Annotated in this window: 83 protein-coding genes, 4 tRNA genes and 6 rRNA genes (1 of these 93 running past the window's edge); 36 read left to right on the top strand and 57 right to left on the bottom strand. The window is 39.4% G+C overall.

The window, feature by feature from the left end; all coding sequences use genetic code 11:
* Positions 1–88: 88 nt before the first annotated feature.
* Positions 89–601, top strand: a complete 513-nt coding sequence (locus ACN9MR_RS16985) for a CAP domain-containing protein (RefSeq protein ID WP_426325357.1) — start codon at positions 89–91, stop codon at positions 599–601.
* A 524-nt stretch (positions 602–1,125) separates the two neighbouring features.
* Here the strand turns inward: ACN9MR_RS16985 and ACN9MR_RS16980 are convergent.
* The 11 genes from ACN9MR_RS16980 to ACN9MR_RS16930 all read right to left on the bottom strand — a co-directional run bounded on the left by ACN9MR_RS16980 (position 1,126) and on the right by ACN9MR_RS16930 (position 15,044).
* Entirely contained in the window at positions 1,126–1,998 is an 873-nt protein-coding gene (locus ACN9MR_RS16980) for an ATP-grasp domain-containing protein (protein ID WP_426325356.1), read from the bottom strand.
* A 166-nt stretch (positions 1,999–2,164) separates the two neighbouring features.
* Positions 2,165–3,232 (bottom strand): PA0069 family radical SAM protein, encoded by a 1,068-nt coding sequence (locus ACN9MR_RS16975; protein WP_426325355.1) that lies wholly within the window; start codon positions 3,230–3,232, stop codon positions 2,165–2,167.
* A 99-nt stretch (positions 3,233–3,331) separates the two neighbouring features.
* Entirely contained in the window at positions 3,332–4,570 is a 1,239-nt protein-coding gene (locus tag ACN9MR_RS16970; protein ID WP_426325354.1) for a carboxypeptidase-like regulatory domain-containing protein, read from the bottom strand.
* 821 nt (positions 4,571–5,391) lie between these two features.
* A complete protein-coding gene (locus ACN9MR_RS16965) occupies positions 5,392–6,633 on the bottom strand; it encodes a carboxypeptidase-like regulatory domain-containing protein (protein ID WP_426325352.1) in 1,242 nt (413 codons plus the stop codon).
* 234 nt (positions 6,634–6,867) lie between these two features.
* Entirely contained in the window at positions 6,868–8,520 is a 1,653-nt protein-coding gene (gene recN, locus ACN9MR_RS16960) for a DNA repair protein RecN (RefSeq protein ID WP_426325350.1), read from the bottom strand.
* A gap of 99 nt (positions 8,521–8,619) precedes the next feature.
* Entirely contained in the window at positions 8,620–10,719 is a 2,100-nt protein-coding gene (locus ACN9MR_RS16955) for a M56 family metallopeptidase (RefSeq protein WP_426325348.1), read from the bottom strand.
* A gap of 94 nt (positions 10,720–10,813) precedes the next feature.
* Complete coding sequence (locus ACN9MR_RS16950) at positions 10,814–11,185, bottom strand: BlaI/MecI/CopY family transcriptional regulator (protein WP_057934613.1); 372 nt, start codon at positions 11,183–11,185, stop codon at positions 10,814–10,816.
* Between the two features lie 416 nt (positions 11,186–11,601).
* Positions 11,602–12,495: a DUF4835 family protein gene (locus ACN9MR_RS16945; protein WP_426325345.1), complete on the bottom strand. Its 894-nt coding sequence runs from the start codon at positions 12,493–12,495 to the stop codon at positions 11,602–11,604.
* Positions 12,492–13,688 carry a bifunctional phosphopantothenoylcysteine decarboxylase/phosphopantothenate--cysteine ligase CoaBC gene (coaBC, locus tag ACN9MR_RS16940; protein WP_426325343.1) on the bottom strand — a complete coding sequence of 399 codons (1,197 nt, stop codon included), beginning with the start codon at positions 13,686–13,688 and terminating at the stop codon, positions 12,492–12,494. The genes ACN9MR_RS16945 and coaBC overlap by 4 nt, the downstream gene beginning before the upstream one ends.
* A gap of 78 nt (positions 13,689–13,766) precedes the next feature.
* Positions 13,767–14,093: a DNA-directed RNA polymerase subunit omega gene (locus ACN9MR_RS16935; RefSeq protein ID WP_025145617.1), complete on the bottom strand. Its 327-nt coding sequence runs from the start codon at positions 14,091–14,093 to the stop codon at positions 13,767–13,769.
* A gap of 3 nt (positions 14,094–14,096) precedes the next feature.
* The gene (locus ACN9MR_RS16930) at positions 14,097–15,044 is read right to left on the bottom strand and encodes an outer membrane protein assembly factor BamD (RefSeq protein ID WP_426325341.1); all 948 of its coding nucleotides are present in this window, start codon (positions 15,042–15,044) and stop codon (positions 14,097–14,099) included.
* A 1,113-nt stretch (positions 15,045–16,157) separates the two neighbouring features.
* On the opposite strand from ACN9MR_RS16930, the gene ACN9MR_RS16925 reads away from it, so the two are divergent.
* From ACN9MR_RS16925 to ACN9MR_RS16870, 12 genes are all read left to right on the top strand, one after another.
* Positions 16,158–17,679, top strand: a 16S ribosomal RNA gene (locus ACN9MR_RS16925).
* Between the two features lie 252 nt (positions 17,680–17,931).
* Positions 17,932–18,006, top strand: a tRNA-Ile gene (locus ACN9MR_RS16920).
* 18 nt (positions 18,007–18,024) lie between these two features.
* A tRNA-Ala gene (locus ACN9MR_RS16915) sits at positions 18,025–18,098 on the top strand.
* Positions 18,099–18,510: 412 nt separating this feature from the next.
* Positions 18,511–21,387: ribosomal RNA gene (locus ACN9MR_RS16910) — 23S ribosomal RNA — on the top strand.
* 82 nt (positions 21,388–21,469) lie between these two features.
* Positions 21,470–21,581, top strand: a 5S ribosomal RNA gene (rrf, locus tag ACN9MR_RS16905).
* The 16S, 23S and 5S rRNA genes sit together here with 2 tRNA genes alongside, the layout of an rRNA operon.
* A gap of 548 nt (positions 21,582–22,129) precedes the next feature.
* The gene (locus tag ACN9MR_RS16900; protein ID WP_426325339.1) at positions 22,130–22,996 is read left to right on the top strand and encodes a DUF808 domain-containing protein; all 867 of its coding nucleotides are present in this window, start codon (positions 22,130–22,132) and stop codon (positions 22,994–22,996) included.
* 999 nt (positions 22,997–23,995) lie between these two features.
* Positions 23,996–25,517: ribosomal RNA gene (locus ACN9MR_RS16895) — 16S ribosomal RNA — on the top strand.
* Positions 25,518–25,769: 252 nt separating this feature from the next.
* Positions 25,770–25,844, top strand: a tRNA-Ile gene (locus tag ACN9MR_RS16890).
* 18 nt (positions 25,845–25,862) lie between these two features.
* Positions 25,863–25,936 (top strand) — tRNA-Ala (locus ACN9MR_RS16885).
* A gap of 412 nt (positions 25,937–26,348) precedes the next feature.
* Positions 26,349–29,225: ribosomal RNA gene (locus ACN9MR_RS16880) — 23S ribosomal RNA — on the top strand.
* Between the two features lie 130 nt (positions 29,226–29,355).
* A 5S ribosomal RNA gene (rrf, locus tag ACN9MR_RS16875) occupies positions 29,356–29,467 on the top strand.
* 583 nt (positions 29,468–30,050) lie between these two features.
* A complete protein-coding gene (locus ACN9MR_RS16870) occupies positions 30,051–31,031 on the top strand; it encodes an acyl-ACP desaturase (protein ID WP_426325337.1) in 981 nt (326 codons plus the stop codon).
* 59 nt (positions 31,032–31,090) lie between these two features.
* Here the strand turns inward: ACN9MR_RS16870 and ACN9MR_RS16865 are convergent, their stop codons facing one another.
* From ACN9MR_RS16865 to ACN9MR_RS16810, 12 genes are all read right to left on the bottom strand, one after another.
* Positions 31,091–34,486 carry a methylmalonyl-CoA mutase family protein gene (locus ACN9MR_RS16865; protein ID WP_426325335.1) on the bottom strand — a complete coding sequence of 1,132 codons (3,396 nt, stop codon included), beginning with the start codon at positions 34,484–34,486 and terminating at the stop codon, positions 31,091–31,093.
* A 128-nt stretch (positions 34,487–34,614) separates the two neighbouring features.
* Positions 34,615–34,983: a VOC family protein gene (locus ACN9MR_RS16860; RefSeq protein WP_426325333.1), complete on the bottom strand. Its 369-nt coding sequence runs from the start codon at positions 34,981–34,983 to the stop codon at positions 34,615–34,617.
* Between the two features lie 228 nt (positions 34,984–35,211).
* Positions 35,212–36,870, bottom strand: a complete 1,659-nt coding sequence (gene pafA, locus ACN9MR_RS16855; RefSeq protein ID WP_426325331.1) for an alkaline phosphatase PafA — start codon at positions 36,868–36,870, stop codon at positions 35,212–35,214.
* A 67-nt stretch (positions 36,871–36,937) separates the two neighbouring features.
* Positions 36,938–38,227 (bottom strand): bifunctional folylpolyglutamate synthase/dihydrofolate synthase, encoded by a 1,290-nt coding sequence (locus tag ACN9MR_RS16850; RefSeq protein ID WP_426325329.1) that lies wholly within the window; start codon positions 38,225–38,227, stop codon positions 36,938–36,940.
* A 299-nt stretch (positions 38,228–38,526) separates the two neighbouring features.
* The gene (locus ACN9MR_RS16845) at positions 38,527–39,366 is read right to left on the bottom strand and encodes an energy transducer TonB (RefSeq protein ID WP_426325327.1); all 840 of its coding nucleotides are present in this window, start codon (positions 39,364–39,366) and stop codon (positions 38,527–38,529) included.
* Complete coding sequence (locus ACN9MR_RS16840; protein WP_131032034.1) at positions 39,366–39,767, bottom strand: ExbD/TolR family protein; 402 nt, start codon at positions 39,765–39,767, stop codon at positions 39,366–39,368. The genes ACN9MR_RS16845 and ACN9MR_RS16840 overlap by 1 nt, the downstream gene beginning before the upstream one ends.
* Entirely contained in the window at positions 39,767–40,471 is a 705-nt protein-coding gene (locus tag ACN9MR_RS16835) for a MotA/TolQ/ExbB proton channel family protein (protein ID WP_029279915.1), read from the bottom strand. Before ACN9MR_RS16835 ends, ACN9MR_RS16840 begins: the two co-directional genes overlap by 1 nt.
* Positions 40,471–42,318 (bottom strand): SPOR domain-containing protein, encoded by a 1,848-nt coding sequence (locus tag ACN9MR_RS16830; protein WP_426325324.1) that lies wholly within the window; start codon positions 42,316–42,318, stop codon positions 40,471–40,473. The genes ACN9MR_RS16835 and ACN9MR_RS16830 overlap by 1 nt, the downstream gene beginning before the upstream one ends.
* A 368-nt stretch (positions 42,319–42,686) precedes the next feature.
* Positions 42,687–44,309: a LamG-like jellyroll fold domain-containing protein gene (locus ACN9MR_RS16825; RefSeq protein ID WP_426325322.1), complete on the bottom strand. Its 1,623-nt coding sequence runs from the start codon at positions 44,307–44,309 to the stop codon at positions 42,687–42,689.
* A gap of 84 nt (positions 44,310–44,393) precedes the next feature.
* A complete protein-coding gene (locus ACN9MR_RS16820) occupies positions 44,394–46,031 on the bottom strand; it encodes a SusD/RagB family nutrient-binding outer membrane lipoprotein (protein ID WP_426325320.1) in 1,638 nt (545 codons plus the stop codon).
* A gap of 17 nt (positions 46,032–46,048) precedes the next feature.
* Complete coding sequence (locus ACN9MR_RS16815; RefSeq protein WP_426325318.1) at positions 46,049–49,162, bottom strand: SusC/RagA family TonB-linked outer membrane protein; 3,114 nt, start codon at positions 49,160–49,162, stop codon at positions 46,049–46,051.
* A 267-nt stretch (positions 49,163–49,429) separates the two neighbouring features.
* The gene (locus ACN9MR_RS16810; RefSeq protein WP_426325316.1) at positions 49,430–50,326 is read right to left on the bottom strand and encodes an ROK family protein; all 897 of its coding nucleotides are present in this window, start codon (positions 50,324–50,326) and stop codon (positions 49,430–49,432) included.
* 150 nt (positions 50,327–50,476) lie between these two features.
* On the opposite strand from ACN9MR_RS16810, the gene ACN9MR_RS16805 reads away from it, so the two are divergent.
* Genes ACN9MR_RS16805 through ACN9MR_RS16790 form a run of 4 tightly spaced genes read left to right on the top strand, consistent with a single transcriptional unit; the run spans position 50,477 to position 56,915 of the window.
* A complete protein-coding gene (locus ACN9MR_RS16805) occupies positions 50,477–51,118 on the top strand; it encodes an RNA polymerase sigma-70 factor (RefSeq protein ID WP_426325314.1) in 642 nt (213 codons plus the stop codon).
* A 46-nt stretch (positions 51,119–51,164) separates the two neighbouring features.
* Entirely contained in the window at positions 51,165–52,178 is a 1,014-nt protein-coding gene (locus ACN9MR_RS16800) for a FecR domain-containing protein (protein WP_426325312.1), read from the top strand.
* Between the two features lie 32 nt (positions 52,179–52,210).
* Positions 52,211–55,312, top strand: a complete 3,102-nt coding sequence (locus tag ACN9MR_RS16795; protein ID WP_426325310.1) for a SusC/RagA family TonB-linked outer membrane protein — start codon at positions 52,211–52,213, stop codon at positions 55,310–55,312.
* Between the two features lie 7 nt (positions 55,313–55,319).
* Complete coding sequence (locus ACN9MR_RS16790) at positions 55,320–56,915, top strand: SusD/RagB family nutrient-binding outer membrane lipoprotein (protein ID WP_426325308.1); 1,596 nt, start codon at positions 55,320–55,322, stop codon at positions 56,913–56,915.
* A 342-nt stretch (positions 56,916–57,257) separates the two neighbouring features.
* Here ACN9MR_RS16790 and ACN9MR_RS16785 read toward each other — a convergent pair whose 3' ends face one another.
* A complete protein-coding gene (locus ACN9MR_RS16785) occupies positions 57,258–58,160 on the bottom strand; it encodes a class I SAM-dependent methyltransferase (protein ID WP_426325307.1) in 903 nt (300 codons plus the stop codon).
* 161 nt (positions 58,161–58,321) lie between these two features.
* On the opposite strand from ACN9MR_RS16785, the gene ACN9MR_RS16780 reads away from it, so the two are divergent.
* Positions 58,322–58,897 carry an RNA polymerase sigma factor gene (locus tag ACN9MR_RS16780; RefSeq protein ID WP_426325305.1) on the top strand — a complete coding sequence of 192 codons (576 nt, stop codon included), beginning with the start codon at positions 58,322–58,324 and terminating at the stop codon, positions 58,895–58,897.
* Positions 58,894–60,396: a hypothetical protein gene (locus ACN9MR_RS16775; RefSeq protein ID WP_426325303.1), complete on the top strand. Its 1,503-nt coding sequence runs from the start codon at positions 58,894–58,896 to the stop codon at positions 60,394–60,396. Before ACN9MR_RS16780 ends, ACN9MR_RS16775 begins: the two co-directional genes overlap by 4 nt.
* 103 nt (positions 60,397–60,499) lie before the next feature.
* Here ACN9MR_RS16775 and ACN9MR_RS16770 read toward each other — a convergent pair whose 3' ends face one another.
* From ACN9MR_RS16770 to pyrR, 6 genes are all read right to left on the bottom strand, one after another.
* Positions 60,500–61,057, bottom strand: coding sequence for a hypothetical protein (locus ACN9MR_RS16770; protein WP_426325301.1), 558 nt, complete (start codon positions 61,055–61,057; stop codon positions 60,500–60,502).
* Between the two features lie 26 nt (positions 61,058–61,083).
* Positions 61,084–61,791 (bottom strand): DUF2071 domain-containing protein, encoded by a 708-nt coding sequence (locus ACN9MR_RS16765; RefSeq protein WP_426325299.1) that lies wholly within the window; start codon positions 61,789–61,791, stop codon positions 61,084–61,086.
* Positions 61,792–62,017: 226 nt separating this feature from the next.
* Positions 62,018–63,715: a hypothetical protein gene (locus tag ACN9MR_RS16760; protein WP_426325297.1), complete on the bottom strand. Its 1,698-nt coding sequence runs from the start codon at positions 63,713–63,715 to the stop codon at positions 62,018–62,020.
* 4 nt (positions 63,716–63,719) lie between these two features.
* Complete coding sequence (locus tag ACN9MR_RS16755; RefSeq protein WP_426325295.1) at positions 63,720–66,743, bottom strand: tetratricopeptide repeat protein; 3,024 nt, start codon at positions 66,741–66,743, stop codon at positions 63,720–63,722.
* Positions 66,744–67,281: 538 nt separating this feature from the next.
* Complete coding sequence (locus ACN9MR_RS16750; RefSeq protein WP_057933671.1) at positions 67,282–68,211, bottom strand: aspartate carbamoyltransferase catalytic subunit; 930 nt, start codon at positions 68,209–68,211, stop codon at positions 67,282–67,284.
* 2 nt (positions 68,212–68,213) lie between these two features.
* A complete protein-coding gene (pyrR, locus tag ACN9MR_RS16745) occupies positions 68,214–68,762 on the bottom strand; it encodes a bifunctional pyr operon transcriptional regulator/uracil phosphoribosyltransferase PyrR (protein WP_190326340.1) in 549 nt (182 codons plus the stop codon).
* A gap of 298 nt (positions 68,763–69,060) precedes the next feature.
* Here pyrR and ACN9MR_RS16740 point away from each other — a divergent pair, with 298 nt between their 5' ends.
* Positions 69,061–69,462, top strand: coding sequence for a thiol-disulfide oxidoreductase DCC family protein (locus ACN9MR_RS16740; protein ID WP_426325292.1), 402 nt, complete (start codon positions 69,061–69,063; stop codon positions 69,460–69,462).
* On the opposite strand, the gene ACN9MR_RS16735 is transcribed toward ACN9MR_RS16740, so the two are convergent.
* The 3 genes from ACN9MR_RS16735 to ACN9MR_RS16725 all read right to left on the bottom strand — a co-directional run bounded on the left by ACN9MR_RS16735 (position 69,459) and on the right by ACN9MR_RS16725 (position 72,036).
* Positions 69,459–69,665, bottom strand: coding sequence for a hypothetical protein (locus tag ACN9MR_RS16735; RefSeq protein WP_426325290.1), 207 nt, complete (start codon positions 69,663–69,665; stop codon positions 69,459–69,461). The two genes, ACN9MR_RS16740 and ACN9MR_RS16735, sit on opposite strands and share 4 nt — an antisense overlap.
* A 318-nt stretch (positions 69,666–69,983) precedes the next feature.
* Entirely contained in the window at positions 69,984–70,358 is a 375-nt protein-coding gene (locus tag ACN9MR_RS16730) for a DUF779 domain-containing protein (protein ID WP_426325288.1), read from the bottom strand.
* Between the two features lie 172 nt (positions 70,359–70,530).
* Complete coding sequence (locus ACN9MR_RS16725) at positions 70,531–72,036, bottom strand: aldehyde dehydrogenase family protein (RefSeq protein ID WP_426325286.1); 1,506 nt, start codon at positions 72,034–72,036, stop codon at positions 70,531–70,533.
* Positions 72,037–72,370: 334 nt separating this feature from the next.
* Here ACN9MR_RS16725 and ACN9MR_RS16720 point away from each other — a divergent pair, with 334 nt between their 5' ends.
* On the top strand, positions 72,371–73,297 hold the full coding sequence (locus ACN9MR_RS16720; RefSeq protein WP_426325284.1) for an AraC family transcriptional regulator: 927 nt from the start codon (positions 72,371–72,373) through the stop codon (positions 73,295–73,297).
* Here the strand turns inward: ACN9MR_RS16720 and ACN9MR_RS16715 are convergent.
* From ACN9MR_RS16715 to cmk, 6 genes are all read right to left on the bottom strand, one after another.
* Positions 73,286–74,953: a beta-N-acetylhexosaminidase gene (locus tag ACN9MR_RS16715; RefSeq protein ID WP_426325282.1), complete on the bottom strand. Its 1,668-nt coding sequence runs from the start codon at positions 74,951–74,953 to the stop codon at positions 73,286–73,288. The two genes, ACN9MR_RS16720 and ACN9MR_RS16715, sit on opposite strands and share 12 nt — an antisense overlap.
* Before the next feature lie 282 nt (positions 74,954–75,235).
* A complete protein-coding gene (gene rpsA, locus ACN9MR_RS16710; protein ID WP_057933658.1) occupies positions 75,236–77,170 on the bottom strand; it encodes a 30S ribosomal protein S1 in 1,935 nt (644 codons plus the stop codon).
* A gap of 483 nt (positions 77,171–77,653) precedes the next feature.
* Entirely contained in the window at positions 77,654–78,634 is a 981-nt protein-coding gene (locus ACN9MR_RS16705) for an SH3 domain-containing protein (RefSeq protein ID WP_426325279.1), read from the bottom strand.
* Positions 78,635–78,824: 190 nt separating this feature from the next.
* Positions 78,825–80,327 (bottom strand): TPM domain-containing protein, encoded by a 1,503-nt coding sequence (locus ACN9MR_RS16700; protein WP_426325277.1) that lies wholly within the window; start codon positions 80,325–80,327, stop codon positions 78,825–78,827.
* Between the two features lie 60 nt (positions 80,328–80,387).
* Entirely contained in the window at positions 80,388–81,218 is an 831-nt protein-coding gene (locus ACN9MR_RS16695) for a 3-keto-disaccharide hydrolase (RefSeq protein ID WP_426325275.1), read from the bottom strand.
* Positions 81,219–81,539: 321 nt separating this feature from the next.
* Positions 81,540–82,220: a (d)CMP kinase gene (cmk, locus tag ACN9MR_RS16690; RefSeq protein ID WP_426325273.1), complete on the bottom strand. Its 681-nt coding sequence runs from the start codon at positions 82,218–82,220 to the stop codon at positions 81,540–81,542.
* 130 nt (positions 82,221–82,350) lie between these two features.
* Here cmk and ACN9MR_RS16685 point away from each other — a divergent pair, with 130 nt between their 5' ends.
* Both ACN9MR_RS16685 and arfB read left to right on the top strand, forming a co-directional pair.
* Positions 82,351–82,875 (top strand): ferritin, encoded by a 525-nt coding sequence (locus tag ACN9MR_RS16685; protein WP_426325271.1) that lies wholly within the window; start codon positions 82,351–82,353, stop codon positions 82,873–82,875.
* A gap of 38 nt (positions 82,876–82,913) precedes the next feature.
* The gene (gene arfB / locus ACN9MR_RS16680) at positions 82,914–83,324 is read left to right on the top strand and encodes an alternative ribosome rescue aminoacyl-tRNA hydrolase ArfB (RefSeq protein WP_426325269.1); all 411 of its coding nucleotides are present in this window, start codon (positions 82,914–82,916) and stop codon (positions 83,322–83,324) included.
* A 66-nt stretch (positions 83,325–83,390) separates the two neighbouring features.
* Here arfB and ACN9MR_RS16675 read toward each other — a convergent pair whose 3' ends face one another.
* Both ACN9MR_RS16675 and lon read right to left on the bottom strand, forming a co-directional pair.
* Positions 83,391–84,341, bottom strand: a complete 951-nt coding sequence (locus tag ACN9MR_RS16675) for a lipid A deacylase LpxR family protein (protein WP_426325267.1) — start codon at positions 84,339–84,341, stop codon at positions 83,391–83,393.
* Between the two features lie 82 nt (positions 84,342–84,423).
* Positions 84,424–86,895 (bottom strand): endopeptidase La, encoded by a 2,472-nt coding sequence (gene lon / locus ACN9MR_RS16670; RefSeq protein ID WP_426325265.1) that lies wholly within the window; start codon positions 86,893–86,895, stop codon positions 84,424–84,426.
* A gap of 317 nt (positions 86,896–87,212) precedes the next feature.
* Here lon and ACN9MR_RS16665 point away from each other — a divergent pair, with 317 nt between their 5' ends.
* The gene (locus ACN9MR_RS16665; protein ID WP_057933649.1) at positions 87,213–87,833 is read left to right on the top strand and encodes a tetratricopeptide repeat protein; all 621 of its coding nucleotides are present in this window, start codon (positions 87,213–87,215) and stop codon (positions 87,831–87,833) included.
* Positions 87,834–87,886: 53 nt separating this feature from the next.
* Here ACN9MR_RS16665 and ACN9MR_RS16660 read toward each other — a convergent pair whose 3' ends face one another.
* Both ACN9MR_RS16660 and gpmI read right to left on the bottom strand, forming a co-directional pair.
* Entirely contained in the window at positions 87,887–88,417 is a 531-nt protein-coding gene (locus ACN9MR_RS16660; protein WP_426325262.1) for a hypothetical protein, read from the bottom strand.
* Positions 88,417–89,940, bottom strand: a complete 1,524-nt coding sequence (gpmI, locus tag ACN9MR_RS16655; protein WP_426325260.1) for a 2,3-bisphosphoglycerate-independent phosphoglycerate mutase — start codon at positions 89,938–89,940, stop codon at positions 88,417–88,419. Before gpmI ends, ACN9MR_RS16660 begins: the two co-directional genes overlap by 1 nt.
* 173 nt (positions 89,941–90,113) lie before the next feature.
* Here gpmI and ACN9MR_RS16650 point away from each other — a divergent pair, with 173 nt between their 5' ends.
* The 4 genes from ACN9MR_RS16650 (at position 90,114) to ACN9MR_RS16635 (ending at position 93,115) form a co-directional block, all read left to right on the top strand.
* Positions 90,114–90,512 (top strand): DUF4783 domain-containing protein, encoded by a 399-nt coding sequence (locus ACN9MR_RS16650; protein WP_426325258.1) that lies wholly within the window; start codon positions 90,114–90,116, stop codon positions 90,510–90,512.
* A 159-nt stretch (positions 90,513–90,671) separates the two neighbouring features.
* Positions 90,672–91,514, top strand: a complete 843-nt coding sequence (gene nadC, locus ACN9MR_RS16645) for a carboxylating nicotinate-nucleotide diphosphorylase (RefSeq protein ID WP_426325256.1) — start codon at positions 90,672–90,674, stop codon at positions 91,512–91,514.
* Between the two features lie 49 nt (positions 91,515–91,563).
* Positions 91,564–92,211: a glycerol-3-phosphate 1-O-acyltransferase PlsY gene (gene plsY, locus ACN9MR_RS16640; RefSeq protein WP_029279402.1), complete on the top strand. Its 648-nt coding sequence runs from the start codon at positions 91,564–91,566 to the stop codon at positions 92,209–92,211.
* Between the two features lie 97 nt (positions 92,212–92,308).
* On the top strand, positions 92,309–93,115 hold the full coding sequence (locus ACN9MR_RS16635) for a M48 family metallopeptidase (protein ID WP_426325253.1): 807 nt from the start codon (positions 92,309–92,311) through the stop codon (positions 93,113–93,115).
* Between the two features lie 405 nt (positions 93,116–93,520).
* Here ACN9MR_RS16635 and ACN9MR_RS16630 read toward each other — a convergent pair whose 3' ends face one another.
* The 6 genes from ACN9MR_RS16630 to ACN9MR_RS16605 form a co-directional block, all read right to left on the bottom strand.
* A complete protein-coding gene (locus ACN9MR_RS16630) occupies positions 93,521–94,777 on the bottom strand; it encodes an anthranilate synthase component I family protein (RefSeq protein ID WP_426325251.1) in 1,257 nt (418 codons plus the stop codon).
* A gap of 115 nt (positions 94,778–94,892) precedes the next feature.
* Positions 94,893–95,198 (bottom strand): type II toxin-antitoxin system RelE/ParE family toxin, encoded by a 306-nt coding sequence (locus ACN9MR_RS16625; protein ID WP_426325249.1) that lies wholly within the window; start codon positions 95,196–95,198, stop codon positions 94,893–94,895.
* Positions 95,192–95,419 carry a hypothetical protein gene (locus ACN9MR_RS16620; protein WP_426325247.1) on the bottom strand — a complete coding sequence of 76 codons (228 nt, stop codon included), beginning with the start codon at positions 95,417–95,419 and terminating at the stop codon, positions 95,192–95,194. Before ACN9MR_RS16620 ends, ACN9MR_RS16625 begins: the two co-directional genes overlap by 7 nt.
* Before the next feature lie 131 nt (positions 95,420–95,550).
* Positions 95,551–96,831, bottom strand: coding sequence for an adenylosuccinate synthase (locus ACN9MR_RS16615; protein WP_190326317.1), 1,281 nt, complete (start codon positions 96,829–96,831; stop codon positions 95,551–95,553).
* 38 nt (positions 96,832–96,869) lie between these two features.
* Entirely contained in the window at positions 96,870–97,367 is a 498-nt protein-coding gene (locus ACN9MR_RS16610) for a Fur family transcriptional regulator (RefSeq protein ID WP_057933641.1), read from the bottom strand.
* A 181-nt stretch (positions 97,368–97,548) separates the two neighbouring features.
* A complete protein-coding gene (locus ACN9MR_RS16605; RefSeq protein WP_055906427.1) occupies positions 97,549–99,756 on the bottom strand; it encodes a RelA/SpoT family protein in 2,208 nt (735 codons plus the stop codon).
* A 109-nt stretch (positions 99,757–99,865) separates the two neighbouring features.
* Here ACN9MR_RS16605 and ACN9MR_RS16600 point away from each other — a divergent pair, with 109 nt between their 5' ends.
* From ACN9MR_RS16600 to ACN9MR_RS16585, 4 genes are all read left to right on the top strand, one after another.
* Positions 99,866–100,480 (top strand): DUF4294 domain-containing protein, encoded by a 615-nt coding sequence (locus ACN9MR_RS16600; RefSeq protein WP_057933640.1) that lies wholly within the window; start codon positions 99,866–99,868, stop codon positions 100,478–100,480.
* 6 nt (positions 100,481–100,486) lie between these two features.
* Complete coding sequence (locus ACN9MR_RS16595) at positions 100,487–100,999, top strand: glutathione peroxidase (protein WP_426325243.1); 513 nt, start codon at positions 100,487–100,489, stop codon at positions 100,997–100,999.
* Between the two features lie 3 nt (positions 101,000–101,002).
* Positions 101,003–101,719 (top strand): bacillithiol biosynthesis deacetylase BshB1, encoded by a 717-nt coding sequence (gene bshB1 / locus ACN9MR_RS16590; protein WP_426325241.1) that lies wholly within the window; start codon positions 101,003–101,005, stop codon positions 101,717–101,719.
* Between the two features lie 174 nt (positions 101,720–101,893).
* The gene (locus ACN9MR_RS16585; RefSeq protein ID WP_426325239.1) at positions 101,894–103,255 is read left to right on the top strand and encodes an acyl-CoA dehydrogenase family protein; all 1,362 of its coding nucleotides are present in this window, start codon (positions 101,894–101,896) and stop codon (positions 103,253–103,255) included.
* A gap of 748 nt (positions 103,256–104,003) precedes the next feature.
* On the opposite strand, the gene ACN9MR_RS16580 is transcribed toward ACN9MR_RS16585, so the two are convergent.
* The 4 genes from ACN9MR_RS16580 to ACN9MR_RS16565 form a co-directional block, all read right to left on the bottom strand.
* Positions 104,004–104,864, bottom strand: coding sequence for a hypothetical protein (locus ACN9MR_RS16580; RefSeq protein WP_426325237.1), 861 nt, complete (start codon positions 104,862–104,864; stop codon positions 104,004–104,006).
* A 23-nt stretch (positions 104,865–104,887) separates the two neighbouring features.
* The gene (locus ACN9MR_RS16575) at positions 104,888–105,289 is read right to left on the bottom strand and encodes a hypothetical protein (protein ID WP_426325235.1); all 402 of its coding nucleotides are present in this window, start codon (positions 105,287–105,289) and stop codon (positions 104,888–104,890) included.
* A gap of 2 nt (positions 105,290–105,291) precedes the next feature.
* Positions 105,292–106,623 (bottom strand): L-lysine 6-transaminase, encoded by a 1,332-nt coding sequence (gene lat / locus ACN9MR_RS16570; RefSeq protein ID WP_426325233.1) that lies wholly within the window; start codon positions 106,621–106,623, stop codon positions 105,292–105,294.
* A 321-nt stretch (positions 106,624–106,944) separates the two neighbouring features.
* Positions 106,945–107,697, bottom strand: a complete 753-nt coding sequence (locus tag ACN9MR_RS16565; RefSeq protein ID WP_426325231.1) for an SDR family NAD(P)-dependent oxidoreductase — start codon at positions 107,695–107,697, stop codon at positions 106,945–106,947.
* Between the two features lie 98 nt (positions 107,698–107,795).
* Here ACN9MR_RS16565 and ACN9MR_RS16560 point away from each other — a divergent pair, with 98 nt between their 5' ends.
* The 3 genes from ACN9MR_RS16560 (at position 107,796) to ACN9MR_RS16550 (ending at position 110,112) form a co-directional block, all read left to right on the top strand.
* Positions 107,796–108,161 carry a winged helix-turn-helix transcriptional regulator gene (locus ACN9MR_RS16560; protein WP_426325229.1) on the top strand — a complete coding sequence of 122 codons (366 nt, stop codon included), beginning with the start codon at positions 107,796–107,798 and terminating at the stop codon, positions 108,159–108,161.
* Between the two features lie 89 nt (positions 108,162–108,250).
* On the top strand, positions 108,251–108,556 hold the full coding sequence (locus tag ACN9MR_RS16555; RefSeq protein WP_426325227.1) for a GNAT family N-acetyltransferase: 306 nt from the start codon (positions 108,251–108,253) through the stop codon (positions 108,554–108,556).
* Between the two features lie 140 nt (positions 108,557–108,696).
* Positions 108,697–110,112, top strand: coding sequence for an alpha-L-fucosidase (locus ACN9MR_RS16550; protein ID WP_426325224.1), 1,416 nt, complete (start codon positions 108,697–108,699; stop codon positions 110,110–110,112).
* A gap of 198 nt (positions 110,113–110,310) precedes the next feature.
* Here the strand turns inward: ACN9MR_RS16550 and ACN9MR_RS16545 are convergent, their stop codons facing one another.
* From ACN9MR_RS16545 to ACN9MR_RS16530, 4 genes are all read right to left on the bottom strand, one after another.
* Entirely contained in the window at positions 110,311–111,459 is a 1,149-nt protein-coding gene (locus ACN9MR_RS16545) for an FAD-dependent oxidoreductase (protein WP_426325222.1), read from the bottom strand.
* A gap of 6 nt (positions 111,460–111,465) precedes the next feature.
* Positions 111,466–112,062, bottom strand: coding sequence for a TetR/AcrR family transcriptional regulator (locus ACN9MR_RS16540; protein ID WP_426325220.1), 597 nt, complete (start codon positions 112,060–112,062; stop codon positions 111,466–111,468).
* 243 nt (positions 112,063–112,305) lie between these two features.
* On the bottom strand, positions 112,306–113,175 hold the full coding sequence (locus ACN9MR_RS16535) for a 1-aminocyclopropane-1-carboxylate deaminase/D-cysteine desulfhydrase (RefSeq protein ID WP_426325218.1): 870 nt from the start codon (positions 113,173–113,175) through the stop codon (positions 112,306–112,308).
* Between the two features lie 267 nt (positions 113,176–113,442).
* Positions 113,443–114,474 carry a DUF6588 family protein gene (locus ACN9MR_RS16530; protein ID WP_426325215.1) on the bottom strand — a complete coding sequence of 344 codons (1,032 nt, stop codon included), beginning with the start codon at positions 114,472–114,474 and terminating at the stop codon, positions 113,443–113,445.
* Positions 114,475–114,576: 102 nt separating this feature from the next.
* Here ACN9MR_RS16530 and ACN9MR_RS16525 point away from each other — a divergent pair, with 102 nt between their 5' ends.
* Positions 114,577–115,343, top strand: the 5' portion of a protein-coding gene (locus tag ACN9MR_RS16525; RefSeq protein WP_131032353.1) for an RluA family pseudouridine synthase. 262 nt of this gene lie beyond the right edge of the window; the window shows 767 of its 1,029 coding nt (coding positions 1–767); it begins with the start codon at positions 114,577–114,579; its stop codon lies off the right edge, out of view.

The following is a 115,343-nucleotide window of genomic DNA, read 5'->3' as shown; positions in this document are numbered from 1 at the left end:
TTAGCTGTTCCAGGCGTGTGAAAAGATCGGTATGAATTATTTTTTTTAAAGAAAATCATTGTACCTTTCCTTAAACTATTCCCTATTAATGAAACTAATTACCTTCCCGCTAGCGTGTTTAGCGTTATGTTGTGTTTTGTCATGTAAAAAAGGCACTGATGATTCTCCAGGAACAAACAATCCTCCGGTACTTTCTACAACAACTAATATCAATAACGATGCTTTGTTAAAATTGGTGAACGATACCCGTTTAGCTGGTTGCAATTGTGGAACAACTGTTATGCCTCCTGTTGGAACGCTAAGCTGGAGCATTAATTTAGGCGCTGCCGCTATTGGTCACAGTAAGTACATGGCCGCTATAAAAACCTTAACACATACATCAGCCAATGGCGATAACGTTGGAGCTCGGGTTAAAGCTACAGGGTACAATTGGACATCAGTTGGTGAAAATACTGCTGTTGGCCAAACCACCGAAGTGCAGGTTTTTAACGACTGGATAAAAAGTGAAGATCACTGTAAAAATATCATGAATGCCGCTTTCAAAGAAATGGGAGCAGCTAAAACCGATAATTATTGGGTGCAGGTTTTTGCAGCTAAATAAAATAAGATCCTAGCGATCGTTATTCCAAGTTTGATTAGGAATAGCTTAGTCTAATATTCATGGTAATGCACACAATAGATCTGTTTCATTTGTTGGAAAAACAGTTATAGTAATCATATTTAAGTTCCGCCCTGCTTTCTGCTTGTAGTCCCGATTAGAAGGAAATCGGGAGCTACCGCGTCAATCAGGTTTAAGAGGGACGGTTTTTGCTCCTATTAAAGATTAAATAGAAATATTGAGAAAATAAATTTATTCCAGCGCCCCTACTCTATAATCTTATTACTGATCTTGCCACCTAAACCTGATCAAAGCGAGATGTTCCCGATTTAAGCACTTATTTTTGTTGTTTTATGGTGTGCTTGCTTGTTTCACAGGTTTCATCGGAGCAGGGCTGAATAATCCCAAGAACTACTGAAGCTGATTTCCTAAAAAAAAATAAACATCAAGTGTAATCTTAAGGTTTAGTGGAGGGAAAAAGTTACAAATCAGGTTGAGACTGATGATGCTCCCAAAATACTCTTCTTTTAAATCAACTCCTTCAATGCGCTATAATACCGCTCATAATTTTCGGGTTCTGTGTTCAAAAACAGAAAAGGCTCTATCAATTCCAGTTCCATCAACAAAAAATCTCCATTAACGAAAGTACCATCAACTCGTGCATAAAGGCAATCTTTAGCAAACAACGCTACATATTGCTTTGCTATAGCAATCAGTTCTTCATTCGGTTTTTGTGGATGCACAGATCCACCATGCGCTGGTTGTACCCTAAAATCGCCAGGTTTAGCCTGTTTAATTAATGAATGGCTATAGGTTCCATTAAAGAAAACGAAAGACCATTCACCATTTTCCAGGATCTCTGGCAGAAATGGCTGAATGATAAAATGTTCATCCTGAATAAGGAGGTTTATTTTTTGATTAACCTTGGTTACATTATCTACAGTTACCTTAAATGTATTTTTTGCACCACCACTTACACAAGGTTTTACAATTAATTTATTGGTGTTAAATTTCTCAAAGAAATGCTCAAGATTTACACTTTCTTTATTTTGAATGAAAAAACTAGGTGTAATCTTTAATCCGGCAGCTTCAATTTCCTGCAGATACTGTTTGTTTGCGTTCCACCTCACTACCTCAATGGGGTTAAGTAATTTTACTTTTTTTGCTTCCAACTGATCAAGCCAAATATAAAACTCTTCAATCAGGTCAAAATAATCCCATGGGGATTTTAAAATGGCAAGCGAATAATCTTCCCATTTAATGTGCTTATCGTTCCAGATTACTTTTTCAATATTTAATCCTTTTTCCTGTAAGAAATTTAAGAGTTTATCATCCTCGCTTTCAACTGTGGCGCTATCATATGCTCCCTTATCCAGGTAGGTTATTAATGCAATGTTCATGGCGATAAAACTAAGTTTTATCAAGCTGGATTACAAATTTACTAAGGCTGATTACAAAGCCACACCTCAAAGATCCCGATTGCAAATCGGAACTAACAATGTTGAGATGGCCGTGATGATAAAACCACGGCCCAGAGCGTTGAGAGGCTTTCTCCTCAAAAAAATTTTAAAACAGACTCGCCTGGTTACTCGGAATTTTGAATAAAGTGTGGTCTAAAATAATATCCTTTGCATTTAAACCATTTAAGCGGCAGTGGAGCCTGAAATTATCCCTGATCATTTGCGAAATATTGCCGTCTCCACGCATCCTATCGCCAAATCTGCTATCGTTAACATGCCCACCATGGCAACTCTGAATCATGTGCCAAACTTTATCAAAACGGTCAGGAAAGTTTTTGCGCAGCCAATCTTCAAATATCTGCCCAATAGCTCCATTTAGCCTTACAACGGTATAACCGGCCTTTAACGCACCAGCATTGGCTACGGCTTTTAATATTTTCGGAATTTCATGGTCGCTTAAACCAGGAACAAGAGGGGCAACCATAACACCCATAGGAATTCCATCTTTACTCAATTCTTCTACTACCCTTAGCCGCTGTTTGGCCGTTGTAGTTCGGGGTTCCATTACCTGCCGTAAATCTTCGTTTAAGCTATTGATGGACACATAAACCATGCAGAGATTTAACTTCGCCATTTCTTGCAGAATATCCCGATCGCGAAGAATAAGCGAATTTTTGGTAATCATACCAATTGGCTGCTTATAGGCCAATGCAATTTCAAGCAATTGCCTGGTGAGTTTAAATTTTCTTTCGGCAGGTTGGTAGCAATCGGTATTACCAGAAAGGGAAATGGTGGTGGCATCCCAGCCTTTTTTCTCCAGGAACTTTTTAAATAGTGTTGGCGCTTCTTTTTTAACAATGATCTTCCGTTCAAACTCTATTCCTGCGCTATAACCCCAATATTGATGTGAGTTGCGGGCATAACAATAAGTACAGCCATGTTCGCAGCCCTGGTAGGGATTTAAAGAATAAGCCATGCCTACATCGGGACTGTCAACTTTGTTTACAATGGTTTTCGAATTTTCAAAGATAAAGGAGGTTTTACGATCGCTTTCCTCCCAATCATCTATCCCTTCATCATGTTCCTTTACGTAAAGATCCTTTAAAAATTTGTTGTGTGGATTAACCTGAGCGCCCCGCCCTTTAAAATATTGTTTTTCTTCTTCGCCAATCATAAACTAAAATTACTAAAAATATTAGTAATTTAAGTTTCTAAAAAGGATGACTTTTCAACATTTTTAGTTTTAGGTCAATCCTTCGTCTCACATCCTTCTTTACTTATTCTTCGGTAGCGGTACATAATCCATCGGCACCATATCGGCCACTTTTTCGTAAGCCCAGAAACCTTCGTACAGGAGCGATCGGGAGTCGTAAATGCCACCATTTTCGTAAAAACGCACACCTTCGCCGGTTAAGTTGGCAACAGAAATTTCATTTTCAGGTACATCCAAAGGTCTGAATATCCAAAATCCTGTATTAGAATAAGCCAGTGATTCTTTTTCTTTGGTGTACTGGATCAGCAATGCATCTGTATAACTAAGGTATTTTAAGTTCTGGTTAAAATAATGTACCAATGTATCGGTAAGCACTTCCGCTCTCGAAAATTTATCAATGGTTCGGGGCATTTCTTTCTGTTTGGTCCAAAAGGCGAGTAGGGCAGTATCTATTTTACCTTTATTCTGCCTGATGCCCGTTTTCTCGGGTACGGCTTTAATTTTCTCTAAATTGGCATTAATTAAATATTCGGGATAGCGGTTAGGGTTAGGCACCTTGACCATCTTGTTGATGATAAATCCTTCTTCTTTTGTTTTGTTGGCATAAAGCGAACGGAAGAAATGTTGCGAAGAACCATAATATGCGACCTCTCTGGCGGCGATATACTTTTTCTTTTTAGCTGCCGATGCTTTTAATTCCTCAAAAAACGGGTGACCGGAATAGTAAATGATGTGTGTTCTCGAATTATACTCGAAACGGTCGAGCATATATTTTAGCCGATAGCCTAAAGCTTTATTCTCTACAATCAGAAACTCGGTTGTAGAAACTGTTAAGGTACTTTTGGTAATGTCGAAATCTACATTTAAAACCTGCGGATTTAATATCTTACATTGTAAGGCATTTGGGGTTTTACCAATAAAAAAATCTTTAAACTGGTTAATGTATTTCTGACGGTTAGGATCAGCCCTGATTACAACTTCTTCCAGTTGCGCAACATTTTCTTTCAAAACCAGCTCTACCTGCACTGATTTATCGGAAATGATTACACTTTTAGAATAGGGGAGGTAACCAACCAGCTGAACGAGAAGATCATAACTGCCAGGTTTTAGGTTTGATAATTTAAATCGTCCGTCGTTATCAGCCACCGTAGCAATTTTATATCCACTTAAATAGATACTTGCGCCAGGTAATCCATCTTTTTGATCCCTAACCAAACCACTAATCGAGAAGGTGTTTTGAGCAATGGCATTAGTACCCAACATGATTAGCGTAAGGGCTACTAAAAGGCTTTTAATCATAGGAACGAATGTAACCAAAAGGCGTAATATTTATTAAAAACGCAAAAGATTTTTAACAAATTTAACATTTACAAATAATCGTTATTTCTGGCTGCGGGTGACCTGATAAAATTTGTCATCCTGAATGAGCGAAGGATCTTTAAAACGGAATTTATTCAAAATAGGCCAAGTCAATAGTAGGAAATGTTTTTGGGTTTGGAAACGAAAGGTCTGTTTTTCATGGCTAGGGCAGTCCCGCCATCGCTTGTAGTCCTCGTTACGCTACGCTTCACTGTGGGCTACCCGCTCTGTCGGGTTTATTTAACAAAGGTAGGTGCTGCGTGGTTCCATCGCTGAGATGAAAGATTGTTTTTCCGAAAAAGTCGGGACAGGCTTTCATTTCTCCTTGCAATGACGACCTTTCTTTTAGATTTTTCTATGGTCGCGATCGAAGGATCTTTAAAACGGGAATTTATTCAAAATAAGCCAGGTGAATAGTTGGAAATGTTTTCGGGTCTGGAAACGAAAGGTCTGTTTTTTATGGCTAGAGCAGTCCCGCCATCGCTTGTAGTCCTCGTTACGCTGCGCTTCACTGCGGGCTACCCGCTCTGTCGGGTTTATTTAACAAAGGTAGGTGCTTCGTGGTTCCAAAACCCTCAATAGTATTATTGGCCCTGCCAGCTAAACCCGACCAAAGTGAAAAACCCACAGCCCGAAGCATGAGGGCGAGGATTTGTAACGGAGGGCGGGACTTTCGAAACCAAAAAAGTACTGTATTTGCTTTTCAAAAAAAGAAAAAATGACGTCTGGTAGTTGTCCCTCTTGCTGTATTAATGATATTTCTACTTTTTTTCCACTCCATTAACCGGTGGTAAATAATCCATAGGTACACTATCGGCAATTTTTTCCCAGCCCCAGTAACCTGAATAAATCATCGAACGAGGATTGTAAATAGATCCGTTTTCGTAAAAATATACCGGAACAACTTGTAAGGTGATGGTAGAAATCTGATAATCTGGCATATCTAATGGCCTTGCAATGGACAGGCCGATCCGGTTGGCATAAGAAGGATCTTCCCTTTCTTTGGTATAAACAACATAAAGTTGATCAGTAAAATTGAAACTTTTAATACTTTGGTTCTTCACATGCACCAATGTATCCTGCGTTACCGGAGCTCGGCTTAAAATAGAAATCCCATTTGGCAGGTTTTTCTTTTTTATCCAATAGCTCAAAGAATCTCCAGCAGTAAAAGTTAATGTGCGGGTTAAGCCACCCTGTACTTTTGTTAAGCGTTTAATATTGGCGTTAATCATACTATCTGAAGGTTTATCCGGATTTGATATTGTAACCAGTTTATTAATAATAAATCCTTCCTCGGTGGCGCGGTGATGATAAATGGATCTAAAAAAGTGTTGTGGGGAACCTAAATAAGCAGTAATCCGCTTTTGCTCCCAAATTTTCTTCCGGCGTGCCGATCCTTTTAAATCTTCGTAATACGGAAAACCTTCATAATAAATGATTCTGGTTTTGCTGTCGTATTCAAAATTGTTCAGCAGGTATTTAATGCGGTATCCAAGCGCCTTGTTTTCAATAATCAGAAATTGGGTGGTTTTTACCGTAAGTTTATGTTCCTCTTTATCGTAATCGATAATCAGTACATTAGGGTTGATGAGTTTACATTGTTCTGCATTGGGAGTGGTACCAATAAAATACCCCTTGAACATGGCGATATAATGTTCCCTGTTCGGATCGGGTTTTATGGTTACTTCGGCCAATTGGGTTACACTTTCTTCGAGGATAAGATCCAGTTTTACGGCTTTATCAGCAATTACTACATTTTTGTTTAAAGCTTTATAGCCGATTAATTGTACTAAAATATCATAGTTACCAGGTTTTAGCGGTAGTGTGTATGTGCCATCATTGTTGGAAACTGTTGCAATTTTATAACCGCTTACATATACGCCAGCCCCGGGTAAAGCCTCACCATGTTTATCTTTTACTATGCCCGAAAGGATATAACTTTGTTGAGCAGAACAAAATTTACCGATGATTAATAATGAAAGTAGAAGTATAAAAGATTTCATTGATTAAATATAAACTAATTATTTAGTTTTGTTTAATGCCTGATGTAAATTTATTGGTGCTTTTCCTTTTAGCTTTCAGATAGGAACATCTGACAGCACAACAACATTTCCCTACCATTGACAAATCCATAAGAAAAGTCGTCATCTCGACTGAAACGCAGTGGAATGGAGAGATCTGCCTGGATAGATCTCTCGATTACGTTGCACTCCGCTCGAGATGACGTAATGTAAGAATTATGCGAGCAATTCCCGTGCATTCTCCATGGCAGATGAACCTGGGTTTTTCCCACTTAACATTTCGGCAATTACACCAATACGTTCTTCTTGTTTAAGTTTACGGATTCCGGTTGTGGTTTTTCCTTGGTCTTCATTCTTATGAACAAAGTAATGCGATATACCTTTGGCTGCAATTTGCGGTAAGTGCGTAATCGAAATTACCTGCATGTTCTGTCCTAAATCGGCAATTACTTCTCCAACTTTTAACGCGGTTTCACCAGAAATTCCGGTATCAATCTCGTCGAAAATAATGGTCGGTAATGAAGTGTGTTTAGCCAATAATGCTTTTATCGCCAGCATCAGTCGAGATAACTCACCACCGGATGCTACTTTATTTACCGGCGCAGGGGCCTGACCAGCATTGGCCGTAAATAGGAGATTTATTTCATCTAAACCATCTTTATTCAATTCGTTCAATGCTTTTTGGTCTAAAACCAATTTGGCATTTAGCATTCCCACTTTTTTTAAGGTAATGCTGGTTTGTTCTTCTACAACTTTAATTGCTTTCTTACGGTTGGCACTTAACTGATCGGCTTGCTTGCGTAAATCTTTGTTAAGTTGATCTATTTCTTTCTGTAGTTGCTCAATATGCTCATCAGAAGATAACAGTTGGTTCAGATTCTCTTCCAATTGTTTTTGAAGTGCCAGTAATTCGGTATTATTAGCAACCCGATGTTTTTGCTGGAGTGAATAGAAAAGGTCAAGCCTTTGATTTACCAGCTCTAAACGATCAGCGCTGTGTACAGTATTTTCTTCAATGCCAGAAACCTCATCGGTAATATCTTTTATTTCGATAATAGATGAGCGTAAACGTTCGTACAGCACATTAATTGCAGGGTCGAATTTTTCTATACTCTGTAGTTGTAACGAAGCTTCTTTTAAAATCTGGAGTGCAGAAGGTTCACTTTCGTTAATTAAACCCGAAGTGGTGAGTAAGGCTCTTTTTATGGTTTCGGCATGCGTTAAACGTTCTAACTCTTGCTCTAAATCTTCCTGTTCACCTTCTTGTAATTTTGCCTGCTCGAGTTCGTTAAATAGAAACTGCTCATAATCTTGCTTATTTCTCGCTTCATCTGCCTCACTAACCAATTTTTTCAACAGGTTGGTATCCTGTCTTAGTTTTTTAAACCCGCTGCGGTAGTTAAACAATAGCGATTGGTGGTTAGCTAAGGAATCGACAATTAACAGTTGAAAATCGGCATCGTTAATCTCTTGGGTGGCATGCTGAGAGTGGATGTCGATCAGCTTTTCGCCAATTTGTTTAAGAATTGATAAATTAACCGGTGTATCGTTAATAAACGATCTGGTTTTGCCATCTATAGATATCTCCCTGCGCAGCATACTTTCGTTCGAGAAATCTAAATCATTTTCTTCAAAAAGTTCTTTCAGGTTTTCATCTGCCAATGCAAAACTTCCTTCAATAACACATTTTTTATCTTGGTTAAAAAAGTATTTGCTTTCTGCTCGCTGGCCTAAAATTAACGACAATGCTCCTAAAATGATAGATTTACCAGCGCCAGTTTCACCTGTTATAATATTTAAGCCCTTATCAAATTCGATATCGAGGCTATCAATTAATGCGTAATTACGTATAGAAAGTTTTTGTAGCATGCTAAGCAAAAATATTAAAATTTATTCAACAGGTGAATACAAAACAAAAACAGCGAAGAATAATCTTCGCTGTTCATGATCTGTTTGGTTTATGTGCTGTTATTTTATCGAAATATTAATTGCATTATTGTCTGCAATTTTTAAGTTGGTTGCATGAACATAACTTTTTAGTGCTATTTGATCGGCATTGGTAAAATCAGATTTTTTATACGTTACAACAGCATTTAGTGTGTTCAAGGCTTTAACAGCACTGGTAAAATCCTGATTATTGTATAACATCACTGCCGGAGTTACCTGTGAGCTTTTATTACCGCCTTCTACTTTTTTCTCTTTCTCTTTCTTCTCCATTTTCTCTTTCAGCTCTTTTACCTCACTATCGAATTTTTGTTTCAGTTTTTTGTATTCTTCGGTCTGTCTTACTTTATTATTGGTGTCGTTGTAATAAAATAGCGTCCCATCTGGGCCTGTAAGTATATTTCTGTTTCCTTTAAATAGCGAATCTGAATTTAATCTACTTAATCCAGATAATCTTGCGATTTCTCCTGATTTCAGTGCCTGTATCCTGATATTATCTATTTGTGCTCTGAATTCTGGAGTATTTATTTTAGCCGCCATATCTTCACCCATTTTTTTCCATTTGGCTTGTGCTTCTGGTGAACCGAATTCTTTATTCATATCTTCACCCATTTTTTTCCATTTGGCCTGGGCTTCAGGCGAATTCATTTTCTTTTGCATATCCTCTCCAAATTTTTTCCATTTGGCTTGTGCTTCCGGCGAATTGTACTGTTTGGCAATATCTTCTCCGAATTTTTTCCATTTAGCCTGTGCCTCTGGTGAGTTATATTGTTTAGCCATGTCTTCGCCAAATTTTTTCCACTTGGCTTGTGCTTCCGGTGAATTGTACTCTTTGTAAATTTTGTTGCGTATTAGTGAGTCATTAAATCTGAATTTAAAAGAACTGTCGGCATGAATGCGGTATATATTCTTAGCCGCAAAAAGCTCATCCCTGTAAAAATCTTTTCTCAGGCTATCAGGCATTTCCTTTACCGAGTTATATTCGGTTTTTTTACCATCCGCATCAATAGTTACAATTTTGATTTTACGTTTTTTAGTGGTATCAGCGCAAACAATGGTTTTTACATCATGGTGGTCGATTACACTCAAAACCTCAATTTTAGGCGATTTTTTATTTTCTTTTTTCTTTTCTGTCGGATTGATCCAGGCAATAGAAAACAAGCAGGCTACTCCTAAAGTTAAGGCTGCCATTTGTTGTTTGGCGTTTAAATAATTTGTTTTCATGTTGGTTATTCTTTTTATGCGCTGATACAAATTCTGGGTCTTGCCTGTTGCCGCTAGTGCATAAGCAGGACTGTTTTTGTCTTTTAATAGTTCGAGTTTAAGTAGGGCATGGGCATAGTTCAGTGGTTTTCCGGTAATTTTTAATACCAGATCATCGCAGGCATGCTCGCGCTCAATATGTATAAATCTACCTGCCATCCACACAAATGGATTATAGAATAATAAGGTTTCTATGGCTGTTTTAATCAGGTTTAATAAGAAATCGTTTCTCCTGATATGTGATAACTCATGGATTAATATCGCTTCTACCTGATCGTTGTCTAACTGGTTTACCAGGGCCAATGGAAATAATACCACTGGTTTTAAATAACCGATAACCAAAGGCACGTTAACAATAGAAGATAAATGGAACTGGATAACTTTATTAATTTTAAGGTGGGCAGTTACCTGCTCGAAAATGGCCTTCCAACTATCTGGAATGGCACTTAAACTTTCTTTCTTTAGTTTTGAAAGCTGACCATAGCCTTTAACGATAACAAATAACTGAAGTAAAATACCAATAATGTAAAATACCACTACAACAGGAAAATACTGCTCTGCCTTACTGCTAAAACTTGGCGGTAGGTTGTTAAAGTATTGGTAAACCTGTATATTTTGGGCATTGATTGCAGGAGCCTGATTATTTACATTCAATGTTAACTGATGAATGAAATTATAGCCAAAGCCAATAAACATTAAAATGATGGCGCCAAAAGCAAGGTTGTGCTTATGTTTTGCTGCGAGTTTCGGAATGCTGAGCATTACGATAAATAGGATGCCATAAATAATGGCGCTTTGCCAAAGTGAGTTTAAAATACTCCAGCCAAATGCTTTGATGAACTGTTGTAATAAAGTTTCCATAACGGTGGTTTTAATTTTTATACGGGGACAATCCGAAAATTTTACTGTTTATTAGGGATCTAAACCCTACACCTTTCAACCTTCAATGCTAACCTTACTTTAGGCTATCTAAATATTTTTTTATTTCGTCAATCTCATCTGCACTTGCGGTGTGGTTACCCAAAGCCTGCATGACCAATCTCGCTGCCGATCCGTTAAATACGTTATCGATCATTTTGTTTACCAATTGTTTTTCAGTTTTATCCTGACTAACAAGCGCTTTATAGATATGCGTTTTTTGATTGGTATCTCTTTCTACCATTCCCTTCTCGTGAAGAATCTGCATCAGTTTTAAAGTTGTGGTATACCCTGAGTCTTTTTTATTCAATGCCTCATGAACTTCTCTTACCGTTGCATTCCCCTTTTGCCAAAGCACCTGGAGGATTTCCATTTCTCCTTCTGTTGGTTTGATGTTATGATTAGTCATATGTTACAAGTTGTACGAATTATTTCGTATTCAAATGTACGAAGATATTCGTAAGATCAAAATATTTTAACAAATTTTTAACTTTTGGCTTAACTGATTAACCGGTTAACTGCTGCGATATAAGACGCATGAGACAGCCAAATGTTGCATGCCTATCTGGCTTTTGAAAGGAAAATCCCAGCTATGAAAAACTGAATTAGGTTATTAAACCTGATTGATGTGGATACCGGCCCGTGGATAAGGCCTGCAGGCGTATGAACGAAAGCAGGACTGGCTTTAATTGAAATGTTGAGATTGCTTTTCTAAAAACAACTATCACAAATAGAGAACTCCTTAAGTGTTAACTGTTAAAACTGGTTAGCTGCAAGTTATTTTACGATTAATCGATTAAAACAATTAACCAGTTAACCAAAAAACTAATTCTTCTTCAGCCCCTCGTACTTGCCAATATTCGCCGGATCGATTTCTGCCAACATATTGTAAGCTTTCATGCGTTCCTGGCCGTTAAGTTTAGAAAGTACGTTGGTTACTTCTTCGGCTTTAGATGCGAAATAAACATTCGGGAAAATGGAACCCAGTTTCTGCTTATCCATTTGTTGAAGAGCAGGTAGGGCAGCAACAATCTGTGTTAAACCCTTATCATTATCGGTTAGCTGATCCAGGCCACTTAAATGGTAGCTATAGATGAAATTGCGCAGCTCACTAAAAATAGGATTCAAAACGTTTTCATTAAACCAAAAACGGTTGCGTAAACCATCAGCTGCTCTCCAGCCGGTATTGCCCGAAGCTTGCGCCAGGTTAATGATGTTCTGTGCTTTTTTATAAAAAGGAGTTCCGCCCATTTTGCTAAAACTATCTTTATCCATTCCGATGATGGTATAAGCGTAGTAGGTGAGGAGAGCACTGATATTGGAAATATAATTCTGATCAGAAAAGTCGATTGTAGCACCATCATTGAAATTAAAATCGAAATTCTTATCACTCATATTTAACAAAGTGCTATTGTAAGAGCTGTTAAAAACCGGGCGGCTGCTTTGGATCTGCGCTTCTGCAGTGTATCCGGAACCACCATCCCACGAATTGATGGTGATGACAAAACTACATTCAATCCTTTCCTGGGGCTTATAACTTTCGTTGCTGAACTTGTTATTGTTTAAAAAATCGCGGATTGTTTTTTGCAGGGCATCTAAAGTTGGCTTACTGATGTTCGAAACCTGGGGAGCCAGCAAAGTTACCCTTGCATTTAACTCCTGAGCATGCAGTTTCCCAAAACCGACCAATAACAATATCCAAACAATCTTTTTTATCATTTTGCAATTTTTAAAATGGCAGCACAAATATCTTTAGCAACATCCGCTTTCGATTTCATTTCAAATACAGTCCGTTCTAAAGCTTTGTTAAAAATAGTAATTTTATTGGTATCTGATTTAAAACCTGCGCCCTTATCATTTAAAGAATTTAAAACAACGAGGTCAAGATTTTTCTTTTCGAGTTTGCCTTTAGCATAATTCTCTTCATCATTGGTTTCTAAAGCAAAACCAACCAAAATCTGGTGCGCTTTTTTTGCTGTACCTAAAGAAGCCAGTATATCCGTTGTTTTTTCCAGTTCCAAAACTAGGTCATTGTCCTGTTTTTTAATTTTTTGAGCGGCAACCAATTTTGGGCGGTAATCTGCCACAGCGGCACACATTACGGTAATATCAGTGCCAGGGAATACCGATGAACAGGCATCGAACATATCCTGGGCACTTACTACATCAATCCTTTTTAAGATCTGAGTAGATTTTTGTGCAGTTGGTCCGGCAATTAGTGTAACATCAGCTCCAAGGCTGGCCAGTTCATCAGCAAGGGCGAAACCCATTTTTCCTGATGAATGATTGCCAATAAAACGAACCGGATCAATCGCCTCATAGGTAGGACCGGCAGTAACCATTACCGTTTTGCCAAATAAAGGCATCGATCTTTTAATGGCACTATCCAGAAAGGAAACAATTTCTTCGGGTTCGGCCATTCGGCCTTCACCCCAAAGTCCACTGGCAAGTTCGCCATTGGCAGGTGCAATAACCGTATTGCCATAGCTAACAATACGTTCGATATTGCCTTGAGTAGTTTCATGTTTCCACATGTCCAGATCCATTGCCGGGGCAACATAAACCGGACATTTGGCTGAAAGATAAACAGCTGTTAATAAATTATCGCAGATGCCTGTTGCCAGCTTGGCCAGTGTATTGGCACTTATTGGGGCGATGATAATTAAATCGGCCCATAAGCCCAGCTCAACATGGTTGCTCCATACGCCAGTTTCTTCTTCGAAGTATTGCGTATAAACAGGGTTTTTAGAAAGCGTAGCAAGGGTAAGTGGTGTAATGAAATTAGCACCATCAGGGGTAAGAATAACCTTTACGTTTGCACCAGCTTTTACAAGCAGCCGAACTAAAAAAGCCGACTTATATGCAGCAATGCTTCCGCAAACGCCAAGGATTATATTTTTATTTTTTAGCATAATGCGCAGAGTACATAAGGCACGGAGCATAGAGCGTAGTGCTAAACGCTTTGCCCTAAACGCTATGCGCTACGCCAGTTACTTTTGTTCTTTAGCAGGATTTCTGTGATAAATTTTCTCGTTTAAAAATTCATCAATAGCAACCAAAACAGGCTTCGGCATGCGCTCGTAATGTTTACTGATTTCAATCTGCTCGCGATTTTCGAAAATTTCTTCTAAATTATCGTTGCTTGAAGCAAATTCTGCCAATTTACCGTGTAACTCTTCTTTAACGTTGTTCGAAATCTGATTTGCTCTTTTAGCAATTACCACTAAAGATTCGTATAAGTTATCTGTAGTTTTATCTAAATCGTGTACGTTTCTGGTTACTGTAGTATTTGGTACAGCAGGTTTGTTAGTATTCATGTATTACTTGTTTTTAATATTCGTGTTATCAGCATTAGTTGGTTTTGTAGAAACGGTATCTTTTAATTTACCAGTTCTAATCAACATCTGCTTGTATTTTTCCTGATCAGCGGCATATAATGCCAGTTCTTGTTTTGTAGCCACAATACCAGCCTCTACATCATCCTTAAGTACCTTTGCGTCTTTAGTGTATTTACTGTCAGGATGGTTTTCAGTAAACTCAGTATATAAAGCAAGTGCCTCATTATAACGGTCTTCCTGGCGGATGATATAACTATTTTTTGCGTATAAATATTGTGCTTTAATCATCAAGAAATCCATTTCCTCAGCATATTTAATATCTGGGTAATCTCTTTGCGCATTTTTTAAGGCAATAACCGCTGCTCTGTAATTATCTACATTGCTTGGTCCGGTAGTTAAGTACATTTTGGCGTTTTCGAAAGCTTTATCTTCTAGTTTACCCCTTAGCGTGGCAATATATTTACTTGCAGCTGCGGCACGATCGCTGGTAGGGTATAAGTTGATGAATAATTGTAACGCATCAATAGCTTTATAAGTATTTTCCTGATCTAAAGAGAAACTTGGAGATTCTAAATAGAAACAATACGCACCCATGTATCTCGCTTCTTCAGCATTTTTACTTGCTGGGTAGGTTTCTGCAAAACTTTTAAACTGGTATCTTGCAGTTGTGTAATCACTTAATCTATATAGTGTATAAGCATAATAATAGTTCAGATCCTCAGCTTCTGCACGGCCACGATATTTTTGAGAAAGATCCTCAAAAAGTACCAATGCTTTACTGTAATCGCGTTTATTATACAAACGAAGCGCCTCTTGGTATTTTTTTGCAACGTCATTGCTCGCTCTCAATTTCTCGAAACGACTTTTACAACCCGCTATACCCAGAGCGGCAACAAATACTAAAATAATTAAGTGTTTAACTTTAAACATTCTGCAAAGATAATTAATAATACGATAACATCAATAAAAACAATTGGCCGCTAAGCTATGCAAAGCAATTCAGTACAATATAACAGTTAACAATTTTTAACATATATATAAGGTTGGCCTATACTATATAGTATACATTCTTTTTTTTTCAGCAAAGCAGGTTCAGTACTATGATATATGTTTGTTCCCGCTATCCGCTTCAAAGCCTTGGCTCGTTCCTCACCTTCGGGTTTTCCGCTGCTATCGGGTTTATTTTGCAGGGTCTTCCGAAGTTTTAGAGGGGCTGTGTGCAAGCGAAACTTCGGAAGTTTAGTGCGTTTATCCAGCAGATCCGTCATCCTGAACTTGTTTCAGGATCTTTTTATTAAACCGGATTTTGAACGTTATTAAAACCTGCAATATTTACAGGACAACATTGAACAGCTATTCTTCCAAAAAGTTTTATGCTATGCAACATTTTTTCTGTCTGAAAACCATTGAGTTACCTCAGGTCCTGTGGTTACCGGTATAATTCCTTTGCAATAGTGTTAATTTTTTCTACTTTTGCATCCCGCTTCGGAGGAAGGGTTTTGTTGAAAGGACGGCACAGGGATAAGGAGAGCGGTATTTATTTTAAAATAAATATTGCGGATGAAGAAAAGATTGCTACCTTTGCAGCCCGGTTCGGAAGGACGGAAAGCTGGTCAACATCAGCGTATTGAAATAAGGGGACAGGAAGAAAAAGAAGACAAATAAAATAAAATTTATTTTATTTGGAAGTTAGAAAAAGATCCTTACCTTTGCACTCCCAACCGAAAGGAAAGGGAAAAACCGGAACGGCGGATGCCGGAAAGGTAACAGAAAAAAGATTGAGATAAACAGAAACACAGGAGGGACGAACAAGACTTTCCGTAACTGAAGTTTAACGATATATAACGATCGGCCGTGAGGTTTACCAGATCGATAAGTTCTTAAAAGAGATGTCAATGTAGCGTAGCGAGGTAATGGAGTACCGATCAAAGTACATGATTACATAGCTTTATTTTAAAGGTGGTGTCTAACAGACAACATAACAAAAAAAGAAGACTATTTTTAACAATAGTTAAAACTGGTCAGCATCTTACAACACATTTTACAATGGAGAGTTTGATCCTGGCTCAGGATGAACGCTAGCGGCAGGCCTAATACATGCAAGTCGAACGATATCATCCAGCTTGCTGGATGAGAAAGTGGCGCACGGGTGCGTAACGCGTATGCAACCTACCTTCATCTGGGGGATAGCCCGGAGAAATCCGGATTAATACCGCATAAAATCACAGCACTGCATAGTGCAATGATCAAACATTTATGGGACGGAGATGGGCATGCGTGTCATTAGCTAGTTGGCGGGGTAACGGCCCACCAAGGCGACGATGACTAGGGGATCTGAGAGGATGGCCCCCCACACTGGTACTGAGACACGGACCAGACTCCTACGGGAGGCAGCAGTAAGGAATATTGGTCAATGGAGGCAACTCTGAACCAGCCATGCCGCGTGCAGGAAGACTGCCCTATGGGTTGTAAACTGCTTTTATCCGGGAATAAACCTATCTACGTGTAGATAGCTGAATGTACCGGAAGAATAAGGATCGGCTAACTCCGTGCCAGCAGCCGCGGTAATACGGAGGATCCAAGCGTTATCCGGATTTATTGGGTTTAAAGGGTGCGTAGGCGGCCTGTTAAGTCAGGGGTGAAAGACGGTAGCTCAACTATCGCAGTGCCCTTGATACTGATGGGCTTGAATGGACTAGAGGTAGGCGGAATGAGACAAGTAGCGGTGAAATGCATAGATATGTCTCAGAACACCGATTGCGAAGGCAGCTTACTATGGTCTTATTGACGCTGAGGCACGAAAGCGTGGGGATCAAACAGGATTAGATACCCTGGTAGTCCACGCCCTAAACGATGAACACTCGCTGTTGGCGATACACAGTCAGCGGCTAAGCGAAAGCGTTAAGTGTTCCACCTGGGGAGTACGCTCGCAAGAGTGAAACTCAAAGGAATTGACGGGGGCCCGCACAAGCGGAGGAGCATGTGGTTTAATTCGATGATACGCGAGGAACCTTACCCGGGCTTGAAAGTTAGTGAATCATTTAGAGATAAATGAGTGAGCAATCACACGAAACTAGGTGCTGCATGGCTGTCGTCAGCTCGTGCCGTGAGGTGTTGGGTTAAGTCCCGCAACGAGCGCAACCCCTATGTTTAGTTGCCAGCATGTAATGATGGGGACTCTAAACAGACTGCCTGTGCAAACAGAGAGGAAGGAGGGGACGACGTCAAGTCATCATGGCCCTTACGTCCGGGGCTACACACGTGCTACAATGGATGGTACAGAGGGCAGCTAGCCGGCAACGGTATGCGAATCTCACAAAGCCATTCACAGTTCGGATTGGGGTCTGCAACTCGACCCCATGAAGTTGGATTCGCTAGTAATCGCGTATCAGCAATGACGCGGTGAATACGTTCCCGGGCCTTGTACACACCGCCCGTCAAGCCATGGAAGTTGGGGGTACCTAAAGTATGTAACCGCAAGGAGCGTCCTAGGGTAAAACCGATAACTGGGGCTAAGTCGTAACAAGGTAGCCGTACCGGAAGGTGCGGCTGGAATACCTCCTTTCTGGAGTAGACTCACCTACTCGCCACGCAACATGATATTTCGAATAAGGTAAAAGGTGAAAGACCAAAGCTGAAATGCAGACAGTCCTGATGCCGGTTACTTTAAAAGACACAAGAGAAAAAAGAAACACCCAGAAGAAACGGTGTGCAATAGCCTAATGGCAACAGCATAACGGAGATCAGCTGAGGTTAGCAAAGGAAAGCGGTAGCGGTAAGATACTATATACTGCATACAGATGCTGCCGAAAAGCAAAGTCCCGTAGCTCAGCCTGGTTAGAGCACTACACTGATAATGTAGGGGTCTCCAGTTCAAATCTGGACGGGACTACACATTGAAGATCCTTTTGGGGGATTAGCTCAGCTGGCTAGAGCGCCTGCCTTGCACGCAGGAGGTCAACGGTTCGACTCCGTTATTCTCCACTTTTGAGCATAAAGCTTAAAGACCAAAGCTGAAAGCTTTCAAAAAACACGGCATTACAGAGATTACCGGGATCGGTGATATACATTGACATAAAGATTAAGAAGAAACGCCACGGGGCACAGATGTAACTAAGAAAACATCTGAAACGGTTCGAGACCGCAGTTTTTTACTAACTAGGATAAGCTAAAGGCTTAGGCCGGGGACAATGAAACCCCCAGCCTTTATACCCTCTACCTTAACCTTGGTAAAGTTCTTTGACATATTGGAAGAAGTTAAAAAAGAAGAGCAAACAACAATAGGCGACTGTTGTGTTTGTGCTCGCTTGAAGGAAGAGCAATCGACCAACAGGTATGAGACATCATGACAAGAGCAAAAAAAGCATACCATACGGCGCAAAAGGCGTATGAGTAGAAGAAAGTAATAAAGAGTACACGGGGGATGCCTTGGCTCTCAGAGGCGATGAAGGACGTGATAAGCTGCGATAAGCTTCGGGTATTTGCAAATAGGAACTGATCCGAAGATTTCCGAATGGGGCAACCCGGCTAGTTGAAGACTAGTCACATATAATGAGCAAACCTGCCGAACTGAAACATCTAAGTAAGCAGAGGAAGAGAAAATAACAATGATTTCCTAAGTAGTGGCGAGCGAAAGGGAAAGAGCCCAAACCTACCTTGTTACGGCAAAGTGGGGGTTGTAGGACTGCAACATGGCATCAGCAAACAGAAGTGGAATGGGATGGGAAGCCCAGCGATACACGGTGATAGCCCGGTACACGTATAGAATGCTGGCCTAGCAGTATCCTGAGTACCGCGAGGTCGGAGACGCCTTGTGGGAATCTGCCGGCACCATCCGGTAAGGCTAAATACTCCTGAGAGACCGATAGTGAACCAGTACCGTGAGGGAAAGGTGAAAAGAACCCCGAACAGGGGAGTGAAATAGAACCTGAAACCGTGTACTTACAAGCGGTCGGAGCATCCAAGTGGTGTGACGGCGTGCCTTTTGCATAATGAGCCTACGAGTTACTCCTCTCTGGCAAGGTTAAGTGCTTCAGGCACGGATCCGAAGCGAAAGCGAGTCTGAACAGGGCGTATAGTCAGAGGGGGTAGACGCGAAACCTTGTGATCTACCCATGGACAGGTTGAAGGTGCGGTAACACGTACTGGAGGACCGAACCGATAAACGTTGAAAAGTTTCCGGATGATCTGTGGGTAGGGGTGAAAGGCTAATCAAACTGGGAAATAGCTCGTACTCCCCGAAATGTTTTTAGGAACAGCGTGGACATTAAGTTTCATAGAGGTAGAGCTACTGATTGGGTGCGGGGGAGTCAAATCCTACCAAATCCAGACAAACTCCGAATGCTATGAAATATGGTCTGCAGTGAGGCGCGGGGTGCTAAGGTCACGCGCCGAGAGGGAAAGAACCCAGACCATCAGCTAAGGTCCCCAAGTTACAGTTAAGTTGAACTAACGAGGTCCGATTGCACAGACAGCTAGGATGTTGGCTTGGAAGCAGCCATTCATTTAAAGAGTGCGTAACAGCTCACTAGTCGAGCGATCGGGCATGGATAATAAACGGGCATTAAACTGTACACCGAAGCTATGGGATTGAAATATATCGGTAGGGGAGCATTCTAGCGGCAGCGAAGGTATCTGGTAATGGGTGCTGGAGCTTCTAGAAAAGCAAATGTAGGCATAAGTAACGATAAGGCGGGAGAGAAACCCGCCCACCGAAAGGATAAGGTTTCCTGATCAACGCTAATCGGATCAGGGTCAGTCGGGACCTAAGGAGAACCCGAAGGGGAAATTCGATGGACAACTGGTTAATATTCCAGTACTTTTTATAACTGCGATGTGGGGACGGAGTAGTGACACTGCCGCGATCTGACGGAATAGATCGTTAAAGACAGTAGGTATTAGAACGGTAGGCAAATCCGCCGATCTAGCTGAAAGTCGATAGTACCGCAAGCCTTCGGGTAAGCGGATAGCGCAGGTAATCAGACTTCCAAGAAAAACCGCTAAGCTTCAGGTTATAAAAACCCGTACCGCAAACCGACACAGGTATCCGGGAAGAGGATTCTAAGGTGCTCGAGTGAATCATGGCTAAGGAACTCGGCAAAATGGCCCTGTAACTTCGGGAGAAGGGGCGCTGGCAGCAATGTCAGCCGCAGTGAAAAGGCCCAGGCGACTGTTTAACAAAAACACATGGCTTTGCAAAATCGAAAGATGAGGTATAAGGCCTGACACCTGCCCGGTGCTGGAAGGTTAAGAGGGGATGTCATCCGCAAGGAGAAGCATTGAATCGAAGCCCCAGTAAACGGCGGCCGTAACTATAACGGTCCTAAGGTAGCGAAATTCCTTGTCGGGTAAGTTCCGACCTGCACGAATGGTGTAACGATCTGGGCGCTGTCTCAGCCATGAGCTCGGTGAAATTGTGGTCCCGGTGAAGACGCCGGGTACCCGCAACGGGACGGAAAGACCCCATGCACCTTCACTACAATTTAACATTGACATTGGATACAGGATGTGTAGGATAGGTGGGAGGCTTTGAAGCGGCGTCGCTAGGCGTCGTGGAGCCAACGTTGAAATACCACCCTTTCTGTATTCGGTGTCTAATCCCCTCATGGGGGAGACATTGTTTGATGGGTAGTTTGACTGGGGTGGTCGCCTCCAAAAAGGTAACGGAGGCTTTCAAAGGTAAGCTCAGTACGCTTGGTAACCGTACGCGGAGTGCAATAGCATAAGCTTGCTTGACTGTGAGACAGACAAGTCGATCAGGGTCGAAAGACGGATATAGTGATCCGGTGGTTCTGCATGGAAGGGCCATCGCTCAAAGGATAAAAGGTACGCTGGGGATAACAGGCTGATCTCCCCCAAGAGCTCATATCGACGGGGAGGTTTGGCACCTCGATGTCGGCTCGTCACATCCTGGGGCTGGAGAAGGTCCCAAGGGTTCGGCTGTTCGCCGATTAAAGTGGCACGCGAGCTGGGTTCAGAACGTCGCGAGACAGTTCGGTCCCTATCTGTTGTGGGCGTAGGAATTTTGAGTGGGGCTGACCTTAGTACGAGAGGACCGGGTTGGACCAGCCTCTAGTGAATCTGTTGTTCCGCCAGGGGCATTGCAGAGTAGCTACGCTGGGAATAGATAAGCGCTGAAAGCATCTAAGTGCGAAACTAGCCACGAGATGAGAATTCCATATAGGACCGTAGCAGACTACTACGTTGATAGGCTACAGATGTAAAGCTGGCGACAGCACAGTCGAGTAGTACTAATCATCCGAAGCTTTCAAAGCAAACAGACTGTTGTTTGTTCTTCATAATAACTTCTTTCAATAATATGTCATTTAAGCTCGAGATAGCTTATCTAAAGAAATTCAGGTGCCTATATCGGTGGTGTCCACCTCTTCCCATTCCGAACAGAGAAGTTAAGCCCACCAGAGCCGATGGTACTGCGGTAACACGTGGGAGAGTAGGTCGGTGCCAGATCTTAAAAAGAAACCCTTTAACAGCAATGTTGAAGGGTTTTCTTCGTTTATAGCCTTTCTGTTTCTATGCCTTTCATTTTTCCACCATTAAGAAGTGAAGAAAAGTTAAGGGCCCGTTCCCGTAGATTGCGCTGATCCCCGCTGAGTTTACAATACTGGCCCATGTTCAATAGCCCTGATGGCAGCGTAAATCCTTTTTGGGTAAAGGTATATTGTTGATCAACTCGGATATCCAAAAAGATTGCAGCGGACAGCAGGACCGAACCCAGCCTATATGTCACTGCCATTGCGTTCCGAAAAAAAGCATTATTCGATAGCTATCTTATAAAAAAGTTAAGCCTTCGGTAGATACTTAGATTTGTTACGTTCTTTAATGGTATCGTTGAGGACAATATAAATAATTCATCCTTACGAAGCACCTTAGGAATTTTACAATGATAGATATTATAAAATAGATGTGCTATTTCTTGAGTATTATAGCTTAAGATTTAAATATGATTGTTCGAATCTGGAAAGGATTTAATATTTTGCGGCATAATTGATTTAGATATGGCTTCAGGTTTTTTTGCGATTTTGGATGATATAGGTGCTTTAATGGACGATGTAGCAGTAACAGCTAAGGTAGCGGCCAAGAAGACTGCGGGTATCCTGGGAGATGATTTAGCGGTGAATGCAGAAAAATCTACTGGTTTCCTTTCCTCGAGAGAATTGCCGGTACTATGGGCAATTACCAAGGGATCATTTGTGAACAAACTTATTATTGTTCCCATTGCACTGTTGCTCAATTTCTTTTTCCCGATCGCGATCAAAGTGATCTTGGTGCTGGGCGGGTTATATTTGGCATATGAGGGAGTAGAAAAGGTTGTTGAATATTTCTTGCATCGATCCAAACCTTCACATGTGGAAGCAAAAGAAGTTATACAGGAGGATGAGCTAGCAGAAAAAGCGAAGATCAAATCTGCTATTATTACCGATTTTATTTTATCAATAGAAATCGTAATTATTGCTTTGGGAAGTGTACTCGAAGAAAAACTATTGATACAAATTATGACCGTGTCAGCTGTAGCTATACTGGCTACGGTCGGTGTTTATGGTATCGTAGCCATTATTGTAAGGATGGATGATGCTGGATATCGTTTAATGAAGGCTTCAGGTGAAAAAGGAATACTTTCATCCATCGGAAAACTACTGGTTCATTCCTTGCCGGTTATAATAAAAATATTAAGTGTTGTAGGAACGGTAGCGCTGATCTTGGTTTCAGGTGGGATTTTTGCACACAATGTTGGCTTTCTACATCATGTTCTTTATACTTTACCTTCAATTCTTAGAGAATTTGTTTTTGGATTAGCCGTCGGATTAGCCTCTGTGTTTGTTGTAATTGCGGGTAAAAAGCTGTTAGCTATTGTCAAAAAGTAAAGAATTGCCAGTATTTTATTCGCGGGTATTAATTTTGTTTGTCGTTTTTTTAGCAAAGCAGTTTTGGTGCTACGATATAGGTCTGTTCCCGCTATCCGCTTTATCCCGATGAAAAATCGGGATGCCCGCTGCTATCGGGTTTAGGTGGCAGGGTCTTCCGAAGTTTTAAGGGCTGTGTGCAAGCGAAACTTTGGAAGTTTAATGCGTTTATCCAGCAGATCCGTCATCCTGAACTTGTTTCAGGATCTTTTTATTAAACCGGATTTTGAACGTTATTAAAACCTGCAATATTTACAGGACAATGTTAAACAGCTATTCTTCCAAAAAGTTTTGTCCTTAACAACATTTTTTCCTGTTGAAAACCATGGAGTTATCTCAAGCCTTCGGTTAATCTGTTAAAAATCTTTGCAATAGTGTTAATTTTTTCTACTTTTGCATCCCGCTTCGGAGGAAGGGTTTTGTTGAAAGGACGGCACAGGGATAAGGAGAGCGGTATTTATTTTAAAATAAATATTGCGGATGAAGAAAAGATTGCTACCTTTGCAGCCCGGTTCGGAAGGACGGAAAGCTGATCAACATCAGCATATTGAAAAGCAAACAAGGAAGAAAAGAAGATGAAAAAATAAAATTTATTTTATTTGTGATTTCAGAAAAGATCCTTACCTTTGCACTCCCAACCGAAAGGAAAGGGAAAAACCGGAACGGCGGATGCCGGAAAGGTAACAGAAAAAAGATTGAGATAAACAGAAACACAGGAGGGACGAACAAGACTTTCCGTAACTGAAGTTTAACGATATATAACGATCGGCCGTGAGGTTTACCAGATCGATAAGTTCTTAAAAGAGATGTCAATGTAGCGTAGCGAGGTAATGGAGTACCGATCAAAGTACATGATTACATAGCTTTATTTTAAAGGTGGTGTCTAACAGACAACATAACAAAAAAAGAAGACTATTTTTAACAATAGTTAAAACTGGTCAGCATCTTACAACACATTTTACAATGGAGAGTTTGATCCTGGCTCAGGATGAACGCTAGCGGCAGGCCTAATACATGCAAGTCGAACGATATCATCCAGCTTGCTGGATGAGAAAGTGGCGCACGGGTGCGTAACGCGTATGCAACCTACCTTCATCTGGGGGATAGCCCGGAGAAATCCGGATTAATACCGCATAAAATCACAGCACTGCATAGTGCAATGATCAAACATTTATGGGACGGAGATGGGCATGCGTGTCATTAGCTAGTTGGCGGGGTAACGGCCCACCAAGGCGACGATGACTAGGGGATCTGAGAGGATGGCCCCCCACACTGGTACTGAGACACGGACCAGACTCCTACGGGAGGCAGCAGTAAGGAATATTGGTCAATGGAGGCAACTCTGAACCAGCCATGCCGCGTGCAGGAAGACTGCCCTATGGGTTGTAAACTGCTTTTATCCGGGAATAAACCTATCTACGTGTAGATAGCTGAATGTACCGGAAGAATAAGGATCGGCTAACTCCGTGCCAGCAGCCGCGGTAATACGGAGGATCCAAGCGTTATCCGGATTTATTGGGTTTAAAGGGTGCGTAGGCGGCCTGTTAAGTCAGGGGTGAAAGACGGTAGCTCAACTATCGCAGTGCCCTTGATACTGATGGGCTTGAATGGACTAGAGGTAGGCGGAATGAGACAAGTAGCGGTGAAATGCATAGATATGTCTCAGAACACCGATTGCGAAGGCAGCTTACTATGGTCTTATTGACGCTGAGGCACGAAAGCGTGGGGATCAAACAGGATTAGATACCCTGGTAGTCCACGCCCTAAACGATGAACACTCGCTGTTGGCGATACACAGTCAGCGGCTAAGCGAAAGCGTTAAGTGTTCCACCTGGGGAGTACGCTCGCAAGAGTGAAACTCAAAGGAATTGACGGGGGCCCGCACAAGCGGAGGAGCATGTGGTTTAATTCGATGATACGCGAGGAACCTTACCCGGGCTTGAAAGTTAGTGAATCATTTAGAGATAAATGAGTGAGCAATCACACGAAACTAGGTGCTGCATGGCTGTCGTCAGCTCGTGCCGTGAGGTGTTGGGTTAAGTCCCGCAACGAGCGCAACCCCTATGTTTAGTTGCCAGCATGTAATGATGGGGACTCTAAACAGACTGCCTGTGCAAACAGAGAGGAAGGAGGGGACGACGTCAAGTCATCATGGCCCTTACGTCCGGGGCTACACACGTGCTACAATGGATGGTACAGAGGGCAGCTAGCCGGCAACGGTATGCGAATCTCACAAAGCCATTCACAGTTCGGATTGGGGTCTGCAACTCGACCCCATGAAGTTGGATTCGCTAGTAATCGCGTATCAGCAATGACGCGGTGAATACGTTCCCGGGCCTTGTACACACCGCCCGTCAAGCCATGGAAGTTGGGGGTACCTAAAGTATGTAACCGCAAGGAGCGTCCTAGGGTAAAACCGATAACTGGGGCTAAGTCGTAACAAGGTAGCCGTACCGGAAGGTGCGGCTGGAATACCTCCTTTCTGGAGTAGACTCACCTACTCGCCACGCAACATGATATTTCGAATAAGGTAAAAGGTGAAAGACCAAAGCTGAAATGCAGACAGTCCTGATGCCGGTTACTTTAAAAGACACAAGAGAAAAAAGAAACACCCAGAAGAAACGGTGTGCAATAGCCTAATGGCAACAGCATAACGGAGATCAGCTGAGGTTAGCAAAGGAAAGCGGTAGCGGTAAGATACTATATACTGCATACAGATGCTGCCGAAAAGCAAAGTCCCGTAGCTCAGCCTGGTTAGAGCACTACACTGATAATGTAGGGGTCTCCAGTTCAAATCTGGACGGGACTACACATTGAAGATCCTTTTGGGGGATTAGCTCAGCTGGCTAGAGCGCCTGCCTTGCACGCAGGAGGTCAACGGTTCGACTCCGTTATTCTCCACTTTTGAGCATAAAGCTTAAAGACCAAAGCTGAAAGCTTTCAAAAAACACGGCATTACAGAGATTACCGGGATCGGTGATATACATTGACATAAAGATTAAGAAGAAACGCCACGGGGCACAGATGTAACTAAGAAAACATCTGAAACGGTTCGAGACCGCAGTTTTTTACTAACTAGGATAAGCTAAAGGCTTAGGCCGGGGACAATGAAACCCCCAGCCTTTATACCCTCTACCTTAACCTTGGTAAAGTTCTTTGACATATTGGAAGAAGTTAAAAAAGAAGAGCAAACAACAATAGGCGACTGTTGTGTTTGTGCTCGCTTGAAGGAAGAGCAATCGACCAACAGGTATGAGACATCATGACAAGAGCAAAAAAAGCATACCATACGGCGCAAAAGGCGTATGAGTAGAAGAAAGTAATAAAGAGTACACGGGGGATGCCTTGGCTCTCAGAGGCGATGAAGGACGTGATAAGCTGCGATAAGCTTCGGGTATTTGCAAATAGGAACTGATCCGAAGATTTCCGAATGGGGCAACCCGGCTAGTTGAAGACTAGTCACATATAATGAGCAAACCTGCCGAACTGAAACATCTAAGTAAGCAGAGGAAGAGAAAATAACAATGATTTCCTAAGTAGTGGCGAGCGAAAGGGAAAGAGCCCAAACCTACCTTGTTACGGCAAAGTGGGGGTTGTAGGACTGCAACATGGCATCAGCAAACAGAAGTGGAATGGGATGGGAAGCCCAGCGATACACGGTGATAGCCCGGTACACGTATAGAATGCTGGCCTAGCAGTATCCTGAGTACCGCGAGGTCGGAGACGCCTTGTGGGAATCTGCCGGCACCATCCGGTAAGGCTAAATACTCCTGAGAGACCGATAGTGAACCAGTACCGTGAGGGAAAGGTGAAAAGAACCCCGAACAGGGGAGTGAAATAGAACCTGAAACCGTGTACTTACAAGCGGTCGGAGCATCCAAGTGGTGTGACGGCGTGCCTTTTGCATAATGAGCCTACGAGTTACTCCTCTCTGGCAAGGTTAAGTGCTTCAGGCACGGATCCGAAGCGAAAGCGAGTCTGAACAGGGCGTATAGTCAGAGGGGGTAGACGCGAAACCTTGTGATCTACCCATGGACAGGTTGAAGGTGCGGTAACACGTACTGGAGGACCGAACCGATAAACGTTGAAAAGTTTCCGGATGATCTGTGGGTAGGGGTGAAAGGCTAATCAAACTGGGAAATAGCTCGTACTCCCCGAAATGTTTTTAGGAACAGCGTGGACATTAAGTTTCATAGAGGTAGAGCTACTGATTGGGTGCGGGGGAGTCAAATCCTACCAAATCCAGACAAACTCCGAATGCTATGAAATATGGTCTGCAGTGAGGCGCGGGGTGCTAAGGTCACGCGCCGAGAGGGAAAGAACCCAGACCATCAGCTAAGGTCCCCAAGTTACAGTTAAGTTGAACTAACGAGGTCCGATTGCACAGACAGCTAGGATGTTGGCTTGGAAGCAGCCATTCATTTAAAGAGTGCGTAACAGCTCACTAGTCGAGCGATCGGGCATGGATAATAAACGGGCATTAAACTGTACACCGAAGCTATGGGATTGAAATATATCGGTAGGGGAGCATTCTAGCGGCAGCGAAGGTATCTGGTAATGGGTGCTGGAGCTTCTAGAAAAGCAAATGTAGGCATAAGTAACGATAAGGCGGGAGAGAAACCCGCCCACCGAAAGGATAAGGTTTCCTGATCAACGCTAATCGGATCAGGGTCAGTCGGGACCTAAGGAGAACCCGAAGGGGAAATTCGATGGACAACTGGTTAATATTCCAGTACTTTTTATAACTGCGATGTGGGGACGGAGTAGTGACACTGCCGCGATCTGACGGAATAGATCGTTAAAGACAGTAGGTATTAGAACGGTAGGCAAATCCGCCGATCTAGCTGAAAGTCGATAGTACCGCAAGCCTTCGGGTAAGCGGATAGCGCAGGTAATCAGACTTCCAAGAAAAACCGCTAAGCTTCAGGTTATAAAAACCCGTACCGCAAACCGACACAGGTATCCGGGAAGAGGATTCTAAGGTGCTCGAGTGAATCATGGCTAAGGAACTCGGCAAAATGGCCCTGTAACTTCGGGAGAAGGGGCGCTGGCAGCAATGTCAGCCGCAGTGAAAAGGCCCAGGCGACTGTTTAACAAAAACACATGGCTTTGCAAAATCGAAAGATGAGGTATAAGGCCTGACACCTGCCCGGTGCTGGAAGGTTAAGAGGGGATGTCATCCGCAAGGAGAAGCATTGAATCGAAGCCCCAGTAAACGGCGGCCGTAACTATAACGGTCCTAAGGTAGCGAAATTCCTTGTCGGGTAAGTTCCGACCTGCACGAATGGTGTAACGATCTGGGCGCTGTCTCAGCCATGAGCTCGGTGAAATTGTGGTCCCGGTGAAGACGCCGGGTACCCGCAACGGGACGGAAAGACCCCATGCACCTTCACTACAATTTAACATTGACATTGGATACAGGATGTGTAGGATAGGTGGGAGGCTTTGAAGCGGCGTCGCTAGGCGTCGTGGAGCCAACGTTGAAATACCACCCTTTCTGTATTCGGTGTCTAATCCCCTCATGGGGGAGACATTGTTTGATGGGTAGTTTGACTGGGGTGGTCGCCTCCAAAAAGGTAACGGAGGCTTTCAAAGGTAAGCTCAGTACGCTTGGTAACCGTACGCGGAGTGCAATAGCATAAGCTTGCTTGACTGTGAGACAGACAAGTCGATCAGGGTCGAAAGACGGATATAGTGATCCGGTGGTTCTGCATGGAAGGGCCATCGCTCAAAGGATAAAAGGTACGCTGGGGATAACAGGCTGATCTCCCCCAAGAGCTCATATCGACGGGGAGGTTTGGCACCTCGATGTCGGCTCGTCACATCCTGGGGCTGGAGAAGGTCCCAAGGGTTCGGCTGTTCGCCGATTAAAGTGGCACGCGAGCTGGGTTCAGAACGTCGCGAGACAGTTCGGTCCCTATCTGTTGTGGGCGTAGGAATTTTGAGTGGGGCTGACCTTAGTACGAGAGGACCGGGTTGGACCAGCCTCTAGTGAATCTGTTGTTCCGCCAGGGGCATTGCAGAGTAGCTACGCTGGGAATAGATAAGCGCTGAAAGCATCTAAGTGCGAAACTAGCCACGAGATGAGAATTCCATATAGGACCGTAGCAGACTACTACGTTGATAGGCTACAGATGTAAAGGTGGTGACACCACAGTCGAGTAGTACTAATCATCCGAAGCTTTCAAAGCAAACAGACTGTTGTTTGTTCTTCATAATAACTTCTTTCAATACTGTTTAAGGTTTAAGGCGAAAGGCAGATAGGCATAAGGGTGAACCTTATACCCTACAACCCTCCACCTTCTACCTCAATAAAATATTCAGGTGCCTATATCGGTGGTGTCCACCTCTTCCCATTCCGAACAGAGAAGTTAAGCCCACCAGAGCCGATGGTACTGCGGTAACACGTGGGAGAGTAGGTCGGTGCCAGATCTTAAAAGAAACCCTTTAACAGCAATGTTGAAGGGTTTTCTTGGTTTACGGCCATTCTGTTCTGTACAGCTCATTTTTTCCAACATTAATGTATGGAGATTAAGGAATTGTTTAAGCTTGTCTATTCTTAATGTCCTTAATTCCTTAGTGATAAATAGGGCATACAATGATTTTTTAACCATTAAGGAGTTAAGAAAAGTTAAGGGCCTGTTCCCGCAGATTACGCTGATCCCCGCTTGAGTTTACAATACTGGCCCATGTTCAATAGCCCTGATGGCAGCGTAAATCCTTTTTGGGTAAAGGTATATTGTTGATCAACTCGGATATCCAAAAAGATTGCAGCGGACAGCAGGACCGAACCCAGCCTATATGTCACTGCCATTGCGCTCCTAATAATAAACCCATGAGTAAGCGATATATATTATTCCATAAACGCTTTGTGTATAATAAATAAAACCATTTGTGCCAATGTTGATAATTTCAGCTACATTTAAAACTGATTTCGTGCTAAATATGTTAATATGATAAGGTTTGCCACAATATTTGGTTATCTTTGTTTTTAACAAAAATATAAGTATAAGTAATGAGTTTTTTTGCAGATAAAAGAAGGGAAGTAATGTTGCATATTGAAAAATATATGCTGGAGTCGATGGGAACTTATTTGAAACCAATCGATACCAACTGGCAACCTTCTGATTTTTTACCAGATTCTACTAGTGAAACATTTTATCAAGATGTGAGAATTTTGAGGGATAACGCAAAAGATCTTTCTTACGATTTAGTAGCCGTTTTAATTGGCGATACCATTACTGAAGAAGCTTTACCAACATACGAATCGTGGTTGGCCATGGTTGATGGACATAGCAGGGACGAGGAAGGTGGCTGGATGAAATGGGTTCGTCATTGGACTGCAGAAGAAAACCGTCATGGTGACTTGTTAAATAAATATTTATACTTATCAGGTCGTGTTGATATGCGCCAAATGGAAATCTCAACACAATATCTTATCGCTGATGGTTTCGATATTGGTACCGGGCATGATCCATATCGTAACTTTATCTATACATCTTTTCAAGAATTGGCTACCAATGTATCGCACAGAAGGGTAGCTTCTTTGGCTAAAAAAGACGGTGATACCTTATTGTCTAGAATGTGTGGTGTAATTGCATCAGACGAGGCCAGACATGCAAAAGCATATAAAGATTTCATGAACCGTATTTTTGAAGTGGATCCTAACGAAGCAATGTTGGCTTTTGAAGATATGATGCGCAAGAAAATTGTAATGCCCGCGCATTTCTTACGTGAGGTAGGTTTAAAAATTGGCCAAACTTTTGGTCACTTTACAGATGCCGCACAACGTTTAGGTGTTTATACTGCGGTTGATTATGTTGAAATTATGCAGCAGTTAATTGAAGACTGGAAGATTGAAGGTATGCGCGATTTAAATGAAGCTGGTGAAAAAGCCCGCGATTATATTATGGCTTTACCTTCGCGTTTATTACGTGTTGCCGAAAGAATGAAAAACCCAACTATTGATTATAAATTTAGCTGGATTGCTGGTTAAATATTTGAATCTTAATTAAAATTATATGAGCCCTTATCAATTTGATAAGGGCTTTTTTATTACATGTTTCTTCTGTATTGGCCGCCAACTTCGTAAAGTGCCTTGCTGATCTGGCCTAATGAACATATCTTACAAACCTCCATGAGCTGTTCGAAGATGTTGTTGCCGGCAATAGCCGATTTTTGAAGTTGTTTTAAGAAATCTGGTGCACGGTCTGCATTACGGTCCTGAAATTTTTGCAATGCCGAAATCTGATATTGTTTTTCTTCTTCTGTAGCGCGGATCACTTCTCCGGGAACAATGGTAGGAGAACCATTTTTATTTAAAAATGTGTTTACGCCAACAATCGGATATTCGCCTGTATGTTTAAGCGTTTCGTAATACAGACTTTCTTCCTGGATTTTTCCACGCTGGTACATCGTTTCCATCGCACCTAAAACACCACCACGATCGTTGATGCGTTTGAATTCTGCAAGAACAGCATCTTCTACCAGATCAGTTAATTCTTCGATGATGAAAGCTCCTTGTAAAGGATTTTCATTCTTAGCAAGTCCTAATTCTCTGTTGATAATCAATTGGATAGCCATGGCTCTGCGAACCGACTCTTCTGTAGGCGTCGTAATGGCTTCATCGTAAGCATTGGTATGTAGCGAATTACAGTTGTCGTAAATGGCATAAAGGGCCTGTAAAGTAGTGCGGATATCATTAAAGTCGATTTCCTGGGCATGTAACGAACGGCCGGAAGTTTGTATGTGGTATTTAAGCTTCTGTGAGCGATCATTTCCCTTGTATTTGTTTTTGATGGCTTTAGCCCATATCCTTCTGGCTACGCGACCGATAACGGCGTATTCCGGATCAATTCCATTGGAGAAGAAGAAAGAAAGGTTAGGGGCAAAATCATCGATGTGCATGCCTCTGCTCAAATAATATTCAACAAAGGTAAATCCATTACTTAGTGTAAATGCAAGTTGCGAGATGGGATTAGCACCCGCTTCTGCAATATGATAACCCGAAATGGATACCGAGTAGAAATTCCTCACTTTTTCATCGATGAAATATTTCTGGATATCGCCCATCATCCTTAAGGCAAATTCGGTAGAGAAAATACAGGTATTTTGTGCCTGATCTTCCTTTAAAATATCGGCCTGAACGGTTCCTCTAACCGAACTGATCGCTTTAGCTCTTATGTTAGCATAAATATCGGCAGGTAAAACCTGATCTCCGGTAAGCCCCAAGAGCATTAAACCCAAGCCATTATTTCCTTCTGGTAAAGCACCATTATAGGTTGGTCGCGGTATATTTTTTGCTTTATAGATTGAATCAATTTTGGCCTGGACTTCTTCTGTTAAATCATTTTCGATAATATACTTTTCGCATTGCTGATCGATTGCAGCATTCATGAAAAAGCCCAGTAACATCGGCGCTGGCCCATTAATGGTCATGGATACCGAAGTAGACGGGGCACAAAGATCAAAACCCGAATACAATTTTTTAGCATCATCTAAAGTGGCAATGCTTACACCAGAATTTCCGATTTTTCCATAAATATCCGGTCTGATATGTGGATCTTCGCCATAAAGGGTAACAGAATCAAAAGCGGTAGATAAGCGGTGCGCGGGCTGACCTAAAGAAACATAGTGAAAACGCTTATTCGTTCTTTCCGGGCCACCTTCTCCGGCAAACATCCGTGTAGGATCTTCTCCTTCTCTTTTTAGTGGGAATACACCTGCAGCATAAGGAAACTCACCTGGAAGGTTTTCGGTTAGCAACCATCTTAAAATATCGCCCCAATCTTCATATCTTGGCAAAGATACTTTTGGGATATTTAGTTTCGAAAGTGATTCGTAAAATAAGGGTTGTTTGATCTCTTTATCGCGGACTTTATAAATAAAAAATTCCTCTTTATAAGCCCTTTTGGTATCAGGCCACTGGCGCAATAAACGTTTGCATTCTCCATCTAGTTGTTCTTCGAAGAAAGTGTAGGTTGCATTTAAGTTTGTTAATATCACCTCCTGTGGACACCCTTCTATGACAGGGGAATTATTATCACTTAGTAAATCAATTACACCTTTCAATTGGTACATTTTTCTAGCTATAGTTGCCTGTTTATCTACCCATTCGTTGTAGGTTTGGCTTGCTTCGGCAATTTCTGCCAAATAGCGGATGCGATCGGGGGGGATGATGTAAATCTTCTCTGATTGATCAGCCGTTAATTCCATTTTGGCCTTAAAATCTGTTCCGGTTTTTAACTTGATCTGTTCCATTAAGGCCACAAATAGGTTGTTCATACCCGGATCGTTAAATTGCGAAGCCATGGTGCCATAAACAGGAATTTCATCATCCTTGGCATCGAAAATATTGTGGTTGCGCTTGTATTGCTTGCGTACATCGCGCAAGGCATCTAAAGCACCTCTTTTATCAAATTTGTTAATGGCTACCAGATCAGCAAAATCCAACATGTCGATTTTCTCCAATTGTGTAGCTGCACCAAATTCAGGGGTCATTACATATAGGGAAACATCGCAGTGTTCGGTAATTTCGGTATCAGATTGGCCAATTCCAGAGGTTTCTACAATGATTAAATCATAACCTGCAGCTTTACAGATATCAATACTTTCCTGAACGTTTTTAGATAACGCAAGGTTGGCCTGCCGGGTGGCCAAAGAACGCATGTAAACCCTTGGGTTATTGATGGCATTCATCCGGATACGATCGCCCAATAAAGCACCACCTGTTTTTCTTTTGGAAGGATCGACAGAGATAATCGCTAGGGTTTTATCTTTCACTTCTACGAGGAAACGGCGTACAAGCTCATCTACCAGTGATGATTTTCCAGCTCCGCCTGTTCCGGTGATGCCTAAAATAGGAGCAGTATTGTTTTTGGATAGTTTTTTTAATTCATCTACAAATTTTTGTGCACCTTCGGGATCATTTTCTGCAACGGTAATGGCCCCGGCAATGGCTTTAATATCTTTTGTAGGAATGGTTTCGAGCTCGTTAGTAATACTGGCTTTGGTGATGAAATCGGTTTGGATCAGCATATCATTGATCATGCCCTGCAAACCCATCTTACGGCCATCATCTGGAGAGTAGATTTTAGAAATTCCGTAAGCCTGGAGTTCTTCTATCTCTGAAGGTAAGATTACGCCGCCGCCACCAGCAAATATTTTAATGTGACCTGATCCCCTTTCTTGCAAGAGATCGTACATGTATTTAAAGTATTCAATGTGCCCGCCTTGATAGGAAGTCATTGCAATGCCCTGAACATCTTCCTGAATGGCACAGTTTACCACTTCATCAACCGACCTGTTATGGCCAAGATGAATAACTTCAGCACCTGAAGACTGGAGAATACGGCGCATGATGTTAATAGTTGCATCATGTCCGTCGAAAAGGGAAGCAGCGGTTACAAAACGGATTTTATTTTTGGGCTTATAGATTTCTACTTGTTGCATACGATAGGATTTAAAGGATCAGTGTGCTCAAAAAGCCAATCCTTGTCCAAATATATTTGGTATGCAAATGTACTAAAATAAGCAGTTTAAATAGCGAATACCCTATACCGTTATGGCTTTTGGTTCAGCTATAAATCCTGCCCGAATTGCAGTAAATAGCCGTTATTGTCGTAAATGGCAAATTCTCTCATACCATAGTCGAAATCTTCGAGCGGGTAACAGATTTTACAGCGATCTTTTAAACTTTCCCAAAGTGTAGCCACCTCGTTTGTATTGATGTAAAGTGAACCGCTCATGATTGATTTAGGGATATTGCGATGCGCATTAGGGGAACAGAACATGATTTCTATCTCGTCTTTGCAGAGGGTTAACCAGCTGAGGTCGTCAAGTTTTACATCACAGGTAAAGTTTAAAACTTCTGTATAAAACTTTAATGTGGCTGGCATATCATGCGACTCGAGCATGGGGGTAAGTTTGGTAGCGGTATATGTTGACATGATCTAAAATAAGAAAAATGGCTAATTTTTTTACCACGTAGGATATTTTACGAGGTCGTCATTTCTAGCGGACCCGATGTCTATCGGGTGCAACGTAGTCGAGAACCACGTAGTGCTCAGCGAAGCTAAATCTATTGAGGCGGATCTCTCCATTACACTGCGTTCCAGTCGAGATGACGATTTGAGTAAAAACAAAAAAAAACTACGCTGGTGAGCGTAGTTTTTAAATTATTTATTTGTGATCTCTGTGATCGGTTCTCCAACATTACCATTCGGCATCTGAATATGGAGCAGTGCAGCCAGCGTTGGTGCAATATCGGTCATGTAATGTGTTTTATTAGAGGCGCCAGCTTTGATTCCCCAGCCCATAAAAACCAATGGAATGTGCGAATCGTATGGGTTCCAGTTTCCATGCGTGGTGCCTGTGCTGCTACCGTTAAACCAGTTTGGTTGTAAAACATAATAGATGTCGCCGCTTCTACGGGCATTGTATCCATTTGTAATCATTTTTTTCTGAATTTCCTGAAGTGTGCTTTGTGATATTTTAGCAATATCAACTGCATTTTGGAAACCGTCTAATCTTTTTAAGAATTCTACAGATGCCGATTTAATTACATCAAAACTTACATCACCTTTATCGGTTTTATCATGATCGAAAATGATCTGGTTGTTCTGAGATCTTAAAACCACATTGTTTACTTTAAATTTATCATTTAAGTAAGCATTTAATTTGTTTGCGATATCACGGTCACTTACTACGCCCGAAGGTAATTTGTTCTCTTGCATAAAGCCTGGTACATGAGCAGCACCATGATCGGCAGTTAAAAATACAGTATAGTTTCCTTTACCTACTTTTTTATCCAGGTAGTTGAAAAACTCTTCGAAATCTTTATCCAAACGCAAATAGGTATCTTCTGCTTCTACTGAGTTCGGACCATAAGCGTGACCAACATAATCAGTAGATGAGCAGCTTACGGCTAAGAAATCGGTGATATTATCTTGACCTAAATCTTCAGAAAGGATCGCTAATTTGGCAAGATCTAAGGTGATGGTATTGCCATAAGGCGTACTTCTGATTGCATCGAAATTTTTATCAATATTTTGAGTAAGCTGATGAGGGAATGTGCTCGATTTACCTTCATATGCTTTCTCATCTGCTGTGCTATTAACATAGGTATTCATTGGATACAATGTTTCCCAGTTTTTTGCGTAGAACTTGTTTGCTAATTTCAATTTATTGTAATCGGCAATCCAGGCTGGTACTTGTTTCATGTAATAGGTACTGGTAATCCAGTTTCCCGTGCTACCTTGATACCAATATGCTGCATTTGCTGCGTGGCCTGCCGGAAGGATCGAACCTCTATCTTTTAATGAAATACCAATTACTTTACCTCTAAAATTCGTAGCTAACCTCAGTTCATCGGTAATGGTAGTAGTTAGCATATTTTTTGGCGACATATTTCCTTCAGAAGAAGGGGTACTCCCGACAGTAGATACAGAAGAATCCTCTGTACAATACACATTCTTTTTGGTTTCAGGATCGTACCAATCATTACCGATAATACCATGAACAGCCGGAACTGAACCTGTGTAGATGCAAGTATGACCACAAGCGGTATATGTAGGAGTATAAGGAATAAATGTATTTTCTACAGAAAAACCTTCGTTGATTAATCTTTTAAAGCCACCATTGGTATAGCGGTTATAGTAGCGATATAAGTAATCCCAACGCATTTGATCAACCACTAAGCCAACCACCAATTTCGGGCGTGCCACCTCGGCAGGGAATGCTTTAGGTTGTGTTGTGGAAGGTTTTTTAGTCTGGGCTGAGGTGAGTGCGATCGAAAAAATAGAAATGGAAAAGATTAGACAGGATATTTTCTTCATTGTGTTTTAGTTAAAGGGCTAAAGTAATAAATTTAGGTAAAGCTACTTTGAAGTTTGTGTAAAGATTTTATATCGCTTCTGCTACTACAAATGTACTTCCACCAATAAAAACCAGATCTTTTTGATCGGCAGATTGTATGGCCTTTTCTTTTGCTTCGGCTACTGATGCAAAACTGTTACCATTTAGATTAAATGTTGCCGCCTGTTCTTTAAGTTCATCTGCTGCTAAACCGCGTTCTAAATCTGGCTTGCAGAAATAATATGTCGCATTTTTCGGCATCATGGATAAAACTTTCGAAATATCTTTGTCTTTAACCATGCCAAAAACAATATGTAGGTTTTGATAAGGGGTTTGTGTGATGTTTTTAATCACCTCGGCAATGCCAGCTTCATTATGGCCGGTATCGCAGATCACCAATGGATTTCTGCTCAATGTTTGCCAACGCCCCTGTAAACCTGTTTGTTTTTTAACCAGATTTAGCCCTTTATAGATACTTGACTGATCGGTTTTAATTTCCGTTTTCTCGTTAAGTACAGCCAGGGTTTCTAAAACCGTTAAAATATTTTTGTGCTGATAAATGCCGGTAAGATCGCTTCGAAGATTTTTGTATTTGATTTCCCCTTTCTGATAAACAGATAGGGAAAGTTTATTGTTCCTGATCTTAAAATCCTGAGCGGTTAATACGGCATCAGCAAAAACAATTGGCGCACCTATTTCTTTTGCCTTACTGATAAAAACCGGAGCAGATTCTGCTTGTGTTTCGCCAATAACGACTGGGATATTCTTTTTAATGATACCTGCTTTTTCGCCAGCAATTTCTGCAATTGTATTGCCTAGCATATTCATGTGATCGAGGCTGATATTAGTGATGACCGAAATTTGCGGGGTAATAATGTTGGTCGAATCTAACCTTCCGCCTAAACCTACTTCAATTACGGCCACATCAACCTCCTGTTTGGCAAAATGATCAAATGCCATGGCAACGGTTACCTCGAAAAAGGAAGGCTCGGTTTTTTCGATCAATTTTTGTTGACCTTTTACGAACGATACAACTTCAGTTTTACTCATCATTTTTCCGTTAATGCGGATGCGCTCGCGGAAATCTTTCAAATGAGGAGAGGTGTACAATCCAGTTTTATATCCTTGCGATTGCAGTACCGAAGCCAGCATGTGCGAGGTAGAGCCCTTTCCGTTCGTACCCGCCACATGGATACTTTTAAATTTATCCTGTGGATTGCCCAGGGCTTCGCAAAGGATGATCGTATTGGTTAAATCTTTTTTGAAAGCAGATGCGCCAACGCGGGTAAACATCGGGAGTTTACTGTATAAAAAAACAAGCGTTTGTTGGTAGTTCATAATATGCGTCAAATATAAGTTGACTTAAGTTATTATGAAATGAAATGAGAAAGATTTCTTCCGAAGTTTTGCTGGCTTGTGTTGGGGAAACTTCGGAAGTCTTTAATTTATTTTAATGGCCTTTGAGACACAGATCATGGTAGATGTGCAGTCAGATGTTACCATCTGACTGGTAACAAGATTTAAACGGTAAATAATTGTTGTTGAAAAGTCTGATTATAGATTACTAGATCTGAAATAAGTCTTGTGTCAGATAGTAATATCTGACAGCACAAATAATACATACCATGGATATTTTTTTATTTCACTTTAAAGTTGAATATTACAATTCCGGTTTGTACATCGGGTGCTGATTCCAATTTGTTTAAACTCGAACCTAATACAGCTTGTTCACACTTCCGCCAAAGTGCTAAATCAGATAAGGTAGTACCTTTTGCGCCTGCACGGGCCTGAACCACTTTACCATTTTTATCTACTCGGATTTGAACGGCAATTTTTCCTGCGCTTTGTCCATCATCCTGTATCCTTGGGATATCGATGAATTTTCTGCTCGCTAATGATAATTGTACATTGCCATTTCCAGAACCACCATCTCCATAGTTAGAAGCTAATGGATCGCCATCTTTATCGCCTTGGTTACCAGGCGTTTTTCCGGTTCCATCTCCCTGGCCTTGACCGGTATTCTTTTTGCCTTTGTAAAGTGCGTTTTGATTAATTACCGGTTTAGATGGCTTATCTTCAGTTACCGGAGTTGGTGCCGCAGTAGTCGGTTTTGTAGGTTTGGTATTTACGGCAATGGCATCTTCCGTATTTTGTGTCTGAATTTCCTTTTCAGTATTTTCGGTAGAGGTGGTTGGGGTCACTTTTTCTTCCGGCGTTACCTTATCAGGCGCTTTACCATTGGCATTTGGATCTGCCGATGGCTCTTCAATACTGGTATAATCATCGCCCATTCCTTCAGCAGAAGTTCCATAATTTACAACCATACCACCCATACCTACTTCTTCAGGTGGCTGGAAAGAACCAATCACGATAAAAAAGCTGATCAATAATAAAAAGCCCATAATTCCGCTTGCTATGGCAATGGCCTTAGGGTAATTATTTTCCTCGTTAGGTACGTTTTGTGCTTTGTAGTTCATTATTTTTTAGGCTCAACGGCTACAACAAGTTTTAATTTTAATTTATTGGCAATATCGTTTACCACAAATCCATCCTGATAAGTCACGTTACGCGATACATATAAAAGAATGGTCATATCTGGTGCCAGTTTCTGGTATGCTTCTAATGTTGGTTGTAATTCTTCTATGCTAACTGGTTTTTTTTCAACGAAATATTTAAGGTTTTCGTCTATCGTAACCGTAACTGCTTTCTTCGCTGTAGATTGCTGCCCGCTTGATGATTGTGGCAACAATAATTTAACCACCGTAGGATTTACCACTGCAGAGGCCAATAGGAAAAACAGCATCAGGAAGAACATAATATCGTTCAACGCTGAAGTATGTACTTCTACCGATCCTTTTGTTCTTTTGCGTAAATTCATTATTTGCCTGGTTCTTCTAGTAAATCAATAAAATCAATTGCATCGGTTTCCATTTTAAGGATGATTTTTTCAACCATAATGTTTAAAATGTGATAGAGCACGTAAGCGATAATACCAATAATTAATCCGGTTGCAGAAGTAATCATTTTGGTGTACAAACCGCCAGAAATGGTTCCGATTTCAATTGCTCCTTTAATTGACACCTGATGGAAAATGGTAATTACCCCCACAATTGTACCTACGAAACCAAGCATTGGCGCAATACCTGCAACAATACCCAATATACTGATGTTCTTTTCTAATTTAGAAACTTCTAATTTACCAACGTTTTCAATTGCACCTTCAATATCTTTAATTGGGCGACCAATACGTTTTAAACCTTTTTGCAACATGCGCGAAAGTGGAGAGTTATTATTTCTTAAAAGCGACATTGCGCCCTCTAAATTTCCCGATTGGATATAAGACCTGATCTGACCCATTAGGTTAGATTCGTCTTTAGTTGCTTTTTTAATGGTTAAATAACGTTCAAAGAAAATAACTAAGGCTAACAAAGCTAAAAAAGCCAATGGAACCATTACCCAGCCGCCTTTAAAAAGCAGATCGATAAAATGTAGTTCTGGCTGTGGTTGTGTTACTGCTTGATTAACCGCATTTGCTGTGTCTTGTAATGCTTGTGTGGTGTCCTGAATTAATAAAGTTATCATTATGGTTGTGTGTTGTTAGATTTTTGTTGTACGAAATATCCTTTTCCTTTTAGTTTTTTCTGTAAAATATCTTTCTGTTCTTTAGCTTCCTTTTCAGATGTGAAACTCGCTATACTTACCTTTTTTAAACGGCCAGGTACTTTTGCGATTTCGGCATTTAAACCGATTTTTTCCATTTGCTTAATAAACACAAGTGCTTTTTTCTCTGATTGAAAAGATGCTGCAATAACGTAAAACGTAGAAGGACCAGTGTTTGGTACAATTTTATTTTCTTTTGGAGTTTCTACAGTAGGTTTAACAACAGGTTTTGCCTCTGTTTTTTTTACCGTATCGGCGTTTTTCTGAACCTGATTGGCTTTTAAAATACTATCTGTTTTAGCTATTGAATCCTGTTTTGCTTTTAGGGTATCAACAACAACCTTTGGCGAATCGATAATTAATTGTGCAGGCTTTACAGCTTCAGTTGTTTCACCTGTAAATAATTCTGGTTTAACCAAATAGGTTATCGCTGCAATAACAGCCAAAGCTAACACTGCAATTGTAATCATCAACCAGGTTGACATACCTTGTCGCGTTTCGTCTCCATGTTCAATTGGGTCGTGACCAAAACGATTAGGATGCTCTGCATGTTGCTCTTTTATAAATGCTGGGGCTTCAATTACAGGTTCTTCTTTTTTAGTTTCGTCTTCTAAATTGATATATGTTTTAGGTTCCTCGATTTCCGACCTAAGCGAAAAACGGCTCGAAGGTTCAGTTTGTGGGACAATCGTTTCTGGTACCTCCACGGTATTGATTTCTTCAGGTGCTGAGGTGTTTTCTGTAGCAATTACTTCGTCCTGCACATCATCAGATTCAGGTGTTTCAATTGTCTGATGTTCGGCAGCGATATTTTCTACTTCCGATTCTGGCGTATGACCAAAGCGATCTGGATGCTCTTCGTGCTGTGCTACAATTGATTCAGGAACTTCTACTTCTTCAGTCGCATTTGCTACTTCTTCTATTTCTTCTTGTGTTTCATCTGATTCAGGCGTTTCAATAGCAGGTTGTTCAGTGGCAATATTTTCAACTTCTGATACTTCTTCAATCGTATTTGCTACTTCTTCTATTTCTTCTTGTGCTTTAGCAGATTCAGGTGTTTCAATCACATGTTGCTCAGCAGCGCTATTTTCTGCTTCCGATTCTGGCGTATGACCAAAACGGTTTGGATGTTCCTCGTGCTGTTCTTTGATAAACTCAGGCGCTTCGGTGATTTCTTTTGAAGCGTTTTCCGTATGCTTTAAAGTATTTTTAAGATCATCTTTAACTTCATCCAGTTCTACATTTTCGATTACCGGAGCCCGGTATGATTTATTCTCAAATGGTGATGGTACCACTGGTGCTTCAGCAATTTCATCGTACACCTCCTCCTCTTGTTGAGGCGAATCGGTTTTTATTTCCTCAATTGCGGTTTCTGCTAATGACGGAAGTCCATAAAATTCAGAACCATAGTTCATGTTTTTAACCGGTTCGAAACCTAATCCTTGTTCGGTAAAAAATAAACGACCAGTATTTTGCAACTCAGCCTCATGGTCTAATTCTAATTTTTGATTTACTTCTTCAACAAACTGGGCAATATGATTGCGGGCATCTTCCGTGGTGATGTTTGTTTTAGCTGAAATGAAATTGGCTAAAGCGTCTTCTTCGGGTAATTCCGCTGAAAATTGCAGCGTATATCCAGGAGGCAAAAACGTTTGTTTTTCCTTATCGTATCTTCCTGGGTATTTTTTTTTATAAAAGGTGCCCAAGCCGGTAATACCAACTTCTTTGCGTTGCTGCAAAAGTTCTAACAGGTATGATAAGATATCCATTCGGGTAAAATTAAGCGTTTAAAATTAAAAATTATATTCTACCTTCAAATAGTGTCTATGGGTGCTATTACACATCCTATTCCAAAAAGGGGACAAAAACGAGTACAGTTTTGTTATTTTAATCATGAAAAAAAATCACAGTTTTTTAAACCTATATCTGTATCCGTGCAAAGATAACGGTTACAAAGATAGAAATGGTATGCTAGTAAGCAAATCGCTAAATCGATATAATATCCAATTCGAAGCTAAAGCCTAAGTTATAGAAACGCTTTACTATGGAAATTGTATGTAGAAAACGAAGAGGGGGAATTTTAAAATGGCGGGTGTTTTCCACCCGCCATTAAAAATTTAATGATTATGAAGAAAACCTATAAACAAGGAACGGTAGTAGACCAATCCGTGCTTTCCATGTTAAGCAAACTTGCGGTGTGGCCATGACCGGTTGCATCTGCAATGGTGGTTCCGGTACCTTCATCAAATTTCCAATAGGCCTCTAAGTTGGTACTTGCGGCACTTACACTGCATTTATTGGCTGAAATTGTAGACTGTGCCAGTGCCGATTTCCAAACTCTCATCTCGTCAAACTGACCATTAAAACCTCTGTTTGCATCCCAGCTTCTCGAAATCTGGAATGAGCCGTTGGCCACAATGGTACCTGTTGCGCTCATGCTGGCATCTAAAGTCCCATTGATGTAGATTTTCATGGTCGCGCCATCATATGTTGCCGCAACATGATACCAGGTATTGGTGCTTAGCGCTGTAGCAGAATTAAGTTTTTTAGGTGTTGCACCACCTGTGTTCAATACAAACTGCACTTTATTATTGGCTAGAGAAGCATCACCTAAACGGAGCAAAGCCACATTAGCATCACTTACTTCGATCCCCATAATGGTTGAGATATTTGGAGCAGCAGCTTTAAAAGCCGTTGGTTTAACCCATGCTTCATAAGTTAAACTGGTGCCTGCAAGATTAAACGTATTCGAATTTAAGTATTCATTAGTACCATCGAAAACCAATGAACGGTTTCCTGCTGGTGGTGTACCTCCTGTGCCATCTATACAGTTTGGTTTTACAGCAGTTGCCGATCCATAAAGTACGTTAGACATGGCTGATAACTTAGTTTGTGAATTGTTGGCTACATTATAAACCATCGCGCTGGCCAAACCATTGTTTTTCACATAAGTAGCTACTGCTGCCTGATCGCTATTGCCTAAATCGGTACCTAAACCCAATTTACTTTTAGGTACACCAGCATTAATATAAGGTTGTAAACGCCCCGCATAATTGGTCGAAAAGTATGTTTGCTCGAATACATAATCTAAAATATCGCCAAGTTTTTGGTTGTTATAAGTAGAATTAAAATAATTGGCCTGATTAAATGCGGCCATGGTAATGAGTTTATCGGTACCCATTCTGGCCCTTAATGCTGCTGCTGCAAGTACTAATGAACCATCATTTGCAGTGCACGAAGAATACTCATCGTCGATATCAATCCCATCTAAACCATACTGTTGTACAGCGTTGGCACATTGGATGGCAAAGGCATCGGCCTGGGCGTAAGTGGTAAAACAGCCCCATCCAGCATCCTGGTGATTTCCAAGTACATCGAGCACTACTTTTATGCCTAATGATTTAAGGTAAGCCACCTTGCCAGAATTTAAGGTTTCTTGCACCTGTGGATTGAAATACAAAGTTGGTACGCCATTTACCGAATTGATATTGGCAGCGAAAATAACAGAAACACCAAATAATTGACTTGCGGAAGTTCCGTAGGTATAACATCCGGGATTTACAAAATTGTTACTGTTTACCTCTACATAGGCGGTCATGAATGGACCAGTTAAGGCGAGGGCAGAAGCATTGGTTGCTGCTCTTGCTGTACCTTTGGTACTTAATAGGTTGTCATCTTTTTCAGAATTGGCTTTTTTACAAGCATACAACAGGGCGAAAGCTGTTAACAGCAATACGCCGAAAACGGTTAGTTTTCTCATAGGTTTAAATTTTTGGTTAGAAATTGGTTTTTATGAAAACGGTAGAACAACTTACGTCATTCTACCGGGCAATGCTTGGGGCGATTAGAAATTTGCTTTATTCACATCCCACCATAATCTGGTACCGCCATTGTCTGGTCCGCCTAAAAGGCCAACTGCTTTAACAACTTCGGCACTATTACCATTTCCATATTCAGTTGATGGGAATGGCAATCTTCTGATCTGGGTTTGGGTATTTATAGATCCACCACTGTTATTATTGGCTACTGTAAATAACTTAGGATAACCCGTACGCCTGTATTCAGACCAGGCTTCCTGTCCGTCAGGGAAAATAGCCAGCCATTTTTGCGTAATAATGCGCTCTAATTTTTGTTCATTGGTAGAAGTAGGGTCCCATTTTACGGTTATTGTACTTACAGCTGCAGCATTGTTTGCGGCATTTTTCGGATCTACGTAAGCAGTAGGTATACTGGTTGCATCTGATAAATAACTTCCTGGAGCTACACTCCATTGCTGTAATGAGGTGGTAATTCCGGTCTCATAGTTGGTTTGTGCATCTCCTGCACCTGTCCAGCCACGTAATGCAGCCTCAGCCTTTAAAAACCATACTTCAGCGGCAGTCATCAAAATTTGTGGTGCTTTTTGTCCGATAGGTGATTTGGTATTATCGGTTGAGTTTAAAGTAGAATATGTTTTATAGCCTGCTTTACCCAAACCGTTAAACGAGGTATTTGCACCCGATCTGATTCCTATATACTGGCCTGCAAATAGAGGATCGGTAGCAGGTCTGGCGTAAACCGGTAAGCGTGGATCGTTGTAGCCTACCAAGTACGTTTGTAAAGCCGCACCTAAAGCATTATCGCCATCGTAAGCAACTGTAACCACCCATAAATCATTATCTCTCGTGCCCGACTGTGCTACTGCTGCATTATCTGCTACACTTGTTAATAAACCTCCAGGTGCACTCAAAGCTTTTTCAGCTTGAAGTTTTGCTGTAGCCGCATCGGCCTTTACAATACGTGTAGCCAAACGCAAACGTAAAGAGTTAGCTAATTTTAACCATTTAACCGGATCACCTGCATAGATTAAATCGCCTTTATCATAAAACGCTGTTTTACCAGGGTTTGCTGCAATATAAGTTTGTAAGTTATTGGCTGCTGTATCGATTTGTTTAAAAAAAGCACTATAAACTGTTTTCTGATCTTCATAAGGTGTAGATACCAAAGAAGAACCAGCTGTAGTATATGGAATAGGACCAAATTTATCGGTTACCCTACTCATGGCCATTACCTGAACCAAAAGGGCAATTCCCCAGGCTTCCGGCGATTTGGTTTTTACCTCGCTCTGGCCAATTTTAGAAATCGGTGCCATTACATAGTTGTACTGGTCGTTAAAACCAGCACTGTTCCAACCATCATTTAACGAGTAGTTCATATTGTTGATCCCGCCACCAAAAGGCGTAGGTGCCATCATATAGCCACTAAAAGCATCAGCACTTAGATTTTGTGCAATTTGATAGTTGTGAAAAATTTCCTGCTCAATTGGGCCTATTGCCGATTTTAAAAGTGCGGTAGTCTGCTCAGGTGAAAGTGCAGTTGGGTTGGTGTTAAAATCTTCAAAGTTTTTTGTACATCCAAAATTTAAGGCCATCAAAGATGCCAGCAAAACAGCAGACAATCTTTTAATCCCGTTATTCGAGGATTTATGATATATAGTTTTCATGTTGTTTTTGAATAGAATTAAAATGATAAATTTAGATTGAAGCCTAAACTGCGTGTTGCAGGTTGGTTAAAAACATCTACGCCAGATAAACCATTACCGGTAGACATGGTGATTTCCGGATCGAAAGGCGCCTTCTTATAGAAATAAAACAGGTTTCTGCCGGTAACCGAAAATTTAACACTTTTAAACGTTTTGCCAGTTAAAGGAAGGGTATAACCTAAAGCAGCTTCTCTTAAACGTACTACTGTAGCGCTATAGATATATTCGCCCGATACACCCGATCTGCCACCAACAAATGAATAATAAGCTTGTGGATTAACTGTTGTTGATACTGCATTACCTTTTGTATCTACACCATCAATTTTAACACCGCCTTGAGTCCTTGCATTCCCAGTTGCTTCAGATACACCTGCTTCGTCCATTAAAGCTTCGGTAAGCGACAATACCTGACCGCCAAATTTACCGTCGACCAAGAAACTTAAGCTAAAATCTTTGTAATTGAAACTGTTATTCCAGCCCAATTGAAATTTTGGATTAGGATTACCCACATAGTTAAATTCTTTACTTTTTAGCGGTGTATATGGCGAAGCTGCTGTTCCATCACCACCTAATATGATGCGGTTTTGTGCATCTCTTTGTAAAGTATAGCTATAAATATCGCCATAAGAACCACCCACTTTTAACCTCGAAATATAAGAAGTATTGCCAGCGCCTGTTAAATCTACACTGTTAATTTTATCGGCCGAAGCGATATCAATGATTTTATTTCTGTTTAATGAACCGTTTATTGAAGTATTCCAGTTTAGCCCGTCGCCTTTAATAACATCAGCACCTAAAATAAACTGGAAACCTTTGTTCTCAACATTACCTGCATTCAGGTATCCTGTTGATACCAATGAAGATGGGGGTGCAACTACAGGAATATATTGGTTTTTGGTATTGGTTTTATAATAGGTAAAGCTGAAATTGATCCTGTTTGATAGGAAACGTAAATCGGTACCCACCTCGAAGGATTTAGTCCTTTCAGGTTTTAACTCTCTGAAAGCAGCATTGGTATTGAAATTTAATGCACCATCTGATTTTAAGGTGTTTTGAATAAAAGTAAGATAAGGTGGTACTGTATTTCCAACTTCGGCATAAGTTCCTCTCAGTTTGGCATAGGTAATGGCCTCAGGAAGTTTGAACATCTGCGAAACAATAAATGATAAACCAACAGATGGATAGAAATAAGAATCGTTTGGTGTGTACGATAAGTTAGAAGACCAATCGTTTCTGCCTGTTACGGTTAAGAAAGCCCAGTCTTTATATGAAATATTGGCGTTACCAAAAACGGCCTGTAGCTGGCTGTGATTAGGAACTATGGGAACTACGTTACTTAGTGTATTTCCACTAAAGGTACCTGGAAGGGCAACGATCGTGTTAGCTGGTGAAAAGAAATCGACCGCCGAAAGGTTGCCTGCTAAAGATAAACCTGAAGTTTTCTGGTCGTTAATGCTTCCACCGATTAATCCATTCACTTTAAAATCAGAGCCAGTCATTGGAACGGTAATGTTGGCAATCGCATCTACATATTTCTGAACGTAAGTTTGGTTGCTCTGTGCAAAATAACCTGTTCCGGTAGAGTTGAAATTAGTCGCAATACCAGAGTATCTCCGGTTTTCATAATCATCCGTAGTACGGTCCATATTTCCCCTAACCTGAACGTTTAACCATGGCGCAACATCATATTTAACGCTTCCGCTCAATAAGAAACGGTTACGAACAGATGTATTTGGGTTTAAATTGGTCAACCACCATGGGTTTTGATTAATATCGGCCGGACCGCCTAACCAGTTTTGGCGTGCGCCACCCGTATTGCCAGCCAATAAATACTGATCTTTATATGGGGTAATATCAACACCTCTGGGGAAAAGATACAAGCCCAATAATGGATTTAAATACAAACCTAAAGAAGGGCTGTTGTTGATGCGTTGATTGATGTAGTTCACACTTCCATCTACCGTTAGTTTATTATTGAAAAACTTAGCCGTTTCACGAAGGTTTAAGTTGTTCCGGTTTAACTTATTGCCTGGTTGGATACCGCTGGCATAGGTATTGGAATATGAAAAATAAGTTTGCGCTATTTCGGATCCTCCCGAAAGATTTATCGCATTCGAGGTATTAATCCCCGTTTTGAAAAAATCTTTTAAATTATCTGTCGTATTGCTGATTCCACTTCCCCAGCTATCTCTCGTTGTAGTAGATGCAGGTCCGTAACTGTTTTGGAACTTTGGCTCATAAGCAATATTATCAATGGTTACACCCGATGAAAAACCAATTTCGGCTTTACCTGCTTTACCCTGTTTGGTGGTAATTAAAATTACACCGTTCTGTGCCTGGCTACCGTAAAGGGCAGCTGCTGATGCACCTTCTAAAACAGTGATGCTTGCAATATCATCAGGATTAAGGTTGGAAATACCATCGCCACCATCCTGACCGCCGCCAAATACACTGTTCTGCTGGCCATTGGCATTACCGTTATTACTAATTGGTACCCCATCTATTACATATAAAGGTTGATTGTTACCGCTTACCGAACGGCTTCCTCTCAAAATTACCTTTGCCGAACCACCAACACCCGATGCACTTGGACTAATGGTTAAACCTGCAACTTTACCGTTCAGGGAGTTCATTAAGTTGGGGCTTTTTACTTTTGATAATTCATCACCCGATACCTGTTGTGTATTATAGGTTAATGATTTTTCTGATCTTTTTACCCCTAAGGCCGTTACAACAACTGTTTCGAGATTTTTAGAGTCAGGGGTTAAAGTTATATCAACAGTACTTTGCGTACCCACGGTAACTTCTTTACTTTGGTAGCCGATAAACGAGAACACCAAAACATCACCCGTTTTAGCCGTTATGCTATATTGGCCTGAAGTATTGGTTTGGGTGCCGCCCTGTGCGCCCTTTATAGTAATGGTTACACCTGGTAAGGTAGCGCCGGTTTCGTCTTTTACCGTTCCTTTTATTACATCCTGATAAACAGAACGGAAAGAAACTGCACGGTTAAAGTGATCAATTGGTGCAGCTGCATACAAGCCTGTAGATGCATAGAGCAATAAGCAGGTTAGCTGTAAAGATTTTTTCATATTCATTATGAATAATTTTGAATAAGTATTTGGTTAATTGTTTGCCGCCTTCAGGATTCCCATCCGTCCGGTTTTATAGTTAAGAGCATTTTGCTTACACAAATTGCCTACAACGGAATTGAATTATTTTTAAATAATTTTTTCTTGGCATCATGCTGTATCTATCAGATTTCTCCGCTGCGGTCGAAATGACGATTACACTCAAGACAACCCCCAAAAATTAATTGTTTAAATGGTAAATGTTCATGATATAATATTTAATCGAAATCAGCTTTTTCCAACTGTTTCTTTTGTCTGTGTAGCCCAGCAACCTGCGGCACCCACCAAGGCAGCATCTTCATTCAATTCGGAAATATGTATTGGTAAGATGATGCCCTGCGATTCGAGGTATTTAGTCACCGCAGGAATAAAACGGCTCGACGCGTTAGCAATATTACCACCGATCACAATCGCTTCTGCCGTATGATCCTGCTGAAATTTTTTGAGGAAAAGTCCAAGATTATGGCTAAACTCTGCAAATATTTTCCGTACAGTTTGGTTATCGTCGTAAAGTCTGGTTAGTTCTCTAACATTTAGAATATTAAATCCTGTGAGTTCGTAATAACGTTTTAAAAACCAGCGTGTAGAAAGATAATCTTCCGTTATGCCGTCTAAAAAAGGTGCACACCACAAATTGGCATCGTCAACTTTTCCCTCATTATAAACTGCACTTCCTAAACCTGTTCCCAAGGTAATACCAATCAGATGCCGATAGGTACGTGCTTCACCTGCAAATACTTCTCCGGCCAAAAAGCAAGCAGCATCGTTATTCATCAAAATCTGATCCCGGCCAATCTGCAGTTCGCTGGCAAGCATATCTTTTACATTGAGGCCATAAAATGCTGCATACTTATCATTGCCAGCGATATAAGAAATGCCATTTTCATAATCGAAAGGGCCCGGCATGGCAATACCTATACAGCCAATTTCGATATCAACCTTCTGATAAGCTGCTTTAATCGCATTGCACCAGGTGCGGATAATCTGTTCTGTTGAGCCATGAGAGTCGACACGTTCGCGCGTATAAGAATTTTTAAGAATGTTCCGCTGCTGCATATCGAGTACGGCAGCTGTAATGTGCGAACCTCCGATATCAATGCCCAACACATATTTGTTTTTATTCATTGTTTTCTGCTTCAATAGATCTATAAATGGCTTGTACCTGATTGTGGCACCGAATGAAGAGTCCTTTTTTTGTTAAATTGCCTACAGCGGGAAGATTTTTTTATGAAATATTTTTTATTACCTTACATTTGATTCACCAAACTAACCAAGTTGAAAGCAACTAAGCCAGATCTAGTCGTTTTATGGAATAAGATTTGCCTCGAGGATGATATAAAATCTTTTGAGCAACTTTACCGCTTTCTGTACAGTAGGTTAATCAAATTTTCTATTTACTATGTGGTTGATAAACAGGCTGCAGAAGACCTTGTTACCGAGGTATTTGTTAAATGTTGGGAAAACCGCGCAGCAAGTACCCACGTATTAAATCCCGAAAGTTATTTTTTTATTGCAGTAAAAAATCAATCACTTAAATACCTCAAAAAAAATTCTTCAATTACGTTTATCGATTTAGTTGATGCTGAAGAGGATGTTTCGGTAACGGCACAAACGCCGGAGTATATTTTGGAAACCAAAGAACTGCACCGGCAACTTGATTTTGCCATTGCTGGTTTGGCACCTCAGGCAGCTACGGTTTTTAGGTTGATCAAGGAAAGTGGAATGAAATACAAAGAAGTGGCAGAACTGTTGAACATTTCGCCCCGAACGGTGCAGACCCAATTGTTCAGGGCCATTACAAAACTTCGCTTAATATTACAGCCTTTAAAAGATCAGGGATCTGATGAAAAAAAACTTGGAAAAATGATCTCCCTGATTATCTTAGCGGGTACTTTATCTTTTTTTTATTTCTTGTAGGCAATTTTAACAGAAAAAGGAACATATTATCAAAGGGTGAAAAAAAATGACAGATCAAAGATTTACAGAATTGCTTGGAAAACAATTGGCCGGTGAAATTTCACCGGATGAATCTGTTGAACTGAAATCGATTTTAGCCGATAATGAAGCGCTTAGGACAGAATATAAACAGTTACAGGCCTATTTTGAATCTGAAACAGCTGAAGAAGAAAATATCGATCTAGTTTTTGATCGGATCAAAGCCCAAATTACCGTTCCTGGAGAATCGGGTTTAACGATGGCCAAAAATAAATCTTACAGCATCTGGTTAAAAGTTGCTGCGGTTGTGGCTATTGTTGTTGCAGGTACATTGATATACAATAAAGAGGCCATTTTCTTCAATAAAACAGATCAGTTGGTACTAACTCAGGCGCTAACCAAAGCCGCAGAGGTGAAAACCATTGTACTGGCCGATGGCTCTACCGTGAAAATAAATTCGGGGAGCAGCTTAAAATACCCTGAACATTTTAGTGGCGATACCAGAAATGTTTACCTATCTGGTGAGGCCTTTTTTGATGTTAAGAAAGATCCTAAACACCCTTTTATTGTGCACACCGAACAATTGGCGGTAAAAGTACTGGGTACTGCGTTCGATGTTAAGGCCTACCAAAACGATACTTTTACCGAAACTACCTTAATCAGGGGAAGCGTTGCCATCTCACTTAAAAATAATACCAGGCAAACCTTTATCTTAAAGCCAAACGATAAATTTACCCTTGTAGATGGCAAACCAAATTTGAGCCAGCTCACCCATTTTACTGGAACAGGGACCGATCGGGTAATGGAAACCGCGTGGACAAACCACGAACTTATCTATAAAAACAACCGTTTTGATGAAATTGCCAGGCTTTTTGAGCGATGGTATGATGTTAAAATAACCTTTAAAGAAGCTGATCTTAAAACGATGAAATTTACCGGACATGTAGATAAAGAAACCATTATCGAAGCTTTAAATGTGCTAAAACTGATCGAAAATTTCAATTATTCGATAAAGGGGAAAAATGTCTATATCTACCGTTAGCACATACCGTTAAGCCATGTATATTTGTAGCCATGAATTGTGCGCAGAGAATCATATTGTTAATTGGATTGATTTTTCCGCTCGGTTTATACGCGCAAACCAAGGTTACATTAAATTTTAACGGAGCAAATTTTGAACAGGTTGTAGAAGCCATACAACAACAAACTGTTTATCATTTCGCTTACAGTGAATCTAAAATCCCCAAACATCAGGTATCAATCAAAGTTGAAGAAGAAGAAGCCATAAAGGTGATCGATCAATTGCTGCTCAATAGTGGGTATACTTATTCTCTTTTGCCGAACAATTTAATCGTGATCCGAAAAAATGCCGAAGGGAAAATGGGTTCTGATAGTGTCCGTTTTTTAAAAGAGGTGGTAATTACGGCTCTGGGTATCGAAAAAGACAATGATAAAGTTGGCTATGCCTTAACTACCATTAAAGGTTCTTCCATCACTAAAGCAAGAGAGAGCAATATGATTATGGCGCTACAGGGTAGGGTAGCTGGACTTAACATTACTGGTGTAAATGGTGGCCCGGGATCTGCAGCACGCATACTCATCCGCGGTGTTTCTAGTATGACTGCTGCTTCTCCATTATTTATCGTAAACGGTGTTCCAATTGATAACAGCATTCGGGGCAGTGCAAATGAATATGGCGGAGCCGATTACGGCGATGGCATTAGTAACATCAATCCGGATGATATTGAAACCATTACGATATTGAAAGGTTCGGCTGCTTCGGCGTTATATGGCGCAAGGGCTGCAAATGGTGTGATCCTCATCAACCTGAAAAGCGGTGGAGAAAATACCCAGCCAAAGCTGGAATATAACGCAAACCTGGCCTTCGATGTGCCGGTTAATTCTACTGATTTTCAATATTTGTACGGTCAGGGTACCCAAAATAAACGGCCTGCCGATCTGTACAATGCAATTATTACAGGTTTATTGAGTTGGGGAGAACTTATGGATGGCAAATTAACACCTCAGGTAGATGGTTCTATGCGGCCTTATGCTCCTGTAAAAAATAACATCCAGACTTTTTACCGCACCGCCCCAGCCTTTATTAATACGCTGTCGCTGGTTGGTGGAAATACCAATAATAACTACAGGGTTTCGGTTTCCAATTTGGATTACAATTCTGTTTTAAGCAATGGAGCTTTGAACCGGAAAACGCTGAATTTTTATGGTACAGTTGCCTTAAGTCCTAAAATATCATTAAGCTTTACCGGTAATTACATTTACGAAAGGAACAAAAACAAAAGTTACCTCAGTGATGGTCCTTTAAATGCAAATTACGGGATCTCAGCTTTGGCCACCAGTTTAGATCAATCGATCTTAGCGCCTGGTTATGATACCGAAACAGGTTTTGAAACGCGTTGGAATGGGGATGAATATAAAACCAATCCTTATTTTTTAATGAACAAACAGGCCGATTATGCCAATAGAAACCGTTATATCACATCAGCCGTATTAAAATATAAGTTGGCCAGCTGGGCATCACTGCAGGGCAGAATTGGCTACGATTCGAGTAAAGATGAAGTGGTGAGTATTTTGCCTACAGGAACTGCATTTTCCATTAACAGGCAGGGCGGTATGAATGCTTATGATCAAAACCATACTTCAGAACTCAATAGCGATATTTTATTCAGTGCAACCAGAAGCCTGAGCGATAAATTGAACCTCGAATTTTCAATGGGCGCAAATTATCGCGAAAGAAGGGGCAATACCGAAAAACTGAAAGGATCGCAGTTTAAAATACCGTATCTGTATGTGCCAGAAAATCTGATTACCAGTACCAAAACATTGGCCATATCCAGAATTGTAACTGAATCTGCTTATTATACTGCCGATCTCAGCTATCAGCGTTATCTTAACTTCTCCGTTACAGGACGTTACGATATCTATTCTACTTTGCCTGCTAACAACCGGGGCATATTTGTACCTGGCGTATCGGGCAGTTTTATTTTCTCCGACCTGTTGAAATTCAAGGGGCTGGACTTTGGTAAATTGCGGTTGGATTTTGCCAAAACAAGTGGCGAACCCATTGTTCCGTACACCACGCAAATCTATTATGCCGTAGATAATCAGGTAAACGGCGTGCCTGTAGGTGGTTTTTCAGGCGATTTACCCAATTACAATTTAAAACCGTTTACCCTGAATGAAATAGAGGCAGGCCTCGACCTTAAATTTTTTAATAGTCGGCTGGATATCGATTTTACCTATTTTAACCGCATTACCCACAACGAAATTATTAATGCAAAACAATCGGTTACCACAGGTTTTACTTCCGCTTATGTTAACCTTGGCGAAACCCGCAATGCAGGAATAGAACTGGCTTTAGGCTATACGCCATTGCTTACAACAACGGGCAAATGGCAGATTAACTTTAATATGACCAAGGTAAAGAATACCCTGCTTTCTATCGATGGCAACAGTAATTATACCCTTACGGGTACCTATCGGCCGTTAAATGCCAATACAGCGCTGGTGGTTGGTAAACCGATTACGCAGATTATGGCTTACGATTATCTACGCGATGCCAATGGAAACATCATTATCGGATCCGATGGCATACCTAAGCGGGGTAATTTTATTCCAATGGGCGGCACCATGCCTACTTTATATGGAGGGGTAACCAACAGTTTTAGCTATAAACAGTTTAGTTTTTCCTTTTTGATCGATTATCGCTTTGGCAATAAAATCCTATCCGCTACAGAATATTACAGTTATGTGCTTGGCTTAAATAAAGCCACTTTGATCGGTAGAGAAACAGGTATTGTTGCCGATGGGGTATTGGAAAATGGGCAAAAAAATACCATTAACGTTCCTGCTTATGCCTATTACCCTGAACTGGCCACTAATATTTCTGCATTATCGGTGCTTAACGGGAGTTTTATTAAACTGAGGCAGGCTACATTAGGTTATTCTTTTAGTGAACGTTTTTTAAAAAGAACACCTTTTAGTAGTATAGGGATAGATCTGGTGGCACGGAACCTGTTTACCTTGCTTAAATACACTAAAAATGTAGATCCTGAGTCACAGTTCTCACCAACATTGAGCTACGCCGGGATAGAAGGTGCTTCATTGCCTGCAACACGTACGTTTGGGGTTAATTTTAATTTTAAATTCAAATAAGATGGCCATGAGAAAGTTATGTGTTTTAGGTATTTTTTTTCTGGCTTTAATGGGCAGTTGTTCTAAGGAAAAGCTAAACGAAATCAATACCGACCCAACTAAACTCACCGAAGATAATTATGATCCTAACAGCTTGCTTGCACAAGCACAGTTAAAATATGCCAATTTGGGCTATTATCAGCTTCTGTATCAGAGTACCATGATGCAGTTGCTTGCCTCAACCTACTATTATTACAATAATGGCGATAAATACATCAATGTGGGGAGTTTTACCGATTATCAGGGGCGTATTTTTGATGAAGGTTATACAGATGCCTCTTACATCAGAGAGATGCAACGACTGGCCAGATTAAAAGATCCGGTGGCCTATAAAAACCTGATTGCGATTGGTGATATGATGTTTGTATTGATTTTACAAAGAATTACCGATACTTATGGCGATGTGCCTTATTCGCAGGCTGTTAAGGCGATGCAAGGTGTTAAATATCCCGTTTACGACCGTCAGGAAGATATTTACACACAGATGCTGAACGATCTCGAAACGGCTACAGCGCAATTGGATACCGAAAAACCCGGACCTAGCGCCGATCTTTTTTATAAAGGTGATATCAGTAAATGGAAAAAGTTTGGTTATTCGTTAATGCTTAGGATTGCCATGCGGTTAACGAAAGCAGATCCGGAGAAGGCCAGAATTTGGACCGAAAAGGCCGTGGGCAAAACTTTTACCAGTATTAACGACAATGCGATTCTGTTAACCGATGCTTCTTCCTTTAACAGTCAAAATGGAACATCACTTGCTTTAAGAACATTTTCCGACTATCTGGAAGTACGATGGAGTAAAACATTAATTGATCAGTTAAAAAATACCAATGACCCCAGATTGGGTGTGATAGGTGAAGTACCGAAAGATGGATTGGCCAAAAATGCAGATCAGAATTTAAGCGGAAATACCGATGCAACTGTTCAGCTTGGGATGCCAAATGGATACGATCTGCAGGGTGGAACCACTGATATCAGTCATTCGCCAAACTATCCAGGTGGAACGGGTAGCGGAAGTGATTTTGCTCCGCTTGGAAAATATTCCAGACCACGCACCGCGATGTACCTTAAATTAGGCGGACCAATTTTTATCCTGAGTTACGCTGAAATTGAATTTTTGCTTGCCGAAGCCAAAGTGAGGGGATGGAATATAAATGGTACCGCAAACCTGCACTACACCAATGGCCTAACGGGCGCGATCCAATCGCTTGCACAGCTGGATCCTTTAGCTGCGGTTGATGCCAATAAAATCACTGCATTTGTAAACCAGAATCCACTTGATGAAAGCAGTACACAAAATGCATTAAGCGCAATCAATACACAATACTGGGTAACTACAGGAACGGATTTTAATTTCATAGAAGCCTGGTTAAACTGGAAAAGGAGCGATTATCCCAAGCTTATTCCTGTAAATTATAAAGGCAACGTCACCAATGGCACTATTCCCCGCAGGATGATCTATCTATCAACAGAGGTGCTGAACAATCCCCAAAACTATAAAGATGCCGTAGCCAGAATAGCAGGGGGAGATGTACTTACCTCACGGGTTTGGTGGGATAAGTAATGATTGAATAAGGGGATACACCTAAATCATCATATAATAGATACGTTTTAAAGACTATAAATATCTAACGTGTTTTTTTTTCTTTCCATGGTTTATGCCTTTGATCATCAGGTATATGCCCAGAAATAAAAGAATAGCTAAAATAATTATCCCAACCGCAATAGGCAAAAAAATAGCTGCTGATGCAAAGAACTCACTCCATAGCACACGGGGATAAAAAAAATAAGTTAGGATCAAAAAAACTAGTAACATTAAGATCGAAAAAAAATAAAGGATTTTAGGCGTTGAGTTGATTTTCATGTTTTATTTAGATAGGTGTGAAATGATAAGAGTGGATATTGTTTAATTTAAATAAGGGTTTTGAGGAATGTAAACCAAGTGGTAACCGCTTTTCTTAAGCAGGTTAGTCGTGTGCTCATCAGGTAATTGTTTGAAAATAATTGTCGTTAACACCTGTGAGGGCATAACCCTTAGTTTAAAGAGGACATCAAAAAGGAACTTCTTCATTTTGATTAAGAAAAATTGCCTGCTGTATTGATCGATTGATATTGATTCTGCCCCTTTAAACCAGTAATTTGGATTGATTTTTTTAAAACCGACCATTGGTAGGCCTAAACCTGCGGCCAGTTTTTCAAATTCCCGTTCAGAAACCTTGTATACAAAATTTCCAACAGGCTCAAATGAAAAACGGTTTTTCCATATTTTGTTAATAAATTGCCCGTTTTGGGCAAAAAGATTGCTCAGCATTAATAGTAAAGGCATTTTTGTTACCGGATCTTGCGGCTCCATCACTACCACACCCGATCTGGCCACTCTGATCATCTCGTACATTGCAGCATATGGCCTAGGGAAATGGTGGTAAGATTCTTTGCAAAGCACAAAATCAAAGCTATTGTCTTCTCGCGATAGCTTTTCTGCATTTTCTGCAGCACAGGCATTAATAATTCCCTCTTTTAGTGCAACATTTAAAAAATCGGTATTCAAATCGGTTGCCAATGCCTTATTACCTGAGTTTAGGATATACTGTGCATCAAATCCATACGCATCCCCTACGGTAAGCCAGCTTCGGTCTTTTCTGTCTAAAAGCGGATCTAGACAACTGAAAAATAGTTGTTGCAGCCAGTTGGCAACATTGTTTTTGCCTGTAGCCCTCACCTTTCCATAAAAATCGCGTTTAGAACTTTCAGATGGGAAATGTTCATTGTACCATTCGTTGTGTCGGTTATAGCTTTCATTGTGACGCATAGATCAGGGTTTACAAGATCATACGAAGCCAGTGCTGAAAACGCTTGGTCGAAAAATAAAATGTATCAATAAAAAATAAATTAATTTTAACCCAGCGTTTTTCATATCCGCTGCGTAACCTTGTTATAACACCATGAAAAACCGCTTACCGAACCAGATGGATGAACCTTTTTTTTAAGCAGGATACTAAACTAATCAGAGGCTGCAAGGCTAATGAGCGGCAAGCACAGGAAGGTCTCTATAAGCTTTACTATGCCGATATGCTGCGTATATGTTTTCGTTATTTTAAATCAGATGATCTGGCACATGATGCGCTGAACGTTGGTTTTTTGAAGGTTTTTCAGCATATCCATACTTTCGATGCTAAAAAAGGAGAATTTGGTGCCTGGATTAGGACAGTGATGGTAAGGTCATGCATTGATATTGGCCGAAGAGAGGCGAAGTTTAACGAAACAATCAGCCAAGATGAAATAGAGGAAATCTTTATCCAGCCGTCTGTGTTAGATAAACTTTTTGTAGAAGATCTCCTGAAATTGATACGCCTGTTGCCAACCGCTACCCAGTTGGTTTTTAACCTTTCGGTTATAGATGGCTATTCACATAAGGAAATTGGAGAACATTTGAACATTACCGAGAGTACATCAAGGTGGCACCTCTCTGAAGCAAAGAAACAGTTGAGGACAATGTTAGCTTCCTCAGCAATTGATAAACCAACTGAAAACATAAAAAGAAGATGAGAAATTCAGCATGGTATCATAAACTCTGGCGCAATAAATTCGATAGTCTTCCAATTCAGGATGCTGCGGATGCTTCATGGGCGGGTATGCACAAACTGCTCAATGAGCAGATGCCGATTAGTACCGTCGGCGGCCATGGTCCTAATTTATCTACAGGAGCCAAACTATTTAAAATAATTGGGTATACATTGTCTGTAGCTGCTGCGGTTTCTACTGTAGGCTACTTTACAGTTCTAAAATCAAAAAATAAACAGAAAGAAATAGAAAAGAAAGTTAAACCTGCAATTCTCGATTCAATAGCTTTTGATAGTAGCAAGGTGATAAGTTACGGCAATCTGGGCGATACGACTATAATCAAGGATAGTATTGATCAGAATGGAAATCCAATTGATCATGTTGTGGCGCAAAATAAAGGCGCTGACAATGATTCTGCTGAGGTTGTAAAACGTGTGAATGACAATGAAAACGTTATTTTATCTGCCGCTAAACCGAATGCTGTTTCTCCCATTAAAAACAAACACGATGGTACACAAAGACGTTATACTTCTGGACGATTTGAAAATTTAAGTTCGAGATCATCAAAGCCTAGCTCAAAAGTTGATGGTCATGAAACTAAAGGTTGGAATGTTGATAGTTCGTTTAGGAACGGACAAAATCTGTTATTAATACCGAATAGTTATCAGGAAACAAATGGATTTTTTAAACAGCTTGCTTCACCAGTTTCCATTTTAAATCAAAGAGCTGTTTTACAAACCTATGCCCCTGTCTATTCACGAAGTGCATCTTCAATAAATACCAGTAGGAGGGGAAGCAAAAATAAAGCAGATCGCACCACTGCAGGTAAAGCCTTGAAAGTAAAAAATGTCAGATCACCCAAAATCAAAACGACCAAAATTAAACAGGAAAGCGAAATTATAGTGCCTACATATAGTTATGGTGTAACAACAGGAATGAATGTGCAGAAAGGCAGCAGTAGTTTTTATGGCGGCATATCGGGCGCTTATTCATTAAGTAAAAAATGGCAGCTTTCAGTTGGCGTAAATGTTAATAGCTATCAAAAAATTATTGGAGAATTTACACATCCGAGTTATTACCGCCCCGATTCGTTACCGCCGTTTACAATTGCAGCTACACGAAAAGTGATTACGGTAGATATTCCTTTAACAGCTGCTTATAGGCTTTCAAAACATATTAGTGTTAAAGCAGGTCCGGTAATTAGCTTTGTGGGCAAGCAGTCTGAAATGATAACCAGATTAAAACCGATAGCCGATCCACGTGATACGTTATACCATAGCAGGCAAATCGACTCGACCTTAGTAAATACAGTAAGCAATAAGGTAAATATAGGGTTTACCGGCGGCATCAGTATTCACATTAAACAATTTGATATCAATGGAAGCTACCAATGGTTAACTCCATATAAGGTGAGCAATAGTTTGGGTTCTTTTAAACAGACCAACCGGGCTTTTAGGATTGGGATAGGATATAGGTTTAAATAACTATAGTAGAAACAAGATTGAAAATGATTAGTATTGTTTCATAAGAGACGATAGAAAACAGAAATTTCAAGGCTAATGATAGCGAAACCTGGTATGGGCTTTCTTAAATTTTACTAACCAGTTTCAAAGTTTTCAAGTCGTAAATTGAAATTTCGTTTTTATCCGTTTTATCGTATTTATTGTTGTTGTTTGTATCATAGTGTTCAGTAACCACAACGGTGCCTGTTTGTTTATTTACAACCCAGGTCCTTACAAAGAGTTTATTGTCTGTTAACTGTGTTTTTTTTTGTCCATCAGGAGATAAGATTATAATCTGTTTTGGGTCGTTCCAGTCTATTCCCTTTTTTTCATCAAGATCAATGGTTTGGGCTGAAATAATAATTTGATTGATCCCTAGATGATCAATTTTAACATGTTCCAGTTTTTCAAAATAGCCATCACTTGGGAAATCTACCTGTTTTGTTTGTCCGTTTTTTGTATTAATAAACAGTAGGTATTTGTTTTTAGCATCAGGTATTTTTCCCCAGTTTTCAACACTTGCAATTACATAATCTGTTCCTTCAACTTCGGTCAATTTATTGAAATGAATATAATTGTTTTTGTCCTGGCCATAAACGGCTAGGGTGAAAATGCTTAAGATGCTTATGAATATTTGCTTCATCCTTTTAGGATCTATAATGTTTTAAGTTATTTGTTTGTTTCGCTTTTCCATTCATGCTCAACATTTGTCATAAGTAGCGCATTGTCAAATGTCACCGATCCTCGGGGGAAAAGATCTTCGTTTTCAAAAAAACTTGATTTTACCTTCAAGACCTCAAGTGGTCTAACTTTCCAATGGTATGCTTTTAATCTCAGACCATCAAACTTGTCTTTATTTGGTGAATATCCAAGGTCGCCGTTTTCAAAAAAATCCGACGCATTTTCTAGTGTTTTAAAAATTGATTGATTGTTAAACCAAGGAGTCTCATTAGCATCAATTAATATCTCAGTATTATCTGAGCTCTTAAAGCTAATTTGGTAATTTCCGTTTTCTTCTTCTATGTTGAATTTTGCATGAAAGTGTTTGCCAGGAAATATTCGTCCACCAATGAGCGCATTTAATTTTAGCGAAGTATCCCGACGTGGGATATAAACTCCTGATTTTGTTACACCGTCCTCATCCCATTCAACTGCAATTCGATGAGCACCATTTTCAGAATTTACACCCATAAAGTTTGGTAACCCTTTTGGTTTTATATTTCTTAGTCTGATTAAGCATATTCCAACAATGGCCTTTTCCATATAAACTTTTGGTCTAAAAGGAAAGGGAATCAGTTCTTTCACAATCTTTGGGTCGGCTGTGAAGTTAATTAAGATTCTTCTGTCAATATATCCATGTATTGTTGGGATTCTCATTCCGCTTTAATTTTAAGCTAACTAAAGTAAATATAGTCGAATTCACAACAATATTAACGTTGTTCAATTAAGAGAATAGCTATTAATAATTCTTTCTGAAAATAATTTATCTTAAAGTTGTTTTTAATGATGATCGGCCGCCTCTAACCCTGTAAACAAAATACGCCTTTAAGTTTAACTTAAAGGCGTATAAAATATTAAAAATAGATTTTATGTTTTTTATTACTTAAAAGGAATAGGTTAAGCCACCGAAAATATTAAATCCGTTTGCCTGATAATACAAATACCTACTGTAGTTTGTATTTAAGATGTTGTTTGCTTTTGCAAAAACAGAGAATTTTTTGTTAATGCGGTAATCGGCGCCAAGACCTAAATCTACATAACCTTTAACCGTTTTAATTTCCTCTATTGATGGATTTGGAATTAGATACTGTGCAGGATTAACTGGATTAGCAATGTTTACTTTTGCTTTAATATCATCCTGAATTACAACACCAGCATTAAAGCTTAGTTTTTTATTGTAGGTATAAACAAAGTTCGAACTTACTTTTAAACCTGGTTTAAACCAAGAGTAAGTCTCTGCTGCGGGCTTCCAATCGTCGATATTTAATTTACCAGTCCATTTTAAGGCATCGCTAACCTGAACAGAAATTTCACCTTCTAAACCTGTTAATTTCGTTTTACCGAAATCGTATATCACATCAAATTTGTTAAAATCAGTAAAGTTGTTGATGAACAAAGGCATATCATCAAACTGTTTTACATATACACGTGCTTTGTAACCAAAACCTGGGCCACCAGTACCTTTAATACCAGCACTGAAACTTAACTTTTCAACGGTGTTTCTAACCACGATATTGCTGTTTAACCAGGGGTTTTCATCGGTAAAGCCTTTTAGCGAGTTTCTGTTTACATCGCCTTTAACTTCTCCAAAAACTTGTAGGTAATCAGGAATTAAAGTGAAATCGGCGGTAACAGCAGGAAAGATTCTAGAGCTGCTAAAAGCACCAAATTCTTGTACGAAATTAATCCCGGCTGTAATTTTAGCACCCTTAACCTGTAAACGGATATACGGATTTAAACGCAACAGATTATTGCCAACACTGGTTAAAGCATCTTTGCTATTACCGAATTCGGTTGATGCGGCTAAACCTAAGTTTAACGAATGAATACGTTTGTTTACATAACCATTTAAGCTCAGGTAGTTTTCTTTTGCACTGAATTTATCATTCCAGATATAACCATTGGCTTTTAAAGCATAACTAAAAGCATCTTCATCTTCGGTAAAGTTTTTTACCAGCTCACCTTCCAGCTCAATGGTGGTTAAGGCTTGTTTATCAGGGTTAGGGTTTAGCGTAGGTCTGGCATCATCTATACCATAAAAGTAGGTGCCGTTGCGTTCAAAATTAATGCGGCCACTAACAGTATTCTGCTCTAAAATACTGCGGCCAAAAATGCTTAACTGTTGATTGCTGCTATTCTGCTTGTTCAGCTTTCCTTCCTGACTAAAATGTTTAAAGTATCCACCAACCTGTAAACCTTCATCTTTACCTGTGTTGAAATAAGCTTCGCCCAAAAGGGTAGCTAATGACCCGAATGCTCCTTTTACATAATTGTTAACCAATATGCTTTCTTTTTCTTCGGCCAGGGCTTGTGCCTGTAACTTTTGGATATCGCTGTTCAACTCCAGCTTTCTATCCAAAATGCTGTAGTTTAATTTTGCTTTGTAAGTTTTAACATCATCTAAATTCGGGCTTCTTCTTAGTTTTACAGCCTCCGCCAAAATTGGTTTATATGGGCGAACAACTTCAATCTCTTCGTTTACAACCCCTTTTTCCTCAGTTTTTTTATCCTGCGCCTGAGCAGTCATTAATCCAGCAGCTAAAAAAAACAGTGAACTATATATATATTTAATCAATTTCATAATGCTACTTCTTCTGGTTTAGTTTTTCTAGTTTTTCTTTGGCTGTAGGGATGATATCATCCTTGCCTTCGTAATTATCAATTATACTGAGAAGTGTACTTTTTGCCTGTAAATTGTCTTTCAGGGCAACATAATTATCAGATAAAAGGATAAACGCCTTTGCTACCCAGTAATCGTAAGCGGCCATGTTGTTAACCAGATCGAAACAGGTTTTGGATGAAGTTTTGAAATCACCTTTGTTGTATTCTAATAAAGCTAAATTATATTTTGCTTCTGCGGCAGCAACTGTTTTTGTTTTGGCCACTACATTTTTAAATTCTTTTATGGCGGTAGTGGTATCGCCTTTTAACAAGTAAGCTTTGCCAGAATATAAGCTCGAACTGTTTTTTTCTTCTTCTGAAGCTTTTTCCGATTCTCTGGTCAGCTGTGCATATTTAAGCATGTCATCAGGCATGTTTAAAGCGGTGTAAGCCTTTAACAGGTTGTTGATGGCAAAACTATAGTGCGACTTGTAATCGGTGGTAGTTTCTAATCTTTTCAGGTAAACAATGGCCTCGTTGTATTTCTTCTGGTTTAAGAAGAGTTGAGAAATACTGACCAAAGAACGTTCGGTATAATCGCTCGTCCAGTCGTTTAAGATAAATTCGTAATCAGGAATGGCTTCATCCGGCCTGCCCAGTTTCACCAACGATTCTGCCCTGATAAATTTAGCCTCTTTTTCATGGTTCGCCTTAGGGAATTTATCAAAATAAGCATTTACGGCCTGGAATGCACCATTGGCATCGCCTTTTAAATAGGTGTTATTGGCTGCGGCAAAAACGATATTGTCTTGCTCCGAACCAGAGTAATTTCCAAGTGGGGTGGTAGCTGCGTAAGCGATAAAACCATTTGCATCGCCACGATCTACATAAATGTTCTTGATCGATTCCATTGCCTGTTTGGCTTCATCGGCAGTAGGGTAATCGCGGATTACCTTTTTAAACGATTCTAAAGCGGCATCGTCCTGATCCTGGTTGTATTGAACCAAGCCGATGGTTACCAAGGCTTTTGCCACATAACTGCTACGTGGATATTTGGCTACCAGGGCTACAAGGTCTGATTTAGATTTATCAAAATCGCCTTTGTTGAAATAAGTATAAGCAGTTTCGAAACCAGCATCATCAGCGTAATTAGAATTTGGAAAAGTATTCAGCAGGCTCTGCATGGTCGCAATTTTCGCATCATACTGCGTTTCCAATCCCTGGATCATTCCTTTCTGGAAAGTGGCGTAGTCTTCTGAAGTGGTTTTGCGACTGATGATCTTGTTGTAATTCGCCATTGCATCACCATAGTTTTTGTTTACGAAATATGAATCGGCTAAACGGATGGTGGCATCATCAATTGTTTTTTGGTCTTTATCGCTGCCTGCCAGGAATTTTTCGAAGTAAGTAGCTGCTTTGCTGTACTTCTCATCTTCGAAAGCGGCATAGGCCAAAGCGTAGTTCGCAAAATTGTAAACACCGGTTTTATCGGCATCTGGCATTTTTAAGAATTTCTCAAAAGTAGTAACTGCTTCACCGAACTTACGCAGCTCGTACATCGATTCAGCTTTCCAGTAAGTATTTAGCGCATTGATCTCGTTATCTTCAGGGAACTTTTCAGAACGTAAAAACATTGATAGTGCATTCGGGAATGCTCTTTCGTTATAAAATTCTAACCCGCGGAAATAGGTTACTTTTTGGTAAGCTTCTTTAGCTTCAAGGTTTTTATCCGGAATAGGCTCTAAAATATCTACAGCAGCCTGATAGTTTTTGGTGGTTAATAAAACCTCACCCAGCAAAGTTTTAGCTTCGTTTATTTTACGCGATTTTGGGAAAGTTTTTAAGAAACCCTGAGTGGCCTCTAATGCCTGCTGGTGGAATTCTAATTCGTAACTTAATTTGGCATAATTTAACCAGGATTCTTCCTGTATACCCTTGTCAAAACTTAAACGCGATGCCCTGAAAAAAGCACTCTGCGCTTTTGGTTTATCGCCCAATTGAATAAAGGCTTTACCCAAAGTATGCATACCGTTTTGAAGGTAAACATCATCGGTATTTAGCTTTTCTAGAACAGCAACAGACTCTTTGTACTTTTTATTCTGGAACAAAGAGTACCCGTATTGGTATATGAAGAGGTTATTTTTGGTTTCGCTTTTATCTTTGGCATAATATTCTGCGAAATACTTTTCTGCATTTTTGAATTCAGACTTTGCAAAGTAAGATGCGGCAACTAAACTCAACATTTCTGGTTCGAACTGCTGTTTAGTTTTTTGAATGGCTGCTAAAGCATAACTGATTACATCATCATAACGCTCATCAAGGTAATACATCGAAGTAATATAATATGGATAACTCGCCTCATAAGTAGGAGAGCCCTTTAACTTTTCGAAGTTGGCCAATGCCGTTTTATACTCTTTGTTTAAGTAGTTGATGTAAGCAAAATAATAGGTGGCACTTTCCTGAAAATCGCCTTCTTCTTTTTTAACTTTTTCGAATAAAGGTTCTGCTTTGTCGTAGTCTTTAAGTTCGAAATAGGCGTAACCTTGTTTAAACTGGTATTCGTTTCTTTGTTTGCCCGAAAGCGTAGAAGGATCTGTTTTTTCGAACCATTCTAGAGCTTTTTTATAATTTTTCTGGTTGAAGTAAGTTTTTCCAACATAAAAATAAGCCAGTTTGGTGTTCGGGTTTAATGGATAATCGCGGATAAATGCCTGAAACAAACTTTCGGCATCACTGTTGGTTAATTCTAGTGCACAAACAGCTGCATAGAATTTCGCATTTTCTTTTAGTAAAGATAATTCAGCATTACTCTCCGTTTGTGTAGAAGGTTTATAACGTTGCAGCTCAACGAGTTTAAACTGTTGTGCAGCTGCAGTGTATTTTTCTTTGTCTAATAATTCTAAGCCCGTTTGATAGTTTTTGTTGAGGTTTTGCACAGCGCTAACCTGAGCGTAGGTGCTAAAACTTCCTGCTAAAATTAGCGGAATTAGTAAGTATTTTTTCTGCATTGGTTTCAAATATGGTTGGTACTAAATTAGAAATAGTATCAAAGCTTATCAACAGAAGTAATTAACATCTGTTAATAACACAAATTAACGATAGGATTTTTGGTTTGGTATTAAGGGGTGAACGAATGTGGAAAAATTAGGTTCATTGGTCATTAGTTTATTCGTCATTGGTACTGCCACATCCGGTAGAGGTTCATCAGTTCATTTGTAACTACTTCATTAGTCCCAGTATTGGTCATTGCGGGGTGGCCTTTTCCCAACCAAGCCTTCTTGCTGCTGATCGCAATTTTTATAGAAATCATGTAGATAGGCTGATTGGCCGTTGTTTACATCCAGTAAACCGTTTGAGAGAAATTAATTATTATTAGCACTATAATGAACAATGGACTATACTGGGCTCGGCAACACGGAGAGATGAACAATTATTAATGCAGGATACTGGTCTATGAAATATGCACTAATGAACGATTATCAATGTACTATGCCAGTCTATGCACCCAGCACTAATGAACCAATGACGAATGACTATTGAACTAACCTACCCCTGGCTTGCCAACAAATACAGCACGGCCATTCTTATTGCTACTCCGTTTTCTACCTGTTCTAAAATGATCGATTGTTTACTATCGGCCACATCGCTGGTAATCTCAACCCCTCTGTTTATGGGGCCAGGATGCATAACAATGATTTCTTTATCAAGGTTATCTAAGATCTGTTTGTTTAAGCCGTACATCATGGCGTATTCCCTTAGCGATGGGAAATATTTAATGTCCTGGCGCTCCAGTTGGATTCGGAGCATATTAGCTACATCGCACCAGTTCAGTGCTTTAATTAAATTATGTTCAACCTTTACTCCAAGTTGGTGGATGTGTTTGGGGATTAATGTTGTTGGACCACAAACCATTACTTCGGCACCTAAACGCTGCAGGCAAAGGATGTTTGAGATCGCTACACGCGAGTGCAGGATATCGCCTACAATGACTACTTTTTTACCTGCTACATCACCCAGTTTCTGGCGGATAGAGAAGGCATCAAGTAAGGCCTGTGTTGGATGTTCGTGTGCACCATCTCCGGCATTTACAATTTGGGCCTTTACATGTTTACTTAAAAACTGACCTGCACCAGCATAAGGATGACGCATCACCACCATATCAACTTTCATCGATAAGATATTGTTCACGGTATCGATAAGAGTTTCGCCCTTGCTCACCGATGAAGATGAGGCGGCGAAATTCACCACATCAGCCGAAAGCCTTTTTTCAGCAAGTTCGAATGAAAGTTTGGTACGGGTAGAGTTTTCGAAAAAGATATTGGCAATGGTAATGTCGCGGAGCGAAGGGACCTTTTTAATCGGTCTGTTAATCACCTCCTTGAAATTGTCTGCAGTTTCGAAAATCAATTCGATATCATTCCGGTTAATATCTTTAATGCCTAAAAGATGTCGGGTTGATAGTTTTTCTGCTGCCATTTTTATTTATTATTTTCGGATATTAAAATCACTTTGTCTTCACTTCCTTCACTCGCCCAGGTTACTTTTACCTGTTGCGAGTTTAAGCTATCTACCTGATGCCCAATGTAATCAGGCTCGATAGGTAAATGCCTGCTAAACCTACGGTCTATTAAAACCAAAAGTTCAACTTTCTCTGGGCGGCCATAAGCAAGTAGGGCATCAAGCGCTGCCCTGATGGTTCTGCCGGTCCAAAGTACATCATCAATTAAGATTACTTTTTTGCCTTCGATGATAAAATCGATCGAGTTGCTGCTTGCGGTAACCAGTCCGTCTTTACGGCGGAAATCATCTCTAAAGAAAGTAATATCAAGGTTTCCCTTTAAAATTTTCTTGTTTTTTAGAATCTGTTGAAGATCCTGATGAATGCGATCGGCCAAAAAAATACCCCTTGGCTGGATACCAATTAAAACGGTATTCGCGAAATCGTCGTGGTTTTCAATTAATTGATGGCAGAGCCTCTTAATTGTAATCTGAATTTTTTGTCCGTCAAGAAGTGTTTTCTTTTGCATTGAAGAAGGATTGGGCAAATATATAAAAATGTTTTAAGGTAAGAAAGTTGAAGATCGATTGTTTTATTTTTTGCATGCTAAATTGTTCTGTTACAACATTTAAAAATCAATCTTTCTATTCCTGTTGTTGTTTTGAAAAGCAAACCCAGTTTTTCACCTTAATGTTAGCCCAGCGGTACACTATAGTCCCGATGAAACCTGTGTACATGAATTAAATTGACACCCTAATATATAGCCTTTACACTTTATTAGACATTCCCAAGATACTTGTTTTATTAAAAAGCTTTATTTTTATAGCATGATCCAGCAACCTGTAATCTTTTTTGATGGCGTTTGTAATCTTTGCAATGCATCGGTTCAGTTTGTTATTGCACACGATAAAAAAGATCAATTCAAATTTACAGCGCTACAAGGTGGTTACGCCAAAGAAATGCTGCCGAAATTTAACGCTGATTCAGAAAAATTGAATACCATCTTATTGCTGGAGGATGGAAAACTCTATACTAAATCTTCAGCGGCATTGCGTGTAGCCCGAAAACTTAATGGATTGATTCCGCTTCTTTATGTATTTCTCCTGGTTCCCAAATTTATCCGTGATTGGATTTATGATATTATTGCCAAAAACCGTTACAGATGGTGGGGAAGGCAGGAGAGTTGTTGGGTGCCAACACCTGAGTTGAAAAATAAGTTTTTAGCTTAATTTTGTTGACTATTTTTCTTTCTTCCCGGCGACCAAAGCCAAAGTGTTAAAATAATTAACGGTATAGTAATGCTTAAGGCAATTACAATCATGATTGCTTTTTGCTTAACCATGTCTGCCTCAGTAGAAGTAAATACATATACCGTTTCTTTGATAGCAAATAGGGTAATGATGGTAGAAAGGACGGCAAATAGTTTACGCATGGTTTAATTTTTAATGCAAAGATTGCATAAATTTTTAAAATTACACATGCTTTTTATTAGCGTGATCTCAAAACTTTTTAAACAAAAGATATTATAAATAAGGTGAAATGATGGATGATATATCACAGAGGTAGTCATTTCGAATGGAGTGCAACCAAGTCGAGAACCAGGTAGTGCGCAGTGAAACTAAATCTATCGATATAGATCCCTCCATTTCACTGCGTTCCAGTCGAGATGACGATTTATTATAGAATATAAACAAAAAAAGTCAGCCGGATTGCTCCAAACTGACCTCTGTTTAAACCAAATAAACAACAATTACTCTGCCGTTTTAACGGGTTCAAGTTCTTTTAGTTCTTCTTCAGAGAACAGCCTGTAGTGAATCTTGAAAGTTTTTTGAAGTGGGGTTTCTAAAGAAAAACCACCCACTCCAAATCCATCAAGCACGTCTAAAGTAAAGTGTGAGAATTTCCAATACTCGAAAAGATCTCTGTCTACCCAAAACTCGCAGCCTTCTATTTCACCTAAACAAACATCGCGCATCCGCAGGTAATATCCTCCTTTTTCGAAACATTGCGGTTGTGTACCCTCGCAGCATCCACCTGCCTGGTAAAACATCAGGTCTCCATGTTTTTCTTTAAGTATGGCAATCAACTCTTTTGCTTTTTCTGTACTGTCTATACGTTTGATCATGATCGATTTTTAGGTTTGAAATGAATCTTTTAGAAAGAATATAGAGCCAGATTAAACTCAAATTGTCACATTGAGCCTGTCGAAATGCTTTGCCAAGGTGATTCAATTTACTCCTTCGACAGGCTCAGGATGACAATTCTATATTTAGAATACAGCCTCTTATTCAAACTAACTAAAAGAACCCTAATTTATTTTTATCGTAAGAAATAAGCATATTTTTGGTTTGACGGTAGTGGCCTAACATCATTTTATGGTTTTCTCTGCCCACGCCCGATTGCTTGTAGCCACCAAAAGGGGCACCTGCAGGGTAGGCGTGGTATTGGTTTACCCAAACACGTCCTGCTTGAATGGCTCTCGGTACCTGATAAAGCTCGTGCGCATCGCGTGTCCATACACCAGCACCTAAACCATACAAAGTGTCATTTGCAATTTCAATGGCTTCTTCAACTGTTTTAAAGGTAGTAACGGCTAATACCGGTCCGAAAATTTCCTCCTGGAAAATCCTCATTTTGTTATGGCCCTTAAAGATCGTTGGTTTGATATAATAGCCACCACCAAGCTCACCAGGAAGTTCGTTCACCTCGCCACCAGTTAACACTTCAGCACCTTCTTCTTTCCCTAATTTAATATAAGCGGCAATTTTTTCGAACTGGATTTTAGAGGCCTGGGCACCCATCATCACCGTTCTATCCAACGGATTGCCTATTTTTATTGCTTTGGTTCTCTCGATTACCTTTGCAATAAATTTTTCATAAATATCTTCCTGAATCAACAAACGAGATGGGCAGGTACAAATTTCCCCTTGGTTTAATGCAAACATTACAGCCCCTTCCACTGCTTTATCTAAAAAGGCATCATCTTCGGCCATTACCGAGCTGAAAAATATATTTGGCGATTTTCCACCAAGTTCGAGTGTAACCGGGATAATATTTTCGGTTGCATATTGCATCACCAATCTGCCCGTAGGGGTAGAACCCGTAAATGCTGCTTTTGAAATTTTAGGGTTGGTTACCAAGGCACGCCCAAGTTCAGCGCCAAAACCATTTACCACATTAACCACACCTGGAGGCAATAAATCGCCAATCAGTTCCATTAAAACCATAATCGAAACAGGTGTGCTTTCTGCAGGTTTTAAAACCACACAGTTTCCCGCGGCAAGAGCAGGAGCAAGTTTCCAGATGCCCATTAAAAGCGGAAAATTCCAAGGAATAATCTGTGCCACTACACCAATTGGCTCATGTACGATTAATGAAACAGTATTTTGGTCAAGCTCTGATAATGAACCTTCTTCGGCACGGATAACGCCTGCGAAATACCTGAAGTGGTCTACACCCAAGGGTAAATCAGCAGCTAAGGTTTCTCTAACCGCTTTGCCATTATCGATGGTTTCAACCGCTGCCAGATATTCGAGGTTGTCTTCCATCCGTTGCGCAATTTTGTTCAATATGATGCTTCTTTCGGTAGAAGAGGTTTTGCTCCAGGTTTTAAATGCCTCATGTGCAGCATCAACGGCTAATTCTAAATCCTCTTTTGTGGAGTGTGCTGCTTTGGTGAAAACTTTACCATCAATCGGCGATATGTTATCGAAGTAAGCGCCTTTAACTGGTGCTACAAATTTCCCTCCGATATAGTTATCGTATTGGGGTTTGAATGATGGTTTCTCAATTAAATTTTCCATAATTATTATTGATTATTAAATTTTTAAAAACCATCATGAGCGGTTTAGGTATAGGATTTTAAAGCGATTGCTCATCATGATTTTTGCGGTTATAAGATTTGGTTAATACAAACCTAATGGCAAAGCCAATGGAGCAGATAGTATAATCGGATCAATTGATAGCACTATCGTTTCAGCTTATGTAACCATATTGAAACGCTAAACGATCTTAGTGCCCAGCAGTGATGATTGATGCTTGTGTAGCTATAATAGGTATTTTGGAGATGAGGTATAAAGAGATGAAATAGTTATATTTGATTTATAGCAAATATTTCTAACCAAATCTTTTCGGTTTATGCAACATACATTAGATCAGGTAAAGCTCAGTGCTTCGGAAACGTTGCAAACTTTGGTAGAGAACAGAACCTCATACACCTTAGAGCGATGCGAATTAAATGTTTTCGAAACCTATACCGAATCGTATAAAGTTCCGCTTACTTTTAACGATTTTGTAATTACAAGTATGCTGAGGGGCAAAAAGGTAATGCATTTATTTGATAAGAAAGGTTTTGATTATTTCCCTGGCCAAACCGTTATTGTTCCGCCGGCCGTTACCATGGAAATTGATTTTCCGGAAGCGACTAATCTGAACCCGACACAATGTATTGCTTTGGCGATCGATCAGGAGCAGATCCAAAAAACAATTGCTTATTTAAACGAGTTTTTCCCAAAGGAGGGAAGTAACGAAAAGTGGTTGTTGAATTATGATGAATACCATTTTTACAACAACGAAGAAATTGCCTACCTCATTAATAAAGTAATCCGCATCTGCTCCGAACGTACAAAAGAAAAAGATGTGCTGGCTGATTTGACTTTGAAGGAATTGCTGGTGCGCATTATGCAGACTCAGAACCTAAAAACAATTAACGACGACGGTTATAACCTCAATCAAAATCCGTTGGCTTTTGTACTGAACTATATTAAATCGAACCTCAATGAAAAGATCAGTATAAATAGCCTGAGCGATAAAGCCTGCATGAGTAAGGCAACATTTTACCGGTTGTTTAAACGCGAGCTCGGCATCAGTCCAAACGATTTTATTCTAACTGAAAAGATTAACAAAGCCAAGCTTTTACTGGCCCAGCCCGGAGCTAAGGTCGCATCAATAAGTTACGAGCTTGGTTTCAGTGATGCCAATTACTTTATCAGGGCATTTAAAAAGAATGTCGGGATTACACCAGGAGCATATCAATTGCAGGTGGCAAATCAACTAATTTTCTAAATATCTTTTTGAATAGGTAATTCCCATTAAATCGTAGCGTTTAAACTGTGTTTTAAGCCTTTTTTGAAAATCTGGATAATTTCGTTTTTCTTTCGGGCTCCATAAAATTTCGCTTAAGGCATCTAACCGTGGAAAAAGCAGGTATTGTACTTTGGCTGGGTTGGTAATGTATTCACTCCACAAACAACCTTGTGCGCCCCAAATATATTGAGCCTGCTCGGCACTTAATTCGGCCGGTATCGGTTCATAATTGTAAACATCAATTAAAGGAGAAAACTTATTTGCAGCCAGGCTATCTTCTTTTACAAATTGTCCATGATTAAAGTACATCTTATTTTCCGGAGTCATAATGGCTTTGTGGTTTTGCTTTGCAGCATCTATACCACCTTTTTCGCCTTGCCAGCTCATCACAACTGCATTAGGAGCTAAACCGCCCTGTAAAATTTCGTTCCAGCCGATAATGGTTTTGCCTTTGCTGCTCACAAATTTTTCCATCCTGCGGATGAAATGGCTCTGTAGCTCACTTTCATTTTTCAAACCATTGGCTTTCATAATCTGTTGTGAAACAGCCGATTGTTTCCACCACACTTTGGAGGCTTCATCACCACCAATATGGATGTATTGCGAAGGGAACAAAGCCATTACCTCAGTTAATACATTTTCCAGAAATTTAAAAGTTGTGTCAGAAGCCTGAAGTACATTATTGTATTTGTTCATCATTCCCCAGGTTTCGGCAACCTCGTATTTTTTATCTGGCGTGGTTCCCAACTCTGGGTAAGCCGCTAATAAGGCCATGCTATGGGCAGGCATTTCAATTTCTGGAATAATGGTAATGTAACGTTTAGCGGCATAATCAACCACATCTTTAATTTGTTCTTGCGTGTAATAACCACCGTGACGGATACCATCTGTTTTAATAACGGCATCTTTTGGCGTAATTTTTATTTCTGCTGGCAAAACCTGATATTTTATATGTTCGTTTCCTTGTCCGGGCCATAAGCCAATAATGCTACCATTTCTCCATGCTCCAATTTCAGTAAGCTTAGGGTATTTTTTGATTTCGATCCGCCAGCCATGGTCATCAGTTAAATGCCAATGAAAATAATTCATTTTATGAAGCGCTAAATAATCGATGTACTGTTTTACAAAAGCAACATCAAAAAAATGGCGGCTTACATCCAGATGCATGCCCCGATAATCGAAGCGGGGGTAATCGGTAATGGAAACTGCGGGGATTTGAAGTGGAAATGATTTTGAAGTTGGCAATAGCTGAATCAAGGTTTGAATACCTTGAAAGATAGATGTATCAGAAGTAGCGCCTATAATTATTGATTTATTTGTAACCGTTAAGATGTATTCTTTTGGATTAGCAATCTTTTCATTAATGATTAAATTAATAACGTTAGTTCGGCTTATATCTGGTGTTCTGTTTAAATTGAGTTGGAAATTATAATTTTTGCTGAGATAATTTTGAAGAAACGCTATTGATGGATTGGCCAATGAATCATTTGTATATATTACTGTCGTGCTATCTATTTTAAATGGCAACTCCTTTGATTTGACCTCCAACTTTACAGGTTGAGGGATGATATTTACTTCCTGTGCCGAAAGTTTGAAGGAAATAACTGTTAAAAACAAAAGGATGATTTTTCTCATGTTGAAAAGGATAGGTTACTTTTTCAAAAGTAATAATTATAGGCGGTTGAAAGGAAAAGGTTTGGTAGAACGAACTAATTATGTTACGTGAACTTAGCTTGAAGTTCCAATTTAATAGGCAAATCGTCTTCTCGACTGAAGCGCAGCGGAATGGAGAGATCTATCTAGACAGATTTCTCGACTTCGTTGCACTTCGCTCGAAATGACGGTAACTCGAGGGAGAGGTCAAAAAAAATCCCGATAACTTTCGCTATCGGGATTAATATGATCAGTTAAAAAGAACTAGCCTTTTTTAGCTTTGCTTTCTTCGCCTTCTAATTGCGATTTCAATTGAGCCAATACGTCTAAGTCTCCTAAAGTAGATTTCTCTACAGAATCTTTAACTTTTTTAACAGCAGTTACAGCAGCTTTAGCTTCTTTTTTCTTAGTTGCTCTTTCTTCTGCTACAGCTTCAGCTTTAACCTCTTCCCAGATACGGGCGTGAGAAACAACGATGCGTTTTGCTTCTTTGTTGAATTCAATGATTTTGAAGTCATTGGTTTCTTCAGCTTTAACTGAAGTACCATCTTCTTTAACCATGTGTTTAGTTGGTACGAAACCTTCTACACCATATGGTAAAGCAATAACAGCACCTTTATCAGTTACTTTAACAACAGTACCCTGGTGAACCGAATCTAAAGTGAAGATCGTTTCGAAAGTATCCCAAGGGTTTTCTTCCAATTGTTTGTGACCTAAGCTTAATTTACGGTTATCAACATCAAGTTCTAAAACAACTACATCTAATACATCACCAACTTTAGTGAATTCGTTAGGGTGGTTTACTTTTTTAGACCAAGATAAATCAGAGATGTGAATTAAACCATCAATACCTTCTTCGATTTCAACAAAAACACCGAAGTTAGTCATGTTTTTAACAGTTGCTTTGTGCTTGCTTCCAACTGGGAATTTAGCAGCAACTTCTTGCCATGGATCGTTAGATAATTGTTTAATACCTAAGCTCATTTTGCGCTCGTCTCTGTCTAAAGTTAAAACTTCAGCTTCGATCTCATCACCAACTTTTAAGAATTCCTGTGGATTTCTTAAGTTTTGTGACCAGCTCATTTCAGAAACGTGGATTAAACCTTCAACACCTGGGATGATTTCTAAGAAAGCTCCGTAATCTGCAACAGTTACGATTTTTCCTTTTACTTTAGAACCAACCTGGATGTCGGTGCTTAAGTTCTCCCAAGGGTGTGGAGTTAATTGTTTTAAACCTAAAGCGATACGTTTTTTCTCATCATCGAAATCTAAAACAACCACGTTGATTTTTTCATCTAATGATAATACTTCTTTTGGATGCTCTATGCGGCCCCAAGAAATATCAGTAATGTGAAGTAAACCATCAACACCACCTAAATCGATGAACACACCGAAATCAGTAATGTTTTTAACAGTACCTTCCAATACCTGACCTTTTTCTAATTTAGAAACGATCTCTACTTTTTGGCTTTCTAAATCGTCTTCGATTAACACTTTATGAGAAACTACTACGTTTTTAAACTCATGGTTAATTTTAACAACTTTGAATTCCATTGTTTTACCCACGTATACATCGTAATCGCGGATTGGTTTAATATCAATTTGAGATCCTGGTAAGAAAGCCTCAACGCCCATGATATCAACAATTAAACCACCTTTAGTACGGCTCTTAACGAAACCGTTGATGATTCTATCATTTTCAAGAGCCTCGTTAATTGCTTCCCATGATCTTTGGGTTTTTGCTCTTTTGCGGGAAAGGATCAATTGACCGTTAGCATCTTCTGGTGCTTCAACGAAAACGTCAACTGAATCGCCGATTTTTAGATCCGGTGTATCACGGAATTCTGAAGTAGAAACTAAACCGTCTGATTTGAAACCTACGTTTAATACTACATCTTTGTTGTTGATTGAAACAACAATACCGCTAATGATTTCACCTTTAGTGATCTGATTGAATGTTCCAGCATACATATCTTCAAACTTTTTACGGTCTGCATCATTGTAATTACCGAAAACTTTTTCATCTGCATCCCAATCGAAATCTTCCGATGGTGTAGCCAATGATGATTTGATCGATTCGATCGAAACTGAATCAGCTTCTGATTCAATAGTTTCTTTTTCAGTTAGGCGTCCGCCTTCTCCCTGAAGTTCAGCTGTTTTAGCTGCTAATTCTTTTTCTGCTACTTGTTTTTTAGCCATTAATTAATTATCTCCTTTTTTCCCTATTTAGGGACTGCAAAGGTAAAAATATTTTAATTAATAGAAAAGATTTTTTTAATAAATCTTGCTGATTTTTAGCGTATTAAGATTTCTAGTTCGTCTTGCTGAATTTATTTCAGCATCTAAATCATAGAATTTGCAAATTGTTAACATGGGTTTTCGTAATTATTTGAAAATGAGCGCCCAGTATTTCATCGGAAGCAGCAGTCCTGCTATCGCTTATAGTCCTCGCTACGCTCCGGGCTATTCCGCTCTATCAGGTTTAAAAATAAGGGGCTGTGCACAATGCTTACCAAACGTTCTTAGGAAATGATTTATTAAGTTAAGATGAAATAAAAAAAATATTGTCATCTGCGCCTGTCGAAGGACTTTTAAAAGATTCTGAAACAAGTTCAGAATGACGAATAGAAATAAAGCGCGTCGTCATGCTGAATTTATTTCAGCATCTAAAATGATAAACTTCTATCTTTTCGTAAAAGTCCCTCTCGTAAAACCTTCGCCAATTAATGTTTCATCATCTCTGATTAATAACATTATTGTATTCTGTTGATCGTAAAGTTTGATCATGTCACCTTCAATAACGTATTTCGAGGTAAAAATAGAATCAGTATAAGCATCGGTAACGGTTACCGAATCTTTCGATTTAAAATTAAAGGTTTTGTACTGTATATCTTCGTTGCTGGCAAAAGTACCTGTTACCACTTTTGCCTGTATAAAAGTAATGTAGCAGAAATAGCCTGTTACCAGAATCACAATTACAGAAAAACCGATCAAAAATTTATTTCCGCTGGCGTATTTGATAGAAAAATATAATATGGCAAAGAGTATTAAGGCCACAACCACAAAAAAGATGATGTTCGTGTAATCTTTGCTTTCTTGAGGTACCGATGCCGCAATGTTTGTTTTTTCGGCTGCTGCTTTTACGGGAGAAATCCTGACCAAAAATTCTTTACTCACCCATCCTTCGCCATTGGTAACCTTAATTTTATAGAAGCTTGTGTTTGATGAATCGATTACGGCAACATTTTCATTTTTAGGCAGGTATCCAACAATTTTGCTTTTCGCATCAGCTTGTTGCCTTACGCGTAAATCGTCTGCAGTTACACGATACATGTCGGCGCTTGCTGCTGTTTGAGGGCTAGCGGCGGGCTGTGCAGTATTTGCCTGAGGAGTTGCTGGTTTAGCAGCAGAAGCAATTTTTTCGATGAAATCTTTGCTAACCCAACCTTCACGGTTTTTAAATTTTACTTTGTAAAACTTCGCATTGTTGGCATCTAAAACTGTAATGTTTTCATTTTGAGCAATATTTCCAATAACCTTACTTTTCGGATCGCTGCTTTCCCTTACACGCAATTTATCTGCCTTAACACGATACGTTTCTTGTGCATTTAAACGGTTAGTAAAAATAAAAAGAGCGATGAGGAGGAAGAAAATTCTAGTCATAAGTAATGGATTCTGCGAAACAGTTTAATTGGGTAATTGCAAACACGCTATAAGCAAAGACCGTGCTAAGTGTTTCAAAATTAGAAAATACTTTTAATAGGTGGGGATAAGATTGAAAAAAGGTGCAGCTCCTTTCCTTAAAAATCTTCTTTCAGCAAGGTTAAGCACCTTATAAAACAGCTAAGCGAAACTACCAGCTCCCACCGGTACCGCCACCGCTGCTACTGCCACCGCCCCAGCTACTGCTTGACGAAGAAGAAGATGAGCTGCCTGATGAAGAGGAACTTGATGACGAACTTGATTTGACCAACATGGCCAATGTTATCCATTTTATAAATTCTGTTTTTTTGCAAAAACTACATTCGTTTATCAGCTTCGCCTGCCCCTCATGACTGTAAGTGGCCTGTTTAACTGTAACGCGTTCATTCAGTTTGTATGTCCTAAAAGCGCATTCGGGGCATTCGGTATAACTATTGTATTTTTCCGCTGGCCATGCCTTAATAATATGTTCTTTATGGTCAGCACTTTCCCAGATATCATAATCATAAGCTAAAACAACTTCTTCTTTACGTTGCCCTGCGGTTAAAAATGGTTTCCCTTCTATATTGATATCGCGATCTACTCGGATCATCGGGTTGTTTTTACTATCCAAAACTGGTTTGAAACGATCGATCGTTTTAACGCGTTTGATGAGGTGGAGTATAATTGCAATTAAAATTATAGGAGAGAAAAGAACTAACCACCAGTTCTTTTTGTGAAAAGCCAGAACGGCATCAAAGAAATTTTTATCATCCTGGTGTACTTTTCTTAATGCCGACAAATAGAAAAGATACCGAAAGAAAAGCGCTACGGCTAGTATAGCAAAAAGGATGTAAGGGATGTGCACTAATTTTATCTTTTCGAACAGCTCAAAAGCACTGGTAAAAATTAAGATAAAAATCGAAACAAATACAATAAAGAAAGCCACTCCACAGCCTTTAGCTATGGCGGTATCATAACTATTTTTGTTCTTGTCTAAGCCTTTTAGATTTAAACCATTTTTGGCTTGCCTGTTCACAATTTTGAACACCCCCAAAAAAAGCAGCAGGATAATTGCCGTAGGAAGCCAAAAATTTTCGAGTGAACTGTTGCTTTCGTGTTGGGTGAAAAACTGATTGAGCTCTGACTTATGTTCAGGGTTTAAAATAATTACACCAATGGCATTAATGGTATTCGTTATCCCGGTGCTGAAATCATTTTGCCTGAAAGCTGGCAAGAGATTCTGTTCGGCAATATGTTTAAGCTTTACATCGGGCAATACGCCTTCAATCCCCGTTCCGGTAATGAACCGGTACTTTCGCCGATCTTTTGAGATAAATAACAATAAACCATTATTGCTGGTTTTTGAACCAATTCCCCAGTTGTTAAAAAGCTCAAATGCAAAATCGAAATCTTCTTTATCATGGTCGAAATCGTTAACAATCACCACTGCTACCTGAACATTGGTTTCACGTTCAAACTGGGCAATGGTATTATTTAACCCCGAAACTGCACTACTTCCCAAAATGTCGTCAGGGTCACTTACATAACCTCCTCCATTGTTTTTGGGATCCGGAATATCCTTTAATTTGTAAGCAGTTTGCCCAAAAGTAATATTGGCAACTAAAATAAAGAATAATAGGGCAATGGATTTAAACAAATGGGTATTGAGCATCGTATAAATTTAGGTGCGGGGTTTTTACATCATGATCTAACAACTAAGTAACGATATGGTTTACTCTTTTAATATTTTAGCCAATACCTTATCCAGCTTTGCTTTATCTTTCATGTACGCTTCCAAATCGTAAAGTTGCACCGTTTTAAATTCTATCGGATGGCTTTCGCTCTGTAAAGAGATATAACCTGATGTTAAAGGTTTGCCATCTATTTTAACTTTCGGATCGAAATTAGAAACATTGCCTCCACCAATTTGAGGTTTGGTATATTCTAAAACCACTTCGCCTGCTATAATGTGTTTGATAACTGAATCACCCAATACTAAAAATTCTGCCGTTACCCATTGATCGCCTGCATAGGTTTTCGATTTCGAGTCTAAACAGTGTGGAGTAAACAACTTGCCGTTATAATTGATGAGCGTTCCCGGGGTACATACGTTGCTGGTGTGGCGCTCGTGTTCTCCATCACCACCCAGGATCTGGCCTTCGATAGAAATTGGAAAATCCTGGTCTTTTAACATTGTTGCCGGATCCTGGCAATGTAACATGGCACCACTGTTTCTGGTTGCCCAGCCTTCACCGCCTTTGGCCTGATCGCCAACAAAGCGGTAGGTTACTTTTAAAAGATAGGCCGAAAAAGGTTTTTTGTAGAAAATATGTCCGTATTGTTGGTCAAATTCTTTATATCCATCATAACTCACCTTCATAACTCCATTTTCTACGCGAAAAGTATTGGCATAATTTTCTTTATAGTCATGTTTGGCAATTTTAATGTTCCAATCTTTTAAATCTTTCCCGTTAAAGAGATTGATCCAGCCTTTCTGAGCATTGGCATTGAGGATAGTAAGCGATAAAAATAATACCGCAAGATAAATTGGTTTTAATTTCATAGTAACATTTGGGTTGAGTGCTAAAAATATGAAATTTTTTTTGAAGTCAAAGGTCGATAGCCGGATAGTTCATGGTTGATAGTCTGGTAGCCCATAGCTTGGAACCAGTTAACCGATAGCAATTAACCTTAGAGATACGTCATTTCGACTGGAGCACCGCGGAATGGAGAAATCTATTTAGTCTAAAATCCCTTGTCTTAAGATGATTAACTAAGCTATGTATTTGGGATGCAGCGATAGATATCAGTTAACCGATTTAAACAATTAACCATTGACCGATGAACGAATGACTAGTGGACCAATGAACTAATGACTGGCGAACTAATGAACCAAAAACGGTTGCACTCTTTCCAATGCAAAGTCTAATTGTTCTTCCTGTGTAAGATCGGTATTATCTAAAATAATGGCATCATCAGCCCTAACCAACGGACTTTCCTTGCGGGTGGTATCGGCATAATCGCGATGGGCAAGATTTTCAAAAACCTCTTCCAGTGTAGTTTCATTATTGCCTTTGCTCTCCAGCTCCTTAAATCTGCGTTCAGCCCTGATTTTCGGATCGGCAGTCATAAAAAATTTCACAGGGGCATCGGGGAAAACGGTAGTGCCAATATCACGGCCATCCATAACGATGTTTTTCGATTTACCCATGCGCTGCTGTTGCTTCACCATTTCATGACGCACAATTTTATGTGCCGAAACCTCACTTACATTTTCAGAAACGGGCATTAGGCGGATTTCATCAGAAACTTCTTCACCATTGAGGGTGATATGGGATTCGTAATCACGGGAGTGGAAATTCAGTTCTATATGTTGTAAAGCATCAGCAACTTTAGCATCGTTAGAAATATCAATGTTGTTCCTTAAGAAATATAGTGTAACGGCACGGTACATCGCTCCGCTGTCTACATAAATGAAGCCTAATTTTTTAGCCAGTGCTTTTGCTAAAGTACTTTTTCCGCAAGATGAGTAGCCATCTATTGCTATTACCAGGTTTTTCTTCATCGTAGGGCAAAGGTAAAAAATAGAAACAGAATGCTGAATTTTTTTAAAGGTATAAAGATAGATTCTAAACAAGATAATGCTAAAACATTGATTTGCTGGATGTGTTTAATTATAAAATAAATACACGATTATGTTGTTATCTGAAAGAATGTTGGCGGCCCTGAATAACCAGGTTAAGCTGGAAGCCGAATCGTCGCAAGTTTATCTGGGAATTGCTTCATGGTTAGAAACCCAGCCAGGTTTAGAAGGTTATACCGAGTTTTTCTACCGTCAGAGTGAAGAAGAACGTCATCATATGCTTAAGCTGATTCATTATATCAATGATCGTGATGGGCATGCGATGATTACTGCGCTTGAAATGCCTAAAAATTCTTTCGGACAGGTTATAGAGGTATTTCAGGATTTTCTGGATAATGAATTGTTGGTATCTAAAAGCATTAATGATTTGGTGGAACTTTCACTGAATGAGAAAGATTATCTTACATTTAAATTTTTGCAATGGTATTTAGATGAACAACTGGAAGAAGAAAAAATGGCGAAAACGATGTTAGAGAAACTTCAATTGGTAGGCAGTGATAGGGGAGGAATATATCAGTTGGATAAGGATATTGTAGGTTTACGTAGCAAGGTAAGCGAATCGAAAGACGAAGAATAATCTGTTTTTATTAAATTCCAAATTATTACTTTTGCGGCATGTTGCCTACAAGAGAAGAAATTTTACGGTCTGTTACTTTCAAAACTTCCAGAAGTGGGGGTAAAGGCGGACAAAATGTAAATAAAGTTTCGAGTAAGGTAGAATTAATTTTCGACCCGGAAACAGCTTTTTATTTGGACGAAGATGAAAAGGCACGTTTAAAAGAAAAACTGGAAAATCGATTGGATTCTGAAGGACTATTACATATTGTTTCGCAAGAGGATAGGAGCCAGCTACTCAATAAAGAGAAAACAGTTGCCAAGTTGATTGAATTGTTAAAGCGATCGTTACACGTTCAGAAGAAGCGAAAAGCAACTAAAATCCCTAAAGCGGTTATTCAAAAAAGATTAAAGAATAAGGCCGTGAATGCAGATAAAAAGGAGAGTCGCAAAAGACCATCAATTGATTAAAGCCTACGGCGTGATTTCTATTTTAGTTCCATGCAAACTCTCAATTAATCAATTTAAACAGTTAACCTAACTTTTTCCAAACCGATAATACAAACTCAAACCACCGTAATTCTGTGCTTTAGCTACACTTTTAACTTCTTTGGTTTTAAAGATGATGTTAAAATCGGCTGTAAATCTTTTTGAACTATAATTTACACCAAACTGTTGCTCAAAAACAATTGGTTTTACCCCAAAAGTTAATGGACTGTTATCATTAAAAAGACTTCCCTGTATGGTGGCATCGTAGGCAACAAAGTTTAACTGTGGTTTTACATAAAAGAAAAATTCCGAATTGTTTAAACTTTTTGTTTTCGAATTTCCGATCACCGCGTTGTGATATGCACTGTTGAACAATTGATTTAGTTTACCTGCCCTAAAAAGCACCGATGCACCCAAACCCGAAAAAGTTGTCCCTAAGTTGGCATAACCCTGGGCACTGATATCCACAATGGGATCTTCTGGTCTAAAAAGTAACTTGCTATAATTTGCGGCAAGGTTTATGGCCAGTTCATTTTTAATCTGGTAATCCCAACCTGCAGGGGTATAAAAACCTACGGTTTTATGTAGGAAACGTTGCGCTGTTTGGGCAAGAGAGTTAGGACCAACCGTTCCCAGTTCTGCACTGGTTTTTAAAACACTCTCATTTTTATAGAAAACAGAATATGCACCACCTGCATAAAGATAACCTGCAAAAGGCCTGTCCTGGTCTTCTTTATTAGGAACCTGTCCCCAATAAGGCGTATACATTTTTTGTCCGGCAGAAATTTCGTAGGTCTTTTTCTCTATTTTATCGGATAGCTTTTCAGTATTAATGGCATGACGGAAATAGATAAATAATCCGTTAGTATAATACCGATCGTTTAAAGTAGCTAAATAAGCATCGTTTTCGGTTTTAAAGCCGAATTCGTTTTTAAAAGATTGAGCGAAACTGGTTAAAACAACCGAACAAAAAACTATGGTGAATAAAAATGATCTCATAAAAAAGCCCAGGCATTTACCTAGGCTATAAAAGTATTTATTGTAATTGGATTTTTGATTGTTAATCCAAAAGAATTAGCAATTAGTTTACAATCGGTGCAATTTTAACACTTAAATCTAAAGGTTTTTTAACCTTGTTTTTGGTTAACGCCAATTCGATTACCTCACTCATTTCGGTTACATAATGGAATTTTAAATCCTTGATGTAACTTTCTTTGATCTCTAAAATATCCTTACGGTTGCTTTTGCAAAGGATAATTTCTTTAATGTTTGCTCTTTTTGCGGCCAGGATCTTTTCTTTAATACCACCAACCGGAAGTACTTTTCCTCGTAAAGTAATCTCACCAGTCATGGCTAAATGCTGTTTTACTTTACGTTGTGTAAATGCCGACGTTAGCGCTGTTAACATGGTTACACCAGCCGATGGGCCATCTTTTGGCGTAGCCCCGGCTGGAACGTGTACGTGAACATCCCAGTTGTCAAATAAACTGTAGTCTATATCAAATTCGGCTGCATGGGCGCGTAAATAGGCCAGCGCAATAATTGCCGATTCTTTCATTACATCGCCAAGGTTACCGGTTAAGGTTAATTTTCCTTTTCCTGGGCTTAAACTCGATTCGATGAATAAAATATCGCCTCCTACGCTTGTCCAGGCTAAACCTGTTACTACCCCAGCCACTTCATTGCCTTCGTATAAGTCTTTATCGTAAATTGGCGCACCTAAAATACGTTCTACATCTTCATTGCTTAAATTTGAATCGTAGGTTTCTTCCATCGCAATTTTTGTAGCCACACCACGCACTAAAGAACCTATTTTTTTCTCCAAACCACGTACACCTGATTCTCTGGTATAATCTTCAATCACTTTTTCGATCAGCGGAGTTTTTAGGTTAATATCCTTAGTTTGTAAACCATGGTTTTCTTTCTGTTTGGGCAACAGGTATTTTTTAGCGATTTCTATTTTCTCTTCAATCGTATATCCGTTTACTTCAATAATCTCCATACGATCTAGCAAAGCAGGTTGTATGGTGCTTAAAGAGTTTGCTGTTGCAATAAACAGGATATTGGATAAATCGTAATCCATTTCCACATAATGATCGTAGAATGCGCTGTTTTGTTCAGGGTCTAATACCTCAAGCAAGGCTGATGATGGATCGCCACGGTGGTCGGTTCCTACTTTGTCTATCTCATCCAAAACAAAAACAGGATTATCTGCACCCGCTTTTTTGATAGACGAAATAATACGGCCCGGCATTGCGCCTATGTAAGTTTTACGGTGCCCACGGATTTCTGCTTCATCACGGATACCGCCTAAAGCCATACGTACGTACTTACGGCCTAAGGCTTTTGCAATAGATTTTCCCAAAGATGTTTTACCAACTCCCGGAGGGCCAACCAAACATAAGATTGGCGCTTTCATATTACGCTTTAATTTTAAAACTGCTAAATATTCTATAATGCGTTGCTTAACTTTTTCTAAACCAAAGTGATCTTTATCTAAGATACGTTGTGCTCTTTTTAGGTCGAAATTGTCTTTCGTAAACTCGCTCCAAGGTAAATCTAAAAGAAGTTCTAAATAATTTAACTGAACAGAGTAATCGGGAGCAGCAGGGTTCATTCTACCTAACTTATCTAACTCCTTATCAAAATGTTCGGCAACTGCTTTAGCCCATTTTTTCTTTTTGGCCTTTTCTTGTAAAGCATCAAATTCTAAATCAGCAGAGCTGCCTCCCAATTCTTCCTGAATGGTTTTTAGCTGTTGATTTAAAAAATAATCACGTTGCTGTTTATCTAAATCGGTACGTACTTTTGATTGGATCTGATTTCTCAGCTCCAGCATCTGCAATTCGACCATTAAAAGCTCCATTACCTTTTGCGCTCTTTCCTGCAATTTATCCATTTCGAGGATTTTTTGCTTATCGGCCATTTCGGCATTCATATTTGATGAAATGAAATTGATCAAAAATGAATTGCTCTCGATGTTTTTAAGTGCAATACTGGCTTCGCTCGGGATATTTGGTGAAAGCTGGATAATCTGTGCAGACATTTCGCGGATAGAAGCGATTAATGTTTTAAACTCTTTATCTGCTTTGTGTTTTTGTTCTTCGAATTTTTTAACAACTGCTTTAATGTAAGGTTCGTTCTGCACTTCTTCAATTAAGCTGAAACGTTGTTTACCCTGGATAATTACGGTGGTATTTCCATCGGGCATCTGCAACAGCTTAATGATGTTTGCAACCGTACCAACCGTGTTAAGTTGTTCAAAAGTAGGGTCTTCAATGGAAACGTCTTTTTGAGAAACAACCCCAATAATCTTATTTCCTTTGTAAGCTTCCTTAATTAACTTAATTGATTTATCTCTTCCAACCGTAATAGGAATAACTACTCCTGGAAATAAAACTGTGTTTCGCAAAGGCAATATCGCCAACGTTTCGGGCGTTTCCTCATTGTTCATTTCCTCTTCGTCTTGTTGAGACATTAAGGGAAAAAATTCGGTATCCTCATTTATAATTGGCATTGCTGTATGGAAATCAAATATATCTTGTTTACTCATTATCACATTTTCCGCTAACGACAAACTGGCAGTTTAATCGTATTCACTTTGTTTAATTTTGGTATTAAGTTAATAAATTCAACTCTTGTGCCAAAGTGAAAATAATATTAATCTTATGTTAAAAAGGCAGAGTAATATAAATATTTTCGCCAATATCATATAAAGCATATTTTAGCGTTTAAGCTAATGTTTAGGGTATTTTGTTTTGAAAGAAAGAAAATTAAAAACTTTTAAATTATCAGAATAGGATTATATTGCGAAAAATTTCTCCTATAAATTTGGTTAGGCGTTAGATTTGTTAAACTTATTACTCATACATGAACTATTTTAAAAAGGCGATTTTAGGATTAATTATTTTTACATCAACTAGTAGTTTCGCACAAAGCAATTACGAAAGAAGCATGCAGGCGATGATGAAAGGTGATTATAAAACTGCCGCTATACAATTAGAAAAAGCTGATGCCAAAACTAAAGATAACGCAAATGTGCTCCAGATGCTTGGATATTCTTATTTCCAAAATCGTGAATATGAGAAATGTATTGCTACGTATAGCCGGTTATTAACCATTAAACCTACTGAGGTTACGGCTTATTATTACCGGGGGATAGCAAGATTAAAAATCGCTAACGACCCTAAAGAATCGTTAAATACCATGCGCGAGAACTTTTATTTGGCATCTCTCAAAGATTTTACAAAAGCCATTGAAATTAATGGTGATGAAGATGCCCAAATGTTTCAGAACCGTGGCTTAGCTTATAAGGATTATGCAATTTTCAGATCTTTTAAAGCGAAGAAAAAAGAAGAAAAAGCGGCTTGTGTAGCTTTGTTCAACAATTCTATCGCTGATTTTCAGAAGGTATTAACCTTGCAGCCGTTAAGAAAAGATATTATTGATTGGGTAACCTACGATAAGGCGCAGATTGCTAGCCTAAAATAAAATATAGCCTTTAAAGAAAAATGGGACTTGAATATTTTCGAGTCCCATTTTTTTTATTTCAGCTTTCCGATAACTGAATACTTCTTTCCCTTTAACAATCTGATTTTCTGTTGCTTTTTGATTGCATAAAGGCTATCCGGGAAGTAGGTTAAAGTATCTTGAGATTGGTATAAGATATTTTTGTTATCAATAATGATCTCTATTTTACCTGCTTTCTGGCCATTCCATGTTATAGAAACCTTTTTAACAGGGATTTTTTTATTATCGGAAGTATAAATATCAACACCATCTTGTCCTTTTGTTTTAAAACTCCCTTTCCACGATGTTTTATTGATGTCGGCATTAACGAAAATGGCTAATTCTTTTGACCAATCGGCAATTTTAGCTATTTTATTTTCAGCTGCCCCATTTACACTAACGGTTTTATTTACAATGGGGTTTAGCTTTTGTAAGCGGGAAATTTCTTTTCCAAAATATCCTTTTACATCAAAATACAATAAATCGGTATTTGCTTCAGCTTCTTTTCGCTGATTGCAGGAAAACAATGCCAGAGCAAATACCAGGATATAAAGTTTTTTAACCATTATACTAAAACATTTCCTGTCATTTCTGCTGGAATAGCCACACCTAATATTTTTAGAATAGTAGGGGCAATGTCACCTAATTTACCATCTGCAATGGTTTTATAATCCTTATCAATTAAAATACAAGGAACCAGGTTGGTTGTATGTGCAGTATTGGCAGAGCCATCTGCATTTACCATGAATTCGGAGTTTCCATGATCGGCTAAAAGAATAAACGAATAACCATGCTCCAAACCTTTGTTTACCACAGTTTCTGCACATTTGTCTGCAGTTTCTACTGCTTTTACCACAGCCTCAAAAACACCTGTGTGACCAACCATATCTGGGTTTGCAAAGTTTAAGCAAATAAAATCAGCCCATCCGGTTTCCATTTCTTTGGTAATGGCGTCTGTAATCCCGGCGGCACTCATTTCTGGTTGAAGATCGTAGGTGGCTACTTTCGGTGAAGGAATTAGAATACGTTTTTCGTTTTTAAATTCAGCTTCTCTTCCGCCTGAGAAGAAGAAGGTTACGTGCGGATATTTCTCCGTTTCTGCAATACGGATCTGATTTTTATTGTTGTCGGCCAGCACTTCACCAATGGTTTTGGTTAAATCATCTTTGGTGAAAATTACATTTACCTTTTCAAAACTCTCGTCGTAAGTAGTCATGGTAACATAATACAATGGCAGTTTGTGCATCTGCTGTTCCGGAAAATCTTTTTGCGTTAATGCAGTGGTGATTTCACGACCCCTATCGGTACGGAAATTAAAACAGATTACTACATCATCATTTTGAATCGTAGCAACTGGTGCACCATTATCCTGCGTTAATACGATTGGTTTTAAAAATTCATCAGTTACGCCATCAGCATACGATTTTTTGATTGCGGCTAAAGCATCCTGTGTTTTCTCGCCAATGCCATTTACCATTACATCGTAAGCTTGTTTAACACGCTCCCAACGGTTATCGCGGTCCATGGCATAATAACGGCCAACCATGGTAGCTAATTTAGCGTTGGTGTTTTGGATGTGGTTTTTCAGGTCAGTAATAAAGCCCAAGCCAGAGTTTGGATCAGTATCACGGCCATCTAAAAAAGCATGGACAAAAGTGTTTGGTACGTTTGCTTCATTTGCGGCATCGCATAAAGCTTTTAAGTGTTCGATATGCGCATGCACACCACCGTTTGAAACGAGGCCGATGAAGTGAACCGCTTTGTTGTTTTGCTTAGCATAATCGAATGCACTTACCAAAACCGGATTGCTGTGCAATTCTCTGTCGGTAATCGATTTGTTGATTCTTCCAAGCTCCTGGTAAACTACCCGACCTGCGCCTAAGTTCATGTGCCCAACTTCAGAGTTTCCCATCTGTCCGGCTGGTAAGCCTACTGCCTCACCTGATGCTTCAAGTTTAGAATTTGGGTATTTCTGTAATAACGAATCGAAAAAAGGAGTGTTGGCAGCATATGCAGCATCAGAATTATCTTGTTTTCCGTAGCCCCAACCATCTAGAATTATAAGCGCGAGTTTTTTATCGTTTACCATTTTTATTGTAAAATTTATTGATCTACATTAAAACATTTTCATGTATAACATGTTTTAGTGTTTTGTTTATATGGCAAATATAACTTTATTGAAGCTTATACAAATGAAGAAATCCTTTTTTTGATACGCTAATGGCATAATTTTAGCTATAGGGTTCTGTATAAAATACAGAAATGATCCGGAGCTTATTTTTACTCATTATTAGTTTGTCGTCATTATATCATCCTACAGCTCTTCAGGCAGATATTATTGATGATTTATCCTCGTATTTTAAGTCTGGCAATTCAAAAGAAATTGCTAAAAGTTTCGCCTCAACTATCGAACTTATTATAGTTGATGAAGAAGATGTATACTCAAAAGCACAGGGTGAACAGATTTTAAGAGATTTTTTTGTTAAACATCCGCCAGTAAAAACAAGTATTTTTCATAAAATTAATACGAATCCAAATTATCGTTTTGGCGTAATTATTCTAAGCACCGCCAAAGAGACCTTCAGGGTTTCCATCACCATGAAAAAATTCAATACCAGCTTTTCGATTACCGAATTAAGGATCGAACCGGCAAAGGATTAATTGGCTGGGCAGTACCTACAAAGTTGTGCCACCGCTAGGCATTGCCAGCTTTGTAAGTCGCGGAGGCTAAAAATTTCTGAAGTCAACAAATCACTTTAACTCTTCAGTAAATTGTCTGCTAACAAATATTTCTTATTTTTGCGGCATAAAATCTACATTTTGGATACTCAACTTATACATCAATTCATAAAAAATGCCCTTGCCGAAGATGTTGGTGATGGTGATCATACTTCACTTTCAACAATTCCACCCGGAACACAGGGGAAAGCAAAACTGATTATCAAAGAAGATGGTGTTTTGGCTGGAGTTGAACTGGCTCTTGAGATTTTTAAGGAGGTTGATGCCGAACTGAAAGTTGATGTATTGTTACAGGATGGTGTGGCGGTAAAAGTAGGTGATATTGCCCTAACCGTTTCCGGAAGTACACATGCTATTTTAATTGCTGAGCGTTTGGTTTTAAACTGTATGCAACGCATGAGTGGTATTGCAACTAAAACCCATCGGATTGTTTCCTTATTGAAAACAACTAAAACGAAAATTTTAGATACCCGTAAAACCACTCCAGGACTTCGCTATTTAGAAAAATGGGCGGTAAGGATCGGGGGAGGTGTAAATCACCGCATTGGTTTGTATGATATGATCTTAATTAAGGATAATCATGTAGATTATGCAGGAGGAATTTCAAATGCTATTACAGCTGCTAAAAAATATCTAATAAATAAAAATAAATCACTTCAGATTGAAATTGAGGTGAGAAATTTAGAAGAGTTATCTCAGGTTTTGGCCATTGGTGGTGTAGACCGTATCATGCTTGATAATTTCAGTTTTGAAAACTTAAGAGCTGCGGTGAAATTAATCGACGGTAAATTCATTACGGAGGCTTCTGGAGGGATTACTGAAGAGAATGTTGCAGAATATGCTGCTTGCGGCGTAGATTTTATTTCGATGGGCGCGCTTACACATTCTGTGAAAAGCCTGGATATGAGTTTAAAAGCATACTAAAGTGATTTGCTATAAAATTAAAAGCTTATTTTTTGTATCATTGTAGGCTATGGTTACGGTTTATTCTCTCAGCGCGCTATTAATTGCCTACCTTTTTGGATCTATACCAACAGCTGTATGGCTTGGTCAGGCCTTTTATGGCGTTGATGTAAGGGAGTATGGAAGTGGCAACGCTGGCGCAACCAATACCTTTAGGGTATTGGGCAAAAAAGCCGGAATTGCAGTAATGATCATCGATATTGCAAAAGGCTATACCGCAACCAATCTGGCCTATTTAATTGGCATGTCTGTAACCGGACCGCAAAATTCAGTTGTTTTTGTCAATTATCAACTCGCACTCGGTGTAACCGCAGTAATGGGACATTTATTTCCTGTTTTTGCAGGTTTTAGAGGTGGAAAAGGTGTCGCCACACTTTTTGGAATGATTTTGGCAGTTAACTTCGAAGCATCTATGCTTTGTGTTCTGGTTTTTGTGGTGGTATTGTTGTTAACCAAATATGTTTCATTAAGCTCCATTTGCGCGGGATTTACTTTTCCGCTGAGCGTGGTGTTTTTGTTTCAGGTTTCGATCAAATCCGAAGTGCTTTATGGCATGGTGGTTTGTATCCTAATCCTGGTTACGCATCAAAAAAATCTCGAAAGATTGCTGAAAGGCAAAGAATCTAAAGTGTATTTGTTTAGGAAGAAAACTAATTAATTAAACAAAACACATTTCATTAAAACTTATTTATAGGCTTACTGTTTAATCTTCGGTTTTGCTTATCAGTATTTACTAATCATTTAAAATCGCATTTATGAAAAAGTTATTTTTAACAGCAAGTGTTGCTGGGATTTTATTATTTAACTCCTGTTCTACCGTTCCTTTAACAGGCCGTAGTCGATTTGATTTAGTGAGTAACGATCAGGTTTTGCCAATGGCATTCCAGGCTTATAGCACCTTTTTAACGGAGAATAAAAGTACAGTTTTACCCGCCTCGAATGCGCAGGCTTTGAAAGTTAAAACCATTGGCAGTAGATTAATTACAGCTGTAAAATCGTATATGAACAGCAATAATTATGGCAACCTCATTGCAGATTACCAGTGGGAAGTTAACGTTGTACAGAACAATGAGAAAAATGCCTGGTGTATGCCTGGAGGGAAGATTGTGGTTTATACCGGTATTTTGCCTGTTACACAGGATGATGCAGGGTTGGCTACTGTAATGGGCCACGAGATTGCCCACGCCATTGCAGGTCACTCTGCAGAACGGATGTCGCAGGAAATGGTTGCTCAAGGGATTGGTGCTGCAGCAGGTGTTGCATTATCTAAAAACCCAAAAACACAATCTATTTTTAATACCCTTTATGGTGTTGGTACACCAGTGGCGATGTTAAAATTCAGTCGCAATCAAGAATTAGAAGCCGATCGTTTAGGCTTGATTTTTATGGCCATGGCCGGATACAATCCACAAAATGCCACTGCTTTCTGGAACAGGATGTCGGCGGCGTCGGCAGGTGCACAAAAACCAGCCGAGTTTTTGAGTACACACCCAAGCGATGCTACACGTATTGCGCAGATCCAAAAATATTTACCTGAGGCACAGCAGTATTATAAGAAATAAGGTTTAGGGCTTAGGGTTTAAGGTGGAAGGTTTTGCATGATGCAGAAAATTCCACCTTTTTTGCTTTTCATCACCCTGAATTTATTTCAGGGTCTTTTTAACATTATCTGGTCTTAGCGTCTCGCTAAGACCTTTTTTATTTAGATTAAGGTTAAAGATATTGTTTAAGTTGTAGCGAGACGCTACGACTACAGGTATTCTTGCTAAGACCTTTTTATTTCAGAGTATTGATTAAGTCTTAGCGAGATGCTAAGACTAGAAAGTGCTACGACTAGAAAGTGTCGAGAAATCTGGATAGATAGACCTCTCCATTTCACTGCGTTTCAGTCGAGATGACGACGATTTATATAGTCGGATCGCTTGGGAGTGCCCCATTGAACCAATGACCAATGACTAGTGAACCAATTAACTGCCCAGCACCTTCAAAATTGCACTGGCTTTCAGTAAACACTCTTCGTACTCTAAAACGGCATTGCTTTGATAGGTAATGGCTCCTCCAACCTGAAAAGATAAATAGCTGGATCCAGCATTGTATAAAATGCTTCGGATCACCACATTAAAGTCGAAATCCCCATCAGGACTAATGCATCCAAAAGAGCCAGAATAAATTCCTCTTTTGGTCACTTCGTATTCTTCAATTAATTTCATTGCTTTAACCTTTGGTGCGCCTGTCATAGAGCCCATTGGAAATGCATTTTTAATGGAGTCGATAAAGTGAACCTCTGGGCTTAATTCACAGCTAATGGTAGAAATCATCTGGTGTACCTGTGGAAAGCTGTAGATGCCGAATAACTCGTCGACTGTAACAGAACCCTTAACGGCCGATTTGGTGAGGTCGTGGCGCACCAGATCAACAATCATTACATTTTCTGCCTGTTCCTTAATATCGTTCCTGAGTCGCGATTTTATAGCTTCATCTTCCGAAGGGTCTAAACTTCTTTTCGCAGTGCCCTTTATAGGTTGTGAGGTAAGTTTCGATCCACGTTTGCATAAAAAACGTTCTGGGGTAGCAGATAAAATATATTTACCCTGAACTTTAAAATAACCTGCAAATGGGGTGGGAGAGACTTGATTTAACGCTTCGAAAGTTTGAACAGGATCTATTTCTGCATTTTCGGAAAAAAACTCCTGGCAGAAATTAACTTCATAGATATCACCACGAACAATATGGTCTCTTAAGGCTTCTACTTTTTGAACATATTGATCTTTAGACAATCGTTGTGTTATCGTTACTTTTTTAGATTTAACTTCTATTTGATGTTCAAAAGAATCGATTTCTGCTAAAATTGATTCTGGACCAATCAGCACCTCTGCCTTGCCATTTTTGAAGGCTATGAGGTACTTCGGAACAAAAAAGTATAGATCTGGGAAATTTAAATGATCCGGATTATTAGAATGAAGATCTTCTATTTCGTTTTTTAAATCGTAGCCGAAAAAGCCAAAAATCCACTGTTTATTTGCAGCATAAAAGTTTTTTAGTTGATCAAACGCATTGCCTGCCAGGCATTTTAATTCATGACGTGCATCAGCAGCGATAATGAAATCGTAAGCTGAATAGGCATCTTTGTAATCATTTGAATCTAGAAAACAACAAACCTCGAACTGGTTGGCCCAATGCAATGCTTTTTGTTTAAAATGAGATATGTTTTGTGTGGTTTTCAAGCTGCGGCAAAGGTAACTAAACCCTGCATAAGTGGAAAGGTACTTAGAATATTATCTTTAAATCGTTTGAAACGATTTGAAATTATAAGCTTGTTAAAAATGAACGTAAGTCAAATTAATGTTTTTTAGGATTCATTTTGGTGTGTCTAATCCTTAAAACCCTAATAATTTGCTTTTCGTTCCGGTAAGAAATTCTAAAATGATGTTTTTCAAAAGCACGATAGGTTCCATCATTATCTTTTTTATATTGATCAATTTTATGTTTTTCTGGATGCTCAACTATATTTTCAACAGCGTATGTTAGGTCGTTGATGACATTTATGGCATTTTGAACAGACTCCTCGCTGATATATTTGTATATTTCCTTTAATTGGTTTTGAGCTGGTTTGGTCCAGACAATTTTGAAATTATTTTTTACCAACTTTTAATCTCATTTAATAGTTGATCGTGGGTTATATAATTGCCGTTTTTAAATTCTATTTCTGCAGCCAATAGTTCAGTATTGTATTGTTCTATGCTAACGTTTGCACTCTTTCTTTTACCTTTTATAAATGCTTTAAGCATATTCACTACTGAACTTTTTTCGGCATCGTCTAGCTGTGTAAAATAATTAAGCATTTCGCTTTCTAATATAGTTGCCATAGTAAAATGTTTATACTCAAAAATAATTAAATCGATGATAATAAGCAAATTGTTAGATCGATTTGCTTTAATACAAAAAAGCAACCCAATTATGGATTGCTTTTTCTCAGTCGTTATGCTGAATGTATATTTTAACGTAATTCCAAAGTTTGTGCTCTATCTGGTCCTACTGAAAGGAATTTGATCGGCACTTCTAATTCTTTTTCTAAGAACGCAATGTAATCAGTTAATTTAGCTGGGATTTCATCTACGGAAGTGATTTTGGTTACATCGGTAGCCCAACCATCAATTGCTTTCAATACTGGTTTTGGCTCAATTGAAATGATGTCATACGGCATGTAATCAATCGTTTCGCCATTATATTCGTAATGGGTACAAGCATAAATGGTATCGAAAGTATCCAAAACATCAGCTTTCATCATAATTAATTCTGTTACTCCGTTTAACATGATGGCATATTTTAATGCAGGAAGATCGATCCAGCCACAACGACGCGCACGACCTGTAGTTGCGCCAAATTCGTGACCTAAGGCGCGTAAATTTTCACCAACTTCGTTATCTAACTCAGTAGGGAAAGGGCCTCCACCAACACGTGTGCAATAGGCTTTGAAGATACCATAAACGGCTCCTACTTTATTAGGCGCAATACCTAAACCAGTACAGGCACCTGCTGTTGTAGTGTTACTAGAAGTTACAAAAGGGTATGAACCAAAATCTACGTCCAATAACGTTCCCTGAGCACCTTCTGCTAAAACCGCTTTTCCTTCTTTTAAGAAACCATTCACATAATGTTCGCTATCTACATGAGGAATCGTTTTTAAGAATTCGATTGCTTCAAAAAATGATGCTTCTTTCTCAGCCAATTCATATTCGAAACCTTCGTAATGAGAAAGGATTTCTGTATGTTTTTCTACCAATTTAGCATAACGCTCTTTAAAGTCAGGTAGTGTAGTATCGCCAACGCGTAAACCATTACGGCCAGTTTTATCCATATAAGTTGGACCAATACCTTTTAAGGTTGATCCAATTTTATTTTTACCCATGCGTGCCTCGTTAGCGGCATCTAATAATTGGTGGGTTGGTAAAATTAAGTGTGCTTTACGGGCAATTACCAATTTGCCATCAGCAATAGGATCATGACCAGCTTTTTTTAAATTGTCTAACTCTCTTTTTAGGATAATAGGGTCTATTACTACGCCATTACCGATCAGGTTCATGGTTTTTTCGTTAAAAATTCCTGAAGGGATTGTGTTTAAAACGAATTTTTTGCCATCGAACTCTAAAGTATGTCCGGCATTTGGGCCACCCTGAAAACGGGCGATAAGATCATATTTTGGACTTAGTACATCAACGATTTTTCCCTTTCCTTCATCACCCCATTGCAGGCCGAGAAGTACATCTACTTGCGTCATTATTTAATAAATTAAGCTGGTTTTATTTGTATTTTGATTTAATTTTCGACAATTTTTGCGGCTGTTGCTGCACTTTCGTTTACTTTTCTGGCCATACTGCAATCAGAGCAGAAACCATAAAGATTTAACGAATGGTGTTTCACATCAAATTTTAAAAGATCACCAACCATGGTCTGGATCTGGTGTATGCGTGGATCGCAGAATTCTACTACTTTACCACATTCGATACAGATTACGTGATCGTGTTGGCGGTAACCATAAGATTTTTCGAATTGTGCCATATTTTTACCAAACTGGTGCTTGGTAACTAAATCGCATGAAACCAATAACTCCAATGTGTTATAAACCGTAGCACGACTTACGCGGTACTTTTGGTTTTTCATGTGGATATAAAGGGTTTCTACATCAAAGTGGTCGTTTCTTGAATATATTTCTTCCAATATAGCGAAACGCTCTGGTGTTTTACGTAGATTTTTGTTTTCTAAATAAGCCTCAAAAATCTTGCGAACGAGCTCATTTGTTTTTTGTTCAGACATAGTTTTTAAACTCCATTCAAAGGTAGGTAAATTGTTTGATTGTTATAGTGTTTGATTGTTGAAATGTTGTAATAAGTCGGAGGTTTGGGGTCGGGAGTCAGAAGTTTAAATTGCAAATAGCTTGCAACTTAGGCCTCAAAATCCTGACTTCCGACATCTGACTCCGGACTTTCCAACTCATTTATGCATCAAACCTCGTTACTCCGGTAACACCTCTAACTTTTAATAAATTTTTAATCAGGTTTTCAAGGTGTTCGGTATCGTTTACGAAAATCATAATCGAACCATCAAAAATCCCTTCGTTGGTATCAACAGTAATCGATCTCATATTTACTTTAAAGTCGGTAGAGATAACCCTGGTGATGTTATTGATCAAGCCTACATCATCAATACCTACAATGCGCAAGCCGGTTAAGAAAGTTAATTCCTGTTGTTTGTTCCATTTGGCTTTCACTACGCGATAACCATAATTGGCCATTAGCTGTGCAGCGTTAGGGCAGTTGGTACGGTGTATTTTAATGCCTTCGCTCACGGTAATGAAGCCAAAAACATCATCGCCGGGAATTGGGTTACAACAGGCCGCCAAGGTATAATCAATGCGCTGCATGTCTTCGCCAATCAATAAAATGTCAGATTCTCCACCTTTAATTTTACTCTTGATTCCGTCAACGGAAAGATTTTCAGGGCGTTCCGGACCGCGGTTTTCAACTTCTTTCTCGCTGGATAGATACTCCTTTATATCTTTCAGTTCGATTTTCCCTAAGGCAACATTAACAAAGAGTTCTTGCGTAGAAGGCAGTTTAAAGAAATAACTTAGCTTTTGAAGATTATCGGTATTGTAGGTGATTTTTAACGATTTCAGCTTCCTTTCTAAGATTTCCTTACCATTTTCGGCAATTTTCCGCTTTTCTTCTTTTAGAGATGATTTAATTTTAGATTTGGCTTTGGCGGTAACTACCACGTTTAACCAGTCTTCTTTAGGGGTTTGTTTGCTCGAAGTGATAATCTCTACCTGATCGCCATTTTGCAGTTTATATGAGATGGGAACCAGTTTATGGTTCACTTTAGCGCCTATGCAAGTTGCACCTACATCGGTATGAATCTCGAAAGCAAAATCTAATGCAGTAGCGCCTAAAGGCAGCTGGATTAAGGCACCTTTTGGCGTGAAGATAAAAATCTCATCAGAGAAAAGATTCATCTTGAAATCATCCAGGAAATCTAAAGCGTTGGCTTCAGGATTGCTGAGCATCTCCCGTACTTTCTGGATCCACTGATCCAGACCGTTATCGTTACTCGATTCTTTGTATTTCCAATGCGCCGCAAAACCTTTCTCTGCAATTTCGTTCATACGTTGTGTACGGATCTGTACTTCAACCCATTGTCCGCGTGGACCCATCACCGTAGTATGTAAACTTTCGTAGCCATTTCCTTTTGGTGAGGAAACCCAATCTCTTAAACGATCAGGATTTGGGCGGTATAAATCGGTAACAATGGAATAGGCTTTCCAGCAATCGGCCTTTTCATTTTCGGGTGCTGAGTCCAAAATAATCCGGATGGCAAAAAGATCGTAAACCTCTTCGAAAGGAATATTTTTCTTTTTCATCTTGTTCCAGATGGAGTGGATTGATTTGGGCCTGCCGTAAACATCTGCCACTAAACCTTGTTCGTGAACAATTTCATCAATCGGTTCAACGAATTTTTTGATGAAAAGCGCACGTTCTGCTTTTTTCTCGTTTAATTTTTTTGCAATAAATTTGTAAGTATCAGGGTCGAGATATTTCATCGAAAGATCTTCCAACTCTGATTTTATGGCATATAAACCCAATCTATGGGCTAATGGAGCATATAAATAAATGGTTTCTGAGGCGATTTTAAGCTGCTTGTGGCGTGGCATAAAATCCATTGTACGCATATTGTGCAAACGATCGGCAAGTTTGATCAGGATTACCCTCACATCATCTGCCAGGGTAAGTAGCATTTTACGGAAATTCTCGGCCTGTAAGGAGCTATTGGTATCGAAAACGCCGGATATTTTGGTTAAACCATCGATAATTTTAGCGGTTTTCTTGCCAAATTCGCGTTCAATATCTTCTAAAGTGATATCGGTATCTTCTACCACATCGTGCAATAAGGCACATACAATAGAGGTTGTTCCTAAGCCAATTTCTTCAGCAGCAATCTGCGCTACAGCGATGGGGTGGTAGATGTAAGGTTCGCCAGATTTTCGGCGCATATCTTTATGGCTTTCCAGTGCCATATCGAAAGCTTTCCTGATTTCTTTTTTATCGCCCTTTTGTAAAGTAGATTTGCTTGCCCGTAGTAATGCCCTATATCTTTTTAGAATTTCTTGCTTTTCCGCCTCTAAATCAATCACTAACTCTGTTTTCATTTGTATTTTTTGCGTAAAAATTGCGTCTTATTTATGAATAAAACTTATATTAGTTTTGTGAAACAACTAATATATGAAATAACACCTAACTTTGTAAAAGTATAAATTTATGAAAATTAAAGGGCTCTTTTTTCTTTGTATTGTAATGATTTGTAGCATTTCACTACGGGCTCAGGATCCTGCTGCGCCAATATTCCCTAAATTGGGTAAAAGCGATACAATAAGAGTAGCCTCAACAAATGATAATGGTGTAATGATTCCGTGGATGCAGCTTAATGATGTATCAATTTATGCTGCAAGGATATGGAAATCGCCGGCAGAACAGGCCGCATATAATCGCTTAAGGTATAACGTATTAAAGGTAATGCCATATGCACTGTTTGCAAAACGTAGATATGAGCAATTAGAGCAGGATATTGCCCGTACGCCAGAGAAAAAGGAACAGAAACAACTGGTTAAACAATGTGATAAAGAAATTAAAGACATGTTTAACCGCGAAATAAAAGAATTAACCATTACTCAAGGTCAGATTTTAACGAAGCTGATCGACCGTGAAGTGGGCAGAACAACATACGATATTGTAAAGCAAACCAAGGGTGGTTTCGCTGCATTTTCTTATCAGATTGTGGCCCGCGTGGTAGGACATAATTTAAAAAGCACTTACGATCCGAACGAGGATAGGGATATAGAATCTATTATCCGTACTTCAGGATTTTATCAATAACATATAATGCAGGAACGCATTCCGAATATTTATTCATTTAAGGTTAAAAAAATTAATGGCGAAGAGCAGCCATTATCAGCCTACCGCAATAAAGTTGTTTTAATTGTAAATACCGCATCTGAATGTGGTTTTACACCACAATTAAAGGAACTGCAACAGCTTAAAGACGAAATTAACAGTCCGGATTTTGAAATTTTGGGCTTTCCTACCAATGATTTTGGGAAGCAGGAACCGCTTAATGGATCTGATATTGCATCTTTCTGTGAGATTAACCATGGCGTAAAATTTCCCGTTTTTGATAAAATTATGGTTCGTGGGGCACATGCCCACCCGCTTTATCAATTCTTGAGCGAGAAAAAACAAAATGCAAAATTAAGTTCGAAACCCCGTTGGAACTTCCATAAATACCTTCTGAACAAAAATGGCGAGCTAGAAGATTATTTTTTACCCTTCACTAAGCCAATGAGTTCGAAAATTAAAAAGAAAATTCAGCAACTGCTGAACCAAAATGCCCAATAAATAATGAAATTAGATATTTTAGTGATAGCCGTGCATCCTGACGATGCAGAACTTTGTTGCTCAGGGACTATTTTAAAACATATTGCCCTTGGTAAAAAAGTTGGAATTGTAGATTTAACCAGAGGCGAGCTGGGTACGCGTGGTACTGCAGAAACAAGAGATGAAGAGGCTGCGGATTCTGCAAAAATTTTGGGTTTACACGTTCGCGAAAATTTGAGCATGAGGGATGGCTTTTTTCAGAATGACGAATTTCATCGTTTAGAAGTCATTAAAGCCATCCGAAAATATCAACCAGAAATTATTTTAAGTAATGCATTGGAAGACCGTCATCCTGACCATGGAAGGGCAGGCGACCTGGTATACGATTCGGTTTTTTTATCAGGTTTACCAAAAGTAGAAACATCGATAGATGGTGTTAAACAAGAAGCGCACCGGCCGAGGTTATTGTTGCAATTTATTCAGGACAGATATTTAAAACCTGATATCATTGTGGATATATCTAACCACATGGACAAGAAAATTGAATCGATCAAAGCCTTTAAAACCCAGTTTTATAATCCTGATGTGGATGGCTTACAAACTTATATTTCATCGCCGGAGTTTTTCGAAACCGTAATTGGCCGCGCAAGAGAATTCGGTAAAAGCATTGGCGCTACTTTTGGCGAGGGCTTTACCTCGCGGAAGTTGCTGGGTGTTGATAGTTTGTTTGATTTGAGGTAGTTCTTTTAACCGCAAAGAAAATAAGGAAGTCGCAAAGAGCGGAAAGTAAAAGTTTAGCGGAGGCTAGTTATCTTCTGTTCTTCTTTTCTTTGCGAAACACTTTGAGCCCTTTGCGGTTAAACTTGAAAGTCCAACAAAACCGGCCTTCGTTTGTTATTCTCAAAACGAATAATAATGGCGAATATATTCTCTTCTCTCAAAAACGCGTACAATCTTTTCAAACATGTAGATTTCGATAAGTTAGAAGCTTTATCAAAAAAAGTCGATTTACCCAAAATGGTCGAAACGATATCCAGCCTTGATGATAAACAGATTCAGGGGATGATGAAAATGATGGGTGGATCGGGTAAAAAACGAGAATTACCCCCAATTGAAGGTGATTTTTATCATTTGGGCGACGAAGCGCTCAACGATGAGGATCGCGAACTCCAGCTAAAAGTGCGTGCTTTTTTAGAAAAAGAAGTAAAACCCATAGTAAATCATTACTGGAACAAAGCCGAATTTCCTTTCGAAATTATCCCCAAACTTGCTGAGCTTAATATTTGTGGTTTAACGTATAAAGGCTATGGCTGTCCGGGGAAATCGAATTTGATGGAAGGGATTTTAGCGATGGAAATGGCACGGATAGATACCTCAATTTCTACTTTTTTTGGTGTACAGAGTGGTTTGGCTATGGGATCGATCTATTTATGTGGATCGGAAGAGCAAAAACAACAGTGGTTGCCGCTGATGCAGCAATTTAAAATTATTGGTGCATTTGGGCTAACTGAACCTGAGGTGGGCTCTGCCGCGGCTGGAGGCTTAACCACAACCTGTAAAAAAACAGATGGTAAATGGATTTTAAATGGTCAGAAAAAATGGATCGGTAACGCCACTTTCGCCGATATCTTAATTATTTGGGCAAGGGATGAGAAAAGTGGTGAAGTTAAGGGCTTTATTGTAAAAAAAGATAACCCGGGTTTTGCAGTAGAAAAGATGCAGGATAAAATGGCTCTCAGGATTGTGCAGAATGGAATTATCACTTTAACCAATTGCGAAGTTGAAGAAGCCGATCGCTTACAAAATGCAAATTCATTTAAAGATACAGCAAAGGTATTGCAAATGACAAGGGCAGGGGTAGCCTGGCAGGCTGTTGGTTGCGCCCGCGGCGCTTACGAAAATGCACTGGATTATACACGCACCCGAAAACAGTTTGGTAAACCCATTGCATCTTTTCAATTGATACAGAATCATCTGGTAGAAATGTTGTCGAATTTAACGGCCATGCAAACATTATGTTTTAGGTTGTCACAATTGCAAGACCAGGGCTTGCTGAAAGACGAACACGCTTCGTTGGCAAAGGTATTCTGTTCGTTACGTACACGTGATGTGGTGAGCAAAGCAAGGGAAGTAATGGGCGGAAACGGTATTTTATTGGAATATAATGTTGCACGATTCGTGGCGGATGCAGAAGCCATTTATTCGTACGAAGGCACAAAAGAAATAAATACCTTGATTGTAGGTAGGGCTATAACGGGATTTTCAGCTTTCGTTTAGAGCAGGAGAAACTCACAAAGTTTAAAGGGCTAATGTGCTTGGGGAACTTCGTGAGTTTAAGCGGGATAAAACAAGATGTTTGTCAGTCTGAGGGGTAATTTATTGTATAAAAATCAATATGAGTGACGTACAATCGTTTCCCTTTTCCTACTGCTCAGTCTTGCCTCGGCTCGCCGCCGCCGAAGGGCTCTTTCTTTTTGGCATCAAAAAGAAACAAAAACTGCCGGCTGAAAATTTTTCTTTCGAAGCTAGTGGGTTGGCTTGGACAGTGCAGCCCGAAAAATTTGTTAGGCCGGATTTAAGCAGAACGGGGGTATCGTGCTATGGCCTAGCTGGATGGAAATACTAAAGCAGCTAAAGTTTTGATTAATAATGATTTGCAAATAACGTCAATGGTAGCGTTATCGAAGACTCATAGGAATAAATAAAGGATTTTTTTAGGTTAGGAAACGAATGTCAGTATTTCAGAGGTGCTGCAGTTCTGCCATTCGCTGTAGTCCCGACGAAAAGTCGGGAGCTGCCGCTGCTGTCAGGTTTATTGAACAGCGGTTTTTTCAAGGCACAAAACATTGTTCATAAACCCGATTGGAACGGATGCCAATTTCCTTCAAATTGGCAGGAGGGAAAGCGGGACTGAAAATGCCAAATGCACAAAACCCTTCATTTCCAAATCATAAGGATTAACGCAGTTGGCAAACTACTCCTAGAATTTTACATATTAGAATGCTGAGTATTTCATTCTGATTAATTAAATCGCTTTTAGCACCCAGGTTTCGCGGATTCTTCCAATTTTATTTGCCTGTTCTTTCATTTTTTTTAATAATTCAACATCAATATATTTTAGCGAGGAAAGTTGATGCCAAACTGAAGTTGCTTTAGTTATCAATTTGAAACCCTGCTCAAGAAAGAAGTGTTCAGCCTGCTCAAAGCTATCAAACTTATTATCTTCTACACGATGTGCTTCCAGAAACTGAGAAAAATGATCATTGTTTTCATTTTTAAGTGCTGGCCGTTTAACATATACATCGGCAGTAATCCAATAACCACCTCTTTGTTTTAATGATTTATGGATGGTTTTACATAGTGATATCTTTTCTTCATTATTTAAATACACCAATAAACCTTCATTTATAATACTAATCGGGCCGAGAGGCATTTGATTCATAGCATTTGAAAAAGCATCTCCATCCAAAGCATTTAAAGCTTCGGTTTTGAGTTTGCCCTTTAGTTGTAATTTCTCATCAACAATTAGCCGATCAACCAAATCTTTTTTGATATTGATTACGCCTTGTAAATCAGTGTCCAAATAATAAATAGTCGGATGCCTTAAAACCAGATCCAAGCCCCTGAAAGAATAACCAGAAGAAATTTCTATAATATTTAAAGAGCCCGATGCAAAAAGTAAGCTATCCAGAGATAAATATCTACTCTCAAAATGCACTAACCGTTTCAAAAATACCTCATCAAAATCTTTATGATATAATTTTTCAAGGGCGTCGTTACCGTAAATTAACTTAACAGCATCAGCAACAAAGGGAATATTCGTTAAACTTTTGGCAAGTAAAAGCGATTTTGCTGATGGACTTATTGAACTATAATCACGATTCATTTGTAATTATAAAAAAACTGCGTTTAAAACGGAAACTTATTAAATGCCGATTGGCTCATTGCACTTTTTTCAAATAAGGCAATACAGGCTTTATTAAAAGATGGATCGAAGTTTATTGCACCAGGCTGTAATGTATTTGGAATCTTTCCGTTTTGCATAAAGAAATAAACTTTTGTATTACCGTATTTGGTATGGGGCATTAGATTGCCATAATCTTCCATTTCTTTCCATATAGAATCTTTAACTGAAACGATATAAATCCGTTGTACCGGACCAGTATTATTTGCATTTCTATACTTGGCAACTTCTTTAAAGCCGGCTTTCATATCCTCAATCCCAGGCTGATCAAAAACAGCCTTAACCATGAAAAAGATCAACACTAAAATCCCTGCAACCATGAAATAAACCAACGATTTTCTATTCATGCCTACAATAAAGGCAATATTTTTCCCATAACCGTCAAGCCTTCGTCAATATGTTTTTGCTCAATGCAAAGTGCCGGGCGAAAGCGTATTGTTTTTTCACCACAGCCCAAAAACATTACATTGTTTTCTAATCCTTTGCCAATAAATGCATTACGCATTTCTTTTGTCGGGAAATCAAAAGAACACAACAAACCTCTTCCACGAACATTTGTCATTTGATCAAACCTATGCGATAGATTTTCTAGTTGATCTCTCAAATAAGTACCCACTTTTTCAGCATTTTCACAAAGCAGATCTTCTTCTACAATTTGTAAGATCTGCGTTGAACGTACCATATCAACCAAATTGCCTCCCCATGTTGAGTTAATACGGCTTGGCACTTTAAATACATTGGTTTCAATTTCGTCTACCTTGTTGCCGACAAGGATACCGCAAACCTGCATTTTTTTTCCAAAAGCGATGATATCTGGTCGAGCTTTTTCACTGAAATGTTGGTGGCACCAGAATTTACCTGTTAACCCAACGCCGGTTTGTACTTCATCATAAATCAAGAAGGCATCATTTTCATCTGCCAAAGCCTTAAGTTGGATCAAGAATTCTTCGCGTAGGTGGTTATCTCCACCTTCAGATTGGATTGGCTCCACAATTATAGCGCAGATATCGTCTTTATTATCTGCAAAGGCTTTTTTGATCTGCGCTAAAGATGTTTCTTCAGTTTGAATGGCATGACTTAAATTATTTCCCGAAAGTGGAAACTTAACTTCGGGAACAGCAACCCTTGGCCAATCGAATTTGGCAAACCATTTGGTTTTGTCGGGTAGGGTATTGGTTAAGCTTAAAGTATAACCCGTTCTGCCATGAAATGCCCTTTCGAAGTGCAAAACCTTAAAGCCTTTTTCTTCAGCATATCCTTTTGCAAAGTTTTTCTGAACTTTCCAGTCCATGGCTACCTTAATTGCATTTTCTACTGCTAAGCCACCACCAGCAATAAAAAAGGCATGTGGCAGATAATCAGGAATACCGACTTTGGAAAATGTTTCAACAAACTGTGCATACTGCTGGGTGTAAACATCAGAGTTCGATGGATTGGCTAATGCAGCGAGGAGAAGATTTTTTTTAAACGCTTCATCATTGATCATTTTAGGATGATTATAACCTAAAGGAACGGAAGCAAAACAAGTAAAAAAATCGAGTAGAGTTCTGTTGTGTTTAGCATCGTAAATGTAAGCCCCATGACTTTTTTCCATATCATAAGTCAGGTCGAAACCATCGGCCAAAATGTGCTTACTTAACGATTCGTTAACGCGATCTGCAGGTACTGTTAATTGATACATAAACTTGGTTTTGGTATAATCCAAATTTAGTTAAATGTGCCTAAAATCAAAATTTAAGCACTTTTTGTGCACTTTACATAAAAAATAGGTTTAAACAGTTTAAAGTATGATTATAGACAAAATCGGATTTTGGACTTCACCAATGTGGAAAACTTTTTTGTTGAAACTCCTTTTATAGGATCTTATTTTGACAGATTATCTAATTATAATCCCGGTTCCATGCAAGAGCCTACCCCTCGGAGATCAGATAAGCCTTCATCTGTTTCATCCATAAATTCGATGTGCTGATCAATTACTGTTTTTCCTGCTTCGTGGTATGTATCAGAATGCCGATCGTGTACCTCCACCATCTACCACCGAAACTGTTCCTGTTACATATTTAGCCCGCGGCGATACAAGAAAAACAGCCATGTTTGCCATATCCTGCACTTCACCAAAATCTTGTAAAGGTATTTCACTTTCAGCATATTTCCGGCGCTCATCGCCAGGAAAGTAAGGCCGGATGTTTTCAGTATCGATAAGTCCCGGTTGCAAACAGTTCACCCTGATTCCATATTTACCCAACTCTCCGGCGAGTTGTTTAGACCACATTGCCACTGCGGCCTTGGCAACAGCAGAAACATTCAACGATCGTAATTCGTAAGTACTGGTTAAATTGAGTATTGTACCTTGTTTACGTGCTATAAAATGTGGTAATAGCGCTTGTGTGAGTAGCCTGGGGCGCTCAAAATCTAAGGCCATCGATCTAGTCCAGGGTTCTTCTGGTCCTGCAACATCTACGGGCTGACTTTGCCCTGCGTTGTTGATGAGGATGTCAATATGGTCAAGTGCAGCCAAGGCCGCAGTAGCAATTTTGTGAGGCGCGTTAGGTGCCAGTAAGTCTTGCACAAAAACAATAGGAGCAAGGTTGCCTTCAGCAACGATCTCATTGGAAAGGCTATCTAATGATTGTTGATTACGGCCTGTTGCAAAAACTTTTACACCTTCCTTTGCCAGCTCTTTTGCTATTGCGCTACCAATTCCTTTAGAGGCTCCTGTTACTAATGCCGTTTTTCCGGCTAAATATAAGTCCATATTTTCTTGTGATTAAAATGATCTTGCAATAATAACCCGTAGGGCGTATTTTTATAGCATACACTACCATTTGTATGGTACAAACAAATTTGTAAGTAATGACGGCACGAAAAGAAAATTCGACTTATACCCTCAACGAAAAATTTATAACGGATTGCGATCTGACTTATGCGGCCAACAAAATAGGAGGGAGATGGAAAATTGTAATATTGGATAAACTTGGAAACCGGAAATTAAGGTTTAGTGAACTGAAAAAAGAATTCCCATATATATCGGAACGGATGTTGACCTTACAGTTGCGCGCATTGGAGCAGGATGAACTGGTTAAAAGAACCGTTTATGCAGCTGTTCCTCCAAGGGTAGAATATGAACTGACCCCCATAGCACTGGAGTTTCTCCCCATTTTTTGTCAATTAAGTGCTTGGGGCAAGAAGAATAAAGCGCTAAAGCAGAATAGATCATAAAGCCATTAAAGTATGATTATAGATAGATAATCAATAGATATTGGTTACCTTTAATTAGCAAATGTTAAAATTGTATCGGGTTAAGTATTATGGCAGAAGTTAAATTAAATATCCAAAAAGAAGAACCTAGCGCATTCGAACTTTACGATGAGGGCGAAAAACACGGAGAAATGGTTTTTGATATTCAGGGAGAAAATTTAATGGTTTATCATACCGAAATTGATCCTGAAAAAGAAGGTAAAGGTTATGCAAAACTATTGCTGGATGAGATGGTAAATTATGTACGGACAAATAACCTGAAGGTAATTCCACTTTGCCCTTACGTGCACCTGCAATTTAAGCGCCACGAAGAACTTTACAGGGATATCTGGAACAAAGTGCGCGAAAACGATTAACCGATAAACAATACTGGAATTAAATTCGGGAAAGTTATACTAATTGAGTATTTTGACATGGATATTTTGTGCGATATCGTCAAAGAAAATTAACTTTACCGAAAATCCCCACTAAATCTTAAACTATATTACGCACAAAAATGAAACTCGTAACCATTCAGAAAAACGTTTTAGTAATTGTTTTCATGTTGTTTTCACTTGCTACCTTGGCACAAGGGACCAGTGCTGACGCATCAAAGAAATTAAATGCACTTCAACAGCAGTTTGTTGACCTGCGTTTTGGCATGTTCATTCATTACAACATTCCAACTTATGCAAATGCCGATTGGCCTGATCCTGAAGCTTCTCCGAAATTATTCAATCCGAAAAAGCTTGATGCAAACCAGTGGGCCAAAGCGGCCAAATCAGCTAACATGAGTTATGGTTGTTTAACCACTAAACACCACAGTGGATTTTGTATCTGGGATACCAAAAGCACCGATTATAATGTAATGAACAGTCCTTATGGAAAAGATGTGGTAAAGCAGTTTACTGATGCTTTCCGGGCAAACGGATTAAAAGTAATGCTTTATTATTCCATTTTGGATACACACCATAAATTGAGGCCCAATCAGATTACGCCAAAACATATCGATATGATTAAACAACAATTAACTGAGCTGTTAACCAAATACGGCAAAATTGAAGCTTTAATTATTGATGGCTGGGATGCACCATGGTCGAGAATCTCTTATGATGATGTGCCTTTCGAGGATATCTACACTTTGATCAAAACGTTACAGCCTGATTGCCTTGTAATGGATTTAAATGGTGCAAAGTACCCATCAGAAGGACTTTATTATACCGATATTAAAACTTACGAAATGGGAGCAGGTCAGCGCATGCCTAAAGAAAGTAAAGTGATGCCAACTTTAGCGTGCTTACCCATTAATACTTCATGGTTTTGGAAAACCGACTTTCCAACGGTTCCGGTAAGAAAGCCACAAGAAATTGTAGATGGGTTAATTAAGCCTTTAAACGCGGCAAGCTGTAACTTTATTTTAAATGTGGCACCAAATAGAGATGGTTTAATTGATGATAATGCACTAGTTGCCTTGAAAGAAGTTGGCCAATTATGGAAGAATGAAGGGCCAACCAAAGCACTCCCTCCATTGGGTCTGCCGATCATTTCCAGTAACCTCGCCAAAAATCAGGCAAGCAACTCGAGCTGGAGCAATGATATGAATATTATGGATTTTGCAAATGATGATAGCTATCGGTCATCATGGGAATCGAACAGTGCCGTAACAAATCCTTGGTATGAAGTCGATTTTAAAAACGAAAAAGCCATAAATATGATTGTTGTGGCAGAACAAAAAGAAAATATTGATACTTATGTACTTGAATATTGGAACGGTGCGGAATGGAAAAAAGCTTTTGACGGAAAAAATGAAGACCGCATTAAAATTCACCGTTTCGATCGCGTTTGGACAAGTAAAGTTCGTATCCGTATTACACATGCCAAAGAAACGCCATCAATTGCCGAATTTCAGGTTTTTAATGAGCGGAGGTTATAAAAAAGAACTAAAAGCAGGTTGTTCCGGACGCTTTATTATTCAATGTGTATAGATAGTGCATCTTCATCTATTATTTAGCGGTCTTGCTCTATTTTTATTTCATTCGAAAGAAAGTAGCGATACTTTTATAACAAGAATCAAATCAACGGGACGATTTAGAGATCTTATTGGGGTTCCTCAGCGATGAGGACCCTTTTTTTATTCAGGAGCCATAATGTTGAGCATATAGCCAATTGCATCAGTAGAATGAAGTGCCATTGTAGATTCCATCGTAATAGCTGCGGTTTCTGAAGCTCTTTTTAGCATTTGTTTTTCATAGGTTGCTATTGCGTCCTTTGGCGTATTAAAGCAGTTTTTCTTGAGGCATTGGCTTAGTTCTAAAGCATCGAGCATGGCCATATTTACTCCTTCGCCAGCATAAGGGGGCATTAAATGAGCTGCATCTCCCAGCATGGTTAAATTGGAGACGGTTTCCCAACTCTGATCTAAAGGCATGCAATATTGAGGCCGGGGAACAAAGGCTGTTGATGCATTTTCAAACAATTCCAACCACATTGAGTCCCATGCAGAGAATTCATTCTTGAACCAGTCGATCACCTGGTTTTTATCTGAAAAATTAATACCCGAATCTTTTGCCCAGTTTTCTGGCGTATGACAACCCGTGTAAAATACCAAACTGCCATCACCTTTTGAACTTACGATCAGTGATTTTTCATCACCCATAGCGAATATTTTGCCGCCGTTTAAAAGCGCATGCATTTTCGGACAAGCAGTTGCCGATGAATAAATGGCGCCTTCAACAATGCTAATGCCCGAATAAAAAGGTTTAATAGGTGTAATGTATGGACGGATTTTTGAATTAGCTCCGTCTGCGGCAATTACAATATCAGCCTGCACTGAAGCTCCATTTTTAAATCCGATCAACCATGAACCGTTGCTGGGTGTAAGTGCTTCAAAATGGCTATCCCAAATTACAGTATCTTTTACTAGCGAATCAAAAAGGATCTTTTGTAATGGACCGCGGTCTATTTCAGGCCTGAAAGCTTCTCTATTTTGTAAATCGCTGTCTTCAAAAACGATATTGCCGCGCTGGTCAATAATACGTGTACGATCTGCACCAGGGCGATAGTTTGTCATAAAGGTATCCATGAGTTTAGCTTCACGTAAGGCAGCTAATCCAGATTCCTCATGTAGATCTAAGGTAGCACCTTTTGGTCGTGCGTTTTCATCGGCGTCGCGTTCGTAAACTTTTACATTGAAGCCATCCATTTGCAAAAGCCTGGCTAGGGTTAAACCTCCCGGGCCAGCGCCAATGATGGCGATTTTTTTATCTTTAATGTTGTTCATTGTTTTTTATTTAAGGATGCCTTTAATTACGATTTCGCAGGAGGTTAAAATAATTTCCTCGGTAATAATTTGTACAGGCCGATCTAAGTGGTCAAAGTACTCCGCCACCAGTTCCTGGATGGGCGAAAATAATAGCGCACGATGTACATCATAGGGTAGATCTGCAATCAATCCCGCTTGAACATTTGTTTTTAAAAAGGTATGAATGGGTGCGAAAAATGCCCCTTGGCGTATGTTTTTCTCTTGAAAAGCCTTATTCAGCAAGGGAGAGGATTTTCCATATTGGATTAAAGAGAAAGCAGGTTTATTATTTCTTAGGTAATGAAAGCTATTTAGCCATAATCTTTTCATACCATCAGCAAAAGGTATTTTTGAGTCAAAATTTTCCAATATAGCTTTTTCATAATTGCCCAATACGTCTTCGATAAAAAGTTTTATCAATAGATCTTCTTTATTTTCGTACTTGATATAAATGGTACGCGGTGATATATTAGCTGCTTTGGCCAATTTCTGCATACTCAGGTTTTCCAGTCCTTCTTCAGAAATAATCTGTAGGGCAATCGATCGGATGGCTTCTTCTTTGGCTAAATTTTTAGGACGCATAACTCATTTAATTAATACGAATTAAAAGTAAGTAAATGATTGTTTACTTACTAATTTTCTTCAAATTATTGATTTACACTGACAAATTGATTTGGGTTTATCTTACTCGATCGTCATGCTGCCCCGAAGCTTCGGGATCAGAATCAATCCTGAAATAATAGAAGATAATTCAGATTGAAATTTAAAATGGGTACGATCTTCACATGTGGATTATCAACCTATTTAATCAAGCTTTAGGGAATATCAGAATTTATTCTTCATGCCAAAAAGGCCCATTAGTCCTCCGGTATGGATAGCCAATACTTTTTCATCTTTACCAATAATTCCTTGTTTTGCTAAATCTTGGATGGCATAAAACATTTTCGCCGTATAAACAGGGTCTAGCAGTAGTCCGGTTTTTGAAGTAAAGGTTTTGATAAAGCTGATCAGTTCAGGAGTAGTTTTTGCATAGCCGCCAAAATGATAATCGAGGTGAAGTTGAAGGTGATGCGATGTGGGTGCATATTTGTTTATTTCCTCTTCAATAAAGGAAGCACCTTTTAACACCGGTATAATATGGAGTTTTGTATTTAAGCCATGCTGCTGAATCCCTTTCAATAAACCTGCAGCAGTGGTTCCTGTTCCGGCAGCACAAAAAATATGGTCGTATGGTTCTGTTAATTCGCTGATGATTTCTGCACAGCCTATGGTAGCTTCAGGCGAAGCACCACCTTCATCAATAAAATAGGTTTGTTCATCGTCAGCAAAATGCTGTTTATACAATTTGTACTTGTCGCGATAACTTTCCCGGTCGGTGAAAATGAGTTTCATCCCGAATAAACCGCACAGTAATAACAGTTCATTTTGGACTTCTTCTCCACGTACAAAAGCGGTAGCGGTTAATCCTGATCTTGATGCTGCGGCTGCAGTAGCCAGAAGGTGATTGGAATAAGCACCCCCAAAAGTAACCAGATGTGTTTTCTGATTTGCTTTGACCTTTGCTAAGATGTATTTAAGCTTCCGCCATTTGTTACCGGAAATATAAGGATCGATAAGATCATCCCGTTTAACAAACAGGTTGCTGAAAGGCGCAAATGTTATTTTTTGTACAGGACTATATATTTCTTCGAACACCGTGTGAAAATACGCAAAGGTTATATCATAAAATTAATTTTAATAAGAATATGTCACATTGAGCCTGTCGAAACGGATTAAATGAACTTAAAACGTCTTTCGACAAGCTGCTATTGATAGACTCAAATAGAAAAATCGTCATTGCGAGGAGGAACGACGAAGCAATCTTTCATGCTAGTGGTCTTACTATAAAGATTGCTTCGTCGGCTGAAAGAGCCTTCTCGCAATGACGATACCTGGCAATAAATCTTTTAAATACTATATCGATTATTTACCGATACCTAAACCAATACCTGCATTAACCATGCTGTATTTTGCCTGGGTATACGAACCATAGAACTTAAAGAAACCAAATTTTAGCTGAAAGCCTAAACTTCCTCTCACGCCATCAATATCGGTTTGTTTAACAGAAATCGGATCAACATAAGTTGCCGAAGTTGTGGCACTCGTTGCAAATTTATAGGTGCCTAAGGCTTTTAAATTGGTGTTGGATGTTTGGTAACCAATACTGGCAAAAGGCGTAAAAAACAGGATCTTTTTGGAAACAATAGCATCAAAATTTACACCATTAAATTTGGCTTCAATATGTTGATCTGAGTTTGCCACATTATCGATATTCAGGTCTAAAGAATATTTATATTGCGTAAAACCACCGGCAATCGCAATGTCTACAGGAATCAGTTTTTCTGTAGTCGAACCCATAAATAAGGGTAAAAGTTCAACTTTGGCACCAAAACCGATCATCGATAAGCTTCCCAGGTCATCACCTAATTTAATTTTAGGCATTGCCCTTAAAGTAACATCAATATTTTTAGGTAAGCCTAATGTTGCCTGAATTTGTGCCGAAGGTACCACATGGAAACCTACACCTTGTGGCAAATTGAAAAATTTACCCGTTGGAATGCCATTGCTCGTGTAAACTTCCATTTTGCCTCCTTCATGGTCATCGCCAAATGCGGTAGGGCCGATCGAAGAAGCGCCAGGTGCTGGTTTGATATTACTTAAACCTAAAGTATTTACATCATAACTTCTGGCCGATTGTGGAACAAAAGCCCCCGAGGCCGAAACCCTGACATCGAATTTTAAAAAACCTTTTGATTGAGCAGTATTCGACCATCCATCGGTTAAACCCAAGCCTAAACCTTTATATAAAGGATCAAAATAGGCATTAACAAGTTTGGTCGCATCTGCTGGCCCACCAACAAATAGCCCTCCAACATCTTGTTGGGCACTTGCTTTTTGAGCCATCACCAATAAAAATAAGGCACACAGGGCCTTTAAAGCGTAACATTTTTTCATATAAATGATTTAGGATGATTTGATTGTACTAAAGATAGGGTTGTTTTTTCGAAAACTGCAATCATTAAAAAATTCTTGAAGTTAAAAGTTTATTTTTGCGCCATGGAAAATGTGGTCGAATTGCAGGAGTCAGAAGAGCAGGAATTGTATGAACATTTAAAAATTATTGTTGATAAGGGGCAATCGCTGCTTCGTATTGATAAGTTTTTGATGGTACGCGTAGAAAATGCCTCCCGAAACCGTATTCAAAATGCAATTGATGCAGGGAATGTACTGGTTAACCAGAAACAGATAAAAGCGAGTTATAAGGTTAAGCCTTATGATGAAATATCGATCGTTTTACCTCATCCACCGCGCGATACCGAAGTTTATCCTGAAGATTTACCACTTGATATCATTTACGAGGATAGCGATCTTTTGGTGGTGAATAAAGCTGCCGGAATGGTTGTACACCCTGGTTTTAATAATTATACCGGAACCTTGGTTAATGCTTTGGCATTTCATTTTGAGCAACTGCCTCAGTTACCTGGCAATGATGGCCGCCCAGGCCTAGTGCACCGCATTGATAAAGATACCTCGGGTTTATTGCTGATCAGTAAAAATGAAAAGTCGATTACGCACCTTGCACGTCAGTTTTTCGACCACAGCATTACCCGTAAATATATTGCATTGGTTTGGGGCGATATCGAAAACGATGGCACGGTAACCGGTTACATTGGCCGAAGTGTGAAAGACCGTCGCGTGATGGATATTTACGATGATGAAGAAAAAGGTAAGTGGTCTGTAACACACTATAAAGTATTAAAGCGTTTGGGTTACGTTACTTTGATTAGCTGTGAGCTCGAAACGGGCCGTACGCACCAGATCAG

Source organism: Pedobacter sp. R-06, assembly GCF_049913135.1.
Lineage (GTDB): Bacteria > Bacteroidota > Bacteroidia > Sphingobacteriales > Sphingobacteriaceae > Pedobacter.
Note: the sequence above shows the minus strand (reverse complement) of the source record. Positions and strands in the feature narration are given on the sequence as shown.

Coding starts and splice junctions, on each gene's coding strand:
- ACN9MR_RS16985 (WP_426325357.1), top strand. CDS start 89: ATGAAACTAATTACCTTCCCGCTAGCGTGTTTAGCGTTATGTTGTGTT.
- ACN9MR_RS16980 (WP_426325356.1), bottom strand. CDS start 1,998: ATGAACATTGCATTAATAACCTACCTGGATAAGGGAGCATATGATAGC.
- ACN9MR_RS16975 (WP_426325355.1), bottom strand. CDS start 3,232: ATGATTGGCGAAGAAGAAAAACAATATTTTAAAGGGCGGGGCGCTCAG.
- ACN9MR_RS16970 (WP_426325354.1), bottom strand. CDS start 4,570: ATGATTAAAAGCCTTTTAGTAGCCCTTACGCTAATCATGTTGGGTACT.
- ACN9MR_RS16965 (WP_426325352.1), bottom strand. CDS start 6,633: ATGAAATCTTTTATACTTCTACTTTCATTATTAATCATCGGTAAATTT.
- recN (WP_426325350.1), bottom strand. CDS start 8,520: ATGCTACAAAAACTTTCTATACGTAATTACGCATTAATTGATAGCCTC.
- ACN9MR_RS16955 (WP_426325348.1), bottom strand. CDS start 10,719: ATGGAAACTTTATTACAACAGTTCATCAAAGCATTTGGCTGGAGTATT.
- ACN9MR_RS16950 (WP_057934613.1), bottom strand. CDS start 11,185: ATGACTAATCATAACATCAAACCAACAGAAGGAGAAATGGAAATCCTC.
- ACN9MR_RS16945 (WP_426325345.1), bottom strand. CDS start 12,495: ATGATAAAAAAGATTGTTTGGATATTGTTATTGGTCGGTTTTGGGAAA.
- coaBC (WP_426325343.1), bottom strand. CDS start 13,688: ATGCTAAAAAATAAAAATATAATCCTTGGCGTTTGCGGAAGCATTGCT.
- ACN9MR_RS16935 (WP_025145617.1), bottom strand. CDS start 14,093: ATGAATACTAACAAACCTGCTGTACCAAATACTACAGTAACCAGAAAC.
- ACN9MR_RS16930 (WP_426325341.1), bottom strand. CDS start 15,044: ATGTTTAAAGTTAAACACTTAATTATTTTAGTATTTGTTGCCGCTCTG.
- ACN9MR_RS16900 (WP_426325339.1), top strand. CDS start 22,130: ATGGCTTCAGGTTTTTTTGCGATTTTGGATGATATAGGTGCTTTAATG.
- ACN9MR_RS16870 (WP_426325337.1), top strand. CDS start 30,051: ATGAGTTTTTTTGCAGATAAAAGAAGGGAAGTAATGTTGCATATTGAA.
- ACN9MR_RS16865 (WP_426325335.1), bottom strand. CDS start 34,486: ATGCAACAAGTAGAAATCTATAAGCCCAAAAATAAAATCCGTTTTGTA.
- ACN9MR_RS16860 (WP_426325333.1), bottom strand. CDS start 34,983: ATGTCAACATATACCGCTACCAAACTTACCCCCATGCTCGAGTCGCAT.
- pafA (WP_426325331.1), bottom strand. CDS start 36,870: ATGAAGAAAATATCCTGTCTAATCTTTTCCATTTCTATTTTTTCGATC.
- ACN9MR_RS16850 (WP_426325329.1), bottom strand. CDS start 38,227: ATGAACTACCAACAAACGCTTGTTTTTTTATACAGTAAACTCCCGATG.
- ACN9MR_RS16845 (WP_426325327.1), bottom strand. CDS start 39,366: ATGAACTACAAAGCACAAAACGTACCTAACGAGGAAAATAATTACCCT.
- ACN9MR_RS16840 (WP_131032034.1), bottom strand. CDS start 39,767: ATGAATTTACGCAAAAGAACAAAAGGATCGGTAGAAGTACATACTTCA.
- ACN9MR_RS16835 (WP_029279915.1), bottom strand. CDS start 40,471: ATGATAACTTTATTAATTCAGGACACCACACAAGCATTACAAGACACA.
- ACN9MR_RS16830 (WP_426325324.1), bottom strand. CDS start 42,318: ATGGATATCTTATCATACCTGTTAGAACTTTTGCAGCAACGCAAAGAA.
- ACN9MR_RS16825 (WP_426325322.1), bottom strand. CDS start 44,309: ATGAGAAAACTAACCGTTTTCGGCGTATTGCTGTTAACAGCTTTCGCC.
- ACN9MR_RS16820 (WP_426325320.1), bottom strand. CDS start 46,031: ATGAAAACTATATATCATAAATCCTCGAATAACGGGATTAAAAGATTG.
- ACN9MR_RS16815 (WP_426325318.1), bottom strand. CDS start 49,162: ATGAAAAAATCTTTACAGCTAACCTGCTTATTGCTCTATGCATCTACA.
- ACN9MR_RS16810 (WP_426325316.1), bottom strand. CDS start 50,326: ATGAATAAAAACAAATATGTGTTGGGCATTGATATCGGAGGTTCGCAC.
- ACN9MR_RS16800 (WP_426325312.1), top strand. CDS start 51,165: ATGACAGATCAAAGATTTACAGAATTGCTTGGAAAACAATTGGCCGGT.
- ACN9MR_RS16795 (WP_426325310.1), top strand. CDS start 52,211: ATGAATTGTGCGCAGAGAATCATATTGTTAATTGGATTGATTTTTCCG.
- ACN9MR_RS16790 (WP_426325308.1), top strand. CDS start 55,320: ATGAGAAAGTTATGTGTTTTAGGTATTTTTTTTCTGGCTTTAATGGGC.
- ACN9MR_RS16785 (WP_426325307.1), bottom strand. CDS start 58,160: ATGCGTCACAATGAAAGCTATAACCGACACAACGAATGGTACAATGAA.
- ACN9MR_RS16780 (WP_426325305.1), top strand. CDS start 58,322: ATGAACCTTTTTTTTAAGCAGGATACTAAACTAATCAGAGGCTGCAAG.
- ACN9MR_RS16775 (WP_426325303.1), top strand. CDS start 58,894: ATGAGAAATTCAGCATGGTATCATAAACTCTGGCGCAATAAATTCGAT.
- ACN9MR_RS16770 (WP_426325301.1), bottom strand. CDS start 61,057: ATGAAGCAAATATTCATAAGCATCTTAAGCATTTTCACCCTAGCCGTT.
- ACN9MR_RS16765 (WP_426325299.1), bottom strand. CDS start 61,791: ATGAGAATCCCAACAATACATGGATATATTGACAGAAGAATCTTAATT.
- ACN9MR_RS16760 (WP_426325297.1), bottom strand. CDS start 63,715: ATGAAATTGATTAAATATATATATAGTTCACTGTTTTTTTTAGCTGCT.
- ACN9MR_RS16755 (WP_426325295.1), bottom strand. CDS start 66,743: ATGCAGAAAAAATACTTACTAATTCCGCTAATTTTAGCAGGAAGTTTT.
- ACN9MR_RS16750 (WP_057933671.1), bottom strand. CDS start 68,211: ATGGCAGCAGAAAAACTATCAACCCGACATCTTTTAGGCATTAAAGAT.
- pyrR (WP_190326340.1), bottom strand. CDS start 68,762: ATGCAAAAGAAAACACTTCTTGACGGACAAAAAATTCAGATTACAATT.
- ACN9MR_RS16740 (WP_426325292.1), top strand. CDS start 69,061: ATGATCCAGCAACCTGTAATCTTTTTTGATGGCGTTTGTAATCTTTGC.
- ACN9MR_RS16735 (WP_426325290.1), bottom strand. CDS start 69,665: ATGCGTAAACTATTTGCCGTCCTTTCTACCATCATTACCCTATTTGCT.
- ACN9MR_RS16730 (WP_426325288.1), bottom strand. CDS start 70,358: ATGATCAAACGTATAGACAGTACAGAAAAAGCAAAAGAGTTGATTGCC.
- ACN9MR_RS16725 (WP_426325286.1), bottom strand. CDS start 72,036: ATGGAAAATTTAATTGAGAAACCATCATTCAAACCCCAATACGATAAC.
- ACN9MR_RS16720 (WP_426325284.1), top strand. CDS start 72,371: ATGCAACATACATTAGATCAGGTAAAGCTCAGTGCTTCGGAAACGTTG.
- ACN9MR_RS16715 (WP_426325282.1), bottom strand. CDS start 74,953: ATGAGAAAAATCATCCTTTTGTTTTTAACAGTTATTTCCTTCAAACTT.
- rpsA (WP_057933658.1), bottom strand. CDS start 77,170: ATGGCTAAAAAACAAGTAGCAGAAAAAGAATTAGCAGCTAAAACAGCT.
- ACN9MR_RS16705 (WP_426325279.1), bottom strand. CDS start 78,634: ATGACTAGAATTTTCTTCCTCCTCATCGCTCTTTTTATTTTTACTAAC.
- ACN9MR_RS16700 (WP_426325277.1), bottom strand. CDS start 80,327: ATGCTCAATACCCATTTGTTTAAATCCATTGCCCTATTATTCTTTATT.
- ACN9MR_RS16695 (WP_426325275.1), bottom strand. CDS start 81,218: ATGAAATTAAAACCAATTTATCTTGCGGTATTATTTTTATCGCTTACT.
- cmk (WP_426325273.1), bottom strand. CDS start 82,220: ATGAAGAAAAACCTGGTAATAGCAATAGATGGCTACTCATCTTGCGGA.
- ACN9MR_RS16685 (WP_426325271.1), top strand. CDS start 82,351: ATGTTGTTATCTGAAAGAATGTTGGCGGCCCTGAATAACCAGGTTAAG.
- arfB (WP_426325269.1), top strand. CDS start 82,914: ATGTTGCCTACAAGAGAAGAAATTTTACGGTCTGTTACTTTCAAAACT.
- ACN9MR_RS16675 (WP_426325267.1), bottom strand. CDS start 84,341: ATGAGATCATTTTTATTCACCATAGTTTTTTGTTCGGTTGTTTTAACC.
- lon (WP_426325265.1), bottom strand. CDS start 86,895: ATGAGTAAACAAGATATATTTGATTTCCATACAGCAATGCCAATTATA.
- ACN9MR_RS16665 (WP_057933649.1), top strand. CDS start 87,213: ATGAACTATTTTAAAAAGGCGATTTTAGGATTAATTATTTTTACATCA.
- ACN9MR_RS16660 (WP_426325262.1), bottom strand. CDS start 88,417: ATGGTTAAAAAACTTTATATCCTGGTATTTGCTCTGGCATTGTTTTCC.
- gpmI (WP_426325260.1), bottom strand. CDS start 89,940: ATGGTAAACGATAAAAAACTCGCGCTTATAATTCTAGATGGTTGGGGC.
- ACN9MR_RS16650 (WP_426325258.1), top strand. CDS start 90,114: ATGATCCGGAGCTTATTTTTACTCATTATTAGTTTGTCGTCATTATAT.
- plsY (WP_029279402.1), top strand. CDS start 91,564: ATGGTTACGGTTTATTCTCTCAGCGCGCTATTAATTGCCTACCTTTTT.
- ACN9MR_RS16635 (WP_426325253.1), top strand. CDS start 92,309: ATGAAAAAGTTATTTTTAACAGCAAGTGTTGCTGGGATTTTATTATTT.
- ACN9MR_RS16620 (WP_426325247.1), bottom strand. CDS start 95,419: ATGGCAACTATATTAGAAAGCGAAATGCTTAATTATTTTACACAGCTA.
- ACN9MR_RS16615 (WP_190326317.1), bottom strand. CDS start 96,831: ATGACGCAAGTAGATGTACTTCTCGGCCTGCAATGGGGTGATGAAGGA.
- ACN9MR_RS16610 (WP_057933641.1), bottom strand. CDS start 97,367: ATGTCTGAACAAAAAACAAATGAGCTCGTTCGCAAGATTTTTGAGGCT.
- ACN9MR_RS16605 (WP_055906427.1), bottom strand. CDS start 99,756: ATGAAAACAGAGTTAGTGATTGATTTAGAGGCGGAAAAGCAAGAAATT.
- ACN9MR_RS16600 (WP_057933640.1), top strand. CDS start 99,866: ATGAAAATTAAAGGGCTCTTTTTTCTTTGTATTGTAATGATTTGTAGC.
- ACN9MR_RS16595 (WP_426325243.1), top strand. CDS start 100,487: ATGCAGGAACGCATTCCGAATATTTATTCATTTAAGGTTAAAAAAATT.
- bshB1 (WP_426325241.1), top strand. CDS start 101,003: ATGAAATTAGATATTTTAGTGATAGCCGTGCATCCTGACGATGCAGAA.
- ACN9MR_RS16585 (WP_426325239.1), top strand. CDS start 101,894: ATGGCGAATATATTCTCTTCTCTCAAAAACGCGTACAATCTTTTCAAA.
- ACN9MR_RS16580 (WP_426325237.1), bottom strand. CDS start 104,864: ATGAATCGTGATTATAGTTCAATAAGTCCATCAGCAAAATCGCTTTTA.
- ACN9MR_RS16575 (WP_426325235.1), bottom strand. CDS start 105,289: ATGAATAGAAAATCGTTGGTTTATTTCATGGTTGCAGGGATTTTAGTG.
- lat (WP_426325233.1), bottom strand. CDS start 106,623: ATGTATCAATTAACAGTACCTGCAGATCGCGTTAACGAATCGTTAAGT.
- ACN9MR_RS16565 (WP_426325231.1), bottom strand. CDS start 107,697: ATGGACTTATATTTAGCCGGAAAAACGGCATTAGTAACAGGAGCCTCT.
- ACN9MR_RS16560 (WP_426325229.1), top strand. CDS start 107,796: ATGACGGCACGAAAAGAAAATTCGACTTATACCCTCAACGAAAAATTT.
- ACN9MR_RS16555 (WP_426325227.1), top strand. CDS start 108,251: ATGGCAGAAGTTAAATTAAATATCCAAAAAGAAGAACCTAGCGCATTC.
- ACN9MR_RS16550 (WP_426325224.1), top strand. CDS start 108,697: ATGAAACTCGTAACCATTCAGAAAAACGTTTTAGTAATTGTTTTCATG.
- ACN9MR_RS16545 (WP_426325222.1), bottom strand. CDS start 111,459: ATGAACAACATTAAAGATAAAAAAATCGCCATCATTGGCGCTGGCCCG.
- ACN9MR_RS16540 (WP_426325220.1), bottom strand. CDS start 112,062: ATGCGTCCTAAAAATTTAGCCAAAGAAGAAGCCATCCGATCGATTGCC.
- ACN9MR_RS16530 (WP_426325215.1), bottom strand. CDS start 114,474: ATGAAAAAATGTTACGCTTTAAAGGCCCTGTGTGCCTTATTTTTATTG.